This window comes from Pseudomonas sp. NY15364, from assembly GCF_048068235.1.
GTDB classification, from domain to species: domain Bacteria; phylum Pseudomonadota; class Gammaproteobacteria; order Pseudomonadales; family Pseudomonadaceae; genus Aquipseudomonas; species Aquipseudomonas mendocina_D.
Genome location: NZ_JBLUPX010000001.1, coordinates 281186 through 396026 on the forward strand (window position 1 = coordinate 281186; position 114841 = coordinate 396026).

The following is a 114841-nucleotide window of genomic DNA, read 5'->3' on the forward strand; positions in this document are numbered from 1 at the left end:
GAACCCGCTATAACAAAAGCAGGTTCTACAACCCTGAGGTCTCTATGAGTACCAAGCTAGACCAGCTCACGAGCTGGCTGAAAGAACGCAAAATCACCGAAGTCGAATGCCTGATCAGCGACCTGACCGGCATTGCCCGCGGCAAGATCTCGCCGACCAACAAGTTCCTCGACGAGAAGGGCATGCGCCTCCCTGAGAGCGTGCTGCTGCAGACCGTGACCGGCGACTACGTCGAGGACGACATCTATTACGACCTGCTGGACGAGGCGGACATCGACATGTTCTGCCGTCCGGACGCCAACGCTGTATTCGTCGTGCCCTGGGCCATCGAGCCCACCGCCATGGTGATCCACGACACCTTCGACAAGCAGGGCAACCCCATCGAGCTGTCGCCGCGCAACATCCTCAAAAAAGTGTTGCAGATGTATGCCGACAAGGGCTGGAAGCCCATCGTCGCACCGGAGATGGAGTTCTACCTGACCAAGCGCAACAGTGACCCGGACTTCCCCCTGGTGGCGCCGGTTGGGCGCTCCGGCAGGCCGGAAACCGGTCGTCAGAGTTTCTCCATCGACGCGGCCAACGAGTTCGACCCGCTGTTCGAAGACATGTATGACTGGTGCGAACTGCAAGGCCTGGACCTGGATACGCTGATCCACGAGGAAGGCCCGGCGCAGATGGAAATCAACTTCCGCCATGGCGATGCGCTGCACCTGGCTGACCAGATTCTGGTGTTCAAGCGCACCATGCGTGAGGCCGCGCTCAAACATGACGTGGCGGCCACCTTCATGGCCAAGCCGATCACCGACGAGCCTGGCAGCGCCATGCACATCCACCAGAGCGTGGTCGACCTGAAGACTGGCAAGAACATCTTCTCCAACGACGACGGCACCATGAGCGAGCTGTTCATGCATCACATCGGGGGGCTGCAGAAGTACATCCCCGAGCTGCTGCCACTGTTCGCGCCGAACGTCAACTCGTTCCGCCGCTTCCTGCCCGATACCTCGGCGCCGGTGAACGTGGAGTGGGGCGAGGAGAACCGCACCGTAGGCCTGCGCGTGCCTGAGGCGACTCCGCAGAACCGTCGCGTGGAAAACCGCCTGGCCGGCGCTGACGCCAACCCGTACCTGGTGCTGGCAGCTACTCTGCTGTGCGGCTACATGGGTATGGTCGGCGGGGTGAGACCCGGTGCACCGGTCAAGGGCCGTGGTTACGAGCGTCGCAACCTGCGCCTGCCGGTGACCATCGAGAGCGCTCTGGAGCGGATGGAAGCGTGCAAGGACGCCGAGAAATTCCTCGGCGAGAAGTTCATCCGTGGCTATGTCGCGGTCAAGCGTGCCGAGCACGAGAACTTCAAGCGCGTGATCAGCTCCTGGGAACGCGAGTTCCTCCTGCTGTCGGTGTAAAAGGCTACCGGCCGCGCCTGGCGCGGCCGGCGCCACGAATTTCTGCGTAGCGCCGCTGGCGCTGCGTATTAGCAAGGTGTTGGCAATGAACAAGCAAGCGAACAATCCCAAGACTGCCCAGTGGCAGGCCCTGAGCAAGGCCCACCACTTGGCGCCGTTCAGTGATTACAAGCAACTGGCCGAAAATGGCCCGCGCATCATCACCGAGGCCAAGGGCGTGCATCTGTGGGACAGCGAGGGCAACAAGATCCTCGATGGCATGGCCGGCTTGTGGTGCGTGGCCGTCGGCTATGGCCGCGAGGAGCTGGTCGCAGCCGCCGCTACGCAGATGCGTCAACTGCCGTTCTACAACACCTTCTTCCAGACCGCGCACCCGCCGGTACTTGAGTTGGCCCACGCCATTTCCCAGCTGGCGCCGGCCGGCATGAATCACGTGTTCTTCACCGGTTCGGGTTCGGAAGGCAATGACACCATGCTGCGTCTGGTGCGCCACTACTGGGCATGCAAAGGCCAGCCGAACAAGAAAATCATCATCGGCCGCGACAACGGCTACCACGGCTCCACCGTGGCCGGGGCTAGCCTCGGCGGCATGAAGTTCATGCACGAGCAGGGCGATCTGCCGATTCCGGGCATCGCCCATATCCCGCAGCCGTACTGGTTCGGCGAGGGTGGCGAGCAGTCGCCGGAAGAGTTCGGCATCTGGGCTGCCGACCAGTTGGAGAAGAAGATTCTCGAACTGGGCGAAGAAAATGTTGCAGCGTTTATCGCCGAGCCGATCCAGGGCGCGGGCGGTGTGATCATTCCGCCCGAAACCTACTGGCCGCGGATCAAGGAAATCCTCGGCAAATACGACATCCTGTTCGTTGCCGACGAGGTGATCTGCGGTTTCGGCCGCACCGGCGAGTGGTTCGGCAGCCAGTACTACGACCTCAAACCTGACCTGATGACCATCGCCAAGGGCCTCACCAGTGGCTACGTGCCGATGGGCGGGCTGATTGTCAGCGACAAGGTGTTCGAAGTGATCGAGGCGCATGGCGACTTCAACCACGGCTTCACCTATTCCGGCCACCCGGTGGCCGCTGCGGTGGGCCTGGAGAACCTGCGCATTCTCAGGGAAGAAGGCATCGTCGAGCGGGTTAAAGCGGAAACGGCACCGTATTTGCAACGTCGTCTGCGTGAGCTGGCGGATCACCCGTTGGTGGGCGAAGTACGCGGCGTCGGTATGCTCGGCGCCATCGAGTTGGTGCAGGACAAGGCGACGCGCACGCGTTATCCGGGTGACAAGGCGGTAGGCATGATCTGCCGCGGCCACTGTTTCAACAACGGTCTGATCATGCGCGCCGTGGGCGACACCATGATCATTGCGCCGCCTCTGGTGATCAGCCAGGCGGAAGTGGATGAGCTGGTAGATAAAGCACGCAAGTGCCTGGATCTGACCCTGCGTGACCTATCGGTCTGAAAGCCTGCAGTCACGGAAAGTTGTCAGCGGTGCCATGACCTTGCCAGACTGCGCCAGAATGCGTGAGCCGTCCTGATTGGAACGGTTTGCGCGAACTCTGGAATATCGACACAACAACAGGAGCTGTACGCATGAAAACATTCGGCAAGACCCTTCTCGCGTTGTCCCTGGCTGCGGCCGTGGCAGGCGCTGCTCAGGCTGACGACAAGGTGCTGCACGTCTATAACTGGTCCGACTACATCGCACCTGACACCCTGGCCAATTTCGAGAAGGAAACCGGCATCAAGGTTGTCTACGACGTCTTCGACAGCAACGAAGTGCTGGAAGCCAAGTTGCTGGCCGGCAGCTCCGGTTACGACGTAGTGGTACCGTCCAACCCCTTCCTCGCCAAGCAGATCAAGGCCGGCGTATTCCAGAAGCTGGACAAGTCCAAGCTGCCCAACTGGAAGAACCTCGACACCGACCTGCTCAAGGCGCTGGATCCGAGCGATCCGGGCAACCTGTACTCGATCCCCTACATGTGGGGCACCATCGGCATCGGTTACAACGTCGACAAGGTCAAGGCCGTGCTCGGCGACGGCGCTCCGGTCGATTCCTGGGACCTGGTGTTCAAACCCGAGAACATCGAGAAGCTGAAGTCCTGCGGCGTCTCCTTCCTCGATTCACCGACCGAGATTCTGCCGGCCGCCCTGCATTACCTGGGTTATGCCCCGGATAGCAGCAGCACTGACGAGCTGAAGAAAGCCGAAGAGCTGTTCCTGACGATTCGTCCATCGATCTCCTACTTCCACAGTTCCAAGTACATCTCCGACCTGGCCAACGGCAACATCTGCGTGGCTGTCGGTTACTCGGGCGATATCTACCAGGGCAAGTCCCGTGCCGAGGAAGCCGGCAACGGCGTACAAGTCGGCTACAACATTCCGAAGGAAGGCGCTGGCAGCTTCTTCGACATGCTGGCCATCCCGGCGGACGCCAAGAACGTCGAGGCCGCGCATGTCTTCCTGGACTACCTGATGCGTCCGGAGGTGATCGCCGAGATCGGCAACTTCACCCAGTTCCCCACCGGCAACGCGGCGGCCGTTGCGCTGGCTGACGAAGCCCTGCGCAACGACCCGGGCGTCTACCCGACGCCGGAAGTGCTGAAGAAGATCTACACCTTCCCGGACCTGCCGGCAGGTGTGCAGCGCAACATGACCCGCAGCTGGACCAAGATCAAGTCCGGTCGCTAAGCGACGAAGCAACGCCGCCTGGCGGGTTCGCCCGCCAGGTACCCAAATCGCAAGAAGAGGAAACGTCATGCGTCGTTCTACCCTGCTGGCTGGCCTGATCGCCGCTGCCATTGGTATGTCTGTTGCCCAGGCCGCCGACCGTGTGGTCAGGGTCTACAACTGGTCCGACTACATTGCGCCGGACACCATTGCCGAGTTCGAGAAGGAAACCGGTATCAAGGTGGTGTATGACGTTTTCGATTCCAACGAAACCCTCGATGGCAAGCTGGCCACCGGCCAGAGCGGCTATGACGTGGTGGTTCCGACCAACCACTTCCTGGCCAAGCAGGTACGTGCCGGCACCTACCTGAAGCTGGATAAATCCAAGTTGCCCAATCTGGTCAATCTTGACCCGACCATCATGAAAAACCTGGCCGCGGGTGACCCCGGCAACGAATATTCGGTGCCCTACCTATGGGGCACCAACGGCATCGGCCTGAACGCCACCAAGGCGCGCGCTGTGCTCGGTGACGATGCACCACTGGATTCCTGGGAGCTGCTGTTCGACCCGAAATACGCCGAGAAGCTCGCCTCCTGCGGCATCGCATTGCTCGACTCTGGCGACGAAGTGCTGCCGCAAACGGTCAACTACCTGGGCCTCTCGCCGCATACCACCAAGCGTGAAGACTACGAGAAGGCCTATGAGCAGCTGATGAAGGTGCGCCCTTACATCACCTACTTCCATAGCTCCAAATTCATCTCCGACCTGGCCAACGGCAACATCTGCGCCGCCTTCGGCTACTCCGGTGACGTGCTGCAGGCCGCTGACCGCGCCGAAGAGGCCGGTCGTAGCGACGAGATCATCTACATCATCCCCAAGGAAGGCACCGCCATGTGGGCGGATCTGCTGGCCATCCCCAAGGACTCGAAGAACGTCGCCGAAGCCCATGAATTCATCAACTACCTGCTGCGCCCCGACGTGATCGCCAAGATCAGCGACTACGTCGCCTACGCCAACCCCAACCTCAAGGCCACCGAGCTGGTCGACGAGAGCGTACGGGACAACCCGGGCGTTTATCCCAGTGAGGAGGTCATGGCCAAACTCTATGTTGCCGAGGAGCGTACGCCCGAGGTGCAGCGTTGGCTGACCCGTGACTGGACGAGAATCAAAAGCGGCCGCTGATCGACGAACGATTTTCCTATAAAGTGCCGCGCCTTTTTCGGGCGGCACACAAAAACGAGGATGATACAGTGCGAGTTACCCTGCCCAAGTCTCTGATCGCGATGGCGGCTTCCGCCTTCTGTAGTGCCGCGCTGGCCCAGTCCACGGTGCACATCTACAACTGGAGCGATTACATCGGCGAAGAGACGCTGGCCGACTTCGAACAGGCCACTGGCATCAAGCCGGTCTACGACGTCTTCGACTCCAATGAAACGCTGGAAGGCAAGCTGCTCGCCGGTCGTACCGGTTATGACGTGGTGGTGCCGTCCAATCATTTTCTCGGCAAGCAGATCAAGGCCGGCGCGTTCCAGCCGCTGGACCGTACCAAGCTGCCGAACTGGAGCAACCTCGACCCAGCCCTCCTCAAGCAGCTCGAAGCCAACGATCCGGGCAACCAGTACGCCGTACCCTATCTGTGGGGTACCAACGGCATAGGTTACAACGTCGAGAAGGTCAAGGCGGCGCTGGGCGTCGACAAGATCGACTCGTGGGCAGTGTTGTTCGAACCGGAGAACATGAAGAAGCTCGCCAGCTGTGGCGTGTCCTTCATGGATTCGGCCGACGAGATGATTCCCTCGGTGCTCAACTACCTGGGTCTGGATCCGAACAGCCAGAGTGCCGATGACTACGCCAAGGCCGAAGCCAAGCTGATGGAAGTGCGTCCCTACGTGAGCTACTTCCACTCCTCGAAATACATCTCCGATCTGGCCAACGGCAACATCTGCGTGGCGTTCGGTTATTCGGGGGACGTTCTACAGGCGGCCGACCGCGCCGAGGAGGCCGGAAAGGGCATCGAAATCGCCTATGCGATTCCCAAGGAGGGCGCCAACCTGTGGTTCGACATGCTGGCCATTCCCAAGGATGCCCGCAATGTCGAGCAAGCCCATGCCTTCATCAACTACCTCCTCGATCCCAAGGTGATCGCCGGGGTCAGCGACTATGTCGGCTATGCCAACCCCAACATCAATGCAGGGGAGATCATGGATCAGGACATTCGTCAGGACGAATCGGTGTATCCACCGCAGGCCGTGCTGGACAAGTTGTACGTGATGGCCGAACTGCCGCCCAAGGCTCAGCGTCTGATGACTCGCACCTGGACCAAGGTCAAGTCGGGTCAGTAATCGTTCCTGCCCGGCCGCAGGGGTCGGGCACAATCTTCCGGGAGTTTTCCTAAATGGCTGTTGCCTCCAGCGCCTACAAAAAAGCCCTCGAGGGGGATCAGACACCGAAAGAGGTGCTGGTCAAGATCGATCGGGTGACCAAGAAGTTCGACGAGACCGTGGCCGTCGACGACGTCTCGTTGACCATCAACAAGGGCGAAATCTTTGCTCTGCTCGGTGGCTCCGGCTCCGGTAAATCCACGCTGCTGCGCATGCTTGCCGGCTTCGAGCGGCCCACCTCCGGGCGCATCATTCTCGATGGTGTCGATATCACCGACATGCCGCCCTATCAGCGGCCGATCAACATGATGTTCCAGTCCTATGCGCTGTTCCCGCACATGACCGTGGCGCAGAACATCGCCTTCGGTCTGCAGCAGGACAAGCTGCCCAAGGCCGAGATCGACGAGCGCGTGGCCGAGATGCTCAAGCTGGTGCACATGACCCAGTACGCCAAGCGCAAGCCGCATCAGCTTTCCGGCGGCCAGCGTCAGCGCGTGGCCCTGGCACGCTCACTGGCCAAGCGTCCGAAACTGCTGCTGCTCGACGAGCCGATGGGCGCGCTGGACAAGAAACTGCGTTCGCAGATGCAGCTGGAACTGGTGGAAATCATCGAGCGCGTCGGCGTGACCTGCGTGATGGTCACCCATGATCAGGAGGAGGCCATGACCATGGCCCAGCGCATCGCCATCATGCACCTGGGCTGGATCGCCCAGACCGGCAGCCCGGTGGACATCTACGAGACCCCGACCAGCCGCCTGGTGTGTGAATTCATCGGCAACGTCAACCTGTTCGACGGTCAGATCGTCAGCGACGAGGCCGACCACGCGATCATCGATTGTCCGCACCTGGACAAGCCGATCTACATCGGTCACGGCGTCAGTACCCGTGCCGAGAACAAGTCCGTCAGCTACGCCCTGCGCCCGGAAAAACTGCTGATGGCCACCGCCTTGCCAGCCGACCACGAGCACCCCGAGTACAACTGGAGCCGTGGCCACGTGCATGACATCGCCTACCTCGGCGGTCATTCGGTGTACTACGTCAAGCTTACTTCCGGTCAGGTGGTGCAGTGCTTCATCGCCAACGCCGAGCGCCGTGGTAAGCGTCCGACCTGGGACGATCCGGTGGTGGTGTACTGGGAAGACGACAGCGGCGTGGTACTGCAATCATGAAACTGGCCAAGCTCTCGCGCTATCTGCCCAGTGGGCGGCATGCCGTGATCGGCATACCCTTCCTATGGCTGTTCCTGTTCTTCCTGCTGCCGTTCGTCATCGTGCTGAAGATCAGCTTCGCCGAAGCCGACGTGGCCATTCCGCCCTACACGGAAATCTACCAGTGGGCGGACAACAAGCTGACCCTGCTGCTGAATTTCGGCAACTACATCTTCCTCACCGAGGATGCGCTGTACCTGTCGGCTTATCTGGGTTCGCTGAAGGTGGCGTTCTTCAGCACCCTGCTGTGCCTGGTGATCGGCTACCCGATGGCCTATGCCATCGCCCGTGCGCCGAAGTCGCATCAGACCGTTCTGCTGCTGCTGATCATGATGCCGACCTGGACCGCGATCCTGATCCGCGTCTATGCCTGGATGGGCATTCTCGGCAACAACGGCCTGCTTAACAGCCTGCTGATGGGCATCGGTCTGATCGATACGCCGCTGCAGATCCTCAATACCAACACCGCGGTGTACATCGGCGTGGTCTATTCCTACCTGCCGTTCATGATCCTGCCGCTTTACGCCAACCTGGTGAAGCATGATCTGAGCCTGCTGGAAGCTGCCTCCGACCTGGGTTCGAGCAACTTCAACAACTTCTGGCGGATTACCGTGCCGCTGTCGAAGAACGGCATCATCGCCGGCTCCATGCTGGTGTTCATCCCGGTGGTGGGTGAGTTCGTCATCCCCGAACTGCTCGGCGGCCCGGAGACCCTGATGATCGGCAAGGTGCTGTGGCAAGAGTTCTTCAACAACCGCGACTGGCCGGTAGCGTCCGCCCTGGCGGTGGTGATGCTGGCGATCCTGATCGTGCCGATCATTCTCTTCAACCGTAACCAGGCGAAAGAGCTGGAGGGCCGGCCATGACTGAGCTAATCGCAATGAGCCCGTCATCCTGTTCAACCGGCTTTTTAACCAGAAGCGTGGCTAAAGAACTGGAGGGCCGCCCATGAAGCGTTTCAGTTTCTCCAGCATCATGCTCTGGGCTGGTCTGGCATTCATCTACCTGCCCATGGTCATTCTGGTCATCTACTCGTTCAACGCTTCGCGGCTGGTAACGGTGTGGGGCGGCTGGTCGGTGAAGTGGTACGTCGGCCTGCTGGACAACACCCAGCTGATGAACTCGGTGATGCGCTCGCTGGAAATCGCCTGCTATACCGCCATTGCGGCGGTGGCGCTGGGCACCCTGGCGGCCTTCGTGCTGACCCGCATCACCCACTTCAAGGGGCGCACGCTGTTCGGTGGCCTGGTCACCGCGCCGCTGGTGATGCCGGAAGTGATCACCGGTCTGTCGCTGCTGCTGCTGTTCGTGCTGATGGCGCAACTGATCGGCTGGCCGATGCAGCGCGGCATGACCACCATCTGGATCGCCCACACCACCTTCTGCTCGGCCTACGTGGCCGTGGTGGTGTCGTCGCGCCTGCGTGAGCTGGACATGTCCATCGAAGAGGCCGCCATGGACCTGGGGGCTCGGCCGTGGAAGGTGTTCTTCCTGATCACCGTACCGATGATCGCGCCGTCGCTGGCAGCGGGTGCGATGATGTCCTTCGCCCTGTCGCTGGATGACCTGGTGCTGGCCAGCTTTGTCTCCGGTCCTGGCTCGACCACGCTGCCGATGGAGATCTTCTCCGCCGTGCGCCTGGGGGTCAAACCGGAGATCAACGCGGTAGCCAGCCTGATCCTGCTGGCGGTGTCGTTCGCCACCTTCCTGGCCTGGTTCTTCGCCCATCGCGCCGAGGAAAAACGCAAGAAGGCCATGCAGCAGACCATGGACGAGACCGCCAATCCGTCCTGGCAGCAGGTCATCGACAGCCGTCGCAACCCTGGCAGCAACTGAGCTTCTGGCTGAAAGCAGAACGGGCCCCGCGGGGCCCGTTTTTCATGGTGTCACTGATCGGGGCGGTACCGCGATCTGTAGGAGCGGCTTCAGCCGCGAAGGTTGTGAGGCTCAGCCGCTATTTCACCAACGCCTTCCACCCCTTGAGGCTGCTGACGATCTGCGTCTGAGTCGCGCGCAATTGGCGCTGCTCGTCGTCCAGGGCCTGCTGCGCCAGTTCGTAGAGCTTGTTCAGCTCGCCATACAGGCGGTCGACCTCGGGCACTTCCAGCACGCCACGGGCCAGGCGCAGCCAGACCAGCAGGCGCTCCAGACGCGGCATCTGTTCGGCCAGATCCTCCGGCTGCTGCTGATAGCGGCGCAGCTGCAGGGCAGTGCCTTCTTCGTTCAGCAGGGTCGGCAGCCAGTTGCCCAGCGCGGCGGCGCCCTGGCGGTTACCGCGATTGTTGCGCTCTGTCGTCCAGCTACGTAGCAGCAGCCAGTGCGACAGCTTCAGCGACAGCAGGCCCCAGCGGCAGCCATCGAGTTCGGCGGCGAACAGCGCTGGCGCATTGCGCCGCATGCTGTCGTCGTCCTGGCCGGCTGCCAGGCGCGGACGCCAGTCATCGAGCAGCGCATCGAGTGCTTCACGCAATTCGCGCGAGCTGGCACGCGGCGCTGCCTGGCCGAGGCTGGCGAGCAGGGCGCGCAGGTCGATCAGTTGCTCCAGCCATTGCTGCAACAGGCTCCAGTGGCCGTTCCAGCGATATTGCTCGGCCAGGCGCTGGCTGGCGCCGAGCAGATGCCAGGCCAGCGCCGCGAAAGCGTCGTCCAGGCTCATCTCGGCCGTCAGCTGGGGAACCGGCAGGCTCAGGCTGTAACTGCCGGCATCGAACAGGCGGTAGCCACGCTCGGCCTTGCTGATATCGCAGGGCATCAGCGGCAGCTCGGCGGCCAGCTCGCAGGCCAGCTCCAGCAGCGCAGCGGGCTCGCCCTGGCGCAGTTCCAGTTCCAGCTCGCAGATCTCTTCTTCGCCTTCGCCGGCGATCACCTTGCCCAGGTCCAGCGCGGCCTCGATGACCACCTTGGCCTTGCCGCGGCCCCAGGCGATCTCGGCCTTCTCGCGGACGAAATCGGTGGTGAACAGCGGCTGCAGGGTTTTCTTGTCCAGCTCGGCCAGGCTGGCCGGCCAGCAACTGTCGTCGAGCTTTTTCAGATCGAGCTTGGCCTTGCTCAGGTACCAGTCCCACTCGTTGCGCTCGGACAGGCCGGCAACGCTCTGGCCGCGGCTCTTCAGCGTCTGAATGAACTGCTCGCCATCACGGCGCAGGCGCAGGGCGACCTTGGCGCTGGCCAGGTCACGGTCCGGCGTATCGTAGTACTGATTAAATAGCTCGCCGCGCTGCCAGCCGCTCTTGTTGCGTTTCTTCAGCAGCGGGTGCTCGCGCAGGGCGGCCAGGGTGGCGCGGCTGGCGCGCAGTTTGATTTCGGTTTCTTTGACCATGGTCGAGAGCTAGATAGCCTTTTATGAAAATGTGACAGACCGATGACGCGCGCTGGCGAATGACGAATCCGGTCCCTATACTTGCGGCCTTCTCAAAACGGGGGCTTACCCTATGCCTATCAATCCCTTTGTCAGCCTGTTCGGCCGTTCACCCATCGGCCCCATGCAACAGCATATCGCCAAGGCCCACGAGTGCGCGGCGAACCTGGTTCCCTTCTTCGAGGCCATCATGGCCGAGGATTGGGCCAAGGTAGAACAGGTGCAACAGGAGATGTCCCGGCTGGAGCACGAGGCCGACAAGCTGAAGAAAAGCGTGCGCCTGCACCTGCCCAAGAGCCTGTTCTTGCCGGTGCCGCGTTCGGACCTGCTTGAGCTGCTCAGTGTACAGGACAAAGTCGCCAACCGTGCCAAGGACATCGCCGGTCTGATGCTCGGCCGGCAGATGGCTATTCCGCAGCCACTGCAGCCACTGGTGCGCGCCTACGTACAGCGCAGTGTGGACGCCAGCGCCCAGGCGCTGAAGGCAATGAACGAATTGGACGAACTGCTCGAAACCGGTTTTGCCGGCCGCGAAGCAGTGCTGGTGGAAAACCTGATCGAGGAGCTCGGTTCGATCGAAAACGATACCGACCGCCTGCAGATCGAGGTACGCCGCAACCTGTTCAAGCTGGAGAAGGACCTTCCCCCGGTCGATGTGATGTTCCTCTATCAGATCATCGACTGGATCGGCGATGTCGCCGACCGTGCCCAACGAGTGGGCAACCGACTGGAACAACTGCTGGCGCGCTAAGCGCCAGTGTCCTTTCTGGGATCTACGGAAACTAATTTATGTCTCTGATTGCGGACTACGGGCTGGTTCTGCTCGTTCTTGCCTGCCTTTTCGGTTTTTTCATGGCCTGGGGTGTTGGAGCCAACGATGTAGCCAATGCTATGGGTACATCCGTTGGCTCGCGTGCACTTACCATCAAGCAGGCGATCATCATCGCCATGGTCTTCGAGTTCGCCGGTGCCTACCTGGCCGGCGGCGAGGTGACCGAAACCATCAAGAACGGCATCGTCGATGCCAATCTGATCAGCCCCAACCTGATGGTGTTGGGCATGATGTCGGCTCTGTTAGCGGCAGGCACCTGGCTGCTGGTGGCGTCGATGCGCGGCTGGCCGGTGTCCACCACCCACACCATCGTCGGTGCGGTGATCGGTTTCGCCGCAGTCGGTGTATCGGTTGATGCCGTGCACTGGAGCGGCGTCGGCCCCATAGTCGCCAGCTGGGTCGTCACGCCGATGCTGGCCGGGACCATCTCCTTCTGCCTCTTCGTCAGCGTGCAGAAGCTGATCATCGATACCGATAATCCCTTCCTGAACGCCAAGCGTTATGTGCCGCTGTACATGTTCATCACCGGCTTCATGATTTCGCTGATGACCATGACCAAGGGTCTCAAGCATGTCGGCCTGAACCTCTCCAGCACCGAAGGCTTCCTGCTCTCGATCGGTATCGGCGTGCTGGTCATGCTGATCGGTATCGCGCTGCTCAGTCGCATTCATGTCGACGCCGAAGCTGACAAGGCTTTCCACTTCTCCAGCGTGGAGAAGGTGTTCGCCATCCTGATGATCTTCACCGCCTGCTCCATGGCCTTCGCTCATGGCTCCAACGACGTGGCCAACGCCGTTGGCCCGCTGGCGGCCATCGTCGGTGTGATCCAGAGTGGCGGTGACCTGGCTGCTGGCGACAAGTCGCTGGTACCGGGCTGGATTCTGCTGCTGGGCGCGCTGGGCATCGTGGTCGGCCTGGCGACCTACGGCTACAAGGTAATCGCCACCATCGGCAAGGAAATCACCGAGCTGACCCCCAGCCGCGGCTTCGCCGCTGAACTGGCCGCTGCTACCACCGTGGTCAGCGCCTCGGGCCTGGGTCTGCCGGTATCCACCACCCACACTCTGGTCGGCGCCATTCTCGGTGTCGGCCTGGCACGCGGCATCGGTGCGCTGAACCTGGGCATGATCGGCAAGATCTTCCTGTCCTGGATCATCACCCTGCCGGCCGGTGCGATCCTGTCGATCATCTTCTTCTTCATCCTGCGCGCGCTGTTCGGCGGGGTCTGATCCCGGCCTGACGGTTTCCCCTGAGGTTGGATGCCCCTATGATGGGGCTCCGACCCAGGAGATCGCCGATGCCCTTGCCGTCCTTCCGAGAGCAGTTCGCTGCGCTGATCGCAGCGCCCTCGGTGAGCTGCACCCAGCCCAACTGGGACCAGAGCAACGCGCCTGTCATCGAGCTGCTTGCCGCTTGGCTCGGTGACCTGGGCTTCACCTGCGAAACCCAGCAGATCGCCCCGGGCAAGTTCAATCTTCTCGCCAGTTATGGCTCCGGCCCTGGTGGTCTGGTGCTGGCTGGGCACAGCGATACCGTGCCCTTCGATGCGGCCCTGTGGCAGACCGATCCGCTCAAGCTGAGCGAAGTGGGCGACCGCTGGGTGGGGCTGGGCAGTTGCGACATGAAGGGTTTTTTCGCCCTGGCTATCGAAGCCGTGCGGCCGCTGCTTGATCAGCCTTTCCAGCAACCGTTGCTGATCCTTGCTACTTGTGATGAAGAAAGCTCCATGGCTGGCGCCCGCGCCCTGGCCGAGGCCGGGCGGCCGCTTGGCCGTGCGGCGGTGATCGGCGAGCCGACCGGCCTCAAACCCATCCGCCTGCACAAGGGCGTGATGATGGAGCGTATCGATATTCTCGGGCGCAGCGGTCACAGCTCCGACCCGAGTCTCGGGCATAGCGCGCTGGAGGCCATGCAGGACGTGATGGGGGAGCTGCGTGGCCTGCGTGCGCAGTGGCAGCGCGAGTTCAACAATCCGCAGTTCAGCGTGCCGCAACCGACCCTCAACCTCGGCTGCATCCACGGGGGCGACAACCCCAACCGCATCTGCGGCCAGTGCGCGCTGGAGTTCGACCTGCGTCCGCTGCCGGGCATGGATCCTGAGCAACTGCGCGAGACCATTCGCGGCAAGCTGCTGCCACTGGCGCTCAAGCATCAGGTACGCATCGACTATGGTCCGCTGTTCCCCGAAGTGCCGCCATTCGAGCAGCGTGCCGATGCCGAGCTGGTACGTCTGGCCGAGCGGCTGACCGGGCACAGCGCGCAGGCGGTGGCATTCGGCACCGAGGCGCCTTATCTTCAGCGCCTTGGCTGCGAGACGCTGGTGCTCGGCCCCGGCGATATCGACTGTGCGCACCAGCCCGGGGAACACCTGGAGCTGGCCCGTATCGAACCAACTGTGGCGATACTGCGCCAACTGATCCAACACTACTGCCTGACCCGGAGTGACGACGTGCAGCGACGATGAGATCGACTCTCTAACCGAACATGACGGCTATGCCCGTCCTACGTCTCGACGCTAATGGATTGCTCATGCACGACTACGTCAACTGGTTACGCCACGCCTCGCCCTACATCAACGCTCATCGTGACTGCACCTTCGTGGTCATGTTGCCGGGCGAGGGTATCGCCCACCCGAACTTCGCCAACATCGTTCACGATCTGGTGCTGCTGCACAGCCTCGGCGTGCGTCTGGTGCTGGTGCACGGCTCGCGCCCGCAGATCGAGGCGCGCCTGACCGCCCGCGGCCTGACCCCGCACTATCATCGCGACCTGCGCATCACCGATGCACCGACCCTGGAGTGCGTGATCGATGCCGTCGGCCAACTGCGCATCGCCATCGAGGCGCGTCTGTCGATGGACATGGCCGCTTCGCCCATGCAGGGCTCGCGCCTGCGCCTGACCAGTGGCAACTTCGTGACCGCACGGCCGATCGGCGTGCTCGATGGCATCGACTATCACCACACCGGCGAAGTGCGGCGCATCGACCGCAAGGGCATCAACCGCCAGCTCGACGAACGCAGCATCGTGCTGCTTTCGCCGCTGGGCTATTCGCCTACCGGGGAAATCTTCAACCTGGCCTGCGAGGACGTCGCTACTCGCGCCGCCATCGACCTGGGGGCGGACAAGCTGCTGTTGTTCGGCGCCGAGGATGGCCTGCTCGACGAGAGCGGCAAGCTGGTGCGCGAGCTGCGTCCGCAGCAGGTGCCAGCGCATCTGGCGCGCCTGGGCAGCAACTATCAGGGCGAGCTACTCGATGCCGCCGCCGAAGCCTGTCGTGGCGGCGTGAAGCGCAGCCACATCGTCAGCTATGCCACCGATGGTGCGCTGCTCAGCGAACTGTTCACCCGCACCGGTAACGGCACCCTGGTGGCCCAGGAGCAGTTCGAATCCCTGCGTGAGGCGACCATCGAGGATGTCGGTGGCCTGATCGAGCTGATCAGCCCGCTGGAAGAGCAGGGGATTCTGGTGCGTCGTTCGCGCGAGGTGCTGGAGCGCGAGATCGAGCAGTTCAGCATCGTCGAGCGTGAGGGGCTGATCATCGCCTGCGCAGCGCTCTATCCCATCGCCGATTCGGACTGCGGCGAGTTGGCCTGCCTGGCGGTCAATCCCGATTACCGCCATGGCGGGCGTGGCGACGAGTTGCTCGAACGCATCGAGGCCAGGGCGCGGGCGCAGGGGATCAAGACCCTGTTCGTACTCACCACCCGCACCGCCCACTGGTTCCGCGAGCGCGGCTTCGAGCCGAGCAGCGTCGAGCGCATGCCCACCGCGCGGGCGTCGCTGTACAACTACCAGCGCAATTCGAAGGTGTTCGAGAAGGCGTTGTAGGAAGACAAATGTAATGAGTGGGAGGGGCTTTAGCCGCGAGCGATGAATCAGTCGCGGCTAAAGCCCCTCCCACAATGCGTTCAGAGTGTCAGGCGCTGTGCTGCTGCAGGCGCATCAGCTCGAAGCCGTCGTCCCAGCCGGCCTCCCAGGCCGCAGCGGGGATTTCGTCAGGGTAGGGCTGGCGGGTCCTGGGTTGGTCAGTAAGGCCGGCCATATAACCTTGCTGGTAGGCCTTGGTCAGGCTCTCCAGGCTCCATTGCGGCGTGGCGTCATCGGCCATGGGCGCTGCTCGTCTATCGTCCTTTACCCGGCAATGCTAGCTGGCGGGGCGGCCAGGGGAGTGGCCGCCCATCCTGGCTTTTGCTCCGCTGGTTGGCTTTGTGACGCAGTCGACGGTTCTTCGCCCTACACGGCCAAAGCCAGAATGCTCGCCTGGTAGGCCGCGACGAAAGCATCGAAATCACCCATGGGCTGCGCTTCAAGCTCTGCCTGCGCGGCCAGCGAGTCGTGGGCGGCCTGTCCGCCTGCCGCCGTCTGCGTGAGTCGGGCAACCAGATGCCGATCATCATGCTCACCGCCAAGGGCGATGAGTCCAGCCGTATTCAGGGCCTGGAGCTCGGCGCCGACGATTATCTGGCCAAGCCGTTCAACCCGCGTGAGCTGCTGGCGCGGATCAAGGCCGTGCTGCGCCGCCAGGCGCCGGTGGTGCCAGGTGCGCCGGGTAGCGAAGACGAGAGCGTCAGTTTCGGCGAGTACGAGCTGTCGCTGGCTACCCGCGAGCTGAAGAAGGGTGATGAATTGCACATGCTCACCACCGGTGAGTTCGCTGTGGGGGCTGCCCTGGCAGTGGGCGGCGCTTTATGCCGTGCCGGAAACGGCGGCCATCGCGTTGGCCTGGTGGCTGTTGCGGCGTCAACCGTTCGACCCCGCTCTTACCCGGCTGGATGATCTGCTGCGTTTTCTGGCTTTCGGCGTGTTGCTGCCGGTAACCCTGTTGTCGCTCGGGTTGCAGGCCAGTTTGTGGTTGACCGGACATCCGCCTCAGGGGCAGTGGGCCTTGGCCAGCCTGGAGCTGTGGCTGACCGACAGCATCGGCCTGCTGGCGCTGACGACGCCCTTGCTGGCATTCGTGAGCCCGTTGCTGCGCAGGCGTGGCTGGATGCAGACGAGCCAGGTTGTCGAGTCTGCCGCCATGGTTTGCAATCGCTCGGTTTCAGGGCTGCTGGCCGTGTGTGTATTTATCGGCCTGGTCGTACTGATCGGCTTCTTGCCGCCGCTGCTCGGTTTGCCGCTTTTGGGTGTCAGCATGTTGGTGTTGGCGCTGCGTTATGCGTTCCCCGGGGCGTTGTTCGGCGCGGCGCTTGCCTTCGCGGTCACCTTGCTTTTGCCGCTGGCGCGTGGCGCCTTGCAGCCAGGCGAGCTGGATCTGCAGCGCAATCAGTTGCAGCTTACGGTGCTGCTGCTGATGACCGCAGCCCTACTGGTCGGGCGGGTGCTCGGTGATTTGCGCCAGTCACTGGCCAGCAGTGCGCGGATGCAGCAGCAACTGGCGCAGGCCAATCTGGCAATGGAGGCCAGCCCGCTGGGTGTGACCATCGCTGATGCCCGGCAGCCTGGCTTGCCGCTGATCTATTGCAACCCGGCCTTCAACCGCATGAGCGGCTACGCCAGAAAGGAGGCGCTGGGGCGCAACTGCCTTTTTCTGATGGGCGAGGACTACACGCAGCCTGGCGTGCTGACCTTGCGTCAAGCATTGCGCGAGGGCGGTACGGCTCGGGCCGTGCTGCGCAACTATCGCAAGGATGGTAGTGCGTTCTGGAGCGAGGTGATGCTGGCGCCGATCCGCGACGATCAGGGTGTCAGCCATTTCGTTGGCCTGCAGCATGACGTCACCGAGCGTGAGGAACTGGCGGCCAAGGTCGAGCAGCAACGCCTGACACTGCTGCGCCAGAGCCACCTGTTCAGCCAGACCGAGCATATCGCCAGTCTTGGCGGCTGGGTGCTGGAGATGCACGACCACAGCATGTTCTGGAGCGAGGGCTGCTACAACATCGTCGGGCGTGATCTGGCGCAGGGGGCGCCGACCTTGCAGCAGACGCTCGACTACTACGACAAGCCCAGCCAGGCGCTGATGCTGGAGACCCTGCAGGCGGCTGTCGAAGGTGACGATGAGTTGGATCTTGAGGTGCGCCTGTCGGCACACCAGGGTGGCCGCTGGATGCGCTTGCGTGGCGTGGTCGAGCGTGACGGGGCGGCGCTGGTGCGAATCTATGGTGCGATCCAGGACATCAGTGAGCGCAAGCGTGCCGAGCAGCAACTGCGTGAGCGTGATGAGCGCCTGCGGCTGTTCTTCGAAGCGCCGCTGATCGGTATGGCCCTGACTACTTCGACCTTCGGCTGGGAGGAGGTCAACCTCAAACTTTGCAGTATTCTTGGTCGTAGTCGTGAGCAGCTGCTGCGCAGTACCTGGGCCGGGTTGTCTCATCCTGATGATCTGGATGCCGAGCAGAGTTTGCTCGACCAGGTGCTGGATGGCCGCAGCGAGGGCTTCGAGCTGGATAAGCGTTTCCTGCGCCCTGATGGCCAGGTGGTATATACCCGCCTCAGCCTGCGGGTGGTTCGTGGCAGCAGTGCGCGTTCTGGGCTTTTCCTGCTACTGATCGAGGACATCAGCGCGCGCTACGAGGCCGAGGCGCGCTACCGCACCATGGTCGAGCACGCGCCGGAGGCGATTCTGCTGTTCTCGCCGGATGGCGGTATCGTCGAGTGCAATGAAAACGCCTTGCGCCTGTTCCGTTATCGCCGCGCCGAGCTGCTCGGCAAAAGCATCCAGAACATCAGTCCGCTGCGTCAGGTCGATGGACGGGAGTCGACTCAGGTTGGCAGGGGATACCTGGCGCGTGCCATTGATGGTGAGGTGCCGGTATTCGAATGGCTGCATCGTGACAGCGCCGGTCGTGTTCTGCCCTGCGAGATACGGCTGGTACGGATGCCGGGTGAATCGCTGCTGATTCGCGCCAGCATCACCGACATTTCCGAGCGTCAGCGCTATCAGCGGGAAATCGAGCGGCTGGCATACAGCGATGAGCTTACCGGCCTGCCTAATCGCCGCCTGCTGCTCGATCGCTTGCAACATGCGATGGACCGCGAGCAGCGCGAGGGAAGTCTGGGCGCGCTGCTGTTTATCGATCTCGACCATTTCAAGACCATCAACGATAGTCTGGGACATCTCATTGGCGATGCCTTGCTGCGTGAAGTGACCACGCGACTGGCCCGTGAGTTGCGCGCCGAGGACACCCTGGCGCGTTTGGGCGGTGACGAGTTCGTCGTGCTGCTCGAAGCGCTCGGCAGTGATCCGCAAGTGGTGGCCGAACATGCGGCGGCAGTGGGCGACAAGCTGCTGAAGAGCCTGCATGGCAGTTGTGTGATCGAAGGGCGTGAGCTGTCGGTCAGCGCCAGTATTGGCATTGCCCTGCATCCGCTGGCCAGCCAGAACGCGGCCGATGTGCTCAAGCAAGCCGATACCGCGATGTACCGGGCCAAGCATGCCGGGCGCAATGCCCTGCATTTCTTCGAGCCGCAGATGCAGGCCGCCATCGATCAGCGTCTGCAGTTGCAGGGTGAGTTGCGCCAGGCCATTGCTCGTGAGCAGTTGCACCTGGTGTTCCAGCCGCAGGTGATGCTGGAGAGCGGTCAGGTCGCCGGAGCGGAAGTGCTGTTGCGTTGGCGGCACCCTGAGTGGGGCGATATTGCCCCGGATCAGTTCATTCCACTGGCCGAAGAAACCGGTCTGATCCAGGAAATCGGCCACTGGGTGCTGGAACAGGCCTGTGCGGCGCTGGCGCGTTGGCGCGGGCAGTGGCCGCACCTGGTGCTGGCGGTCAACCTGAGCCCGCGCGAGCTGCGCCAGGCTGACTGCGTGAGACGGGTTGCAGATTGTCTGCAGCGTCATGGCGTCCCGGCGACCTCGCTTGAGTTGGAAATCACCGAAGGCGTGTTACTGGAGGATATCGGCCAGTGCATCGGCAACATGCAGCAGCTCAAGGCTCTGGGTGTGCGCTTCGCCATCGACGATTTTGGTACAGGCTACTCGTCGCTGACCTACCTCAAGCGCCTGCCGCTGGATCGCCTGAAAATCGATCGCAGCTTCGTTGCCGACCTCGATGGCGAAGCCAGCGGTGGCCAACTGGTAGAGACCATTCTGATGATCGCGCGCAACCTCGGTTTGGAGTGCGTGGCCGAAGGGATAGAGCGCGAAAGCCAGTACGCGTTGCTGCGCGAGTACCAATGCACCTTGGGGCAGGGTTATTTCTGCAGCAGGCCACTGCTCGAAGATGAGTTCTTGCGTTGGATGAGCGGTATGCGCTGAGTGCTCCGGTATTCCGTTTCGGAGTGACGAGCCGCCTGTGCATGACTTGGCCAATAGCGCAGAGCCGTGCCTCTGGCTCGCCTGTACCGCTCAAGCGCTGTATTGTGCCGATATCTGCTGATAGCGCCTGATCTACCGAGAAATGGCGAGAAGCTTATCCGGCATCCGCATCGACTGATGAGGTGCAATGCGACACGCTTTGTCGTGGGGCGGTGGCATCATATGTGTTCATGTAATTAAGCGATGGTTTGAGCATGACGGAGCATTCAGCCAACACAGTCAAGGCTTGGTATCTGATCCAGTGCAAGGCACGCCAGGATGCCCGGGCGGAAGAAAATCTGAGCCGCCAGGGTTTCCTGTGTTTCCGGCCGATGTATGGTGGTGAGAGCTCTTCGGCTGAGAAGGCTAAAGGTGTCGGCGAGTCGCTATTTCCTGGCTATTTGTTCGTGCAGCTTGGTGCACAGGATAACTGGAGCGTCCTGCGCTCGACGCGCGGCGTATTGCGCGTCGTCAGCTTTGGCGGCAAGCCCACGGCAGTCGAGTGCGAGTTGGTGGAACAATTGCGCCAACGTCCTTTCGTTGCGCAAGAGCAGAGCGTCCCGTTGGTTTCGGGGGAAACGGTTCGCATCGAAGAGGGGCCGTTCGCCAGTTTCGATGCGGTGTTTCTCGAGATGGATGGCGAGGCTCGTGTAGTGCTTCTTCTCACCTTTCTGCAGCGTCAGCAGAAAATTTATATGCCCCTGACGGGTATCAGAAAAATCTGAATGTGGTATTTTTCAGACGTCAACGGCCCGATTGTCGGCAAATTGCCATCCCCGTAGGTGAGAATCTGTATACTTGCGCCCCGGTGCAGGTATGAGGTTGCCTCTGCGAAACTGTATCAAGATATTAATGAGGTTCGGGGTGCTGAACCGGTGTTGCATAGTGCGCTGCCAGGTTTCGGTTGGCTTGCTGCGTTGTTGCTCGAAACCACGTCGTATGACGCTTTTCTGCGTATTGACTGAGTTGTAAAAAAGCCTTAATCAGCGTTTTCAAGGAATGACGGCAAATCTTGGGGCGGTAGCGTGTCTGCCGTCAGGTAGGGCTGTTTGGTTGATTGATGGGCTGTAGTGATCGTGGGTGACGCCTCCTGGCAGCCATTGCGATAGAGAAAGTGCGAAAACGTTAAAGGACTAACATGCCGCTTCTTGTTCAAATTTCCCTGTTTTCTGCCGATGACAGCCATTGCACCCGTGTGCTCTGGCATGGCGTCGTGCGCGCGGTTGGGCCATGTGCCCGGCTGTATGAGCTTCAAACCTTCGTTGATTAATCCGTTGTAACCACCATGACTGCCCACTACTCATGCAGCAGAGGGACAGGACACCATGCAATATCTAATGAGGACGTTCGATATGCGTAAAACCCTTTCCACTCTCTCCCTGGCTCTGGTGCTGGCCTCCGGTCATGCACTCGCTGCTGACTCAACTAGCCTAAACGGCCTCCCACCAGCCCTCGCGCCAGCCCCCGCGCCCATGCTCTCCGTCGCCAATGAGTCGGCCCTGACCACTGCGCAACTGCAAGCCATCGCTGCTGCCAGCCCAGAAGAAGCTGCTGCCATCGTCGCGGAAGCTGTTGCAGCCAATCCGGAAGCCGCTGCCGCCATTGTGACGGCCGCTATTCAGGCCAACCCGAACGCTGCTGTCAGCATCGCTGCCGCCGCTGCCGCCGCTGCGCCGTCTCAAGCCACTGCCATCAGCAATGCCGCTGCCCTCGCTGCGCCGGCTCAAGCCGATGCCATCAAGGCCGCCGTTGCCGCTAGCGCTGCGTCAGCGACTACCTCCGTTGCTACCAGCTCCGGTGTGAACACCCCGACTTCCAGTGTGCCGAGCAGCAGCGGCGGTGGCGGTAGCGGCAGCACTCCGACTGCCAGCCCGAACTGATCGTTCGCAATCACTGTAATTCTGGGGCGCAGGTGCTTTGGGGCCTGCGCCGTTTTGCCGTTTTCTGCGGCGAAGCCAGCGCCAAGAAAGTCATTAGGGGGTTTCATGAGCATTAAGTTCAATGCAAGTACGCTTGCGGCCGCCGTTTCGGCCGCGCTTTGCGCCAACGCCTGGGCGCTTGAGCCGCAAAGCATCAAGTTGACCGATGGCCTGACGTTCACGCCCACCCTGCAGGTGAGCGAGCGTTATGACGACAACTTCCGTGCCGCGGAAAACAACGAAGAGTCTTCGTGGATCACCGCGATCACGCCGACCTTCACCCTCGCTGCCGAAGGCCGTAAAAGCGCCTACGCCCTGAGCTACACGGCAAACAGCGATATCTTTCATTCGAGCCACAAGGACAACAACACAGACCACCATCTGACCGCAGATGGCGTGTTCGAGTTCGATGCGCGCAATCGTCTGAAGCTGAACGCCGGCTACCACAAGGTAGAAGAGACCGCTTCCCAGGATCAGAACATCGAAAACGACAAGTACAGCACGGCCAATGTTGGCGGCGTGTACAGCTACGGCGCCGAGAGTGCCCGTGCGCAGATCGATTTCGGTGCCAACTACCAGGAACTGCGTTATCAGAACGGCAACAACCTGAACGCGGACAAGGAGCGTGATACCAGCGCTCTGAGCAGCACCTTCTATTACCGTGTGGCGCCGAAGACCCGTGCTCTGGTCGAAGCTCGTTACACCGACTACGACTACGTCACCAATGATCGCCTGAACAGCAACAACGTCGCCCTGCTCGGCGGTCTGACCTGGGACGCCACGGCGAAAACCAGCGGTACCGTCAAGATCGGTGGCGAGAAGAAGCGTTTCGACGATTCCCGTCTCGATGACAAGAGCGGCAGCATGTGGGAAGTCGGTGTGGACTGGAAACCACGCACCTATTCGACCTTCAGCCTGACCACGCGTCGCGCGCTGGACGAAGGTGACAATGGCGCTTCCTCCATCGAAGCTCAGAGCACCACCCTGAGCTGGGAGCACGAGTGGCTGGATCGCCTGACTTCCACCGTCAGCTACAGCTACACCGACAAGGAATATCAGGACGTCGACCGTGACGATAAGATCGATACTTTCGGTCTCGGCCTGACCTACGCCATGCGCCGCTGGTTGGATCTGGGCGTTGGCTACAAGTATTCCGAGAACGATTCGACTGCCGTTGGCGAAAGCTACAAGCGCAACATCTACATGATCAGCGTTTCCGCCAGCCTGTAACAAGGCAGTGCTCGGACAGGGCGCCGCACTTCTTCGGGAGTGCGGCGCTCGTTCGCTATAGCCGGCGTGCTGGTTTTGTTTCCCCAGTTATTCAAGAGCACCGAGTCTTATGGTCATCCGCATCTTCTTCAGCCTGATCCTTGGCGTCCTGTTGTTCAACAGCAGTGCTGCCCTGGCGGACGGCAACTCCACCTACAAACTGGCTTCTGGCGACGTCATTCGCGTCAACGTCTTCGGCGAGCCGGATCTCAGCTTCGAAGAGCTGCGCCTGACCGATGCCGGTACTTTTTCCTACCCCTTCATCGGCGAAGTCCGCGCACGGGGTAAAACGGCTGCCGAGATCGAGCAGATGATCGTCGACAAGCTGCAGGGTGACTATCTGGTCGATCCGCGTGTGTCGGTCAGCGTCCTGCAGTACCGTGAGTTTTTCATCAGCGGCGAGGTGAAAACACCTGGCGGCTATCCCTTCCAGCCTGGCCTGACCCTGCGTCGCGCCGTGGCACTGGCCGGTGGCCTGACCGAGCGCGCCTCGGTCAGCCGTATCACCATCATTCGCGATAGCAATGCCGATCGCACCCCGGAGAAGGCCACTCTGGACAGCCTGGTCATGCCTGGCGACACCATCACGATCGACCAAGGCTTCTTCTGACCTGTCGTTGTCTGTCCACTGGCTGATGGCGATGAGCGTTGATTCGCACTCGTCGTCGCCTGAGCGCCTTCACCTTTTTCAGAGTTTCCGCAAGCATGGAAAGTAATAGTCAAATCACCGAGCGCAACACGCTCGTTCAGCGCCAGGAAGCGGATGCCGACGAGATCGATCTGCTCAAACTGTGGCAGACCATCTGGCGGCGTAAGTGGAGCATCATCACCCTGGTGCTGGTGGTCAGCATGGTGGCGATTCTGGCCGTGTTCTCCATCACGCCGATCTACCGTGCTGCGGCGACTTTGCTGATCGAGCAGAAGAGCGCCAAGGTGGTTTCCATCGAACAGGTCTATGGCCTCGATGGCGCTGGCAACGAATACCTGCAAACCCAGTTCGAACTGCTCAAGTCGCGTGCTTTGGCTGAGCGTGTGGTGCGTCAGTTGAACCTGACCACGCACCCTGAGTTCGACCCGCGTCAGCAGCCTGAGCCGCTGATCGACTTCAAGGGGCTGATGGCCAACTTCGACTTCCACAAAGTCGTACCGGCCACCCTGCCGGACGATCTGGAAGGCGAGATCGATCCGACCGAAGCCGAGATCTTCGACGCAGTCACCAAAGAGTTCATGGGGCGCATCAGCGTCGAGCCGCAAGGTAAGAGCCAGTTGGTGAAAGTGCAGGTCGACATGGCCGATGCACGTATGTCGGCGCGTGCTGCTAACGCCCTGGCCAATGGTTTTATCGAAAGCCAGCTGGAAGCGACCATGGAAATGTCCATGACCGCCACCAACTGGATGAACAGCCGTCTGGGTGAACTGCGTACCAAGCTGAAAGAAGCCGAAGACCGCCTGCAGGGCTACCGTGAAGCGGAAAACCTGGTCGATGTGCAGGGTGTTGCCACCATCAGCGCTGCCGAGCTCAACCTGACTGGTGACCGCATGATCGATGCCCGCCGTCAGCGCGCCGAGGCTGAAAGCCAGTACCGCCAGGTGCGTGGCATGGGCAATGACTGGGAACGCCTGGCCAGTGTGCCAGCTGTACTGGGTCACCCACTGATCCAGCAGTTCAAGGCCGAAGAAGCCAAGGCCCGCGCCAAGGTCGAGGAAATGTCCAAGCGCTATGGCGCACGTCACCCGGCAATGGAAGCCGCTCGCTCCGAACTCAGCGCTGCCTCCGGTAGCTTGCGTGGCCAGGTGCAGCAGGTGGTCGCCGGTATCGAGCGTAACTACCAGTTGGCGGTGGCCAACGAGCAGTCGCTGCAGGCTTCGTTCAACGCCAACAAGTCGCAGATCCAGGATATTTCCCGCAAGGAATTCCGCCTGCGCGAGTTGCAGCGTGAGGTCGACACCAACCGTGCGCTGTACGACACCTTCATGACCCGTCTGAAGGAAACCGCCGCCACCTCCGACCTGGAAAGCGCCAACGCCCGGGTGGTGGACCAAGCCGTGGTGCCGAGCGAGCCGGTCAAACCGAAGAAAGCCCTGATCGTCGTTATCGCCGCGCTGCTCGCCGGTTTCGTCGGCGTCGGTCTGACGCTGCTGCTGGAGGCGCTGAACAACACCTTCAAGAGCACCGAAGAGGTGGAGAGCCGCCTCAACATCCCGGTACTCGGCATCCTGCCGTTGCTCAAGGGCAACCAGGAGCGTGGCGAACTGGCCCGGATGTTCAACACCGACAAGGACAAGAGCTTCTCCGAGTCGATCCGTACCATTCGTACCGGCGTGGTGCTATCTGGCATAGATCACCCGCACAAGGTCATGGTCGTTACCTCGTCGATTCCGGGTGAAGGCAAGAGTACCGTTTCCGCCAACCTGGCATTCGCCCTAGGGCAGGTGGAAAAAGTGCTGTTGATCGACGCCGACCTGCGCCGCCCAACCCTGGCCAAGAGCTTCGAGTTCCCGGTTGGTACACCTGGCCTGGCCAACCTGATCGCCGGCACCGCCAAGCTGGAAGAGTGCATCAAGCAGGTCGACGGTATCGACATGATGGTCGCTGGCACCGTGCCGCCAAACCCGCTGGAACTGCTGTCTTCGCCGCGTTTCGCCAAGGCGCTGGAAGTACTCAAGAGCAAGTACGAACGCATCATCATCGACTCGCCGCCAACCCAGGCGGTCAGCGATGCCATCGTGCTGTCCACCTTCGCCAACTCGCTGATCTACGTAGTCAAGTCCGACTCCACGCACATTCCGCTGGTGGAAAAAGGCGTCGGTCAACTGCTGCAGAACAACGCGCCGGTCAACGGTATCGTGCTCAACCAGGTCGACATCAAGAAGGCCCAGAAGTACGGCTACAGCTACGGCGGCTATTACGACTACTATGGCTACAGCAACGCGCAGAAGGCCTAACGGCTCGCGGCTGCAGCCGCTCCTACAAAATCCTGGCGTGCTAATGGGCCATGCCCATGATTTCACGGGCAGGGCGCTACCTGTAGGAGCTGGCTTGCCAGCGATGATCTGGGGCAGCGACGGATCGCCCGTAAGCGGGCTCCTACGAAAGAGCTCTTTTGTCGGAGCCGGGCCACGTCTGCGAAGGCTCGCGCGCATGGCGACGCTCCTACGGTTCAGGCCAATTGCCTGGGCCGTTTCTCTGCAACAACGTAGGTGGACATTCCGCAAGGGCTGTCCACCAGCGTCCCCCCCAACCAGATACGCGATCATGATCGACCTGCACAATCACCTGCTCCCTGGTATCGACGACGGTGCGCCTGATCTCGATGCGGCTTTGGCTCTGGCGCGGGTAGCGGTGCAGGACGGCATCACCCATCTGGTGTGTACGCCGCATATCCATCCCGGTCGTTACGACAACACGCCTGCCTCGATTCAGGGTGCGCATGCGCTGTTCTCCGCCGCGTTGGTGCGCGAGAACATTCCGCTGCAGGTGGCCGCCGCCGCCGAAGTGCGTTTCGGTATGGAACTGATGGTGGGCATCGCTCAGGGGGCGATTCCGTTCCTCGGCGAGTGGCTGGGCAAGAAGGTGTTGCTGCTCGAATTCCCGCACAGTGAGATTCCCTTCGGTGCCGAGCGCCTGACGAGCTGGCTGTTGCAGTGCAACATCGTGCCGATGATCGCGCACCCGGAGCGCAACAAGGGCATCATGCGCTCGCCCTCCAAACTCAAGCCTTTCCTCGATCAGGGCTGCCTGTTGCAGGTCACGGCAGGTTCGGTTGCCGGCCAGTTTGGCCAGGCTGCCGAAGAGGTGGCCCATGCGCTGCTGGAGCAAGGCGTCGTCACGATTCTGGCCAGTGATGCGCATAACCTGCAGCATCGTCCGCCCATCATCAGTGCCGGCCTGCGAGAGGCCGCGCGCCTGGTCGGTGACGTCAAAGCTGAAGCTTTGGTGCGCACCACGCCCTGGCAAATCGCCCAGAGTCATTTCCAATGAGTGCAGTCATCGATCAGGATCGCGTTAGAAAACGACGTGTACGGGGAACCGGCATCGGCATGTCGCGTGTTGCCTTGTGGCTGCTGCTGGCGTTTGCCCTGCTGATTATCGGGTTGGGTGTGCGTATGAGCCTGTCCGGTATCGCCAGCTACCAGGCCGAAGCCTTTCTGGAAAACTGGTCAGCGGCCAAGAGCGAGCCCCAACCACTTGCCTGGCAAGTCGCCCACGATGCCGCGCAGCGTGCAATTGAACTTTACCCAGTGGCGGACGGTGATCGGCTCGACCGCCTGGGGCGCGTTTATAGCTGGCAGTATTTCCGCCACCCCTATGCGTTGGAGGAGGCTGCTGCTTCGCGCCAATCGGCTCTCGAGGCCTACCGCGAAGCGGTGCTGGCACGCCCGGTCTGGCCATATACCTGGTCGCGCTTGGCCCACGCCAAGCTTTATCAGCAAGCCTTCGATGATGAGTTCGCCATGGCATTCGAGCAGGCGTTCCAGCTTGGCCCCTGGCGTAATGGCGTGAACAGCGAATTGGCTACCATCGGCTTTGCCGCCTGGCCGCAACTATCAGTGCAACAACGCGAAGCCACTCTCGAATCGGCTCGTCGTGCAGTGGCTTATGGCATGGGCGAAGCCCAGTACCAGTTGGCGGTGGCGCAACACACCGGTCGGGTTGTTGAACTGTGTGGCAGCCTGACGGCAGAGTTGATCGAGGCACGCAAGCTCACCCCTTGCCTGTAGGTTGCCGCTGTATCGGTGGACAAGGCTACGCCATATCCACCCTACGCAATATTCAGTTCCCCGTAGGGTGTACATGCCGAAGGCTTGTCCACCAGAGGCCCGGCACAGCGATGCAGGCCAACGCAATACAAAGGGTCAGGCGCTATTGCCACGACCTGTAATCGCAAGCCTGATCATGCCCTTGCATGGTCTTGCCGGATGCCATCAAGGCGTCGTTCCGGATTTTTCAGGTAGTACTTCATGTCACGGATTCAGACTACAGCACCTACTGACACCAGTGCGCTGCACCAACTTGCAACTGCATCGCCATTAGCAGGCGATCCCTCCGCAACCAACCCTGGCGATGCGAACGTCGCCTGGGCTGGCAAGCGTGATGGTGGTTTGCCACAGGGGCGAGGTTTGACATTCTGGGGCCAGTGGCTAGCCGCAATGGGCATGCTGGTATTGTTGCTGTGCGCCCGACCTGGCCCTACACCTGGGAGCGCCTGGCCCACGCCAAGCTCTACCTGCAGACGTTCGACGAGACATTCGACCAGGCCCTGGAGCAGGCCTTCCAGCTCGGCCCCTGGCGCATCGGCGTCAACCGCGAACTGGCGACCATCGGTTTCAGCGCCTGGCCGCACCTCAGTGCGGAGCAACGCGAAGCCACCCTGGAGTCTGCCCGCCGCAGTGTAGCCGACGGCCCAAGGGAGACTCGCTGCATGCTCGAGATCGCCCAACACACCGGCAGGCTCCAGGACCTATGCAACGGCCTGCCCAGCGACCTGAAAACCGCCCGCAAGCTCACCCAATGCCTGAACTAGCGGACGACCAAGGAGATTACGCCTCGTCTTCGACGCGATGCTGTCGGTACCACGTAGGGCGGGTGCAACCCGCCAGATCAACGATGGCGGGTTGCACCCGCCTACGGCCCGACTGTTTTCCATCCCGGGAAATCAAAATACGCGGATTGTTTGAAGGCACGGATTCATCCACGAACCCGAGCACGGCGATCCCGTTCCCAGGTCGTCAACGTGACACCCTGTAGGAGCGGATTCAGCCGCGAACCTCGCAGGCACGACCCCACCGCTTGCGAGGATCCGCCCCATCAGCTCTTCCCTCAGCTGAAAGGCGTAGCCTGCAGGATGAATTCGTAGGATGGGTGACAGCCCATCACAACAAACTCTGAGCCGAGGACGACGCCTAGTCCTCTGCTCGCAAACTACTGTAAGCGAACCACCACCACACAAAACACCGGGCCATCAGCCCCACAAGCTGGCTAAAAAGTACTAGCCCTAAGAGCAGGCTTGCCCACAAGGCTCCAATTGCCTGTCAATGCATAACTCTGCCGCCAAACGCCACAACCGACTAATTACGCTCCAACACCCCCGCAGGTAAATCGCCATGTCACGGACCGAGATAGCAGCCCCAGCGGCCGAGAGACCAGCACACAGGCTCAGCCCCCAGATGCACAGCGGGGACAACATCGTCAAAAGCTGGCGCCGGTCCAACCTGGCCAGCAAGCGGGAAAGCGGCACAGCGGAAAACCGCGGCCTCACCTTCTGGGGCCAATGGGCGGCGGCCACCAGCCTGCTGATCCTGCTGCTCTGCACCCTCGCCATGATCAAAACCGGCGAGATTGATACCCAATACCGCATCCTGGCACTGCTCACCCTGCTGGGTTCGGTACCTGCCTATTCCCTGGTGGGGGCCTACCAAAAGCACCATAGCCACCTGGCGGGTCTCGGCCGCCTGCTCGGCGGCTGGTTGCTGCTACTGGCCGGCCTGTTGGTCGCCACCTTTATCACCAAGACCAGCACACTCTTCTCCCGTGAGGTGATCCTCACTTGGGGTTCGCTCGGCTTCGTCCTGCAGGCTTGCCTGTACGTGCCGTTGCACAGTTTCTCCAGGCGCTACCACAAGAAACTGCAGGCCTCCCGCACCTCGCTGATCATAGGTACCGGCGAACTGGCGCAGGATTTGGCGGACAAACTGGTTCGGCAAAGGCGCGAGCCGTTGGTGGGGCTGGTGGCCAGTACCGAGCTGGAGCTGCCGGACAACGGGCTTTACCCGATAGTCGGCAACCTTGCCCACCTGCGCGACCTGATCGCCACCCACAATATCCGCCGCCTGTATATCGCCCTGCCCCTGAGCGAGGCCGAGCAGATCGAGGGTCTGTACGTCGATCTGCTGGATGCCAATGTCGACGTGGTCTGGCTTCCCGACCTGAACAGCATGATGCTGCTCAACCACTCGGCGCGGGAGATCGAAGGTATGCCGGCCATTCATTTGAATGAAAGCCCGCTGACCTCCTACCCGACCGCCGCCCTGACCAAGGCCCTGATGGACCGTGCGGTAGCGCTACTGGCGATAATCGCCCTCAGCCCGGTGTTGCTGGCCACCGCAATGGCGGTGAAATATTCCTCACCCGGCCCGGTGCTGTTCAAGCAGAAGCGCCATGGCTGGAACGGCAAGGTCATCAAGGTGTGGAAGTTCCGCTCCATGCGTATGCACGATGATGCCCAGGTCAAGCAGGCCACCCGCGAAGACCCGCGTATCACCCCGGTCGGCCGCTTTATCCGGCGCACCTCCCTCGACGAACTACCGCAGCTGTTCAACGTGCTGCAGGGCCATATGTCCCTGGTCGGCCCGCGTCCCCATGCCGTGGCGCACAACGACTACTACACCGGCAAGATCAAGGCCTATATGGCCCGCCACCGTATCAAACCCGGCATCACCGGCCTGGCCCAGGTAAGCGGCTGCCGGGGCGAGACCGAAACCATCGACAAGATGGAAAAGCGCGTCGAACTCGACCTGGCCTATATCAACAACTGGTCGCTGTGGCTGGATATCAAGATCCTGATCAAGACCCCTTTCACCCTGCTGTCCAAGGACATCTACTGAGCACAGCCGTCATGGCATGCCTGTATGTAGGAGCGGCTTCAGCCGCGAAGCTTCTAGCTGCGGCTGTCCCGGCTCTCTGCACTGATCGTTTCCCGCTCGGCGATGACCTGCATCCGCGCCGAGCTGCATCACATACACGGGCACCAAACCTCGTTAACGGACTAACGCCAATGCCTTACCCGGAGATCCAACACCACGGCGCCGCCACCGGCGTGACCGGCTCCTGCCACCAACTGCATATGGACGACCAGCACAGCCTGCTGGTGGACTGCGGCCTGTTCCAGGGCGCGGAAACCTCAGCAGAAGGCAAGGCCGGAGCCGAACAACTGGCCATAGAATTCGACATCGGCACCCTCAAGGCGCTGCTGCTGACCCATGTACATATCGACCACGTCGGCCGCCTGCCCTACCTGCTGGCCGCCGGCTTCAAGGGCCCGATCTACTGCAGCCAGCCCTCGGCGCAACTATTGCCCCTAGTGCTGGAAGACGCCTTCCAGCTCACCTTCGGCCGTGACAACAAGCGGCTGGAAAGCTATCTGAAACTGATCCAGCAACGTCTTATGCCTCTGCCCTATCGCACCTGGCACAACCTGATCGATACCCCCGCGCTTGCGATACAGATCAGCGTTTACCCCGACAGACTGATGATCTGGAACCCCGGCCAACTACCGGCTGACTGGACGCTGGACAAGCTCATGGCCAAACATGCCTCATGCCCGTTCAACCCGGACATTGCCAATGCGTTTTTTCGGGCCGGCCTGATCGAATCCTGGGGGCGTGGTATCGAGTGCATCATCGAAGCCTGCAGGCAGGACAACTACCCGATGCCGCAGTGGCAGCTTGAACCAGGCGGTCTATGGGTGACGTTCCGGTTTCCTGAGGAGCATGTGCAGCAGGTTTCCGGGCAAGGTGAGGCAGGTGGCGGTGTAAGTGGCGGTGTAAGTGGCGGTGTAAAGGAACTGCTTGTCTTCATTGAAAACAACCCCGGTTTGAGTGCGAAAGCCATAAGCGAAGCCATGGGCACACCACTCAGAACGGTCGAGCGCTGGCTTAAAACTCTGCGTGAGCAGCGGTTGGTTGAGTTCAAAGGCGCCCCCAGGACGGGGGGCTACGTTGCAATAGAAAGCCAAGACGCCAGTTCGCCGCCGGGTACTGACAATGCGGATGGCTAGGCCGACGCTGGTATCGCAGGCGCCTCCATCTCTTGTAGGAGCGGCCTTGGCCGCGAATCGAGGCTGGCTCCGGGCTGCTTGGCGAAGGCCCAGCCATGCCCGTATTGCTGTAGTCCGGATGCAGTCCGGGAAGGATTACCCGTCATACATCGCATACCTGGATTGCCTCCGGGCTACAGGGGGGTATAGGCCCGCACAGGTATCCCTGGCGAACCCAGTCCTTGTAGGAGCGGCCTGTGGGGCTCATCGCTCAGTGGATACCTGTAGGAGCCCCGCCCCGGGGCGAAGCTATCAAATGCAACCAACAAACAACCAAGAATTACCGCGTATTTGAGGCAATCGTATTCGACCGTTTAGCCACCAGGTGGCACTCGGCTTGTTTGAGTCACCCTCTCAATGCCCGTACACACACTGCTCGAACTGACGCTGAGCCCTAGTGGGCACAGGTCGCTATCACAGGATTCAAAGGGACACGACATGAACATCACCATTGTCGGAACCGGCTATGTAGGCCTTTCCAACGCCGTGTTGCTGGCGCAACACAACAAGGTCATCGCCCTGGATATCGTCCAGGCCAAGGTTGACCTGATCACCCAGCGCAAGTCGCCGATCGAGGATGCCGAAATCGAGCACTACCTGGCCGAGAAACGCCTCGACCTCTGGGCCACCCTCGATAAGCGCGAAGCGCGGCCACAAGAGCGGGTCGCACGCCGACCTGTAGCAGACGTGGACCTGGACGGCACCACAGCTAATTACGCACCTTCGCCCAAATCGACCCTTGGCCTCGCCGTGGCCGGCGACGGTTTGTGACGGACGAACTAAGAGTTAGAGGCACCATCTCACACATGCTTTCCCTCACCTGGCAAGCCTGGTTCAGTGTCGCCACCGCCGGCACCGTACTCGTGCTGCTCGCCACCACCCGAATCGCTGCCGATGTCATTCTTATGGCAGGTATGACCCTGCTTCTGGTGACGGGCATTCTCACGCCCGCTGAAGCCCTAAAAGGCTTTTCCAACGAGGGTGTGTTGACCATTGCCGCCCTTTACGTGGTTGCGGCAGCTCTCAAGGAAACCGGTGCCGTCGCCTGGCTGGCCCATCGCTTTCTTGGCCAGCCACGCAGCCCAAAACAGGCGCTCCTGCGCGTCATGCTGCCGACTTCAGTGCTCAGCGCCTTTATCAACAACACCCCCGTCGTAGCCATGTTCATTCCGGCTATCCAGAACTGGGCGAAGCGCATGCACATTCCAGCCTCCAGGTTGCTTCTGCCACTCAGTTATGCAGCGATCCTCGGCGGCACCTGCACCCTGATAGGCACCAGCACCAACCTGGTAATCAACGGCCTGCTGATCGAGCACACCGGTGGACAAGGTATCGGCATGTTCGATATCGCCTGGGTCGGCGTCCCGCTACTGCTGCTGGGCACCGCTTTCATCGCTATCACCGCGCAGTGGCTGCTTCCTGAGCGCGCCAGCCCCATGGAGCAACTGGCCAGCACCCGTGAATACTGCGTGATGATGGTCGTCACCGCCAATGGCCCGCTGTGCGGGAGAACCATTGCGGAAGCAGGATTGCGCCATCTGGCCCATGGCTACCTGATCGACATCCAGCGCAATCATGAGCTTCTTCCGGCGGTCAGCCCTAGCGAGCGGCTGCAGGGGGGGGACTGGCTGTTCTTCGTCGGCACCGCCGATGCCATCGTCGAACTCCGCTCCATTCCAGGCCTTCAGCCGGACGACGACCAGCACGGTAAGCTCGACATCGCCCAACACAAGCGTCAACTTGTCGAAGTAGTGCTTGCCCCGGCGGCAAGCATGGAAGGCAAGAGCGTTCGCGAGGCTCGCTTTCGCACCCATTTCAATGCCGCGATCCTGTCCGTCTCCCGTAATGGCACCCGCCTCAAGGGCAAGATCGGCGATATCAAGCTCCGCGGTGGCGACACCCTACTGCTTGAAACCAGCAACGGCTTCGCCGAAGAGCACCGCAACAACCACGAATTTCTGCTGGTCAACGCACTCGACAACACCCGGCTCCCCGATCACCGCAAGGCCCCGGTGGCACTGGGCATTCTCGGCTTGATGATCCTGGCCAACACTCTCGGCCTGCTGCCCATGCTGCATGCCGCCATGCTCGCGGCCGGCTGCATGCTGGGGCTGCGCTGTATCGGCAGCAGCCAGGCGCGCAACAGCATCGACCTCAGCGTGCTGGTGGTGATCGCCGCCTCCTTCGCACTTGGTGCAGCACTTACCGGCACGGGAGCCGCCGCCGCAATCGCCGAGCAACTGGTAGGTAACAGTGGTGCCTCGCCATGGATTGCCCTGGCTTTGGTCTATGCCCTGACCTCGCTGTTCACCGAGGTCATCACCAACAATGCAGCAGCAGTCCTGATGATGCCGATTGTTCTGGCCATCGCCGAACAGCTGGGTGTCAGCCATATGCCCTTCGTCATCGCCATCATGTTCGCGGCATCCGCGAGCTTCATGACCCCCATCGGTTACCAGACCAACCTGATGGTCTACGGTCCCGGCGGCTACTACTTCACCGACTACCTGCGCATCGGCCTGCCGTTGAACCTGTTCGCCGGCATCGTCACCGTGACGCTGGTCCCCCAATTCTGGCCCTTCTGAATCACTTTTTCATGTTCTGACGAGATAGTTCATGACAACCCTGATCGACAAAGCCCGCATGACCCACCTCCAGCAACTGGAGGCCGAAAGTATCCACATCATTCGCGAAGTGGCTGCCGAATTCGCCAACCCGGTGATGCTCTACTCCATCGGCAAGGACTCGGCGGTCATGCTGCACCTGGCCATGAAGGCCTTCTATCCGGGCAAACCGCCGTTTCCGCTGCTGCACGTCGACACCAACTGGAAATTCAAGGAGATGATCCAGTTCCGCGACTACATGGCGGACAAGCTCGGCCTTAAGCTGCTGGTGCACAAGAACCCGGATGGCCTGGCCATGGACATCAACCCCTTCGTCCACGGCAGCGCCAAGCACACCGACATCATGAAGACCGAAGGTCTGAAGCAGGCCCTCAACCACTATGGCTTCGATGCCGCCTTCGGCGGCGCCCGCCGCGACGAAGAGAAGTCCCGTGCCAAGGAGCGCGTCTACTCCTTCCGGGACAAGAACCACCGCTGGGATCCGAAGAGTCAGCGTCCCGAGCTGTGGAACATCTACAACGGCAAGATCAACAAGGGCGAGTCCATCCGCGTATTCCCGCTGTCCAACTGGACCGAGCTGGACATCTGGCAATACATCTACAAGGAAAAGATCGAGATCGTGCCGCTGTACTTCTCCCAGCAGCGCCCGGTCGTCGCGCGCGACGGCACCCTAATCATGGTCGACGACGAGCGCATGCCCATCGGCCCGGAAGACAAGGTCGAGATGAAGTCCGTGCGCTTCCGCACCCTCGGCTGCTATCCGCTGACCGGTGCCGTCGAATCCACCGCCGCCACCCTGCCGGAAATCATCCAGGAAATGCTGCTGACCCGTACCTCCGAACGCCAGGGCCGAGTCATCGACCACGACAGCGCAGGCTCGATGGAAGAGAAGAAGCGCCAGGGGTATTTTTGAGCGGCAAGCTGCAAGTCATAAGCGGCGAGCCGGAGCTTTAAGCTGCAAGCCGTAAGCGGCAAGCAAGAGCAGGTATCTGCTCGCTCTGAATGCTTTTACTTGCAGCTTGAGGCTTATCGCTTGGAGCTAAAACGATGGATTTTGAACGCCTAGCCGTTTGGGAGCGATCCCGCTCTCTTGCCGTGCAGCTCTACAAGGAACTGGTCGATTGCCGTGACTTCGGCTTCAAGGACCAGATAACCCGCTCGGCACTTTCTATACCCAGCAACATAGCCGAAGGCATGGAGCGGGGTTCGGACAGGGAAAAATGCCATTTCCTGCGAATCGCCAAAGGCTCCTGCGCCGAACTGCGCACACAGATACTCATAGGCGGCGATATCGGCTACATCCCCCAGCCACGCGCCACAGAATGGACCCAGGAAACCCGCGAGCTATCCCGAATGCTCAACGGCCTCATCACCCGAATCTCAAACTGAACCCAGCCCAAAAGCCTACAAGCCCCCTCGCCGCCTGCCGCCTGCCGCCTGCCGCCTGCCGCCTGCCGCCTGCCGCCTGCCGCCAACTTGTAGCTTAAAGCTTGAAGCTTGGAGCTAAAAAATGTCTCACCAATCCGATCTGATCGCCTCCGATATCGAGGCCTACCTGCACCAGCACGAAAACAAGGACCTGCTGCGCTTCCTCACCTGCGGGAACGTGGATGACGGCAAGTCCACCCTGATCGGTCGCCTGCTGTTCGACACCAACCTGATTTACGAAGACCACCTCGCCGCCCTGCACAAGGACAACGAGCGTGTCGGCAACGCCGGTGAAGCCCTCGACCTCGCCCTGCTGGTGGATGGCCTTCAATCCGAGCGCGAGCAGGGCATCACCATCGACGTGGCCTACCGCTACTTCTCCACTGAAAAGCGCAAGTTCATCATCGCCGACTGCCCCGGCCACGAGCAGTACACCCGCAACATGGCCACTGGCGCCTCCACCTGCGACCTGGCGATCATCCTGATCGACGCCCGTCGCGGCGTGCAGACCCAGACCCGCCGCCACAGCTTCATCGCCTCCCTGCTCGGCATCAAGCACATCGTGGTCGCGATCAACAAGATGGACCTGATGGACTTCTCCCGCGAAGTGTTCGACAACATCCGCGCCGAGTACCAGCAACTGGCCGACAAGCTGGGGCTGCACAACGTCCATTTCGTTCCGGTTTCCGCCCTGAATGGCGACAACGTGGTGAAGCGCAGCGAACGCAGCCCTTGGTATGAAGGCCAGACGCTGATGGAGATCCTCGAAAGCGTCGAACTGTCCCGCGACCAGAACTTCACCGACCTGCGCCTGCCGATCCAGTTCGTCAACCGCCCCAACCTGGACTTCCGTGGTTTCTGTGGAACCCTCGCCAGCGGCGTACTGCGTCAGGGCGACACCGTGATGGCCCTGCCCTCGGGCAAGACCAGCAAGGTCAAGAGCATCATCACCTACGAAGGCGAACTGCAGGAAGCCTATCCCGGCAACGCCATCACCGTCACCCTCGAGGACGAGATCGATATTTCCCGCGGCGACGAGCTTGTGCACCCCGAGCACCAACCGAATGTTGGCTCCCATTTCAGTGCACACGTCGTCTGGATGGGGGAGAAGCCGCTGGTGACCGGCAAGGAATACGGTATCAAGCTGGGCACCAAGAGCACCTTCGGTTGCGTCACGGCCATCCAGCATGAAATCGACGTCAACTCTCTGGAGAAAAAAGAGGGAAGCTCCAGCCTAGACCTCAATTCCATCGCCCTGATCGACGTCGAACTGACCGAAGAGTGCGCCTTCGATAGCTACAGCGAGCTGCCACGCACTGGCGCCTTCGCCATCATCGACCGTTTGAGCAATGTGACCGTAGGGGCGGGGATGGTCCTCAAGTCTAAAGATCATGCTGATGCCACAGCTTTCAGACGCACCTACAATCTGGCAGAAGTAGAGCTGAATGCGTTTATTCGAAAGAACTACCCTGAATGGGAGTGTATTGACATATCCCAAACACAAGCAAACGTAGAAAAAAACAAAAAAGGTTAATGGCGGCCTGCCCCCTACTTATTACATCGACTTATTAATTCGCCGCAATTCCACCCCCCCCAAAGTCATCAACATGCTGCAGGGCACCAGGTCGCCTGCCGGCCCGCCACGGCATCAAGCCTGGCATCTCCGGACTGACAAAGATTAGCGGCTGTGGTGAGGAAACCGAAACCATCGACAAGATGGGCAGAATGGTTGATCCGGCCCTCAGCCATATCAAGAACTAGCCAGCATGACTTGACATCAAAATACTAATAAAGACTCTGCTCACACTACCACCGAAATATATCTATCGACACAGAAATCTGGTCCTAAAATTTTTCAGAGCATCCATCTTATGGGCAAGTACCAAACAGCCAATAACTGCTTGAAAGCACTAATGCTCCCTCCCCACCATAGAGAAAACTTCATAAACTTCATCAAAAACCCCTACACCCGCTGGGAAGATGAAAAAAAGGTAATCTTCATCCACATCCCTAAAGCGGCTGGAAAAACAATCTCCTACTCCCTACTCGGCGCACCTAACGGTACGGGACACCAGAAGCTTTATGTCTACGAAAGATACAAAGAAAAATACAGAAAATATTTCAAGTTTACCTTCATTAGAAACCCGTGGGATAGAATCGTTTCTGCCTTCTTTTACATGAAGGGCTTTGACCCACAAAGCAATGATCGAGACTTCTTTGATCGCTACATCGGACAGGAAACCTCATTTGAGGAGTTTATTAATCGACTCTCCAACCCAAACTACAAAAAATTAATCCTAAGCTGGGAGCACTTCACCCCTCAAACAGCATATATGAAAAACAGATCAGGAAATATTGATCTTGATTTTATTGGGCGTGTAGAAAACATCAATGATGACTTCGCAGAGCTTAGCAGCATTTTAAGGATAGACGCTAAGATTACCACACGGAACGCAGGGGTTCGCACTGCATACAGAGACTACTACTCAGGAAAGATGAAGGAAATAGTGAGCAGCATATATCCAGAGGACATCGGAAAACTAAACTACAAATATTAGAAACAACCATTAAAAATCAGCGACTTCAAAAATATGCCTCCCCAAAAAATTCTCTGGTTTGTTTCAACGCTGGAGGACACTCATTTCTTGTCGGAATTCCGCCAACACTTTCCCGGCCAGATAGACGTCTTCCACCTCAATTTCATCACCCGCGTCCACCTTCTGTCCCATGATGGCGAGCACATTCTTCCTTACTATCGCAGCGGAATGGGCAACATCGGGATCGACACCAACATCGACCAGTGTTTCAACACCCTGTCCGGCCGCCTTACCTCCGATGAGGCTGCACGCGCCTATCAGGCAACCCAGGCCGCACTGACACACTACCTGCGCGACAAGCCCGTCGAGGGCCTGGTGTTCATGATTCCAAGTGGACGTCACATTCACCACATTGCCGCGACCAGCCTTGCCCTGAGCCGCAAGATCAAACGGATATACATCAACTACTCGAATTTCCCGGGCTACACCTTTTTCGATCCGGAAGGCACCGATTGCCTGGCCTCCATCTACCGCGACCCGGGCATTCTCGACAGCCTGGCCCCAACGTCGGTCGATGTCGATGCCGTGTTTTCCCACTTCGCTGAACTGAAAAGACGGCAAAAAGAGATTCCGCAGAAGGCTGACAGCCCGCTTAAATCGAGGCTCAAGCGCTCCGCGTTCATCATTGATACCCTGCTGCAGAAGCTCACCCGCCTCTATGGTGACCGGCGCATCCCCATGAGGAAGCCGGCCAGCAACCAGGCAGCCCCCAACCCTCTGGTCTATGAGCCGATCCCACCCAAGGGCCAGCCATTCCTGTTCTTCCCGTTGCAGGTTTCAACGGACCAGCAGGTTCTGGTCAATTTTGACGGCGGCTCGATCTACACAGCCATCGACGCCGCGATTGCACACGCCCGGGCCAAGGGCATCGCGCTTTATGTGCGCGAACACCCTGCTGAAGCCAACAAGCAGAAAATCCGGGAATACCTGCAACAGAAAGCCCAGCAGGGCGAGCTGCATGTCACCAATGCCAGTGTCCCTGATCTGATTGACAGCTGCAATGAAATCATCACTATCAACTCTACCGTCGGCCTGGAAGCACGCATCAACCGTCGCCAGGTGAAGTTTCTAGGAAAAAGCTTTTATGCCAAGGCCAGCGATGAACAACTTGCAGTTTATCTGCAACACTATTTCGTGAAAGTTGATTATCACGCCCCTCGCATAACCAAAGAAGTCGTCTCCAAGATAATATCCCGCCAGAGCCACCAAGCCCACTACAAAGCCTGACAACACAATGAAGCCGATCAAAATAAAGAAACCAAACCCTTATGGCGTCATAGGTATCTTGATATACCTTTTTCTTTGCATACCTCAGCTGCGCAGCGCTCTGTTCGGAGAGAAGGCAAAAATCCTAGACATATTCTCTGGCGAACTATCCGAAACAGCGACCGGAATTAGCCGATTTGGGCAAGCCACACTTCTGATACCATACCACCTGAACAACGCAATATTCAGGCACTTCGAAATATCAAATGTAAACCTGCTAGTAATAGTCATCATGCTACCACTGGTTTACAAATATTTTTCGTACGCAAAAAACCTAAAATCACTTGCCATTCTGGGACTTTTCTTTCTACCAGCCCCCCTTCTTTTCCTTTCCACATTCAACAAGGAAATCCTGCTGGTCGGGACATTCTTTTTTACTTACGCAACATACACACAGACATCGATGCGCACGCATGCGCTATTTCTTGCATACTCACTGACAATGCGCCCATATCTCTCTTGGATCCCTCTAATCATTGGAGCGCAAAACCTTAAAAAGATTACAATCCGCATCCTTGCAATATTCTCACTTGCATTGACAATCCCCCAAGCGCGTGAAATTTTGTACCAGATATTTAATAGACGGCTTGCAGAGAAAGGCTATGACGCCAACTCAGAAATCGTGCAAACAGTTTTCGTACAAAGCCTCGCCGACATATTCGTCGTACTATACCAAGTGCTTCCACAGGTACTATTCCCCTTCTTGGTAAACCCATCCATCAAGACACTTTTCTTTCAGACATACATTGCCGCATTCATTTTCTTCTCTATAAAGGCATCAAACCGTCATGGCCATGCTTTAATTCTAGCATTCTTCATGTACACACTTCTCGACCCTGACTTAGGAGCATTCCTGCGACATATTTCCAGTTTCTTCCCAATAATCCCAATCATGCTGTGCATGAAAAAGCCGAAGCACCAGCAGCCAGTTAAATAAAGCAAGAGCAAATAACATCTCATGTCGACTCAAGCTAGAATTGACCAGATACAAGTACTACGTGGAGTTGCCGCCCTGCTTGTGGTATTTTCCCATGTCCACTTCATTGGAAAAGGCGCATTTGGGGTCGACATATTCTTTTGCATTAGCGGCTTCATCATGATGTATGTAACGCAACGCGACACATCTCACTTCATAACAAAAAGAGCAATCAGGATATTCCCTCTATACTGGGCCCTGACCCTATTCCTATTTTTAATCGCCACAGCAAAGCCAAACCTATTCAGAAGTGCAGAAGCCAGCTTTGAATTCCTGGCAAAATCAATATTCTTCATTCCATTCGACAGGAATGGATATATAGAACCACTACTTGGCCCCGGCTGGACACTTAATTACGAAATTTTCTTCTATCTGATTTTCTTTGCCAGCCTGAAAACTTCCCACAAGTACAGAATGGAAATCTGCTCCACCACACTGATACTCATCGTAACTCTCGGAAAAACTCTTGAGCCAACAAGCATACCCTTAAAATTCTTTACCCAACCCATCATCCTTGAATTTGCTCTCGGGATGGCGATCTTCAAAGCATTTGAATACACAGATAAAAAAAGCATCCCCAAGCACATCAAGACCGCACTAGCAGCATCATCAATAGCTGCCCTCCTTTACTTGCTACAAACAACTATAAAAAATTCACCAGAGGATAGATTTTTCCAGTGGGGAATTCCTGCCTTCGTATTCAGCCTCGGACTTATACTGTTGCTGAGAGATTCCAAACCAATTCCCAGCCTGATGCTACTCGGAGACATGAGTTACTCCCTATACCTCACACACATATTCATAATCCTCGGAATTGACAGACTCATCACAAGCCTAACAACCCCTACACTTCACTCCAGCTTGGCCGCACTTCTCGCAATAACACTCTCGATAATGATCGCCTACATAACATGGCGCTTCTTTGAAACACCTATTGACCGCAAACTACGCAAAATATTTATCGGAAAATAGTGTCCCCATGCAGAGCAACGAAAGCGTTTCCAAGTCACGCCGTAAGGTCTTGCACATCACCGAATCCTTCGGCGGTGGTGTCACATCGGCAATCAACTCGTACATCCTGAATTCCAGCCAGCACGAGCACTTCATATTCGCCAGCGTGCGTAGCAATGATGCAACCGGCGAGGAGTCCATCGGCGCTGCGCGTGGGATCCGCCTGGTGCCGCGAAAGCTGTCGAGCATTGTCGAGCTGAAGCGCTATATTGACGAAGTAGCGCCGGAAGTGATCCATCTCCACAGTACCTATGCCGGCTTCTTGGGCAGACTGCTGCCTTTCGTGCCGCCGGCAAGAACCATCTATACCCCGCATGGTTTTGCCTTCCTGCGCCAGGATCATCCGGTCGCACTGGCTCTTTATCGACTGATCGAGAAGCTGCTGGCACGCAGGACTGCCGTGATCGCAGGCTGCGGACTTGACGAGAAGAACATCGCCAATGCGGAGCTGAGCCATCCAGCCACCACAGAACTGATCAACGTGTGCGATGAGCTGCCGGTTGTGGATACCATCAGGTCACAGACGGACAAGCCGGTCATTGGCATGGTCGGCCGGGTCAGCACACAGAAGGGCTACAACTTCTTCGCAGAGCTGGCAGCCAACTGTGGCGATATTGCACACTTCAAATGGATCGGCGGAGGCAGTGCCGATGCCGTCGAGGTGCTGCAGCAGTCTGGTGTCGAAGTCACGGGCTGGATCACCCGGCCGCAGGTGATTGCGCACATGCAGGGGCTCGATGTCTATTTCCACTCCGCAGCCTGGGATGGCTTTCCCATTTCCGTGCTCGAAGCGGCTCGTCTAGACCTGCCGGTGATGCTGCGCAGGATCGGTCCCTTCGTGGCAGAGGATCTGGTCACCTTCGCATCACCCGCTCAAGCGGCCCAGGAGATTCGTGCCTGGCTGGCTGGCAGCCCTGTCGCACTCGAACGCGCTCTGAACAATACCGCCAGGATCCAGAACCACCACTCTGTCGAGAACCTGCAGCGGGCTCTCGATCAGCTGTACGACCGTTTCTGAGTCCACATAGCAGCTCTGTACCCTCTCTGCTGAGTTTCATGGAGCCACCGAGGCTCTCACAACAATCAGCCTTCTTCAGATACCCGAAACACGTCCAGTAGCGTGAAATATCTAAAATGAAAATAAGCATTCAGAACATAGACATCTCCAACAACGCCCCCTTCACCCTCTTCGGTGGCATCAATGTCCTCGAAGACCTCGACTCCGCCCTCACCGCCTGCGCTCACTACGTGAAGGTCACCGAGAAGCTTGGCATTCCCTTCGTGTTCAAGGCTTCATTCGACAAGGCCAACCGCTCTTCGATGCTCTCCTACCGCGGGGTTGGCCTTGAGGAAGGCCTGCGTATCTTCGAAGCGGTCAAGCGTGAATTCGGCGTTCCGCTGATCACCGACGTGCATGAAGCCGAGCAGGCCGCACCGGTGGCCGAAGTGGTCGACGTGCTGCAGATCCCAGCCTTCCTCGCCCGCCAGACCGATCTGGTGGGAGCAGTGGCCCGCACTGGACGAGTGATCAATATCAAGAAGCCGCAGTTCATGAGCCCCACGCAGGTCAAGCACATCGTCAGCAAGTGCCGCGAGGCTGGGAACGAGCAGGTGATCCTCTGCGAACGCGGCAGCTCGTTCGGCTACGACAACCTGGTGGTCGACATGCTCGGATTCCGCCAGATGAAGGAAGCCAGCAGTGACTGCCCGGTCATCTTCGACGTGACCCACAGCCTGCAGTGCCGTGATCCTCTGGGTGATGCCTCTGGCGGCCGTCGGCGCCAGGTGCTCGAATTGGCCCGCGCCGGAATGGCCGTCGGCTTGGCCGGCCTGTTCCTCGAAGCACACCCGAATCCGGACCAGGCGCGTTGCGACGGACCAAGCGCGCTGCCACTGGAGCTGCTGGAGCCCTTCCTCAGCCAGATCAAGATCATCGATGACATCGTCAAGGGCCTGCCGGACCTGGAGATTCGCTGATGGCGAATGCCTACGGAGGGCCGGTTCGCCTGGTGTTGTTCGATGTCGATGGCGTGCTCACTGATGGCACCCTGCATATCGGTGCCGAGGGCGAGGTGATCAAAAGCTTCAACGCCAAGGACGGCGTAGCGGTGGCCTTGCTGAAGGCGCACGGTATTCGCTGCGGCATCGTTTCCGGCAAGGCCAGTGCGGCCCTGGATTATCGGGTGCGCCAGCTCAAGCTCGACCTGGCCGTGACCGGCTGCCACGACAAGCTGGCGGCCTATGCCGACCTCAAGCGCGAACTGGGCCTGAATGACGAGCAGATCGTCTTCGTCGGCGACGACGTGATCGATCTTCCGGTGATGCAGCAGGTATCTCTGAGCTACGCCCCTGCCGACGCGCACGCACTGGTCCGCAATAGGGCCACTCATGTCACCCGGGCCAATGGTGGACAGGGTGTGGCCCGCGAAGTGGCCGAACACCTGCTCCAGCTCGGCGGCCTCGACCTCGAGGACGCCTATGCCCCCCTGCTTGCCGAATGGTGCTGCCACGATGCTCAGCAGTAATCTCCCGTCACTGCGGATCGTCATCCCCGCCCGTTACGCCTCGAGCCGCCTCCCCGGCAAGCCATTGCTGGATCTGGCCGGCCTGCCCATGGTGGTGAGGGTGTTCCGTCGCGTCGAGATGGCCCTCCGCGATGCCGATATCGTCGTCGCCACCGACGACCGGCGCATCGCCGAGGTGCTGGAACTGCATGCCATCCCCTTCGTGATGACGGATGTCGCCCACGAAAGCGGCAGCGACCGTACGGCTGAGGTCGCTCGCCTGCTCGACTGGCGTGCCGACGACATCATCGTCAACGTACAGGGCGATGAGCCGCTACTGCCCTCGGAGCTGCTGCGGGACTTCGTGGCCTTCTGCCACAGTCGCCCGAATCTGGAAATGGCCAGCGTCATGGTGCCTCTGAGCAGTCACGAGCAACTCGCCGACGCCAACATCGTCAAGGTCGTGGTGGATCGGCACGACAACGCCCTGCTGTTCTCTCGCTCACCGATCCCCTTCTGCCGGGACTCCTCGCCTCCGGAGTGGCCTCTGAACGAGTTTTCCCGCCACGTAGGCATCTATGCCTATCGCAACGCCAGCCTGCAGCAATTGACTGTCTCCCCCGTTTGTCGGCTGGAGTCGCTCGAAAAGCTCGAACAGCTCAGAGCCCTGTGGATGGGGATGAAAATCGCCATGATGAAATGGCATGCTGCTCCCCCTCACGGGGTGGACACCCCTGAAGACGCCCAACGCGTTATCGAAACGCTTTTGAAGGACAAGCAATGACCCCCATGGATTACATCGACATCGCCAAGCGCGTATTTGCCATCGAGGCTCAGGCCGTCGGCCAGCTCGCCGACCGGTTGGACAACTCCTTTGCCGAGGCGGTAGAACGGGTGCTGTCCTCCAATGGCCGCGTGATCGTCTGTGGCATGGGCAAGTCCGGCATCGTCGGCAAGAAGATAGCGGCAACCCTGGCCAGCACCGGAACGCCTAGCTTCTTCATGCATCCCGGTGAGGCCTACCATGGCGACCTGGGCATGGTGACCCCGGACGACATTTTCGTAGCCATCTCCAACTCCGGCGAAACCGACGAAGTGGTCAAGCTGATTGCCTTCCTCAAGGACAACGGCAACTATCTGATCGCCCTCACAGGCAATCCCAACTCCACCCTGGCCCGCGCCGCCCACGCTCACTTGGACGTAGGGGTGCAGGAAGAAGCCTGCCCCTTGCAGTTGGCGCCGACCTCGTCCACTACAGCGACGCTGGCGATGGGCGATGCCTTGGCAGTCACCCTCATGAAGGCACGCGACTTCAGGCCGGAGCACTTCGCCCGCTTCCATCCGGGCGGCTCGCTCGGCCGGCGCCTGCTGAGCCGCGTCGAGGACGAAATGGTCAAAGGCGACCTGCCGCTGGTCGGCGAGCAGGCCAAGGTCCTGGATGTGATCCACGCCATGACCCGCGGCAGCCTCGGCCTGGCGATTGTCGAATGCGCCGGCGGCTGGGGCATCGTGACCGATGGCGACATCCGGCGTGCCATCGAGCGCCACGGTGTTGAAGTGTTCGACAAATGCGCAGGCGACTTCATGAGCCTCGATCCCGCCATGGTCGCAGTTGGCACGCGCGTGGAGGATGCCTTGATACTCATGGAGAACCGTCGCATCACCTCCTTGCTGGTCTTCGACGGCGAGCGGATCGTCGGCGTATTCAAGAAGTGAAATGTCGCATCCCTGCGGAGATCTGTGCGGCCACGCCGCGCAGGTTTCGTGCCTGACTCTCGCGTCTCAGAGGAAATGATGGCTCTTCAACGTCTGACTGCCCGCGTCAGAACCAAACTCGGCGGCGACGGCCACTCCCGGGAAATGCTGCTGGGTAGTGCCGTAGCCATGCTGGTCAAGGTGCTGGCGGCCGGTGCCGCCTTCCTGATGAACATCGTTGTCGCCCGCAAGCTGGGTGCCAGCGAGTCGGGGCTGTTCTTCCTCGGCATGACGATCGTCACCCTGGTTGCTGCCATTGCCCGTATGGGGTTGGACAACACCCTCCTGCGCTTCGTGGCTGCGGAGCAGTCCAGCGGTAATCCCGGCGCGGTGCTCAGCATTTATCGTCATGCCACCCGTTGGGCCGGCGCACTGGCCGTGTTGTGCATGCTGGCCCTTCTTGCACTGGTGCAACTACTGACGGACAAGCTGTTCGATCAGCCCGGTTTCGCTCCGGTGCTTTATGCAATGGCGCTGGCCGTTCCGCTGCTGGCCCTCTCCGTCCTGCATGCCCAGGCGCTGCAGGGGCTCAAGCGCATCGCCCAGGCGATGATCACGCTCAACGTCTGCATTCCCATGCTGCTGTTGATGGCCTTGCTGGTGTTGCCCATCGGCTCGGCCTTGGAAACCGGGTGGGCCTATGTAGGATGCGCCGCTATGGCTCTGCTGCTTGGGTATCTCTGGTGGCGCAGATCAGCACCCTATTCGGCTGCCGCCGCCCCCTTCGATCCTTCGCTGCTGCTCGCCAGTTGCCTGCCGATGTGGGGCGTGATGCTGCTGGGCCAACTGATTCAGTGGTCTTCGCAACTCATGCTGGGCGCCTGGGGCAGCACGACAGACGTGGCCTTGTTCTCCACTGCTCAACGCACGGCCATGCTGACCAGTTTCGTGCTGGTGGCAGTTAACAGCATTGCAGCTCCCAAGTTCGCAGCCATGTACCGCCAGGGCGACACCCTAGGGTTACGCCGTACGGCGCTCCTTTCGGTACGCCTGATGCTGGTAGCGGCAGTGCCGGCCCTGGCCGTGATGCTGCTGCTGCCGGAATGGCTGATGGGACTGTTCGGAAACGAGTTCCGCGCTGCGGCCAACATCCTGATGATTCTGGCCTTGGGCCAGTTCGTGAACATCGCGACGGGCTCGGTCGGTTTCCTGCTGTCGATGAGCGGGCATGAGCGTCTGTTGCAGCTGAACATGCTCATCGGCGCAATCCTGGGCGTCGGCCTGGGACTGTTGCTTATCCCGCAGCATGGACTGATTGGCGCAGCGGTTGCGACGGCCTCCGCCGTGGCGGTACAAAATTTGCTGGGTGTATTCCAGGTCAAGCGCGTGCTCGGCTTCAATACCCTGGCTTTCTGGCAAAAAATCTGAAGAACGGACTCAGCCGATGACTGACAACGTAGTGTGGCAAAGCCTCTCGGTAAACAAGGTGCAACGCGCCGAATGCAAAGGGCAGAAGCCCTGCATCATCTGGTTCACCGGCCTGAGCGGCTCGGGCAAGTCCACCATCTCCAACGCACTTGAAGCCGAACTGATCCGGCTTGGTGCCCATACCTATCTCCTCGATGGCGACAACATGCGCCATGGGCTGAACAAGGATCTTGGTTTCAGCGACGACGACCGGGTCGAGAACATTCGCCGGGTCGCAGAGGTCTCGAAGCTGTTCGTTGATGCCGGCTTGATTGTCATAACCGCGTTCATCTCGCCGTTCCAGCGCGATCGCGATATAGCCCGAGCCCTGGTCGATGAAGGCGAGTTCATCGAGGTCTTCGTCGATACTGCGCTGGAGGAGTGCGAGCGTCGCGACCCCAAAGGGCTGTACAAGAAGGCACGCGCCGGCCTGATCAGCAATTTCACCGGCATTGATTCCGCCTATGAAGCTCCGGCCAACCCGGAAATTCATCTGAATACGGCGAACAAGTCGCCCCAGGAGATGGTGCAGCAACTGCTGGACTATCTGCGCAGCGAAGGTTATCTGCAATGAGCGCAATGACGATGCAATCCGCTCTCGAACAAGCCCGCCTGCTGGCCTGCGAGGCCGGCCAGGCGATTATGGCCATCTACGCTCGTGACTTCACCAGCGAAACCAAGGCCGACGCCAGCCCCCTGACCGAGGCCGACCTCGCTTCCCATCGGATCCTGGTAGACGGTCTGCAGCGAATGACCCCGGACATCCCGGTGCTGTCCGAAGAGTCGGCAGACATCCCGTGGGAAACCCGTCAGGCCTGGGAACGCTACTGGCTGATCGACCCGCTGGATGGCACCAAGGAGTTCATCAAGCGTAATGGCGAGTTCACGGTGAACATCGCCCTGATCGAGCACAACCAGCCGGCGCTGGGCGTGGTTTTTGCGCCGGCCCTAGGCCGACTGTTCAGCGCTGCAAGTGGTCTCGGCGCCTGGCACCAGCAAGTGCTCCTGGATGCCAATGACCCGCAACTGTCAGCGGCCAACTCCATCGCTGTAAATGCTCGTAGCGAGGGCGAAGTCTGGCGCGTGGTTGGCAGCCGTTCGCATGCCGGCGAAGGTATGGCCGAGTGGCTGGCGGAACTCGGCGAGCACGAGCTGGTCTCCATGGGTAGCTCGCTGAAACTGTGCCTGGTCGCCGACGGTACTGCACATGTGTATCCACGCCTGGGGCCGACCTGCGAGTGGGATACGGCGGCAGCCCATGCGGTGGTGCTGGAGGCTGGAGGCCAGGTGCTGAATGCTGAAGATCAGCCCCTGCTCTACAACACCAAGGCGGAATATCTCAATCCGCATTTCTTCGTCTGGGCTAGCTGACTGAGCGCTGGGGTGGCTTCCGACATGAGGCGAATCGTCGCACATGTCGGGAGAGCCCGGTCTTTCCGCATGGAACGCCTTTGTCTTGGGCCTGCCCGACACAGGCGCGAAGGTAGTATCAAAACCTGATGAAGCTGAACTTCCTGCATCTCCTCCGACTGTCGACGGCCGTGCTCGGGTTGCATGCGATGACGGTATCCGCCAGCCCGCTTGTGTTGGACCAGCCAATGAGCGAAACGCAGGCCAGGGCCATGCTGGCTCGCTTCGGCTACGGAGCAACACCGGAAACGCTCTCCGTGACCGCCGGCAAAACACCGCTCCACTTTCTGGATCGGGCGATTGCACAAGGCTCGACGCTGCCGCCGGAGGTCGCTACCGCACTGGACGCGCTTGGCCGCGGATCGCTGGAATCGCTCTGGAGCATCTACGGTCCGGGCGGTAGCGCCTTTTCGTCCTCAGTGGCTCCAGCAGAGCGCCTGAACGTGCGCAGGAAGATCAGCGAGAACGGCAGCGCACAGGTCAAGGCCCGCCTTCTAGTCATGGCCAACGGCGATAATCCTGGCCACGAGGCTTTGCTGTCGTTCTGGCTCAATCACTTCTCCGTGTTCGCCGGCAAGGGGCCGAACGACCTCCTGGTCGACGACTATGTTCGCAGCCTGGCCGAAGCGATGCGTACTGACTTATTCGAGGCTCTGCTCCGCGCCAGCTTCTTCCACCCGGCGATGCAGATCTACCTCGACAATCAGCAGTCGGTGGCGCCGGACTCCCAGGCCGCCCGCCAGGCCAAGCGCAACGGTAGGGGCAGGCAGTTGGGTATCAACGAGAACCTTGCCCGCGAGCTGCTGGAGCTGCATACCCTGGGTGTCGACGGTGGCTACGAGCAGCAGGACGTGCAGGAACTCGCACGCATCATCACTGGCGCGGGTATCTTCCGCGCCGATGCTTCCTCCGAGAAGCTGGCGCAAGCCGGGGCGGTACGCCGTGGATATTTTCTCTTCGACCCACGCCGGCATGACTTCGGCAGCAAACGCTTTCTCGATACCGACTTCCCAGACGGTCGAGGCCTGGCTGAAGTCGAGCGCGCCTTGCACCTGATGGCCACGCACCCCTCGACGGCCAGGCATATCGCTACCAAGCTGGCCCAACGCTTTCTCGATGACGAGCCGGCAGAAGAAGTAGTTGCCGCCATGGCCGAAGCCTTTCGGGAGAGTGGCGGTCGTATTTCAGCCACCCTTTTTGCCCTGATCGAGTCACCGGATTTCCAAGCATCCCTGAAGGCACCGAAAAAGTTCAAGGAGCCTCTCGATTACGTGTTGTCGGTCGCCCGGGCCGTTTGCGGAGACCACCCCATCACCAACGCTCAGGCGCTGTTAGTGAGCGCTCGAATGATGGGGCAACTGCCAATGCGGCGGCGCACACCCGATGGCTATGGCACGCAGGAGATCGACTGGCTGTCTCCGATTGCGATGGACAAACGCATCCGCTTCGCCAGAGAGGCAGCTTCGGGCAAGGTGAATTTCGCGCCCAGCGTCTCCGGGAAGGGCGAGCAGAAATCGGCCTGCAAGGCCGACCCGCAGCGGATCGAGGCGATGCTCGGCGCTACACGCATGAATACCCTGCGCTCGCTCGTGGGCCTGTCACCTGCAGAACAGAGTACGGTTCTACTGACCTCACCCGAGTTCATGAGGCGCTGAGATGTCACTTGATCGTCGTGCATTCATCAAGGCCGCACTGGCCTTGGGTGGTCTATCGCTGGGCCGGGCCTGGGCCTGGGAAAGCTCTGAGGAGGAAACAGGCCGCCTGCTGGTCATCTTCTTGCGAGGGGGCCTGGACGGGCTGTTCGCCTTCTCACCGGTCGCAGATCCACAGTTCGCCAGCCTCAGACCCAGCCTGTCCCGCACGGTTCTCGACCGTGGTATTCCCTTGGGCGATAGCGGTTTTGTCGCTCATCCGGCCTGTACTCCACTGGCCGATCTCTACCGTTCCGGCGAACTGGCGTTTGCTCCCTGTGCCGGAACCATCGATACCAGTCGCAGCCATTTCCAGGCCCAGGACATCTTCGAGCTGGGCAACGGGCTCAGTCGGGGAACATCCGGCTTCATGTCGCGAGCAGCCAGCGAGCTGGGCGGGGAGCCGGGGGCAATCAGCTTCACCGGCGAGGTCCCCCTGGCATTTCAGGGCCCGACGATGCCCGACGTTGCCCAACTCGACACAGGCCGTTTCCAGCTGCCATCCGGCCGCCTTCTCGAAGCCGTGCGCCGGGCCCATGCAGGCGAGCTCACGGGTACTGCCCTGGAGCAGGCGATCGCGACCGAAGCAGCCATTGCCGCTGCCCTGGCCGAAGGTGGAATGGAGCCCTCATCCGACCGGGGTGCGGCAACCGTTTCCGGCTTTGTGAAGGTGGCGCAGGACATGGGGCGAGTGTTGCGCCGTACCCCGAGGTTCAACCTGGCATTCGTCGATGTGGGTGGCTTCGATACCCATGCCAACCAGGAGGCCGTCCTCTCTCGAGCCCTGACAACCCTGAGCACGGGAATTGTCACCCTGCGCAGGGAGTTGGGTGATATCGAGTGGCGCAGAACTCGCGTGCTGGTATGCAGTGAGTTCGGTCGCACCGTCCGCGAAAACGGAACGGGCGGTACCGACCATGGCCATGGTGGCCTCCTGCTGCTGGCTGGCGGCAGCGTGAAGGGGGGACGGATGTTGGGCAGCTTCCACGGCCTCGATAAGGCCCACCTTAACGAGGGCCGCGATCTGCCGGTGCATCTCGACTGGAGAGATGCTCTGGCCAGCTCCATGAGAGACTGCTTCCTGCTGCCGGATGCGGCCCTTGATCGAATTCTTCCCAACAGGCCTCGGCATCTCGAAATCTGAGGCCCCCACCTGACCTACTGACTAAGGTGACGTGGGAATACCCTTTTGCTGATATGGATGTATCACTGTGACTGAAAAAATCCTGGTAACCGGCGGCGCCGGCTATATCGGTTCGCACACCACCCTGGCCCTGCTGGAAGCCGGCTTCGAAGTGGTGGTGCTGGACAACCTGTGCAACAGCTCGGCCGAGTCGCTGCGCCGGATCGAGGGGATTTGTGGCAAGGCGCCGATCTTCGTCGAGGGCGATATTCGTGACCGTGCCCTGCTCGATGAGCTGTTTGCCTCGCAGCGAATCCGCGCGGTACTGCACTTTGCTGGCCTCAAGGCGGTCGGCGAGAGCGTGCGCGAGCCGCTGGCCTATTACGAGAACAATGTCGCTGGTAGCGTGACACTGTGCCAGGCCATGGCCGCGGCCGGGGTGTTCCGCCTGGTGTTCAGCTCCTCGGCCACCGTTTACGGCGAGCCTGAGCGGATGCCGATCCGCGAGGATTTCCCCACCGGCGTGCCGATCAATCCGTATGGTCGTTCCAAGCTGATGGTCGAGGAGATGCTGCGCGATCTGGCGGCCTCCGACCCGCGCTGGAGCATCGCCCTGCTGCGCTATTTCAACCCGGTAGGGGCACACCCGAGCGGGCTGATTGGTGAAGATCCCAACGGCATACCCAACAACCTGCTGCCCTATATCAGCCAGGTGGCCATCGGCAAGCTGCGCGAGTTGTCGGTATTTGGCAATGACTATGCGACCCAGGATGGCACCGGTGTACGCGATTACATCCATGTGGTCGACCTGGCCGCTGGTCATCTGAAAGCACTGCAGGCGATAGCTGCGCAAGGCGGTGTGAATGTCTGGAATCTGGGCACTGGTACCGGCTACAGCGTGCTGCAGATGATTCGGGCCTTCGAGCAGGCCAGTGGCCAACCCGTGCCTTATCGCATTTCCCCACGGCGCCCCGGCGATATCGCCGAATGCTGGGCCGACCCGGCGAAGGCTGCTCGTGAGTTAGGCTGGAAAGCCGAGCGCGGCCTGGCGGAGATGATGGCCGATACCTGGCGTTGGCAGTCGGCTAACCCGCAGGGGTACGCGCAGTAACCATCTGCTTTTGGTGGGATGCCGTTTTGATCGCGAGCAAGCTCGCTCCTACACGATTTTTTCATCTATGCGCTGCGGCGCATTTTCATTGATAGGGACTCATCATGATCCGCAAATGCCTGTTCCCCGCCGCCGGTTACGGCACCCGTTTTCTCCCGGCCACCAAGGCCATGCCCAAGGAGATGCTGCCCATCGTCAACAAGCCGCTGATCCAGTACGGCGTCGAGGAGGCGCGCGATGCCGGCCTGCAGCATATGGCGGTGGTCACCGGCCGCGGCAAGCGCGCGCTGGAGGATCACTTCGATATCAGCTACGAGCTGGAGCACCAGATCAGCGGCACCGATAAGGAGAAGTACCTGGCCGGCACCCGCGAGCTGATCGACCAGTGCACCTTCTCCTACACCCGCCAGGTGGAGATGAAGGGCCTGGGCCATGCGATTCTCTGCGGCCAGCCGCTGATCGGCGACGAGCCCTTCGCCGTGGTGCTGGCCGACGACCTGTGCCTGAACCTGGGCGGTGACGGGGTGCTGGCGCAGATGGTGCAGCTGTACAAGCAGTTCCGCTGCTCCATCGTGGCCGTGCAGGAAGTGCCGCGCGAGCAGATCCACAAGTACGGGGTGATCGCCGGCGAGCCGATCCGCGACGACATCTTCCGCGTCAACAGCATGGTGGAGAAGCCCAAGGCGGAGGAGGCGCCGTCGAACCTGGCGATCATCGGCCGCTATATCCTGACGCCGGACATTTTCGACCTGATCCGCGATACCGAACCGGGCAAGGGCGGCGAGATCCAGATTACCGATGCGTTGATGAAGCAGGCGCAGAGTGGTTGCGTGCTGGCCTACAAGTTCAAGGGCCGGCGTTTCGATTGCGGCAGTGCCGAGGGTTATATCGAGGCGACCAATTTCTGCTTCGAGCATCTGTACCAGCAGGGGTTGTAAGGAGCTTGCCGGGCCCCTGCCTGTCCTGGGCGGACCATTGTTGCTGACTCGATGGGGTGCGGTGCCCGCCCGTTCGCGAATAAATTCGCTCCTACAAGGACCGGCGTCTTCGTGTTGGCCCTATACGAGCCGACCAACAGCCCGTGTGCGGGCACGACTTTTTCATGGGCAGGAACTTCTGCCCCTTTTCACTTCTAAGGATGGAATATGACCACCCTGACCTGTTTCAAAGCCTATGACATCCGCGGCCAGCTCGGTGCCGAGCTGAACGAGGACATCGCTTACCGCATCGCCCGTGCCTATGCCGAGTGGCTGCAGCCGCGCACCGTGGTGCTCGGGGGCGATATCCGCGAGACTTCGCCGGCGCTGAAGGCGGCCCTGGCCCGTGGCCTGCGCGAGGCCGGTGTGACCGTGCTGGATCTCGGCATGACCGGTACCGAGGAGGTGTATTTCGCCACCTGGCATCTGGGCGCCGATGGCGGCATCGAGGTCACGGCTTCGCACAACCCCATCGACTACAACGGCTTCAAGTTGGTGCGCCAGGGCGCGCAGCCGATCAGCCGGGACACCGGCTTGGAGCAGATTCGCCAACTGGCCGAGCGGGCCGAGTTCGCCGCACCCGCCGAGGTACCGGGAGAGCTGCGCGAGGTGGATTGCCGGGCGGCCTTTGTCGAGCATCTGCTGTCCTATGTCGACTGCGCCGCGCTCAAGCCGCTCAAGCTGGTGGTCAATGCCGGCAATGGCGCCGCCGGTCCGGCGCTGGATGCCATCGAGGCGGCGCTGCAGGCCCGTGGTGTGCCCTTCGAGTTCATCAAGGTGCATCACCAGCCGGATGGAAGCTTCCCCAACGGTATTCCCAACCCGATGCTGGAGGCCAATCGCGCGGCGACCCGCGATGCGGTGCTGGCCCATGGCGCCGACCTGGGGATCGCCTGGGATGGCGACTTCGACCGCTGCTTCCTGTTCGACGAGCAGGGCCAGTTCATCGAGGGCTATTACATCGTCGGCCTGCTGGCCGAGGCTTTCCTGCGCAAGGAGGCCGGCGCGCGCATTATCCATGACCCGCGGCTGGTCTGGAACACCCTGGATATCGTCGAGAGCAGTGGCGGCGAGCCGGTGCAGTGCAAGGCCGGGCATGCTTTCATCAAGGAGAAGATGCGCGAGGTGAACGCCATCTATGGTGGCGAGATGAGCGCCCATCACTATTTCCGCGACTTCGCCTACTGCGACAGCGGCATGATTCCCTGGCTGCTGGTGGTCGAGTTGATCTCCACCCGTCAGCAGTCGCTGTCCAGCCTGGTGGGCGAGCGTATCCGTGCCTTCCCGTCCTCCGGCGAGATCAACCTCAAGGTCGACGACGCGCCGGCCGTGCTGGCCCGTATCGAGGGCCTGTATGCCGAGGACGCCCTGCTGGTGGACTACACCGATGGCCTGAGCGTGGCCTTTGCCGACTGGCGTTTCAACCTGCGGGCCTCTAATACCGAGCCGGTGATCCGCTTGAACGTGGAAAGCCGCGCGGATGAGGTGTTGATGCAGACGAAGACCGCCGAGTTGCTGGCAGAGATCGGTGGGAGCCTGGATTGAAGCTCTGCCTGTTCCTCGTCTGCTGCGCTCTGCTCGGCTACGGTCTGTTCCGCCCGGAGTCGCCGCCGGACCTGTTCGATGACTCGGACAAGGTCCTGCACCTGCTGGCGTTCGGCGCGCTGTCCCTGAGCGCCCGCCTGGCGTTTCTGCGAGCGCCTGGCTGGCTGCTGTGGGGCGTGCTGCTGCTGTTGGCGCCCTTGTCGGAGTGGCTGCAGCATTACCTGCAGCCAAGCCGGCATTTCAGTGTCGAGGATGCGCTGGCCAACCTGCTGGGCGTGTTGCTGGCGTTGGTGGGCTGGCTGGTGTTGAACGGTATGTGGCGGCGCTTTGTGCCGAGCGCGTAGGAGGGGCCGGTTTTCCCGGATTGCATCCGGGCTACAAAAGCTCCTGCCTCTCTGCTTGCCTGGCTGAAAGGCTTGCGTACGAGTTGGTTGTTGCAAGCAGCCTTGGCGTCAGGAGTTTCTGTGGGAGCGGCTTCAGCCGCGAATTGAGGGCGGGCAGGGTACCGAACCATTCGCGGCTGAAGCCGCTCCTACACGACGACAGGCTCCCGGATGAGGCGCAGAGCTTCGTCGGGTGGATCGAGACGCCGACCGCTTGCAGCGAAGCGATCAGTCCGTCGGTCCAGGCCAAGTCCGGCACCGCAAACTTCACTGATCCCCCCCGCCCCCAGCGGCTCAGTCTTGCCGCGCCTTCCGTTTGCGCTCTTTGCTGTGGCTGCCGGCCAGTACGGCGATGGCGCAGAGCACCACCAGGGTCGCGGCGTTGGCCGGGATCTGCAGGTTGAAGTCGGTGCTGGAATGGATCAGCAGGGCGATGATGCCCATGGCGGCACCAAAGCCCACGCCGCTGCGGTAGATCGATTCACGTTTCCACAGCGCCTTTAGCGCGTGCCACAGCGCCAGAAGGATGAAGGCTGCCAGTGGCAGGGTGCCGATCAGGCCGAACTCGATGATGAATTGCAGGTAGTCGTTGTGGGTGTGGTCGAAGTGCAGGCGGATGTCTTCGCCCGGATACTTGGGGAACACCGCTTCGAAGCTGCCGGCACCCTGGCCGGTGAGCGGGCGCTCCATCAGCAATGGCATGGAGTAGCCATACACGTCGCCACGCAGTTCGTTGGCCTGTTGCACCACTTCGCCGTTGACCACGACGTCGTTCAGGCGGGTGTTGGTTAGGCGATCCTTGAGTTTTTCCAGGCCGAAGTACTGGCTGACCACCAACACGTCGATGACGATCAGGCTGGCGAGGATCAGGCTGTTGCGCAGGCGGTGCTCTTTCTCGATCAGCACGAACAGGCCGCCCACCAGCAACAGGCTGGCGAAGAAGGCGGCGTTGCCCATGCGCGAGTGAGTCATGACCAGGGCGATGACCATGATCACCAGCGCCAGACGCAGGCGTGCCTTGGGGCCCATCAGCAGTTCGAGCAGGTTGCGCCACTGGAAGGGGCGGTTGTCGCGCAGTGCCATCAGCAGGCCGATGCCGCAGGCCAGGGTCATTTCCAGGTAGCCGGCCAGGTGGTTGCGGTTGACGAAGGTACCGGTGGCATCGCCGAAGTAGCTGGTCTTCGGGCCGACCAGCAGCCACTCGATACCCGCAAGCGTACTGAAGGCGCCCCAGAAGGCCTGCAGGGTACCGCTGATAACCAGGGTTGCGAGCAGCAGGGTCAGGCGTTTGCGGGTATTGAACAGGTTGATGGTCAGCAGGAACAGCAAGCAGTAGGCGATGCCTAGCATCAGGTACTGGAAGGTTGCGCCGTTGTCGACGCTGAGGCCGGCCAGCCATTGCACCGCGATCCAGGCTTGCGTCAGCAGCAGCAGGCCGAACATGGGCAGGGCTGCTTTGGGCAGTTGCTGGACGTCCGCACTGAGTTTGCCGCGCAGGTGGGCGAAGGCCCAAAGAGCGGTCAGGGAGCCAACCAGCACGAGCAGAATACCGACGGCCCAATCGCGATTGCTGCCTAGCGGCAGGGGTAGCCAGACCAGTACCAGTAGGGCGGCGGCGACGAGAGAACGTTCGAGCGGGTGGCTGGCTTGTGGCATGGTTCGGCGGGCCTGATTGACTGGCCGGTGAGTGTAATCAGCTGGGGCTGGTCGGCCAACACTATTCATCACTGCATCGGCACTTCGTCACAGCGGCATTGCAGACGCTGATCCGTTGCTGCTGATCGCCGGCAAGCCGGCTCCTATAGGTGTCGTCGCATCTGTGGGAAATCTTCGGCGTGGCTAATTTTCACTGCTCTTTGGGTGTGCAGGTGTTGAAAGGCAAGGTTTGTGTAGGAGCCCGCTTGCGGGCGATCCAGCGCTGCTGACCACCAGCAAACCGGCGAGTGATGCAGTCATATGAGCGCTTGGTCATCGTGCATAGGCCGCGCTATGGTCACGTATCATTCAGCGGTCAATGGAGTGACAGCTCATGTCTACCCTCAAGCGTGTCTTTGGTTTCGATCGTCTGCGTCCTGGCCAGGAGGCGGTGATCAGCGCCGTACTGGCCTGCCTGGCGGTCAACCCCGACTACCGTCACGGCGGTCGTGGTGACGAATTGCTCAAGCGCATCGAGGCCAGGGCGCGGGCGCAGGGGATCAAGACCCTGTTCGTGCTCACCACCCGCACCGCCCACTGGTTCCGCGAACGCGGCTTCGAGCCGAGCAGCGTCGAGCGCATGCCCACCGCGCGGGCGTCGCTGTACAACTACCAGCGCAATTCGAAGGTGTTCGAGAAGACGTTGTAGGAAGACAAATGTAATGAGTGGGAGGGGCTTTAGCCGCGAGCGATGAATCAGTCGCGGCTAAAGCCCCTCCCACAATGCGTTCAGAGTGTCAGGCGCTGTGCTGCTGCAGGCGCATCTGCTCGAAGCCGTCGTCCCAGCCGGCTTCCCACGCTGCTGCGGGGATTTCGTCCAGGTAGGGCTGGCGGGTTCGGGCTTGGCCGGTGAGGCCGGCCATATAGCCTTGCTGGTAGGCCTTGGTCAGGCTCTCCAGGCTCCATTGCGGCGTGGCGTCATCGGCCATGGGCGCTGCTCGTCTATCGTCCTTTACCCGGCAATGCTAGCTGGCCGGGCGGCCAGGGGAGTGGCCGCCCATCCTGGCTTTTGCTCCGCTGGTTGGCTTTGTGACGCAGTCGACGCTTCGTCGCCCGTACAACCGGACACGTAGAGTGCGCCGCACGCACCGCTGTTACCGGGTGCGTATAGGTGCGCGCGGCCCTGGCTGCGTTGAGACCTAAACGGCCAGCGCCAGGATGCTCGCCTGATAGGCCGCGACGAAGGCGTCGAAATCGCCTGTGGGCTGCGTTTCCAGCTCCGCCTGCGCGGCCAGCGAGTCGTGCGCGGCCTGTTCGAAAGCCTGCTGCTGCTGTGGGCTGAGCGGCTGAGCGCGGAAGTACTCGGCGTGACGCAGGCTCTGCTGCAGGGCGAACTCGGTAAAGCTCTTGCCCTGACGCAGAATCGCCAGTACCTGTGCCGACGGCGTCATTTCCACATCCGCGACCTTGGCTTGCTGCTGCGCCAGGGCCTCGACGTGCGCATTGCCGTCCTGGCTGCGATCGAGCAGTTCGGCCAACGGCAGGATGCGCTCAAGCAGTTCGCTGGCCCAGACTTTGAGTTCTACCTGCTGGCTACCTTTCTGCAGGTGCAGGCCGGGACGCCGCCCCTCCTTGACCACTTTGAGGAAGTTGCTGGTGCAACTGCTGCACTCGCCGTTCTCCAGCAGCGGGCTGTCTTCCAGCGCACAGAACAGCAGGAACGCGTCGATGAAGCGCGCCTGCGTCACGTCGATGCCCAGCGGCAGGAAGGGGTTGATGTCGAGGCAGCGTACTTCCACGTATTGCACGCCACGGCTCATCAGCGCCTGGATCGGTCGCTCGCCGCTGTAGGTGACGCGTTTCGGGCGGATGCTCGAGTAGTACTCGTTCTCGATCTGCAGGATGTTGGTGTTCAGCTGCAGCCATTCGTCGCCGCGCTTGGTTCCTGCCTCGACATAGGCCGGGTAGGGCGTGCCCACCGCCAGGCGCAGGCTGTCGGTGTAGCTGGCCAGGTCGTTGTAGCAGGGGGTCAGGCCGGACTGTGCGCTGCTCTGGTAGCCCAGGTCGCTCATGCGCAGGCTGGTGGCGTAGGGCAGGTACAGGGTGCCTGCGTCCAGTTCCTGAAGCTGGTGCGGGCGGCCACGCATGAAGCCTTTGTCCAGCGCCGGCGAGGCACCGAACAGGTACATCAGCAGCCAGCTGTAGCGACGGAAGTTGCGGATCAGGGCGATATAGCGGGCCGACTGATAGTCGCGCGCACTCTGTTCGTTGCCTTCGCTCTGCTGTTGCAGCTGCCACAGCCTCTCGGGCAGGGAGAAGTTGTAGTGAATGCCGGCGATGCACTGCATGGTCTTGCCGTAACGCAGTGCCAGGCCCTTGCGGTATACGTACTTGAGGCGGCCGATGTTGGAGCTGCCGTAGCGAGCGATGGGGATGGTCTCTTCGTCCGGCAGAGGGCAGGGCATCGACGGGCTCCACAGCAGTTCGTCATCGAGCTTGTCGTAGGCGAAACGGTGGATGTCTTCCAGTTCGGCGAGGGTGGCGGCCGGATCGTTGGCGGTGCCGGTGATGAACTCCAGCAGCGACTCGGAATAATCGGTGGTGATCTGCGCATGGGTCAGCGCCGAGCCCAGCGTCTGAGGGTGCGGGGTCAGGGCCAGCTGGCCGTCGCGATCGACGCGCAGGCATTCGCGCTCGATGCCGTGCAGACACTCACCCAGCAGGGACAGGTTGGCCGGCTCGCCGAGCTGAGCCAGGCGGCGGGAGAGAAGATCGCTCAAGATGCAATTCCTAACTGGGCAGTCGCCACAATATGGGGATCGCCCCTGCACTCTGCAAGGGGCGAACGGTTTACCAGATTAGACCAGCACGAGCGGCGCCGATTACACGCAGGCGAAGGTACCTTGTGCCTTGGCGACCAGCTTGTCGCCCTGCAGCACTTCGGCCTCGACCACCTGGGTACGGCGACCGGCGTGTAGCACCTTGGCATGGCACAGCACGCTGCCTTCGGATACCGGGCGGATGTAGTTGATCTTGCACTCCAGGGTCACGCTGCTCGGGCCGCCATCGCCCAGGCTGTGGCTGGCCTGGCCCATGGCGGTGTCGATCAGCGAGAACAGTGCGCCGCCGTGCAATTTACCGTGCAGGTTGCGCAAGTCGTCGGTGAGGGTCAGGCGCACGCGCGCCTCGCCGCCGCCGACCTGGAGAATTTCCAGGCCGAGCAGGCGGGAAAAGGCGCTGCTGGCGCCTACGTTGTCGCTGTTGTCGGTCATATTCATTTCTTCAACTGCTTGGCGTTGGCGAACAGGGCGGCCATGCCGCCTGTGGCAGGTGCCGGTTTGTCCTGGCTGGAATGGCGTTCGCTGCGTGGGCTATTGCCGCCGCGGTTGCCAGCGCGCGACTGGCCGCCACGTGCCCCTTCGACTTTCTCGCCGGGGGTATCGCCCATGCGCATGGACAGGGCGATGCGATTACGCGGGATGTCCACTTCCATCACCTTGACCTTGACCACGTCGCCGGCCTTGACCGCCTCGTGCGGGTCCTTGATGAACTTCTCCGACAGCGCGCTGATGTGCACCAGGCCGTCCTGGTGCACGCCGATGTCGACGAATGCACCGAAGTTGGTGACGTTGGTCACCACGCCTTCGAGCACCATGCCCAGCTTGAGGTCATTGAGGGTTTCCACGCCTTCCTGGAACTCGGCGGTCTTGAACTCCGGACGCGGGTCGCGGCCGGGTTTGTCGAGTTCCTTGAGGATGTCGCCGACGGTGACCAGGCCGAAGCGCTCATCGGTGAACTGGGCCGGATCGAGGCGCTTGAGGAAGCTCGAATCGCCGATCAGCGAGCGGATGTCGCGGCCGGTGTCCTGGGCGATGCGCTCAACCAGCGGGTAGGTTTCCGGGTGCACCGCGGAGGCGTCCAGCGGGTTGTCGCCGCTCATCACGCGGAGGAAGCCTGCAGCCTGTTCGAAGGTCTTCTCGCCCAGACGCGGCACCTTCTTCAGCTCAGCGCGCGAGGCGAAGGCGCCGTTGGCGTCGCGGTACTGCACGATGTTCTGTGCCAGGGTCGCGTTGAGGCCGGAGATGCGTGCCAGCAGGGCGGCAGAGGCGGTGTTCACATCCACGCCGACGGCGTTCACGCAGTCTTCCACCACCGCGTCCAGGCTACGCGCCAGCTTGAGCTGCGACACGTCGTGCTGGTATTGGCCGACGCCGATGGATTTCGGGTCGATCTTCACCAGCTCGGCCAGCGGGTCCTGCAGGCGGCGGGCGATGCTGACTGCGCCACGCAGGGAGACGTCGAGATCGGGGAATTCGCGGGCGGCCAGTTCCGAGGCTGAGTACACCGAGGCGCCGGCCTCGGAGACCATCACTTTGGTCAGTTTCAGGCCCGGTACTTTCTTGATCAGTTCGGCGGCCAGCTTGTCGGTCTCGCGGCTGGCGGTGCCGTTGCCGATGGAGATCAGGTCGACGCCATGCTTGGCGCAGAGCTTGGCGAGGATGGCCAGGGTGCCGTCCCAGTCGTTGCGCGGCGCGTGCGGGTAGACAGTGGCGGTTTCCAGCACCTTGCCGGTGGCGTCGACCACCGCCACCTTGCAGCCGGTGCGCAGGCCCGGATCGAGCGCCAGGGTGGCGCGCGGGCCGGCCGGGGCAGCCAGCAGCAGGTCGTGCAGGTTGCGGGCGAAGACGCTGATCGCCTCGTCCTCGGCCTTTTCGCGCAGCTCGCCGAGCAGGTCGGTTTCCAGGTGGTTGTACAGCTTGACCTTCCAGGTCCAGCGCACCACCTCGGCCAGCCACTTGTCGGCGGCACGGCCTTGCGCGCTGATACCGAAGCGCTCGCCGATCATCAGCTCGCACGGATGCATGGCGCCGGGCAGCTCTTCGCCGACCTTCAGGCTGGCGCTGAGAATGCCTTCGTTGCGCCCGCGGAAAATCGCCAGCGCACGGTGCGACGGCACGCCCTTGAGCGCTTCGTCGTGTTCGAAGTAGTCGCTGAACTTGGCGCCTTCGTTTTCCTTGCCCGGCACCAGGCGAGCACTGAGGGTGGCGTTGTCCTTGAGGAAGCTGCGCAGCTTGTCCAGCAGCGCGGCGTCTTCGGCAAAGCGCTCCATGAGGATGTACTTGGCGCCTTCGAGCACGGCCTTGACGTCGGCGAAGCCCTTTTCGGCGTCGATGAAGCGCTCGGCTTCCTGCTCGGGCGCGAGATTCGGGTCGTTGAACAGTGCATCGGCCAGCTCGCCGAGGCCGGCTTCCAGGGCGATCTGGCCCTTGGTGCGGCGCTTTTGCTTGTACGGTAGGTAGAGGTCTTCGAGGCGCGTCTTGGTGTCGGCCAGGTTGATCTCGCGCTTGAGTTCGGGAGTCAGCTTGCCCTGCTCCTCGATGCTGGCGAGGATCGCCGTACGGCGCTCGTCCAGCTCGCGCAGGTAGCGCAGGCGCTCTTCCAGGTGGCGCAGCTGGGTATCGTCGAGGCTGCCGGTCACTTCTTTACGATAACGGGCGATGAAGGGCACGGTGGAGCCTTCGTCGAGCAGAGCGACGGCGGCGGCAACCTGTTGCGGGCGCACGCCCAGTTCATCGGCGATACGGTTGTTGATGCTATCCATATGAAAACTACCCACTGAAGCGACAGGGCGGCCGCAAAGACGCTGGCCAGGCACGAAAGCGGCGCATTATAAACACCGCATTCGCGAGAGCTGCGAACCGTTGGGGAAAAATCTGCTAACAATGGCTAAAGCGCCCACCCATGCGCCTGAGCGATAATGCCGCCACTTGCCGTCCTCAGTACGGCTGTCCAAGGAGACGCCATGACCCAGTCCGCTGCCCCTGTCGCCGAAGGCGAGAAGATCCTCATCGTCGATGACGACGCCCGCCTGCGCCGCTTGCTCGAGCGCTTCTTCGATGAGCAGGGCTACCGGGTTCGCGCAGTGGAGAACGTCGAGCAGATGGATCGTCTGCTGGCGCGCGAACTGTTCAATCTGGTGGTGCTGGACCTGATGTTGCCGGGCGAAGACGGCCTTTCTGCTTGCCGCCGCTTGCGCGAAGCGGGCAACCAGATGCCGATCATCATGCTCACCGCCAAGGGCGATGAGTCCAGTCGTATCCAGGGCCTGGAACTGGGTGCTGACGACTACCTGGCCAAACCCTTCAACCCGCGTGAGCTGCTGGCGCGGATCAAGGCGGTGCTGCGCCGTCAGGCGCCGGTGGTGCCGGGTGCGCCGGGTAGCGAGGACGAAAGCGTCAGCTTCGGCGAGTACGAATTGTCCCTGGCCACCCGCGAGCTGAAGAAGGGTGAGGAAGTGCATATGCTCACCACCGGCGAGTTCGCTGTGCTCAAAGCGCTGGTGCAGCATGCGCGCGAGCCGCTGACCCGCGACAAGCTGATGAACCTGGCCCGTGGCCGCGAATGGGATGCGCTGGAGCGCTCCATCGACGTGCAGATCAGCCGCCTGCGTCGCCTGATCGAGCCGGACCCGTCCAAGCCGCGCTATATCCAGACTGTCTGGGGTGTGGGTTACGTGTTCGTTCCCGACGGCAACAAGTGACCTGTAGGAGCGAGCGCCGCTCGCGAATCGAAGCCACATTTTCGCGAGCAGCGCTCGCTCCTCCGGTTATGTGTTGATGAAAGCCCCTTACTGGTTCCCGCAAAGCTTTTTCGCCCGCACCCTGTGGCTGGTGCTGGTGGTCGTGCTGTTTTCCAAGGCACTGACCCTGGTGTACCTGATGATGAACGAGGATGTACTGGTCGACCGCCAGTACAGCCACGGTGCAGCGCTGACCTTGCGCGCCTACTGGGCAGCCAACCCCGATGATCGCGACCATATCGCCCAGGCGGCAGGGCTCAAGCGCATCCCGCGGGACAAGGTGCCGGCCAGCGAGCAGCACTGGCCCTACAGCGAGATCTTCCAGCGACAGATGCAAACCGAACTCGGCCCCGATACCGAAACCCACGTGCGAGCCACCACGCCGCCGGCGCTGTGGGTGCACGCGCCGAGCCTTGGCGACGGCTGGGTACGGGTGCCGATGTATCCGCATCCGCTGCGTGGCCAACGCATCTGGAGCGTACTTGGCTGGTTCCTTGGTATCGGCCTGCTGTCCACGGCCGCCGCCTGGATCTTCGTGCGCCAGCTCAATGCGCCGCTCAAGCGCCTGGTTTATGCGGCTCGCCAGCTTGGTCAGGGGCGCAGCGTGCGCTTGCCGGTGGGTAATACGCCAAGCGAGATGACCGAGGTGTACCGTGCCTTCAACCAGATGGCCGAGGACGTCGAACAGGCCGGACGCGAACGCGAACTGATGCTGGCCGGTGTTTCTCATGATCTGCGCACGCCGCTGACTCGCCTGCGGCTGGCCCTGGAATTCATGGATAACGACACCGAGCTGACCGACGACATGGTGCGCGATATCGAGGACATGGACGCCATTCTCGATCAGTTCCTCGCCTTCATCCGCGACGGCCGCGACGAGCCGGTGGAGGAGCTGGACTTCTCCGAACTGGTGCGCGAAACCCTGGCTCCCTATAACCAGAACGGCGAGCGCGTGCGTCTGTGCCTCGAGCCGATCCCGCTTTTCCCGCTGCGCCGCGTTTCGACCAAGCGTCTGCTGACCAATCTGGTGGAGAACGCCCTCAATCACGGCGGTGGTGATGCGGTCGAGGTGGTCGCCAGCCTGGCCGGCGACCACAACGCGCCTTATGTGGTGCTGAGCGTGCTGGACCGTGGCAACGGTATCGATCCGGCCGAGCTGGACAGCATCTTCAACCCCTTCATTCGCGGTGATCGGGCGCGTGGTGGGCGCGGCACCGGCCTGGGTCTGGCCATCGTCAAGCGCATCGCGGCGCTGCATGGCGGCAGCGTCGAGTTGCGCAACCGCTCCGGCGGCGGCCTGGAGGCGCGGGTGCGCCTGCCGCTCGGCCTGCTGCTACCGCGCGACGCGGTGTAGCAGACGACCGACCGTCCTGGCGGCGGTCTGTGTGCTGGCAATATGCTGCCAAGCGCTCTGACGCTGGGCTATGCTGTGCCAGCGCATCAACTCGAGGCCTGCATGCCCGCCGCCTTCCCCGACCGCTTGCCCAGCTGGACCTGGTGGCTGCCGCTGCCGATTTTCCATCTGGCAACCTGGATTTCCCTGGCGACCCGCCTGAATGACGGGGTGGCGTTGTGTTACCTGCCCATGGTGTTCGGCCTTGCCATGTGCCTGTGGTGGGGCCCGCGGGTGCTGCCTGCGTTGTACCTCAATGCTCTGTTCTGCGTGCCGTTATGGGGCCTGCCCTGGCAGTTGGCGCCGCTCTATGCCTTGCCGGAAACCGCCGCCGTCGCGCTTGGCTGGTGGCTGTTGCGACGTCAGCCTTTCGACCCCGCCCTGGGGCGCTTGAGTGATCTGCTCCGATTCCTCGCCTTCGCTGTGTTGATGCCGAGCACGCTGGTGGCGCTCGGCTTGCAGAGCAACCTGTGGCTGACTGGTTTCCAGACCAGCGAGCAGTGGGCGCAGGCCAGTTTGTCGGTCTGGTTGGGCGATACCATCAATATGCTCGCGTTGACGGCGCCCCTGCTGGCGTTCTGTACCCCACTGCTGCGCGCCCGCGGCTGGACCCACGCGCCGGTGGACAATGCCGCGCCAACGCTGAACATCAGTCGCTCGCCAACTGGCTGGTTGTTGGCCACTGGGGTGTTTCTGGTAATGATGCTGCTCAGCACCAGCCTACCGGCTCAGTTCGCTCTGCCGCTGCTTGGTCTGAGCATGCTGGTCCTGGCGCTACGACACGCCTTTGCTGGTGCTCTGTATGGCGTGCTGCTGGTGTACGCCGCGACTCTGCCGCTACCGCTGCTGCGCGACAGCCTGAGTTTCGGCGAGCTGGATCTGCAGCGTAACCAGCTGCACTTCGCGGTGGTGCTGCTGATGGGGGCTACCTTGCTGGTGGGCCGTGTGCTCGGCGACCTGCGTCAGGCGCTGGCGCGCAGCGCGCAGATGCAGCAGCAACTGGCCCGCGCCAACCTGGCGATAGAGGCCAGCCCGCTGGGCGTGACCATCGCCGATGTGCGCCAGGAGGACATGCCATTGGTGTACTGCAATTCCGCATTCAGCCAGATAACCGGCTACAGCGCCGAGGAGGCGTTAGGGCGCAACTGCCGTTTCCTGCTCGGCCAGGACCGCGCCCAGCTGGAGTCGCAACCGTTGCGCCGTGCCTTGCGGGAGGGGCGCAGCGGCCATGCGGTGGTGCGTAACTATCGCAAGGATGGCAGGCCGTTCTGGAACGAAGTGGTGTTGGCGCCAATGCGTGACGATCAGGGCATCAGCCATTTCGTCGGGCTGCAACACGATGTCACCGAGCGCGTCGAACTGGCGGCCAAGGTCGAGCTGCAACGCTCGCAGTTACTGCGTCAGAGCCATCTGTTCAGCCAGACCGAAGACATCGCCAGCCTGGGTGGCTGGGTGCTGGAGATCAGCGACTACGGCATGTTCTGGAGCGATGGCTGCTACCGCATCGTCGACCGTGACATTCATCTTGGGCCGCCGAATCTCGAGCAGGCGCTGCATTACTTCGACACGCCGAGCCAGACGCTGATCATGCAGACCCTGCAGGCAGCCTTGAGCGGGATGGATGATCTGGATATCGAGGTGCGCCTGGCCGCGCGTCTGGGCGGACGCCTGGTGCGTCTGCGCGGCATGGTCGAGCGCGATGAAGACGGCACTCTGGTACGCATCTATGGCGTGGTGCAGGACATCAGTGAACGCAAGCGTGCCGAGTCGCAGCTGCGTGAGCGAGACGAGCGCCTGCGCCTGTTCTTCGAGGCGCCGCTGATCGGCATGGCACTGACCACCCAGAGCTTTGGCTGGGAGGAGGTCAACCAGAAGCTGTGCAGCATCCTCGGCCGCAGTCGTGACGAATTGCTCGCCAGCAGTTGGCGCGAGCTGTCGCACCCGGATGATCTGCCGGTCGAACAGGTCCATGTCGAGCAGGTGCTGCTGGGCAGCAGCGATGGCTTCGAAATGGACAAGCGCTTCCTGCGTGCTGATGGCCTGGTGGTCTTCACGCGTGTCAGCCTGCGCGCCGTACGTGGTAGCGGCCGGCAGACACTGTTCCTGCTGCTGGTCGAGGACATCAGTGCGCGGCGCGAAGCCGAGGCGCGCTATCGAACACTGGTCGAGCATGCGCCCGAGGCGATCCTGCTGTTCAATCCTGAGGGCGGTATCGTCGAATGCAACGAGAACGCCTTGAGCCTGTTCCACTATCGCCGCGATGAGCTACTCGGCAAGTCGATTCAGAGCATCAGCCCGGTGTGTCAGGCCGATGGTCGGCTGTCCTCCCGCGCTGGCAAGGCCTTCCTGCGCCGCGCCATCGCCGGTGAAGCGCCGGTATTTGAATGGAACCATCGCGACAGCGCCGGTCGCCAGTTGCCCTGCGAGGTGCGCCTGGTACGCATGCCGGGGGAGAACCTGCTGATTCGCGCCAGCGTCACCGATATCTCCGAGCGCCAGCGCTATCAGCGCGAGATTGAGCGCCTGGCCTACAGCGACGAACTCACCGGCCTGCCCAATCGCCGGCTGCTGCTCGATCGCCTGCAGCACGCCATGGACCGGGAGAATCGCGAGGGCAGCCTGGGCGCGCTGCTGTTCATCGATCTGGATCATTTCAAGACGGTCAACGACAGCCTGGGCCATCTGGTTGGCGATGCCCTGCTGGTCGAAGTGACCACACGCCTGGCTGGCGAATTGCGTACTGAAGACACCCTGGCGCGCCTCGGTGGTGATGAGTTCGTGGTGCTGCTCGAAGCCCTGGGTCATGAGCCACAAGTGGTTGCCGAGCAAGCTGCGGCAGTGGGAGAGAAATTGCTGCGTGGCCTGCAGGGCAGTTGCCTGATCGACGGTCATGAGCTGGCGATCAGCGCCAGTATCGGCATCGCCCTGCATCCACTGGGCCTGCAGCAGGCCTCGGACATTCTCAAACAGGCCGATACCGCCATGTACCGGGCCAAGCATGCCGGGCGCAACGCCTTGCATTTCTTCGCCCCGGAGATGCAGGTTGCCATCGACCAACGCCTGCAGTTGCAGAGCGAGCTGCGCCAGGCCATCGCGCGCCAGCAACTGCAGTTGGTGTTCCAGCCACAGCTGATGCTGGCTGACAACAGCGTGGCGGGCGCCGAGGTGTTGCTGCGCTGGATGCACCCGGAGCGCGGTGAAATCGGTCCGGATCAGTTCATCCCCCTAGCCGAGGAAACCGGGCTGATCCAGGACATTGGCCAGTGGGTGCTGGAGCGGGCCTGTGCGGCGCTGGCGCGCTGGCAGACGCAATGGCCGCGACTGGTGCTGGCGGTCAATCTCAGCCCGCGTGAGCTGCGTCAGGCGGGCTGCGTGGAGCGAGTCGAGCAGTGCCTGCGCGCTCACGGTATACCGGGGCAGTCGCTGGAGCTGGAAATCACCGAAGGCGTGCTGCTCGAAGACGTCGAGCGCTGCATCGGCAACATGCAGCGGCTCAAGGCGCAGGGCGTACGCTTCGCCATCGACGACTTCGGCACGGGCTACTCGTCGTTGACCTACCTCAAGCGTCTGCCGCTGGATCGGCTGAAGATCGACCGCAGTTTCGTCGCCGATCTGGACGGCGAGGCGAGCGGGCGCATGCTGGTGCAGACCATCCTGATGATCGCGCGCAACCTGGGCCTGGAGTGCGTGGCCGAAGGGATCGAGCACGACAGCCAGCTGGCGCTGCTGCGCGAGCAGAACTGCACATTGGGGCAGGGCTATCTGTTCGGTCGACCGATGGCCGAGGCCGAGTTTCTCGCCTGGATGCAGGCGCGTCAGCGCTGAGGTGGCCTACCAGCTCAGGCTGCTAGCGTTCAGTCGTGCCTTCTTGCCGCAGGGCCAGGGGAAGTTGCTGTCGCCATGCCCGCTGGGCAGATCGCCGTACAGTGGCACGCCCAGCGGCGCCAGGTACTCGCCGATGATCTGCTCCAGGCTGTGCTGCACGCCGCGTCGCGGGCAGTCGGTGAAACTGCCCAGGCACACCGCGCGTGGTCTTTGCCCGGCGAAACTGTGCAGCAACTGCCAGAGGCTGCGCTCGAGGCGGTAGTAGGGCTCACCGACGTCTTCCAGGATCAGGATCGAATCCTCGGCCAGGCGCAGCTCGGCCGCCGTGCCGCAGACGCTGGCCAGGGCCGTGAGATTGCCGCCCTGCAAGGTGCCCTCGACGACATGTTGTGGACCACTGATATGGCGCAGCGGCAACTGCCGATGCTGGCCTTTGAGCAGGCTCCACAGCGCCTGCATCGAAGCCAGGCGCTCACGCTGGCCGCCGGGCGCCGACAGCGCCTGATGGCCGAGCGCAGTAGCCACGGGACCATGAATGGCTGGCAGCCCCCGTTGGGCAAAGGCTTCTAGCAGAATCGACAGATCGGAGAAGCCGATCAGCGGCCGTGGGCTGGCCTGGCGCAGCAGCGCCCAGTCGATATCCGCCACCAATTGTGCGCAGCCGTAGCCGCCACGCAGGCACCAGACGGCGCTGATATCCGCCAGGGTGAAGGCCTGGTGCAGGTCGTCCAGGCGTTGCTCCGGCGTGCCCGCCAGGTAACGATGGCGGGCGCGCACGTGCTGGCCCAGGTGATAGCGCACGCCGAGCACGTCGAGCTGCGCCAGAGTTGCTTCCAGTACGTCTTCGGCAATCGCCGCCGCGGGGGCGATCAGCGCCAGGCGGCCGTCGAACACTGGGCTCATCCGCGCCCTCGGGTGCGGGTCTGGCCGGGCTCTGCGTTCTTTTCCAGGTACTGGATGATCATGCCGGCGACATCCTTGCCGGTGGTGGTTTCGATACCTTCCAGGCCAGGCGAGGAGTTCACCTCCATCACCAGCGGGCCATGGTTGGAGCGCAGGATGTCGACACCGGCGACGTTGAGGCCCATGACCTTGGCCGCGCGCACTGCCGTCATGCGCTCCTCCGGGGTGATCTTGATCAGGCTGGCGCTGCCGCCGCGGTGCAGGTTGGAGCGGAACTCGCCAGCCTTGGCCTGGCGCTTCATCGCGGCAATCACCTTGTCACCGACCACGAAGCAGCGAATGTCGGCTCCGCCGGCCTCCTGGATGTATTCCTGGACCATGATGTCCTGCTTGAGGCCGAGGAAGGCCTCGATCACTGATTCGGCCGCCTTGTGCGTTTCGGCCAGTACCACGCCCATGCCCTGGGTGCCTTCCAGCACCTTAATCACCAGCGGTGCACCGCCAACCATCTGGATCAGGTCGGGAATGTCGTCTGGGGAGTGGGCGAAGCCGGTCACCGGCAGGCCGATGCCCTTGCGCGACAGCAGTTGCAGGGCGCGCAGCTTGTCGCGCGAACGGCTGATGGCTACCGACTCGTTGAGCGGGTAGACGCCCATCATCTCGAACTGGCGCAGCACCGCGCAGCCATAGAAGGTCACCGAAGCGCCGATACGCGGGATCACTGCGTCGAAGCCGTCCATGGCCTGGCCGCGATAGTGGATCTGCGGTTTGTGGCTGGCGATGTTCATGTAGGCGCGCAGGGTATCGATCACCACCATTTCATGGCCCCGCTGCTGGCCGGCCTCCACCAGACGGCGGGTGGAATACAGGCGCGGGTTGCGCGACAGCACGGCGATCTTCATTGGGCACCTGGAAGGGCAGAGGAAAGTGAGGGTTTGTCCTGCACATAGCTGAGTGCCGGATTGACCACCAGTTGGCCGGTGATCAGCGCCTTGGAGCCAAGTAGTACGCGATAACGCATGGTCTTGCGACAGGCCAGGGTGAATTCCACCGGCCACAGCAGATCACCGAGGGCCAGGTGGGTGCGGATTACATAGCGACTCTGTGCCTGGCCGTTGGAGCTCTTGATACGTTTGACCGACACCAGCGGCGCCTCGCAACGGTGGCGGCGTTGCACCTGGGTACCGAGGTAGGCAGTGAAGCGTACCCAGTCCTCGCCGTCACGCTGGAACGGCTGGATATCGCTGGCATGCAGGCTCGAGGTGCTGGCGCCGGTGTCGATCTTGGCACGCAGGCCGATGATGCCGAGCTCAGGCAGATTGATCCACTCACGCAGGCCGATCACGCTGAGCTGGTCGAAAGTCTTCAAGGTGAGAGTGTCCCCTGCGGCCGACAACGCCTATGATTCCGCGCATTCTAGTTGTGTCGTGTGACAACTGCATCTGCCGCGCGTGCGAATAGCTGAACCCTTACAGAGAGTGAGATGAGCGAAAAAGACGACGACAAGATCCGCCTGGACAAATGGCTGTGGGCGGCACGCTTCTTCAAGACGCGCGCCCTGTGCAAGGCGGCTATAGAAGGTGGCAAGGTCCATCATCGTGGCGAGCGCTGCAAGCCGGGCAAGGAGCCGAAGATCGGTGATGAGTACGTGCTGCGCACCGGCTTCGATGAACGCACCGTGGTCGTGCTGGCACTATCCAGCGTCCGTCGTGGCGCGCCCGAGGCACAGCTGCTATACCGCGAGACGGAAGAAAGTATCGCTCGCCGCGAGCAGGCTGCGGCGATGCGCAAGGCTGGCGCCGTGGGCATGCAGACCGATGGTCGGCCGAGCAAGAAGCAGCGTCGGCAGATCCATCAGTTCAACGAACAGCAGGAAGGTGGCCTGCGCCACCCCTGGGCGGATGAGGATTAGGCGCAAGCCTGTGGGAGCGAGCTCTGCTCGCGAATGCGAACGACGGTAAAGCTTCGCGAGCAGAGCTCGCTCCCACTTTCTCGTTCAACGTCCGCTGACGATGCTCATGCGGCCCAGCAGTGGCAGTTTGGCCAGGCGTGAGGTGATCGGCAGGGTGACCTTCTCCAGCCATTCGCTGGCGTGATAACCCAGCGGGGTGTAGCAGCTCCAGGCCAGGGCCAGCAGGCTGAGGAATACGCCGCCGACGAAGGCATCTGCCCCCCAGTGAGCACCGGCCACCAGGCGCGGCAGGATGCCGATCACGGTAATGGCCCAGACCAGCAGCAGACGCCAGCCGCGGGCAAAGAAGCTCATGAAATAAGCCCAGATCAGCAGCACCGAGGCGTGGTCACCGGGGAAGCTGCGGCTGGCGCTGTCCTTCAGGTCCCAGCGTTCTTCCCAGGCCGGGAACATCTCGGTCAGGCGCGCGCTGCCTTCTACTACCAGAGAGGGGCTGGCGTGCTGCCAGCCCATGTATTCGACCAGGTCGGCGAACAGCACGCGCATCAGCAGCATCACGATCAGGGCGACCAGAAAAGCGAACAGCGCCCGGCGTACCTGCGGCCCAGTAAATACCAGATCGGCCTTGAGCATTACCGCCAGCATCACTACGCCGACACCAGCATCGACCGGGCGCATGCTGCCGATGGCCCAGATATGGGCCCACAGGCCGCCGGCATGGACCGGGTCGTTGAGCAGTTTGAACAGCCACACATCGAAGACATTCCAAAGCTCGCGGGTAGGCTGCCACAGCCAACTGACGAGCAGCACGACGGCCACGACATGGCAGACCAGCATGGCGCGTGGTTGCCAGTGACGATTGATGAACGTGCTCGACATGGGAAATCCCTTTGCAGATTTATGACAGGCCTGACCTCGGGCGCGCGGATGATAGGCAGTGCTGGCGCCTAAACAAGGGCGGCAGCACAGTCGTTCAGCCAAGGTTCAGCGGCTGATTCCTGCTGTGTGAACACGCTCACATGACGTTCGGGCCTTGGTTGTGCTGGCGTTTGTGCATAAAATCGCCAGCCCTTTTCAGACCTCGGGCCAGCCGCTATGAACGACTTCAGTCAACGCTTTCTCTTCGACGACACCGACGTGCGAGGCGAAATGGTCGCGTTGCGCGAAAGTTACGCTCATGTGCTGGCCAAGCACGCCTACCCGCAGCCAGTGGCGCAACTGCTCGGCGAGATGATGGCCGCCGCCGCCTTGCTGGTCGGCACCCTCAAGTTCGACGGCCTGCTGGTACTGCAGGCGCGTTCCGACGGCCCGCTGTCGCTGCTGATGGTCGAATGCTCCAGCGCTCGTGAGCTGCGCGGCATTGCCCGCTATGACGCCGAGCAGATCGGCGCCGATGCCGACCTGCAGAGTCTGATGCCCAATGGCGTGTTGGCCATTACCATCGACCCGACCCGGGGCCAGCGTTACCAGGGCATCGTCGATCTGGATGGCGTCGACCTGGCCGAGTGCCTTTCCAACTACTTCGCCAGCTCCGAACAGCTGCCGACCCGCTTCTGGCTCAAGGCCGACGGCCAGCGCGCGCGCGGCCTGCTGCTGCAGCAACTGCCGCCGCACCATCAGACCGAAGCGGAAGAACGCGCCGAGAGCTGGAACCACGTACTGACCCTGGCCGACACCCTGACTGCCGAAGAGCTGCTCGGCCTGGACAACCCGACCCTGCTGCATCGCCTCTACCATGAAGAGAACGTGCGCCTGTTCGACGAGCAGCCGCTGCAATTCCGCTGCAGCTGCTCGCGTGAGCGGTCGGCCAGTGCCCTGGTCAGCCTCGGCCAGGCCGATGCCGAACTGCTGCTGGCCGAGCAGGGTGGCAGCGTGGTGATCGATTGTCAGTTCTGCAACGAGCGCTACGCCTTCGACGCCGCCGACATTGCCCAGCTGTTCGCCGGTGCCGGTAGCGAGGCGCCGTCGCAGACGCGGCATTGATGAGCTTTTCTAAACGATAGCCGTTCTCTATCAGATCGGAGGCTGCCAAGCAGTTCGCTTTTCTGGCATACTCCCGCGACTTTTTTACCGTGTAGTGCAGTTGCCCCTGTACTACACAACGTTCGGAAGACTCGGCCAGCGGCCGACGGGGACCCTCATGACGCAAGCCAACAACGCCGTGTACACCGACATCAGCGCCGCGCAACTGGTCGAAGAAGCCATTCGCCGTGGTGAAGGGGAACTGGCCGCCAACGGCGCGCTGGTCGTACGTACTGGTCATCGCACTGGCCGCTCGCCGGCTGATCGTTTCATCGTTCAGGAGCCGAGCACCGAGGCGCAGATTGCCTGGGGCGCCATCAACCGTCCGTTCCCGGCCGACAAGTTCGATGCCCTGTGGGATCGCGTCGCCGCGTTCAACGCCGCTCAGGAGCACTTCGTCTCCCACGTTCACGTCGGTTCCGCCGAAGAGCACTACCTGCCGGTGAAGATGACCACCGCGACCGCCTGGCAGAACCTGTTCGGCCGTCAGCTGTTCATCAACCCGACTACTTATAACCAGGCTGGCAAGGCCGAGTGGCAGATCCTCAACGTCGCCAACTTCGAGTGCGTGCCTGAGCGTGACGGCACCAATTCCGATGGCTGCGTGATCATCAACTTCGCCGCCAAGAAAGTCCTGATCGCCGGCATGCGTTACGCCGGTGAAATGAAGAAAGCCATGTTCTCCGTGCAGAACTTCCTGCTGCCGGAAAAAGACGTGCTGCCTATGCACTGCGCTGCCAACATCGGTGAAGAGGGCGACGTGACCCTGTTCTTCGGCCTGTCCGGCACCGGCAAGACCACTCTGTCCGCCGACGAGTCGCGTTACCTGATCGGTGACGACGAGCACGGCTGGGGCGAGGGCGTGGTGTTCAACATCGAAGGCGGCTGCTACGCCAAGTGCATCGACCTGTCCGAGAAGAACGAGCCGGTGATCTGGAAAGCCATCCAGTTCGGCACCGTGCTGGAAAACGTCGTGCTCGACGACAGCCGTACCCCGGATTACGCCGACGACAGCCTGACCCAGAACAGCCGCGCGGCCTACCCGCTGGAGTACGTCGAGAAGCGCAGCGAGAAGAACCTGGGCGGCGAGCCGAATGCCGTTATCTTCCTGACCTGCGACCTGACTGGCGTGCTGCCGCCGGTGTCGATCCTCAACAACGAGCAGGCGGCCTACCACTTCCTATCCGGCTACACCGCGCTGGTCGGTTCCACCGAAATGGGTTCGGGCGGCGGCATCAAGTCGACCTTCTCCACCTGCTTCGGCGCACCGTTCTTCCCGCGTCCGGCTGGCGTCTACGCCGAGCTGCTGATCAAGCGCATCAATGCCTTCGGCTCCAAGGTCTACCTGGTCAACACCGGCTGGACTGGCGGTGGCTACGGCGTCGGCAAACGCTTCAACATCCCCACCACCCGTGGTGTGATCGCGGCCATCCAGAGCGGCGCGCTGATCGGTGCCGAGACCGAGCACCTGCCGATCATCAACCTGGATGTGCCGAAGTCGGTGCCGGGCGTCGAGACCAACCTGCTCAACCCGCGCAATACCTGGGCTGACAAGAACGCCTACGACGAAGCCGCCAAAGGCCTGGCCAAGTTGTTCATCGACAACTTCACCAAGTTCGATGTCAGCGACGCCATCAAGAACGCCGGTCCGCAGCTGTAAGCGCCGGGCAGAGCAAAAGAAACCGCCTTCGGGCGGTTTCTTTTTTGGGGCCAGAGGTTAGAGCCGCCGTCGTAGGGCGGGTGAAACCCGCCGTGGTCAGAAGTGGCGGGTTTCACCCGCCCTACAATCTTCGCTAGGCTTGTAGCTCTTCAACGGAGAGCCTTGGGCCGGCTGTAACCCGCCATGGTCTTACGCTCTGACCTTCAAGCGGTCAATGGAGTGACAGCGCATGTCTACCCTCAAACGCGTCTTCGGTTTCGACAAGCTGCGTCCCGGCCAGGAAACGGTGATCAGCGCCGTGCTCGCCGGTCGCTCAGCGGCGGCGATCTTCCCCACCGGCTCGGGCAAATCGCTGTGCTACCAGCTGCCGGCCCTGCACCTGCCGCACCTGACCCTGGTGATCTCGCCGCTGCTGGCGCTGATGCAGGATCAGCTGGCCTTCCTGCATGCCCATGGTATCGCCGCGGCCAGCATCGATTCGGCGCAGAGCCGCGAGCAGGCCGCGGAGGTGATGAATCGCGCGCGCAGCGGCGAGCTGAAGATCCTGATGATCTCGGTGGAGCGGCTGAAGAACGAGCGTTTTCGCAATTTTATCGCTCAGGTGCCGATCTCCCTGCTGGTCGTAGACGAGGCGCACTGCATCTCCGAGTGGGGCCACAACTTCCGCCCGGACTACCTCAAGCTGCCCGACTACCAGCGCCAGTTCGGCATCAAGCAGGTGCTGCTGCTGACCGCCACGGCGACGCCCAAGGTGATCGCCGATATGCGCGAGAAGTTCGCCATTGCCGAGGCGGACGTGGTCACCACCGGTTTCTACCGGCCCAACCTCAATCTGCTGGTCGAGCCCGTGCCCGGAGGTGCCAAGCAGCAGCGTCTGCAGCAATGGCTGGCGCCGCGACGTGGCCAGGCGAGCATCGTCTACGTCACCCAGCAGAAGACCGCCGAGCAGGTCGCCGAGCATCTGGCGCGCGATGGCCTGGCGGTCAGCGCTTATCACGCGGGTATGGCCCATGACGTACGTGAGTCGATCCAGCGCCGTTTCATGGCTGGCGAGCTGGAGTGCATCGTCGCCACCATCGCCTTCGGCATGGGCATCGACAAGCGTGATATACGCAACGTGGTGCACTTCGATCTGCCCAAGTCGGTGGAGAACTACAGCCAGGAAATCGGCCGCGCCGGGCGTGACGCCCAGGCCTCGGACTGCCTGGTGCTGGCCAGCCGCGATGGCCTCAGCGTGTTGGAGAATTTCGTTTTTGGCGATACGCCCGAGCTCAGCGGCATCCGCGCGGTGCTCGATGATCTGCGCGCGGTCGGCACGGGTGGGCAGTGGGAGCTGATGCTCGGGCAGCTGTCGGAGCTGAGCAATATTCGCGCGTTGCCACTCAAGACCCTGCTGGTGCAGCTGGAACTGCGCGGCATCATCGCCCCGCGTTATGCCTACTTCGCGGAGTACCGCTTCAAGCTGCTGCTGGAAGATGACGTGCTGCTGGCCAAGTTCGAGGGCGAGCGCCGCCAGTTCGTCGAGGCGATTCTTGCCAGCTCACGGCGCGCGCGAACCTGGAGCACCCTGGATTTCGACGTGCTGTATCGCGACCACGGCGCCGAACGTGCGCGGGTGGTCAAGGCGCTGGATTACTTTCAGGAAAGGGGCTGGCTGGAGCTGGAGAGCAAGCAGATGACCGAGGTCTACGCCGTGCTCGATGGCGACTTCGATGTGGCAGCCCTGGCCAGCGATCTGCACGCGCACTTCCACGCCCACGAGGCCAGCGAGATCGCGCGTATCCAGGCGATGCTCGGTCTGTTCGAGAGCCGCGAATGCCTGAGCCGGCGCCTCGCTTTGTACTTTGGTGACGAACAGGCGCCCGAGCATTGTGGGCACTGTTCGGTGTGTCGGGGTCAGGTCGCGACCTTGCCGCAGCCTCCGGAACTACCGCCCTTGAGCGGACGTGATGCCGAGGCGCTGTGCGCCGCCTTCATCGAGAAGCATCAGCAGTACGCCGGCTACAGGCCGAGCCACGAATGTCTGACGCGCTTTCTCTGTGGCGTGACCACGCCGCTATTGACCAAGCTCAAGGCACGTCAGCTGGCCGGTTTCGCCGCGCTGGAGGATTACCCCTACGCCGAGGTGCGTGAGTGGTTGACGGGGCTGTAGGAGCGAGTTCTGCTCGCGAATATTGCTGCGGCAAAGGGCTTCGCGAGCAGAGCTCACTCCTACAAAGGTAAATCCCATAGCCCGGATGCAATCCGGGGAATACGGGTCGCTATGCCCCGGATTGCATCCTGGCTACCTGGCGAGCTTGTGTGCACCATCGGTGCTTGGGATTCGGTGCGCGCGGCGCACCCTACGGGTTAGCGCGTTGCCCTTCGGCCAGCGTCCAGTCCACCAGCTCGTGGGACAGCAGATCGCCAGCCTGGCCGAAGGCTTTCACTACTGCAGCAATCGACGTATCAGTCGCCGGCTGACTAACGCTGAAGCGGCGGCTGGCGAGGATGCGCTGATCGCGCCCGTCGACCAGACGCACGTCGAGCTGGATCAGTGCCTCGGCAATGCCATCGCGATACTGGCTGTGGAAGCTGCGCAGGTCGCTGACCAGTTCCCGATCGGCTTGCAGGCGCTGCTCCTCGTTGCTCAGGGCCTGAATTCGGCCGTCATCCTGAAAGGCGTCGAGCAGGCGGCCACGCAACAGTTGTGGCGTGCGCTCGCTCCAGCGTACGCCCTGGTAGGTGTTGACTCGCCCTGGCTCGGGCAGCACGACGATGCGCGTACCGTCGAGCAGCTGGTTGCTGACCGGGCTGTTCACCCGCAGCGACCAGTCGACGCCTTGCGTCTGTTTCGGCAGTTGCGCAGCTGGCAGTAGGTAGATATCCAGCGGTTCGCTTTGCGGCAGGATCGAACAGGCGCCGAGCAGGGCGGTCGCCAGCAACAGGGTGAGACGCTTCATGGTTGGAACTCCTTGATGCTGTCGCTGCGCAGCAGGTAACCGCTGGGGTCCTGTTCCAGGCGACGGGAGAAGCCGCGCAGGGCGCCGAGGGTTTCGCGCAGTTCGCTGATCGTCGGACCGAGATCGCCCAGGCCCTGCATGCCGCTGTCCAGCGCGCCGCGATTTTCCTGCAACAACTGTTCGATGGTCTGGCTGCTGCGCTCCAGCGATACCATCAGGCGCTCGGCGCTTTCCAGCACCTGGCTGCCCTGGCTGTCGAGCAGTTGATTGGCGTTCTTCATCAGCGCGGCGGCTTCGCGGGTGGCGGCGCTGGTCTGGCGCAGCGCTTCACTCAATTCGTCACGCTGGCCAGCGATGCCGGCGGTGGCCTGTTCGAGGTTCTCCAGGGTACGCGCCACGCGTTCTGCGTTCTCCCGCGAGAGCAGATTGTTGGCGCGGTTGAGCAGGCGCGTGACGCTGCTCACCAGATCCTCGCCATTGGCCATCAGCCGCGACAGCGGCGAGCGGTCGGCGACGATGATTCCCGGCTGACCATCCTTGCCCTTGAGCGGCGGGCTTTCCGGGCTGCCGCTATACAGCTGGATCACCGCCAGGCCGGTGATGCCGGTGATCGACAGGCGGGCGCGGGTGTCTTCCTTGATCGGTGTGTTGCCGACGATGCGGATGCGCGCGCGCACCGTGCGCGGGTCGTTCGGGTCGAGGCCGAGGCTGATCACGTCGCCGACCTTGATACCGCTGTACTGCACCGCGCTGCCCTGCGAGAGGCCGCTGACCGCCTCGTTGAAGATCACCTCGTAATCGGTGAAGGCGCGATCGGCACCGGCCTTGTTCAGCCACAGGCCGAACAGCAGTGCGGCGCCAACCGTGAGCACAGTGAACAGGCCAATCAGTACATGATGGGCTCTGGGTTCCATTCATCGACTCCCTGCCGCTGCGGCGGCCTGTGCAGCCGCGCGTCCACGCGGGCCGTGAAAATAGTCCTGAATCCAGGCATCGTCGGTGGCGGCCACCACATCCAGGCGGTCGGCCACCAGCACCTTCTTTTGCGCCAGCACCGCGACCCGGTCGCAGATGCTGTAGAGCGTGTCCAGGTCGTGAGTGACCAGAAATACACTCAGACCCAGGCTGTCACTGAGGGTGCGGATCAATTGGTCGAAGGCCGCCGCGCCAATCGGGTCGAGGCCGGCGGTGGGCTCGTCGAGAAACAGGATCTCCGGGTCGAGCGCCAGGGCGCGGGCCAGGGCGGCGCGTTTGACCATGCCGCCGGACAGCGAGGCGGGATACTTGCCTGCGGCATCCTGCGGCAAGCCGGCCAGGGCGATCTTGACTCGCGCCAGGCGCTCGGCGGCGGCGCGCGACAAGCCGGCATGCTCGATCAGCGGCAGGGCGATGTTCTCGCTGACCGTCAGCGAGGAGAACAGCGCGCCACGCTGATAGAGCACGCCGAAGCGCCGCTCCAGCTGCGAGCGGCGCTCGGCCGACAGGCTCAGCAACTCTTCACCGAACACCCGCACCGTGCCGGCGTTGGGCTGGCGCAAGCCGACGATGCTGCGCAGCAGCACCGACTTGCCGGTGCCCGAGCCGCCGACCACGCCGAGTATCTCGCCGCGATAGAGGTCGAAATCCAGATGCTCGTGCACCACCTGGCTGCCGAAACGGTTGCTCAGGCCGCGTACCTCGATGATCTTGTCCCGGCTCACCAGCCCATCTCCATCAGGAACAGCGCGGCCAGGGCGTCGAGCAGGATGACCACGAAGATCGACTGCACCACTGCCGAGGTGGTGTGTTCGCCCACCGACTGCGCGCTGCCGCTGACCTTGAAGCCTTCCAGGCAGCCGATCAGGGCGATCAGGAAGGCGAAGATCGGCGCCTTGAGCAAGCCGACCAGAAAGTGCCGCAGCAGGTCGCTGTCCTGCAGGATCGACAGATACATCGTCAGCGGAATGTCCAGCGACACGGCGCAGACCAAACCGCCGCCGACTATGCCGCTGAGCATGGCGATGAAGGTCAGGATCGGCAGCGCGATGAGCATGGCGAACACCCGTGGCAGCACCAGCAGTTCGACCGGGCTCAGGCCAAGGGTGCGGATGGCGTCGATTTCCTCGTTGGCCTTCATCGAGCCGATCTGCGCGGTGAAGGCGCTGGCGGTGCGGCCGGCCATGAGGATGGCGGTGAGCAGCACGCCGAACTCGCGCAGGAAGGAGAAGGCCACCAGATTCACCGTGTAGATGGTGGCGCCGAAGTCGGCGAGGATGGTGGCGCCGAGAAAGGCCACCACGGCGCCGACCAGGAAGGTCAGCAACGCGACGATGGGCACGGCGTTGAGCCCGCACTGTTCCAGGTGTGCGGCCAGCGAGGTGAGGCGCCAGCGCATCGGCCGAATCAGGATCGCCAACATGCTGGCCAGGGTCAGGCCCATGAAACCGAGCAGTGCACGGCCCTGATGCCACATGCCTTCGACCACTTCGCCGATGTGGCCGAGTACTTCTCGCAGTACCGAAGGTTCAGGCGCGGTTGGTGTCTGGGCGCTGTCAGCCATGGCGTCGGCCACCGTCAGCAGCAGGGCGCGGCGTCGCTCGTCGAGTTCGGTCTGCTGGATCAGCTGGCGCAGGCGCTCACTGCCGAACAGCTCCACCAGCAGGGCCGCGCCGGCGGTGTCCAGCGCGGCCAGATCACCAAGGTCGACGCTCTCCTCGCCGCGCAGGCGTTCGCGCAGGGCCAGCACCTGGGGTTCGAGCCGGCCGTAGTGAGCCAATGTCCAGTCGCCACCCAGCCGCAGGCCGCTGGCGGCGTCCGTGCTGCTGGTCTGCTGCGAGGTCAGGTAGGGAGTGGTCATCGCCACAGCTTAGCGCTGCTCGGGTGCCTGAGGCCAGTCGTGGCGATCACTCGAGGTTCTGCGCCTCTTCCCGAACGACCCCGCAGGCCATTGCTGATGGCCCGTATCGCGCAGGCTTTGCATCTGCAGCCAACGCAGGGCAAGCGCATGCCATGGAATCTGCTCCAGCATTACCTGCCCGATCTGGCACTGCTGCACTAGGGCAAACTGGAAGACGATTAGCTGATGTTTTCCACCCGTCTGAAAGAGCCGCAAGCGGAGTCAGCGCAGCCCTGATGTGACGGGGGTATAGCGAGTGCCCTACAAGAAATTACATAATCGCGCCGCTTTCTTTCCTGGCATTGCGCCACTACCATTTTGCGATATGTGTCACGGATGAGCCACTGGGTGCAGTGTCACCCATTACATGAGGAGTCGGCCATGAAGGAGCAGCGCCACCTGCCCGCACTGCGTGCGCATATCGAGCAGCTATTGAGCAAAGGCTGGGTGATCGCCAATCGCAGCCCTCTGACCCTGCAGAACGGTCATCGCTGCTTTCTCGTCTCCCACGGCATGCTGATCAGCGACTCTTCTTCGCGCGCAGCCTGATAACTGTTTCCCGACCGCTGTGCCGTTATCCCGTCTGGCGCAGCGGCGTTTTTGGTTATCGGATATTGCGTCCGTAGCCTGCTGCATTTCCTCTCTTGCGCCCGTCACTGCCGGCCTCCGGTGTATTCCCTTGCTGTCTTTCTCGGTCGATAGCGAATCGGTAGCGGATGTAACGCCTTGGTCTCAGCGCGGTCAGTGCCTATAACCAACCGGTCACTGTTAGAAGAGCCACGTCATGCCTACTCGTCGCCGAGTCCTGCAAGGTACCGCCAGCCTGGCAGCGTTAGCTGTCCTGATGCCCTGGTTACCGTCCTCCGTCTTCGCTGCCGAAACACTGCTGAGCCGGGCGATTCCCAGCAGCGGTGAACTGCTGCCAGTGATCGGTCTGGGTACCTCACGCACCCACGATGTGGCGATGAGCGACGAGGCGCTACAGCCCTTGCGGGAGGTGTTGCAGGCGCTGGTCAACGGTGGCGCCAGCCTGGTGGATACCGCGCCCAGCTACGGGCGGGCCGAAGCGGTGTGCGGCGCTCTGGCCGCAGAAGGCGACATGCGCAAAAAACTGTTCCTGGCCAGCAAGGTGTCCTCTACCGGGCGTTCTGCTGGCGAGCGGCAGGTCGAAGCCAGTTTCGCCGCGCTCAAGACCGACACCATCGACCTGATGCAGGTGCACAACCTGCAGGACACCAGCACTCAGCTTGGCCTGTTGCGCGAGCTGAAAGAACAGGGCCGGGTACGTTACATCGGCGTGACTCACTATCTGGATTCCGCCCACGAGCGCCTGCTCGAGGTGCTGCGCAAGGAACCGGTGGATTTCGTCCAGTTCAACTACTCCATCGGCGAGCGCAACGCCGAGCGCGAGCTGTTGCCCTACTGCGCCGACAAGGGCATCGCAGTGCTGATCAACCGGCCTTTTCAACGCTCAGCACTGTTTGATCGGGTCAAGGGCAAGAGCCTACCGGACTGGGCTGCGGTGGAGCTTGATGCCACGTCCTGGGCACAGCTGATGCTCAAGTACATCCTCGCCAACCCGGCGGTAACGGCGGTGATCCCGGCCACCTCCAACCCACGCTATATGGCTGACAACATCCTTGCCGGTCAGGGCCGCCTGCCTGACGCGGCGCAGCGCCAACGCATCATCGAGCTGTTCGCCTGAGATGCAGGCGCTTACCCGGCGCCTGGCGCGTGCGATCAATGCCGAAGGTAAGGAGCTGGCTGCAGTGCTGGCCGGTTTTGCCTTGTTCTTCTGTCTGTTCGCCGGCTATTTCATGTTGCGGCCGATCCGTGAGGCGATGGGCATCACCGGTGGTGTGAACAATCTGCAGTGGCTGTTCACCGCGACCTTCATCGTCATGCTGCTGGCGGTGCCGCTGTTCGCCTGGCTCAACTCGAAAGTCCCGCGTATACATTTCATTGACTGGGTATACGGCTTCTTCTGCCTCAACCTGCTGGCCTTCGTCCTGCTGTTTCACCTCGACCACTACAGCGTATGGCTGGCGCGGGTGTTCTACGTGTGGATCTCGGTCTACAACCTGTTCGTCGTCTCGGTGGCCTGGAGCCTGATGGCCGACGTGTTCGATGGCGCCCAGGCGCGGAGGCTGTTCGCCTTCATTGCCGCGGGTGCCAGTGTCGGTGGACTCTGTGCCGCGCTATGGGGTGTGCTCGGTTGGCACCTGGGTGGCCGCGCTGATCGCCAAGCCGAGCGCTAGGATGTCACGAGGTATCCAGGTCGTGCGCGCTGTCCATTCTTCCAGCTTCATGGCGTACCCTACCTGCGGTTGTACCCTGGGCACACGCGCGCATCGCACAGTTCAAAGGACCCTCGATGAACCAACCCCAACACCTGCGTGGCGATTACCGTCACTTCCAGCCGATCACCACACGCTGGCACGACAACGACATCTACGGCCACGTGAATAACGTGACCTACTACAGCTACTTCGACAGTGCGGTGAATACCTACCTGATCACCGAGGGTGGTCTGGATATCCATGACGGCGAAGTGGTCGGCTTCGTGGTCAGTTCAAGTTGCGACTACTTCGCCTCCATCGCCTTCCCCGACGCCATCGAGGTCGGCCTGCGCGTGGGCAAGCTGGGCAACAGTTCGGTGCAGTACGAGCTGGCGATTTTCAAGGTCGGCGAGGATCAGGCCTGTGCCGCTGGGCGCTTCGTGCATGTGTTCGTCGACCGGACGAGCAATCGTCCCGTAGCGATCCCTGAGACCTTGCGTGCTGCGCTGGAGCGCTTGCTCACGAGCTAGTCCGGCCTGCTAGGCTGTGGGCAGTCATTTGCCAGGGAGTGCCCATGTCCGATCTCGAGCGTGAGCAGGCGCAACAGCGCGCCGCTAGCATCGCCGCCTTCCGCGAGGAGCTGGCGGAGTTGCGCCAGGAGCAGGTGTTGCAACTGAGCGAGGCACAGGAACAAGCCGTCAACGACCATCATCGCCAATTGCTGGCGCACTTTCGCCAGTCGCTGGATATCGACGCCGATGCTCGCGCGTGCCAGTTGTCGCTGGGGATGCGTCTGGCCTCGCTGTTCGGCGCGCTGGCGTTGGCGGCCGGATTGTTCTTTCTGTTCTACCAGTTCTGGGGGCTGTTCGATGCCTTCGCGCAGGTCGGCATTCTGGTGGGCAGTGCCCTGGGCAGCCTGCTGCTGTGCTTCTGGCTGCAGGCTCACGACACTTCGGGTTATTACGCGAAGCTGGCCGCGGTGCTGGCGTTCGTCTGCTTCGTGCTGAACCTGTCGATGCTCGGGCAGATCTTCAATATCACCCCGTCGGACAGGGCCCTGCTGCCTTGGGGTGCGTTGGCACTGCTGCTTGCCTACCAGTGCCAGCAGCGCCTTTTGCTGGTAGTGGGGTTGCTCTGCTTAGGTCTGTTTATCGCGGCTCGCCTGGGTGATTGGGCGGGCTGGCACTGGTGGTCGCTGGGTGAACGGCCGGAGCTGTTCATGCCGCTGGCGGCGCTGTTGCTCGTGCCGCAAGTGCTTGAGCAGCGGCGTTATCCGGGCCTTGCCGCCTGCTACCGAGTAGTGGGGCTGCTCTACTTGCTCGGTCCGGTGCTGGTGCTGTCCTATTGGGGCGGCGGCAGCTATCTCGACTGGTCGACGGGCTGGATCGAGGCGTTCTACCAGGCGCTCGGTTTCGTCCTCGCCGGGTTGACGATATGGCTCGGCATTCGCCGCGGCTGGGGCGAGGTGTTCAACACCGGCCTGGTCTTCGCGTTGATCATGCTCTTCGTCAAGCTGTTCGACTGGTGGTGGCAGTTGCTGCCGCGCTACCTGTTCTTCCTCCTGCTCGGGTTGATCGCCGTGCTACTGCTGGTGGTGTTGCAACGCTGGCGGCGCAACGCGTCGGGAGGTGCACGATGAAGCGGGCAACATGGCTTGGCCTTGGTGTGGTGTTGCTGAGCAATGCCGTCGCCCTGGGCGGCGTCTGGTACAACCGCAGTGGCGAGCCCGAGGCGCAACTGCTGCTCAGCGAGCGCGAGCTGCAGCGCGTTTACGGTGGCTGGTTGCGCGATGAGGACGATGGCGTACTGCGTCTGCAACTGAGCTGGCAGCGCCCTGGTGATGGTTGGCAGTTGCCCTGGCTGGACGAGGCCAAGCTGCGCGAGCTGGGGTTCTCCGCTACCGATGAACAAGCCTTGAACAGACAGCCTGCACGCAAAGTCTGGCTGGTGCTGGAGCTGGATGGACCGTTGTACCGAGGTCAGGTCGACGAGGCGCGGCAGGCTCTGAGCGGGGCCGAAGCTGAATTGCACGCCAAGCCAGAGAGCGAGGTGTTACAGCAGGAGCGTGATGATCGCCAGCGTCGCCTGGAATTCGTCGAGCAGCAGGCCAGCCGTTTGATGCTGGTGGATGCGGGCGTGGATGCGCAGGTGCTGCGCCAGCGTTGGCCGGATCGGCAGCGTCAGGTGTTACTGGCCGGGCGTATCGAGCCCTATCGCCACGCTGCAGAGGCCGGTTATGGCGCCACCATTCGCCTGGAGAATGACCGCCTGAGTGTGCCTTACGCCTATCGTGAATTAGCGCGTGGCTGGGAGCGCAGCTACGAACAAACAGGGTTCAAGGCGCAGGTCGAAGTGGCCTTCGGTCGTCGCCATGAACCCTGGGTGATGGGATTTGTTGGCGTTTCGCCGCGACCGCGCCGGAGCCAGTTTTAGCGCGGAGCTAGGCACGAGACGCGAAGTTTGGTTGCCCAAATGAGCCGTCGAGTAACGACGCTCCACGCTAAAACTGGCCCGGCCCTTCGGGTTGCGCAGGAAATGACTCCCGCTGTTGTTGCAGGACTTGGCAAGGGAATGACCATTATCTGCGTCCTGCGCCTAACCGGGAGCCATTTCTCGCGGCAACGCGGCTTGCGTCGAAATGCCAACAGACCCCAGGCATCCGTCAGTGACGGCGCCAGTGTTTGTGGTGCTTCTTGTGTTTTTTGCCATGGTGTTTGTGATGCTTGCCGCGACGATCATCGTCGTAGCTGGCGTTGCCCATGTAGTTGCCCAGCGCGCCACCAGCGCCGCCGCCGACTGCTGCACCGACCACGCCACCGGTGTTACCACCGACCTGCTGGCCGACGACGTTACCGCCCGCTGCGCCCAGGGCGCCGCCAATCGCGGCTTCGGTACGACTGCGGCGATCCGCGCCGACCATGCTGCCGGCAGCGCCACCGAGACCGGCACCGACCGCGGCGCCAGTGTTGCCACCGACCTGCTGACCAACCATCGCACCCACTGCGCCACCTAGTGCGCCGCCCAGGCCGGCCTCGGTATTGCCGGCAAAGGCAAAACCGCCGCTAGTCAGGCCAAGGGAAAGAAAGAAGAGTTGCAGAGACTTCATGGACACCTCGATAACAGAAACCGCCAGATGGCGAGCGTTATGCCATTGACCAGCGATTTCTGTACGAGGTTCCTGGCCGCCGGTCAGCTTGTTGCGCTGCTGCCCAGCAGATTGCCGCCGCTGGCAGCCTGCAGGCGGATGGCGACGAACTTGCTGGTCGGTGTGCTGCTGCCGACGCCGGCGCTTTCCAGCGGCACCAGCGGATTGGCTTCGGGGAAGTAAGCAGCGGCCTGGCCGGCCGGGATATCGAAAGCGAGCAGGGTGAAACCGCTCACCCGGCGTTCGATGCCATCGTTCCACAACGAGCGGATGTCCACCTTCTGACCTGGCTTGAAGCCCAGGCGCAGGATGTCCGCCTCGTTGGCGAAGAGCACGTCGCGCTGCCCGCGCACGCCGCGATAACGGTCGTCGAGGCCGTACACCGTGGTGTTGTACTGATCGTGCGAGCGCAGGGTTTGCAGGATCAGATCCGGCGTCTCACCGCTTTCGCGCACCTGCGGGGGCAGCAGGTCGTCGAGCAGCGCATTGGCCTTGAAGTTGGCCTTGCCGGATGCCGTTTTCCACTGGCGCGCGCCGGCCGAGTTGCCGAGGTAGAAACCGCCGGGGTGAGCGACACGCTGGTTGAAATCCTCGAAGCCGGGGATGGTGTCGGCGATCAGCTCGCGGATGCGGTCGTAATCGGCGATCAGCGCGTCCCAGTCCACCGGATGGTTGCCCAGAGTGGCCTTGGCGATCCCGGCGACGATGGCCGGCTCCGAGCGCATCTCGCTGCCGGAGAGCGGTTCGAGCTGGCCGTAGGAGGCGTGGATCATGCTGAACGAATCTTCCACCGTCACCGCCTGCGGGCCGCTGGCCTGCAGGTCGATATCGGTACGGCCGAGGCACGGCAGGATCAGCGCGTCGCGGCCGACGGTAAGGTGACTGCGATTGAGCTTGGTGCTGATCTGCACGGTGAGGTCGCAGCTCTGCAGCGCCTTGTGCGTACGCGGGCTGTCCGGCGTAGCCTGGGCGAAGTTGCCGCCGAGGCCGATGAATACCTTGGCCTGGCCGTCGATCATGGCGTTGATCGCCTCGACGGTGTTGTGGCCATTCTCGCGCGGTACCTTGAACTGAAAGCGCTTTTCCAGGGCGTCTAGCAGCGTGACCGGCGGGCGGTCGTTGATGCCCATGGTGCGGTCGCCCTGCACGTTGCTGTGTCCACGTACCGGGCACAGGCCGGCGCCGGGGCGGCCGAGGTTGCCGCGCAGCAGTTGCAGGTTGACGATTTCCTGGATGGTGGCCACCGAATGGTGGTGCTGGGTGATGCCCATGGCCCAGCAGATGATGACCCGCTCGGCGCGGCGGTACATGCGCGCCGCCTGTTCGATCTCCTGCAGGCTCAGGCCGGACTGAGCCTGCAGCGCCTCCCAGCTGCAGTCGTCGAGCAGCTTCAGGTAGGCCTCGACACCATCGGTGTGCTCGGCGATGAAGGCATGGTCGAACACCGCTGCTTCACCCTTGGCCTGCGCCTCGCGCTCCCACTGCAGGAGGAACTTGGCGATGCCGCGCATGGCGGCCATGTCGCCGCCGAGGGCCGGACGGAAGAACGCGGTGTTCAGCGGCTCGGAGCCGTTGGTGAGCATCTCCAGCGCGTGTTGCGGATGCTGGAAGCGCTCCAGGCCACGCTCCTTCAGTGGGTTGAAGCAGACCACCTGGGCGCCGCGTTTGACCGCCTCGCGCAGCGGTTCGAGCATGCGCGGGTGATTGGTGCCGGGGTTCTGGCCGAGGACGAAAATGGCGTCGGCATGCTCGAAATCGTTGAAAGTCACGCTGCCCTTGCCGATGCCCACGCTTTGGCCGAGGGCGACGCCGCTGGCCTCGTGGCACATGTTCGAGCAGTCGGGGAAGTTGTTGGTGCCGTAGGCACGGACGAACAACTGGTAGAGAAACGCCGCCTCGTTGCTGGCCCGGCCGGAGGTGTAGAACTCGGCGTGATCCGGACTCGGCAGCGCCTTCAGATGCCTGGCGATCAGGGCGAAGGCTTCGGCCCAGGTGGTCTTCGTGTAGCGATCGGTGCTGGCGTCATAGCGCATTGGGTGGGTCAGGCGGCCCTGGTATTCGAGCCAGTAGTCGCTCTGCTCGCGCAGTTGGCTGACCGTGTAGCGGGCAAAGAAGGCCGGGTCCACGCGGCGTTTGGTGGCTTCCCAGTTGACCGCCTTGGCGCCGTTCTCGCAGAACTTGATATGGCCGTCTTCGGGCGAGTCGCCCCAGGCGCAGCCGGGGCAGTCGAAACCGCCGTTCTGGTTGGTCTTGAGCAACGCGCGCAGGTTCTTGAACGGCTGCTTGCTGTCCAGCCAGAAACGGGTCACGGCGTTCAGTGCACCCCAGCCAGCGGCTGGGCCTTTGTAGGGCTTATAGCGAGGATTGACGGGTTGCAGGCTCATGGTCGTTCTTCTTCGTCAGGCGCAGGGCTGTAGACCCGCGGCGTGCTGTGATGGGGCAGGTGGATCAGGTTGAGGCGATGGCGCCGCGCCCAGTCCACGGTCAGTGCGGTGGGCGCGGACAGGCTCACCAGGGTGCCGATGCCGGCACGTACCGCCTTGTGCAGCAGCTCCAGGCTGCAGCGGCTGGTGACCAGGGCGAAGCCACCGTGAGTGTCGATACGTTCGCGGGCGATGGCGCCGATCAGCTTGTCCAGGGCGTTATGGCGACCGATGTCTTCACGGCACAGACGAATCTCACCGCTGGCATCGATGAACAAGGCGGCATGCAGCGCGCCGCTGTGGCGTGCCAGTTGCTGTTGCTCACCAATGCGCTCGCGCAGTCCGGTGAGATGTTCAAGTGGCGGTAATGCTGCGCCGGGTAGGGCGGTCAGGGCTGGTAGCGCCTGTTCCAGTGCATCCACGCCGCACAGGCCGCAACCACTGGTGCCAGCCATTTGTCGGCGTTGCTGCTTGAGCGCCCAGAAGGCGCGGCTGCTGACCTGCAAGCGGGCTTCGCGGCTGTCACCCAGGCCGCGCAACTGGATGTCATAGATGTCGTCGATTGACTTGATCAGGTCGTTGCCAAGACTGAAGCCGACGGCAAAATCTTCCAGGTGATGGGGCGAAACCATCATCACCGCCTGGTTCAGGTCGTTGTAGCTGATCGCCAGGGCACATTCTTCGGCCAGTGCAGCGTGCTGCGCGCGACCGTCACCGAGTTCGGCGTAGGTATAGGCACTGGCAATGTGCGGCTGGGCGGCTGGCTTGGCCATCGAGGCGCGCTCTGTGACAGATTGACACAGCTAAGCCTAGGCCCATGGGCGGGGAGCGTCTAATCGTTGGCTTTGATGTGTTGATCGAGCAAATCTATCAAGCGTTCGCCAGCCACTCTCGTGCCTCTTCGAAACAGGCTTGCGCGAGCGGTGAGGCAGGGGCGCTGCGGCGCATGATCAGGCCCTGAGGTGCCAGGGTATGAGCGTCCTCGATGGGTAGCAGGCGCAGATGACCGTCGGTCGGAGCGCCGTCGGTCGGCAATGGCATGACGCTGCAGCACAGCCCGGCGCTGACCGCTTGAGTCAGATGGTGCACGGCATCGGCCTCCAGGCGTACCTGCGGGCTCAGGCCGCGAGCACGGAAGCTGTGATCGATGGACTGGCGAAAGTGCATACCGGTCGAGAGCAGGCCCAGGGGCAGGTTGGCCAGCTGCTCCCAGCGCAGACTGGCGCTGACGAAGTGGAAGTGGCGCTGATCGTAGAGCAGGCCCATGCGTGCTTCGGCCAGTTCCAGGCTGGCGAAGTGCTCGCGGTCGAGTCGGTCGAGATAGGACAGACCAAGGTCGAGCTGATTGCGGACCAGTCCCTCGAGAATCTGATCGCTGCTCAGCGCGTGCAACTGGAAACGCAGCCCGGGGTGACGCTCGGCGAACAGACTGATCAGGCGCATCGGGTCGAAACTGGCCAGCGGCACCACGCCTAGGCGCAGGGTGCCCACCAGGTGCCCACGACAGGCTGCAGCTTCGGCGAGCAGGCCATCCTGTGCGGCCAGCACACTGCGTGCCCAGGCCAGGATACGCTCACCTTCGGCGCTGAAACCCTCGAAACGCTGGCCGCGACGGACCAGCTCCAGACCCAGCTCGTCTTCCAGTTGGCGCAAGCGCATGGACAGCGTCGGTTGGGTCACGTGGCAGCGCGCAGCGGCCTGACTGAAGTGGCGGGTCTCGTCGAGGGCGACGAGGAATTTCAGCTGCTTTATATCCATGGGGGCTCCTGGTTTGCCCGGATTCTAATGCGCGAACGCTAATCAGGGGGGGTTCCTGAACTAGACTTTGGTCTCCGGGCGCTTTGCCCGGTCATTCGCAAGGAACGAGAGGAATTGCCATGAGTCTGTTTGCCTTTGTCAAAGACGCCGGGGTCAAACTCTGGGAGTCACTGGTGGGTCAGGAGGCGCAGGCCGCCGAATCGCTCAAGGAACATGTTGCCAAGGTTGGCCTGGGCAACCCGAACATCGAGGTCAGCGTCGAGGGCGACAAGGTCATCGCTCGCGGCGAAGTGGCCAGCCAGGAGGAGAAGGAAAAGATTCTCCTGGCGCTGGGCAACGTGGCCGGTGTCGGTGAGGTCGATGATCAGATCAGCGTGACTACGCCCGCGCCCGAAGCTCGCTTCGTCACGGTCAAGAAGGGCGACACGCTGAGCGCGATTGCCAAGGCCGAGTACGGCAATGCCAACGCCTACATGAAGATATTCGAGGCCAACAAGCCGATGCTCAGTCACCCGGACAAGATTTATCCGGGGCAGGTATTGCGGATTCCTGACTAAACCCGCGCTCAGGTGCGGCGGGGGCTTGGCCTTGGCGGCGATCGGCATCATTCACGATCGCCGGCAAGCCGGCTCCTACAGTGAGGGTGTCGCAGGCAGTCCGTGCACCAACTCCCGGTAGTCCTCCACTGCGGCGAACTCCTCGGTATCTTTAGGCCCGGCCTGGCTGTCTGGTTGGCGCACGGCGAGCAGATGGGCGACGCCAAAGAGTCCGGCGCTACGCAGGATCGGCAGGCTGTCGTCGATGAACAGGCTGCGGGCCGGGTCGAAATCGACATCCTGGCGCAGGGCGAACCAGAACTGCTGATCCTCCTTGGGGAAACCGTAGTCGTGGGAGCTGATCAGACGTTCGAACCAGGGCGCCAGCTCGACGCGTTCCAGTTTCAGTGACAGTGAGTCGCGGTGCGCGTTGGTGATCAGCACCACGCGCTTGCCAGCTTCGCGCAGGGCGCGCAGAAACAGTTCTGCATCCGTGCGCAGGGCGATCAGGTGCGCGACCTCGCGCTTGAGCTCGCGGATCGACAGCCGCAGCTCGCGGCTCCAGAAGTCGGTGCAGTACCACTTCAGCGTACCGGCATGCTCGCGAAACAGCGGTAGCAGTTCGGCCTGGGCCAGCGCCAGGCTGATGCCATGGTGCTCGGCGTAGCGCTGCGGCAGGTGGGTGAGCCAGAAGTGGTTGTCGAAGTGCAGGTCGAGCAACGTGCCGTCCATGTCCAGCAGGACGGTGTCGATCTGCTGCCAGGGTAGTACGGGCATGCTCATCTCTCTGATCGGACACCTTAAAAACTACCTGCGTTGTCATCGCTGCGTTGAAAACAGGCTCGAATGCTCATGTACAACAGTACACTCCGCGTTCTCGCCTCTGTTTGATTCGCTGGTGCTCACCCTTCGGGCCAGCCTTCGGCTGTTACTCCCGTTGGTCGTTGCGCCTTGCGCTGACTGCCTCGCCGACGTTTTAAAGGTGTCCTGTGGGGGTAAGGGTCAATCCGTGGCCTGTTTCGCCTTGATGCAATCTCGGCCACGGATAATGGCGAAAGCCGCTGTATGATAACCCGCTCGGTCCCGCCAAGGAGTCGCCTCATGCGCCAAAAGCCCACGGTTCTCGCTCGCGAAATTGTCGCCAGCAGCCGTCTGTTTCGTGTCGAGGAAGTGCAGTTGCGCTTCTCCAACGGCACGGAGCGCACCTATGAGCGACTGGTCGGCAAGGGCTCGGGCTATGGTGCGGTGATGGTGGTGGCGATGCTCGACGCCGAGCACGCGGTGCTGATCGAGGAGTATTGCGGCGGCATCGATGACTACCAGCTGTCGCTGCCCAAAGGCCTGATCGAGCCGGGTGAAGACGTGTTGGTGGCAGCCAACCGTGAGCTCAAGGAGGAGGCTGGTTTCGGCGCGCACGAGCTGGAGTACATCACCGAGCTGAGCCTGTCGCCTGGTTACATGAGCCAGAAGATTCAGGTGGTGCTGGCGCGCAATCTGTACGAAGAGCGCCTGCCGGGTGACGAGCCCGAGCCGATGCGGGTCGACCGCATCAGCCTGCGCGAGCTGTCCAGCCTGGCCCAGCACGAACAGTTCAGTGAAGGCCGCGCACTGGCGGCGCTGTACCTGGTGCGCGACCTGCTGACTCAGCGCGGGGAGTACCGTCCATGAGCCATCCCTATATCCCCAAGGTAATCGACCTGGTACGTGCCGCCGGCGCGGCGACCCTGCCGTACTGGCGTAGCGATGTGGCGTGGACGGAGAAGGCCGATGCCTCGCCGGTGACCGCCGCCGACCTGGCCGCGCACCATATCCTGCTCGATGGCCTGCAGGCGCTGGCGCCGGAGGTGCCGGTGCTGTCGGAGGAGGCCGCCGACATTCCGCTGGCTGAGCGCGCCGCCTGGACGCGTTGGTGGCTGGTCGATCCGCTCGATGGCACCAAGGAATTCATCTCCGGCTCCGAAGAGTTCACGGTCAATGTCGCGTTGATCGAACAGGGACGAGTGGTCTTCGGTGTGGTGGGTATTCCCGCCAATGGCCGCTGCTATTACGGCGGCGCTGGTCTGGGCGCCTGGTGCAGCGACGTGCCGGGCGAGGAGTATTCGATCAGCGTGCGCCTGGCGCCTGCGCAGGGTTTCACCCTGGTAGCCAGCAAACGTCACTCCAGCGCCGCGCAGGAAACTCTGCTGGCGGGGCTGGCCGCGCGTTTCGGCGAGCCGGCGCTGGCCAATATCGGCAGCTCGTTGAAATTCTGCCTGCTGGCCGAAGGCAATGCCGACTGCTATCCGCGCCTGGCGCCCACCTCGCAGTGGGATACCGCTGCGGCGCAGGGCGTACTGGAAGGGGCGGGTGGCGAAGTGCTGGATCTGGCCGGCGAGACGCTGACCTACGAGGCGCGCGAATCCTTCCTCAATCCTTCGTTCCTGGCCTTGCCGGCCGCCGCCGAGTGGCGTGGCGAGCTGATCGAGCTAGCGCGGGCGCTTTAATCGTAGGGCGGGTTGCACCCGCCCTACGGGAATGCGGCAAACTCAATCGAGCATGTCGCTGTAGCGCGCGTCCTTCTTGAACACCAGCGGCTGGTCGAAGCCCGGCACCTTCACTTCTTCGGTGGTGATGGAGATCGCCTGGTCGTCGATCATGTCGTTGCCGAAGTTGTAGATGATGTCCAGCTTGCCCTGCAGAGCAAGTTGGTCATAGGCGGCTGCGGCGGCACGGGTGCTCTCGCGGCGTGCCAGGTAGGCGTCGAAGGCGGCCTGGCCGTGGCGTTTGCGCAGCATGCGCTCGGTCACGTGCGGGGCCAGCACCAGGGCGCTGGCGTTGTTACCGCCGAAGCCCTTGGAGTTGATAAAGGCCACGTCCAGCGCCTGCTCACCCACTTTACGGTCTTCGGTGGACAGGCTCAGGTGATCCTGATGCACGTCGCCAGCGACCGAGTCGATGGTCTTCAGGCCCGGCACGATGCCGTACTTGAAGGCGCCGAGGGCGCCGATAACCTGGTCGCCGCTGGCGGTGGCCAGGGAGTGGCCGACGAAGGCCTTCACTGCGGTGACCGGCCATTGCTCGATGCCGAAGGCTGCCGCGACGCGGTCGAGGATTTCCGACTCGGTGACGCGGTTGGCCGGTGTACTGGAGCCATGGGCGTGGACGAAGCTGCGGCTGCGCACGGCATCGAGGCCGAGCAGTTGCACGGCGCTGGCCACGGCTTTGGCCACGGTCAGGTAGTTGCCCGGGCCGGGGGCGGAAATGGATTTCTTGAAACCATCGGCGTTGATGAACACGTCCGGCACGGCGCCGTGGATATCGGCACCCAGCTCCAGGGCCAGCTCGTCGTCCATCAGCACCACGAACTGGCAGGCTTCGGCCAGAGTGAAGCCGCAGTTGTCGCCGAACGGGCGGCTGGCGCGGCGGAAGTCCACCTCGCTCTTGCCCTCGATCTGGCGCAGACCTTCCTCGGTGGCCAGAGCGCCCATCGCGCCGTAGCCCTCAATGCACTCTTGGTTGATCGGTGCCTCGCTGCTGCCGACGATGACCACGCGCGCCTTGCCTGAGGCGATCTGCTCGATGCCCTTCTGCAGGTTGTAGAGGAAGGTGGCGCAGGCACCGGTGATGCTGCCGGTGGCGCCGACGCTGCCGAGCACATAGGCGTTGATGAAGTCCGCCGGCATGGTGTTGAGGCCCAGGGCCAGTTGCTTGGCGGTAACGCGGCCACCCTTGAGGCGCGACTGCATCATACCGCCGAAGCCGTTCTCGTCGAGCTGGCTCATGATGCAGCTGGCGAACACGGCGATTTCGTCTGGTGCGACATGTTGAACGATGCGCTGCCAGTCGATGCCGACCGAACGCAGGGCGTCGGTGACGCCGACCACGGTCATGGCCAGGCCGCGCGGGTGGAAGCGCGAATTGTACAGCTCGCTCGGCTCGAAGCCGGTGGGCAACTGGCCGGCGGATTTCACTGCCAGCGGGCGATAGCTGTCGACCTTGAATTCGCAACTGTCATGCAGGGTGACGCGTACTTCATTGCCTTCGAGCTCTTCGACCGACCAGTTGGCCGGCAGCGGCTCGGGCAATTGCTTGCGCTGGGTGATGAAGCTCAGGTTGGCGCCATTGACGGGGGCGAGGCTGATGCTCTTCTGCCAGTGGGCGGCGTCCGGATCTAGGTGCTGCTGCTCGATGCGGCGCACCAGGGTGCCGGCCAGGATCTGCTTGGCGTAGCGGCTTTCGATCTCGGCCAGGCTCAGTGCTTGGCCGTCCTGATCCTGGTACTGGCCATCGACCACGCGCACCAGTTTCATCATCTGCGCCAGCCCGGCCAGGGTTTCCTGGCGCGCCTGGGGCTCCAACGACTCCTGCACGGTGCGACGGAAACCATGGTGGAAGGAGCTGCGCCCGGCTGCGTTGTAACCCCCAAAACCCACGATCACAGGTAAGCGCGACATAAATCAAAAGCTCCTGAACAAGGCCAGCGCGACGCCAGGCCGGCGCCTTTGGGCGCGAGCGGGGTCATAGGGCGGTGGCATTTGGAAAATTTCGGCTGCTTAACCTGACGTGGATCATGACCGTTGAGTCACTACTTCGTCCAATGTCGTGGCAAGAGCGGGGCGTGTCGCGGATGGGTAGGTCGCCAGCTCCGTAGGGTGCGCCGTGCGCACCGCGGCCTTCAGCGGTTGGTGCGCGCGGCCTGGGCGACCCCGCGACACCCTACGGAGCTGGCGAGCCCGCCGGGTGGCGGGCTCGTATCGGCTCAGTCCTGGTAGCTGATATGCCCGTCGACCAGCGTGTAGCGCACTGCGCCGGGCAGGCAGTGGCCGATGAACGGGCAATTGCTGCCCTTGGAGTACCACTGCTCACCGGCTACGGTGGAGGCTTGGGCATCGAACAGCACGATATCGGCAGCGCCGCCAACGCTCAGCGTGCCGGCCGGCAGGCGCAATGCGGCGGCTGGGCCACTGGTCAAACGTGCCAGCAGCGTCGGCAGATCCAGCAGGCCGTCCTGCACCAAGCTCATGGCCAGCGGCAGCTGCAGTTGCACGCTGCTGATGCCCGGCTCGGTGGCAGCGAAGGGCGCCAGCTTGGCGTCGCGTTCGTGCGGCTGGTGATGGCTGGCGATGGCCGAGATCACCCCGGCTTTCACCGCTTCGCGCAGACCGTCGCGGTCGGCACGCGAGCGCAGCGGCGGCTGTACGTGATAGAGGCTGGAGAAGTCGATCAGCGCTTCGTCGGTGAGGATCAGCTGGTACAGCGCGACGTCGGCGGTCACCGGCAGGCCGCGGGCCTGGGCAGCGGCGATCAGCTCGGCCCCACGGGCGCTGGTGATCTGGCTGAAGTGCGCGCGCACGCCGCTTTGTTCCACCAGCAGCAGGTCGCGAGCCAGGGCCACGGTTTCGGCGGTTTCCGGGATGCCGGCCAGGCCGAGGAAGCTGGCGGTCGGGCCTTCGTGAGCCAGGCCGCCTTCGGCCAGATCGGCATCCTGCGAGTGGAAGATCACCTGCAGATCGAAGGTGGCTGCATATTCCAGCGCGCGGCGCAGGGTACGGCTGCTGCGGAAGTTGTCCAGGCCATTGCCGAAGGCTACGCAGCCGGCGTCCCGCAGGGCAACCAGTTCGGCCAACTGCTCACCGGCGAGATTCTTGCTCAGCGCACCGATGGGGAAGACCTTGGTGTGCCCGGCTTCGCGGGCGCGGTCGAGAATCAGCTCGGCCACCGCCGAGGTATCCAGCACCGGTTTGGTGAAGGGTGGGCAGCACAGGCTGGTGACGCCGCCGGCCGCAGCGGCCAGGGTTTCCGTGGCGATGCTGCCCTTGCGGCTATAGCCAGGCTCACGCAGGGCCACCGACAGGTCGACCAGGCCGGGCGCTGCGATCAGGCCTTGGGCGTCGAGACTGTTGTCGGCAACGAAGCCAGCCGGCGCTTGACCAGTGGCGACCAGCTTGCCGCCTTCTATATAGAGGTCGGTGACCTGATCCAGGCCGCTGGCTGGATCGATCACGCGGGCGCCGAGGATTGCGGTACGCATCAGTTGGTCTCCTCGGCGTTGAGTTGACGTTGGGCGTTCTGCCCGCTCATGGCCATCGACAGCACGGCCATGCGGATGGCGATGCCGTAGGTGACCTGGTTGAGGATCACCGACTGCGGGCCGTCGGCCACTGCCGACTCGATCTCCACGCCACGGTTGATCGGGCCTGGGTGCATCACCAGGGCGTCCGGCTTGGCCAGCTTGAGGCGCTGCTCGGTCAGGCCGAACAGACGATAGAACTCGCCCTCGCTGGGCAGCAGGCCGCCCTGCATACGTTCGCGCTGCAGGCGCAGCATGATCACCACGTCGACGTCCTTGAGGCCTTCGTTGGCGTCGCTGAACACGCGTACGCCGTAGCTTTCCTCCAGGCCGATGGGTAGCAGGGTCTTCGGCGCGATCACGCGGATGTCCGGGCAGCCCAGGGTCTTCAGCGCCAGCATGTTCGAGCGTGCCACCCGCGAATGCAGAATGTCGCCGACGATGGCCACCGAGAGGTTCTCGAAATCGCCTTTGTGGCGGCGAATGGTGAGCATGTCGAGCATGCCCTGGGTCGGGTGCGCGTGGCGGCCGTCGCCACCGTTGATGATCGCCAGGTTCGGGCACACGTGCTCGGCGATGAAGTGCGCAGCGCCGGAGTCGGCATGGCGCACGACGAAGATGTCGGCGGCCATGGCTTCGAGGTTGCGCAGGGTGTCGAACAGCGTCTCGCCCTTGCTGGTGGAACTGGTCGAGACGTTGAGGCTGATGACGTCGGCCGACAGGCGCTGGGCGGCCAGCTCGAAGGTGGTGCGGGTGCGCGTGGAGTTCTCGAAGAACACGTTGCACACGGTCTTGCCGCGCAGCAGCGGGACTTTCTTCACCGCGCGCGCGCCGACTTCGAGGAAGGAGTCGGCGGTGTCGAGGATTTCGGTCAACAGCTCGCGGGGCAAGCCGTCGAGTGAGAGGAAGTGACGCAGCTGACCTTGGTCGTTCAGCTGCAGCGGGCGCTTGGCGGCGAGTGGCGTCATCGCGGGGGTCTCAGTTGGCGAGCGTCTGGAGTTCGAGGGTCAGCGGCGTGGGGCCGGACAATTTTACCCGCTCGTTGGCTGCCAGCGACAGGGTGGCACCGACCACGTCGGGGCGGATCGGCAACTCGCGGGCATCGAGGTCGAGCAGGCTGACCAGGGTCACACTGGCCGGGCGGCCATAATCGAACAGTTCGTTCAGCGCGGCGCGGATGGTGCGGCCGCTCATCAATACGTCGTCGATCAGTACCAGGTGCTTGCCTTCGATCTCGAACGGCAGCTCGGACGGTTGCACCTGTGGGTGCAGACCGTTCTGGGTGAAGTCGTCGCGGTAGAAGGACACGTCGAGCACGCCCAGCGCGTCGTCACGATTCAGGGCCTGCAGCAGGGCCTGGGCGACCCAGACACCGCCAGTGCGTATGCCGATAAAACGCGGTTCGCTGATCTGGCGCCGATTCAGATGCTGGGTCAGGGCGCTGGCCATGGCCGGCAGTAGATCGTTGGGGTTGGGTAGCATGGCGAAACTCCTTGGTGCGGGTTGACTCGATCAGCCCGTGCAGTTTTCCTCTAACCAGCCCTGTAGCAACAAGGCTGCAGCAATGGCATCGACCGGGCGCTCGCGATAGCCGCCACTCTGGCCTTCGCGTAGGCGCTGGCCCTTGGCCTCGAAGGTGGTCAGGCGTTCGTCGTGGGTGTAGGCCGGCAGGTTGAAGCGGCCGTTGAGGCGGCGGGCGAATTTCTCGGCGCGGGCGCTCATCTCGCTGGGCGTGCCATCCATGTTAAGGGGCAGGCCGACCACCACGGCGTCCGGCTGCCACTCCTTGATCAGTGCTTCGACGCGGCTCCAGTCCGGCACGCCGTTCTGCGCCTTGAGCACACACAGTTCGCGGGCCTGGCCGGTGATTACCTGGCCGACGGCGACGCCGATCTGCTTGGTGCCATAGTCGAAGCCCAGCAGCAGGCGCAGTGGCTTGTCGCTCATCAGGCGTGCCCGACCTGTGAAGTCAGCAGGCTGAGGTTGACCCCCAAGCGCGCAGCTGCGGCATTCAGGCGTTGGTCGAACGGCAGGTCGAAGAGAATGGTGCTGTCGGCGGGGCAGGTCAGCCAGGCGTTGTCGGCCAGTTCGGCCTCCAGTTGCCCGGCATCCCAGCCGGCGTAGCCGAGGGTGATCAGGTAGCGATCCGGGCCGCTGCCGTCGGCGATGGCGAACAGCACATCCTGCGAGGTCGAAAGCCCCAGCTCGCCCAGCTCCAGGGTCGCCTGGAACTGTGGGCCGGCGGGATGAAGGACGAAGCCGCGGTCGGTCTGTACCGGGCCGCCGGCGAAGATCGGCAGGCTGTGGCACAGCGCCGCGGGCTCCTCATCGGGGCGTAATTGCTCCAGCACATCGGCCAGGTTGAGGCCATTGGGCTTGTTGATCACCAGGCCCATCGCGCCCTGTGCGTTGTGTTCGACCAGGTAGGTGACGGTTTGCGCGAAATTCGGATCGTCCATGTGCGGCATGGCGATCAGGAAGTGGTGCTTGAGCGAGGTAGGGGCTGAGTTCTTCATGGCGGCTAGTTTCGGCTTTAAGCCGCCGGGCTTCAAGCCATAGGGCAACGCAGGGCGCCCGCGGCTTCGTATGCTGGCCGTTTCGATCGACGCTCTAGTTGCTCGACAGGCGATCACCACGCTCGAAGCGCCAGGTGCGGATGATCTCCAGGCGGTCGATATCAGCCAGGTCGCCGGTGAAGGGCGCATAGGGCGCGGCCAGGCGCACGATGCGCTGCGCGGCCTGGTCGAGCATAGCCTGGCCAGACGATTCCAGCACCTGGACCTCGTACAGCGAGCCGTCACGGTTGATCGACACCAGCAGGCGCAGGCTACCGTAGATGCGTTGGCGACGAGCATCGTCGGGATAATTCAGGTTGCCGATGCGCTCGACCTTCTTGCGCCATTCGTCCTTGTACCAGGCGCCCTTGTCGCGCATGGTCGAGGCAGCATTGAGGCGGTGGATCTTCGGGCGTTTGGCGTACTGCTGAACCTCCTGGGCAAGCTCCGCCTCCAAGCTGGCGATCTCGGCGGACAACTGAGCAGAGTCGAACACTGGTGCAGGCTGGGTTTGAGGTACCGGCTTGGTTTCTTCGCGTTTGACCGGAGTTTTCTGCTGCTGTGGTGCACGTGTAGCGACCGCGGCCTTGGGTGCTTCCTGTTTGCTGGCGGGTTGTTGCGGGGTGGCGGGCGGTGTGACCTTGCGCACCTCGCTGTCCTGGAAGGGCGCCTGTTCGGTGGTCTTGGGGGCTGCTGCATGTTCCAGCGTGCCGCTGCCTTGCTGGTTGTCCTGCGCCAGGAAATCCGCTTCTTTGGGCTTTTCTTCGCTCTTGAAGGTGGAGAGCGTGATTTCCAGCGTCTTGCTGATTTCCGGCGGAGACTCCAGGGTAAAACCGACGCCGAGGATCAGTGCCGCGTGCAGTGCAGCCGCGAGAAACAGGGTGAATCCCAGGCGGTCCGCCGGTCGTGCGTTGGCGGAGGAGGTGGTCGGTGGGGTGGCTGCTGCGTTCATCGCGTATCGGGTCTGCTTTCGAATGTCGCGCAGTCTGCCGGGTAGCAGTAGGCGCCTGCAAGTTGCAGGCGCCAGGCTGCCACTTGCGTCAAGCTTTTAGTCCGCGCTTGTTGGCAATGCAGTCCATCAGGCGTTCGCCGATACGGGTATCGAAGGCGGCGTCGATCTCGCGGATGCAGGTCGGGCTGGTAACGTTGATTTCCGTTAGATGGTCCCCGATTACATCAAGTCCGACGAATATCAGCCCTTTTTCACGAAGAGTCGGGCCCACTGCGGCGGCGATCTCACGATCACGTTCAGTTAGTGGGCGTGCCTCGCCACGACCGCCGGCAGCCAGATTGCCGCGTGTTTCCCCGGCTGCTGGAATACGTGCTAGGCAGTAGGGTACCGGTTCCCCGTCTATCATCAGGATGCGTTTGTCGCCGTCCTTGATCGCAGGCAGGTAGGCCTGCGCCATGATCTGCTGGTGGCCGTGCAGGGTCAGGGTTTCCAGAATCACCGAGAGATTCGGGTCGCCCTCACGGTGGCGAAATATCTGCGATCCGCCCATGCCATCAAGGGGTTTGAGAATGATGTCACGGTGCTCATCGGCAAACTGGCGCACAATGTCGGGGCGCCGGCTTACCAGAGTCGCAGGTGTGTATTGAGGAAACTGGGTGGCGAAGAACTTTTCATTGCAGTCGCGCAGACTCTGCGGCCGATTGACCACCAGTACGCCGTCGCGCTCGGCCTGCTCGAGCAGGTAGGTGGAGTAGACGAACTCGTTATCGAAGGGCGGGTCCTTGCGCATCAGGATTACGTCCAGTTCGGCGAGCGGCGTGTCCTGCTCCGTACCAAGGGTGAACCAGCGCTGCGGATCGTTGAACACTTCCAGAGAACGCAGGCGGGCGCGAGCCTGACCGCGAACCTGATAGAGATCCTGCTGCTCCATGTAGAACAGCGACCAGCCGCGTGCTTGAGCGGCCAGTAGCATGGCCAGCGAGCTGTCTTTCTTGAAGGAGATGCTGGCAATAGGATCCATGACGATCCCGAGACGAAGGCTCATGGGGGGATAAACTCCGTGAGATGAGGGTGAAGGCCGGGCTGACCGAGCCGAATGACGGCTCTCAGGGTGGCGCCGGCCGGGCCGCGTGGTCAAGGGCGGAGCTGCCCGGGAAGCCTTATAGATTGCATCTGGAGAGTGTGCTAAAAAGGCCCGACGATTGGGTCAAGACCCATCGAAGACTGGGCCTCAGGCATACTGATAACGCGAATATAACGACTCACCGAGGCGATGGTAGGGCAAACATGGAACAGCATACCGAGGGTTTGAAAGTGATGGTGATTGACGATTCGAAAACGATTCGTCGCACCGCTGAAACTCTGCTGAAAAAAGTGGGTTGTGATGTCATCACTGCGGTCGATGGCTTCGATGCCCTGGCCAAGATTGCCGACACGCATCCCAGCATCATCTTTGTTGACATCATGATGCCGCGTCTCGATGGGTATCAGACCTGTGCCCTGATCAAGAACAACAGTGCCTTCAAATCCACGCCAGTGATCATGCTGTCCTCCAAGGACGGCCTGTTCGACAAGGCCAAGGGGCGTATCGTCGGCTCCGACCAGTACCTGACCAAGCCTTTCAGCAAGGAAGAGCTGCTCGGTGCTATCAAAGCCCACGTGCCTGACTTCACCCCAGTGGAACAAGCCTCCTGACGTTCCGGCCTGACCGCCGTACGCCACTTCTGTATTGGGAAACACCATGGCTCGAATTCTGATTGTTGATGACTCACCGACCGAGATGTACAAGCTGACCGCCATGTTGGAAAAGCATGGGCATCAGGTACTCAAAGCGGAAAATGGCGCCGATGGCGTAGCTCTGGCTCGCCAGGAAAAACCCGATGCGGTGCTGATGGACATCGTCATGCCCGGCCTCAACGGTTTTCAGGCGACCCGTCAGTTGACCAAGGACGCCGAGACTAGCCACATCCCGGTGGTCATCGTTACCACCAAGGATCAGGAAACCGACAAGGTCTGGGGCAAGCGCCAGGGCGCGAAGGACTACCTGACCAAGCCGATCGATGAAGATACCTTGCTGAAGACTCTCAATGCGGTGCTGGCTGGCTGATGCCGTGCTGCTCGCGTACTAAATAAAAAGAAGGCCAAGGCTGGCATGTCCGTGCAGACTCCTTTCCAGATTCTCCTCGAGATCGACCAGCGTTGCCGAGCCCTGGCGGCCGGCCTGCCGTCGCAGCAAGCGGCGGTACAGACCTGGAGCGGTATCGGCTTTCGCATGGGCGAGCGATTCTTCGTCGCGCCGATGGGGGAGGTGGGAGAGGTACTGCACGAGCCGCGCTACACCCTGCTGCCGGGTGTCAAAGGCTGGGTCAAAGGGGTGGCCAACGTGCGTGGCCGCCTGCTGCCGATCATGGACCTGTGCGGGTTCTTCGGTAATGAATTGTCGCCACTGCGCAAGCTGCGGCGAATTCTGGTGGTCGACTATCAGGAAATCTTCGCTGGCCTGACGGTCGATGAAGTTTTCGGTATGCAGCACTTCCCCGTGGATGCGTTTTCAGAACAACTGCCGCCTCTCGAGGCGAGCATTGCGCCGTTTATCCACGGTGTCTTTCAACGAGAACAGCCCTGGTTGGTGTTCAGCCCTCATGCGCTGACGGCCGATCCTGGCTTTCTCGATGTGTCCTTTCAGTAAATTTTCGGTTGGGTCGGTTCTTCCGGCCCTTTGGCGTTACATGGGAACCGTAGTGCGGTCGGTCCAGGCGGGGGCCAGAAAATGAAAAAATTCAATGCAGGTAATTTGTTGGTCGGGGCGCGCAGTAGCACGCTGATCGCGACGCTGTTCGTCGTGCTGATCGTTTCCATCGTGCTGTTGTTCGTGAACTTCGCCTACATCAACACCCAGTCCAACTACGATACCGAGTACATCAGCCACTCCGGTGAGCTGCGCGTACTGTCCCAGCGTATCGCCAAGAACGCCACGGAAGCTGCGGCAGGTAAAGCCGAAGCCTTCGGTCTGTTGCGCGACGCGCGTAACGACTTCCAGCTGCGCTGGGGGTATCTGACCGATGGTGATGCCAGCAGTGGCTTGCCGTCGGCGCCCGCGTCGGTGCAGGCACAGATGGCTGCGGTGCAGCAGGACTGGGATAGCCTGCGGCAGAATACCGACGCCATTCTGGCCAGTGAACAGACCGTACTGTCCCTGCACCAGGTAGCCGCCACCCTGGCGGAAACCATCCCGCAGTTGCAGGTCGAGTACGAGGAAGTGGTCGACATCCTGCTGGAAAGCGGTGCGCCGGCTGCTCAGGTTTCTGTAGCCCAACGCCAGTCGCTGCTGGCCGAGCGTATTCTCGGTTCGGTGAACAAGGTACTGGCCGGTGACGAAGACTCGGTACAGGCTGCCGACATGTTCGGTCGTGACGCCAGCCTGTTCGGCCGTGTACTGGCTGCAATGCTCGAAGGCAACGCTGCGATGGAAATCAGCCAGGTGACCGACGAGGAAGCCCTCGAACGTCTGGCCGAGATTTCCGAGCTGTTCGAATTCGTATCCGGCTCCGTGGACGAGATTCTCGAAACCTCGCCAGAACTGTTCCAGGTACGTGAATCGGCGAACTCGATCTTCACCGTTTCGCAGACCCTGCTGGACAAGGCCTCCGAGCTCGCCGTCGGCTTTGAGAACCTGGCCTCGGGCCGTGCCATCAACACCCTGTTCGGCTACGTGCTGGGTGGCCTGGCGCTGGGTGCGATCATTCTCATCGGTCTGGTGATGGTGCGTGAAACCAACCGCCGTCTGGCCGAGACCGCCGAGAAGAACGAGCGTAACCAGACCGCGATTCTGCGTCTGCTCGACGAAATCGCCGACCTCGCCGACGGTGACCTGACCGTGGCCGCGACGGTAACCGAAGACTTCACCGGTGCCATCGCCGACTCCATCAACTACTCCATCGACCAGCTGCGCGACCTGGTAGCCACGATCAACCTGACCGCCGTTCAGGTAGCCGGTGCTGCCCAGGAAACCCAGGCCACGGCGATGCACCTGGCGGAAGCTTCCGAGCACCAGGCGCAGGAGATTGCCGGCGCCTCCGCCGCGATCAACGAAATGGCCGTGTCGATTGACCAGGTATCGGCGAACGCCTCGGAATCCTCCGCGGTAGCGGAGCGTTCCGTAGCCATCGCCAACAAGGGTAACGAAGTCGTACACAACACCATCACCGGCATGGATAACATCCGTGAGCAGATCCAGGACACCTCGAAGCGGATCAAACGCCTCGGTGAATCGTCCCAGGAGATCGGTGACATCGTTAGTCTGATTAACGATATTGCCGACCAGACCAACATCCTCGCACTGAACGCTGCGATCCAAGCCTCCATGGCCGGTGATGCGGGCCGCGGTTTCGCCGTGGTAGCGGACGAGGTACAACGCCTCGCAGAACGTTCCTCGGCGGCGACCAAGCAGATCGAGGCGCTGGTAAAAACCATTCAGACCGACACCAACGAAGCCGTTATCTCCATGGAGCAGACGACTTCCGAAGTGGTGCGCGGTGCCCGCCTGGCGCAGGACGCCGGGGTGGCACTGGAAGAGATCGAGAAGGTATCGAAGACCCTCGCGGCCCTCATCCAGAACATTTCCAACGCCGCGCGTCAGCAGGCCTCTTCGGCCGGCCACATTTCCAACACCATGAACGTGATCCAGGAGATCACCTCGCAGACGTCCTCGGGTACCACCGCCACCGCGAAGAGCATTGGTAACCTGGCCAAGATGGCCAGTGAGATGCGCATGTCGGTGTCCGGTTTCACCCTGCCAGACGCCTGATAAAGGAGTGCGAGGGCTGGTGGCAGCCTTCGCTACATAGCCATGACTCAGGGCGAAGGTATGCAGTCAGCGGGCGTTTGGGCATTGCGCCCGGTGGCCGATATGTCGCAAGCCGATTTTCACGACTGGCAGACGTTGCTCGAAGCGCGTACCGGTGTGGTGATCAGCGAGCAGCGGCGTGCATTTCTGCAGACCAACCTGAGTGCGCGCATGCGCGAACTGGGCGTCACGGATTACGCCAGCTATTACCGTCAGGTCACCGATGGCCCGCGTGGCGCGGTGGAGTGGTCGACCCTGCTGGATCGTCTGACCGTGCAGGAAACCCGCTTCTTCCGCCACCCGCCGTCCTTCGAGGTGCTCTCGCAGTACCTGCAGGAGCGTCTGGCGGCGGGCCTGGGCAAACCCTGGGAGTTCTGGAGCGTGGGTTGCTCCAGTGGTGAAGAGCCTTACTCGCTGGCGATTCAGGCCGCAGAGGCGCTTCAAGGCAGCGAGTTGCCTGAGCATTTCGCGGTAACCGGCACGGATATCAGTCAGGGCGCACTGAGCAAGGCACGCGAGGCGTGTTATTCGGTGCGACGCCTGGAGCAGGTGAGTGACGAGCTGCGCGAGCGCTACTTTCTCGCTCAGGCCGATGGACGCTTCAAGATAGTACCGAGTCTGGCTGCGCGTGTGTGCTGCGCCAAGCTCAATGTGCTGGAACTGGCCAGGGCGCCGATGTCCGGCATGGATGTGATTTTCTGTCAGAACTTGCTGATCTATTTCCGCCGCTGGCGTCGCCGCGACATCCTCAATCGCCTGGCCGAAAGCCTGGCGCCGGGTGGCCTGCTGGTCGTGGGCGTGGGCGAAGTAGCCGGTTGGCAGCACCCGCAACTGTTGCCGGTGGCCGACGAGCGAGTTCTGGCGTTTACCCGCAAGGGATAAGGCCAAGTTTATGAGTGGAGTGGCTATGGGTGATCGGCATGATTATGTCGCCCTGGAGTGGGTCAAAGGCGAGATCGGGGAAACCCTGAAGCAGGCGCGGCAAGCCCTGGAGGCGTTCGTCGAGAACCCGCAGGACCCTACGCGCATGCGCTTCTGCTTGACCTACGTGCACCAGGTTCACGGCACCTTGCAGATGGTCGAATTCTACGGCGCCGCGTTGCTCGCCGAAGAAATGGAGCAGTTGGCCAAGGCGTTGATGGAAGGTCGCGTGGCCAATCAGGGCGAAGCCCTGGAAGTGCTGATGCAGGCCATCCTGCAACTGCCGGTGTACCTCGACCGTATCCAGACCGCTCGCCGCGACCTGCCCATGGTCGTGCTGCCGCTGCTCAACGACCTGCGTGCCGCCCGTGGCGAGAAGCTGCTGTCGGAAACCAGCCTGTTTTCCCCGGACATGTCCGCGCGCCTGCCGGCGCTGCCATCCGACAGCCTGGCGCGCCTGCGTACCGCCGAGCTTCCCGTGCTGTTGCGCAAACTGCGGCAGATGCTGCAAATGGCTCTGGTCGGCGTGATCCGCAACCAGGAGCTGGCGACTAATCTGGGTTATATGGCGCGCGTCTTCGCGCGCCTGGAAACACTGTGCAAGGACGCCCCGCTGGGCGGCCTGTGGCAGATCGCTTCCGGCATGGTCGAAGGTCTGGCCAACGGCAGCGTGGTCAACGGTACGTCGGTGCGTACCCTGCTGCGTCAGGTCGACAAGGAACTCAAGCGCCTGGTCGAGCAGGGCGCCGATGGCATCAACCAGTCTGCGCCCGATGAGCTGACCAAGAACCTGCTGTTCTACGTCGCCAAGGCGCCGGCACAGTCCCCACGCATTCGTGCGCTGAAGGAGCAGTACCGCCTCGACGAAGCACTGCCTGACAATGAGGTGGTGGACGAAGAGCGTGCTCGCCTGGCCGGGCCAGACCGTGACGCCATGCGTTCGGTGGTCGCCGCGCTGTGCGAGGAACTGGTGCGGGTCAAGGACAGCCTCGATCTGTTCGTGCGCAGCGATCGTAGCCAGCCCGGTGAGCTGGACGCCCTGCTTGCACCGCTCAAGCAGATCGCCGATACCCTCGCGGTGCTTGGCTTCGGTCAGCCGCGCAAGGTCATTCTCGACCAGATCGACGTCATCCATGGCCTGTCTCTCGGTCAGCGCGAGCCCAACGATGCGGTGCTGATGGACGTCGCTGGCGCACTGCTGTACGTCGAGGCGACGCTGGCCGGCATGGTCGGCCCGAGCGATGACGGCCCGAACGAACAGAGCCATCTGCCGACCACCGACGTGGCGCAGATCCACCAGCTTGTAATCAAGGAAGCGCGCAATGGCCTGGAGCAGGCCAAAGACGCGATCATCGAGTTCATCGCCTCGCAGTGGAACCACGAGCACCTGGCCCGTGTGCCCGAGCTGCTTACCCAGGTCCGTGGCGGCCTGGCGATGATTCCGCTGCAGCGTGCTGCCGATCTGCTCAATGCCTGCAATCGCTACATTCAGGAACAGCTGCTGGCGCGCAAGGCCGTGCCCAACTGGCAGAGCCTGGATACCCTGGCAGATGCCATCACCAGCGTCGAGTACTACCTCGAACGGCTGTCCGAGGACCATGGCACGCAGGGCGATCTGATTCTCGACGTTGCCGAGGAAAGCCTGGAAACCCTGGGTTATCCGCTCAAGGAAAAACCGTCGATCCTCGACCGTGTCGAGCCGCAGGAAGAAACCCTGGCACCGCTGGCTGACCCGCTGCAGGAAATCGAGCTGCTGGGCGCCGAAGACGAACAACTCGAAGAGCCCCTGGCCGAGAGCGAGACGCTGACCTTCGACGTGGTCGAGCCGTCCAGCGATGAGGTTGCGGATCTGCAACTGCTGGACGCTGAGCCCGAGCAGTCGGACGCCCGTGAGACTGCCGACAGCTTTACCTTCGAGCTGGACGAGCTTGAAGAGCTACCCGCCCTGCAGGACGAAGAGACTGTTGCCGCACCGCTGCTTGAGGCTGAGCCGGAGCTTGAGCTCGAAGAGCTGAGCCTGGACCAACTGGCCGAGCCGGCGCAGTGGGATGAGCTGGAACTGGCCGATCTGGAACTACCGGAAGTCGAGCTGCCCAGCGCACCGCAGGTGCAGGAACTGCCGGATGAACCGGCAGCGGAGAAGCCGCTGTCGATGGCCGATGTCATGGCCGCTCCGGTACAGGCTATCAACCCACCTGCTGCCGACGTGCCGCCGAGCCTGCTGCCGCCGCCTGCCGACGAAGAGCCGGTGGACGAAGAGCTGCTGGAAGTCTTCATCGAAGAAGTCGGCGAAGTGCTGGAAACCATCGGTGAGTACCTGCCGCAGTGGCAGGCCGATACCGACAACAAGGACGCGCTGATCGAAGTTCGTCGTGCCTTCCACACGCTCAAGGGCAGCGGGCGCATGGTTCGCGCGCTGATCATCGGTGAGCTGGGCTGGTCCATCGAGAACCTGCTCAACCGCGTGCTGGACCGCAGCATCGAGCCGAACGCGCCTGTGCAGCAGGTGGTACTCGATGTCGTGGCCCTGATGCCGGCGCTGGTCGACGAGTTTGCCGCCAAGGCGCAGCGTCAGCGCGACGATGTCGATCTGCTGGCGGCCACCGCGCATGCCCTGGCCAAGGGGCTGACTCCCCCAAAATCTAACGCCCCGGCCACCCAGCAGGTAGCCGAGCCCGTGGGCGTTGACGACGCTACCGAGGTCGTCGAGCTGGACGAATCGGCCAACGACCAATCGCTCGATGGTGAGCCCCTCGACCCGCAGTTGCTGGAAATTTTCCGCAACGAGGCGGAAACCCATCTGGATACTCTGGTGGGCTTTCTTGCCGACTGCGCGCAGGAACTGCCGCAGCCAGTCACCGACGACCTGCAGCGTGCGCTGCACACCCTCAAGGGCAGCGCCTATATGGCCGGCATCCTGGCGGTGGCAGAAATTGCGGCGCCGCTGGAAAAGCTGGTCAAGGAGTTCAAGACCAACCTGATCCAGGTGGATCTGGCGGCTGCCGAGCTGTTGAGCAGCGCCGAGGGCGTGTTCCGTATCGGTCTCGACAATCTCGAGACCCAGCCTCTGGCACCCATTCCTGGCGCTGAGGCACTTCTAGCTCGCGTCCAGGCGCTGCATCAGGAGCGTCTCGCCAGCGCCGAAGACGAGCGTATGGCGCAGAGCGGCGAAAGTCGCGATCCGCAGATGATCAGCATCTTCCTCGCCGAAGGCATGGACATCTTGCTGGACGCCGAGGACCTGCTGCGCAAATGGCGCGAGCATCCGTCCGAGCGCCAGGAGCTGTCTGCGCTGCTGGAGGAGCTGACGACCCTCGGCCGTGGCGCCGAAATGGCCGAGCTGCCGCAGATCGACGAGCTCTGCGAAGCCCTGCTGGATCTTTATGGCGCCGTCGAAGAAGGCAGCCTGGCGGTCAGCGAGCGCTTCTTCGACGAGGCGGAGAAGGCCCACGAAGCGCTGATCGGGATGATGGATCAGGTCGCTGCGGCCTTGCAGGTCACCCCGCAGCCCGAGCGGGTGCAGGCGCTACGTGACCTGCTGAGCGAAGCCATCGATCCGCATACCTTGGCCTTGCTCACGCCTGGCGTCGGAGGGCTGGAGGTCATCGAGTTGGACCAGGCCACTGCCGAGCTGGAACAGGAAGCCGAGGCTGAGCCGGTGCTGTGGCAAGAGGCACCCGCCGAACCGGAAGTCGCCGAAGACATTGGTCTGGAGTCGCAGTCTGAGGCCGAGCTGGGCTTCAGCCCTGTCGGCGCCGATCTCGATGAGGAAATGGTCGAGATCTTTCTCGAAGAGGCTGTGGATATTCTCGACAGTGCTGGTCAGGCGCTGGAGCGCTGGCTCAGTGAGCCGGACAACACCATGCCGCTGTCCTCGCTGCAGCGCGACCTTCACACCCTCAAGGGCGGTGCGCGCATGGCCGCGATTCGCCCGATTGGTGATCTTGGCCACGAACTTGAGTCGCTCTACGAGGGCTTGGTCGACCGCCGTTACAACCATTCGCCGGCGCTGGGCAATCTGCTGCAGCAAAGCCATGATCGCCTGGCGCAGATGCTCGATCAGTTGCAGGCCCGACTGCCGCTGGTCTCTGGTGACGACCTGATTCAGGCAATTCGTCAGTTCCGCCAGGGCGGTACGCCGCAGAGCCTGTCGGCGGCCGTCGCCCAGGTTGAGCCGGAGCTGGACGACGAACTCGTCGAGCCGATCGAGGTGGTGGAGCCGGATAGCTTCGAGCTGCCGCCCCTGGCGCTGGTCGAAGACGAAATCGTGCTCGACGAAGTGCCACAGGCAGAGCCAGAGGCAGTGTTGCCGCTGATCGACGAAGTCGAGCTGGTAATACCCGAAGACGAACTGCCTGTTGCCGAGCCCGAGCCGCAGGGTGCGACGCTGGCCAACTGGCATGAAGAGCGTGATCCTGAACTGGTGGAAATCTTCCTCGAGGAAGGTTTCGACATCATCGATAGTGCTGGCGCCGCTCTGCAGCGCTGGATGGGCGATGTTGACAACAGCCTGGAGCTGGAAGCCCTGCAGCGTGACCTGCACACCCTCAAGGGTGGTGCGCGCATGGCTGAAATTCGTGAAATCGGCGATTTGGCTCACGAGCTGGAATTCCTGTACGAGGGTCTCGGCGGTGGTCGCCTGCGGGCCAGCCAGGTTCTGTTCACGCTGTTGCAGGCCTGCCACGACCGTTTGGCCGAGATGCTCGAGGCCTTGCGAGATAAGCGGGTGGTGCCGCAGGGCCATGCCCTGATTGAGACGATCAAACGCTTTCGTGCCAACCCTGACGAGCAACTGAGCATGCCGTCGGCGGTACAGCTCAGGGCGGTGGTCGAGAGCGACGAAGCCGAAGAGGCTGACAGCGACATCCTCGATATCTTCCTCGAAGAAGGCTATGACCTGCTCGAGGCGATGGAGGTGTCGATCGGGCGCTGGGAAGAACAGCGCGATGATGTCAGCGCCATCGACGAAATGCTGCGCACGCTGCACACCCTCAAGGGTGGTGCGCGTCTGGCTGGGCAGAAACGCCTTGGCGATCTGAGCCACGACCTGGAACAACATCTCAGCGAGGCTCTGCTGCAGGGCGCCCCCTGGCCGGAGAGCCTGTTACTCGACGTGCAGTCCGGTTTCGAAGGGCTGCAGAATGAGCTCGACGTGCTGCGCCAGCGTCTTAGCGCCAGTCTCGGTGAAGAGCCGGTGGCGGCCGATGCCGGGATCGAGCCAGCGGCAGCGCCTGTGAGCAATCTGCTCAACCCGATCGTTGCTGCCAGTGACGTGCCAAGCCAGTTGCAGGCGCCGAAGGTGCTGCCGTTCGTACAGCGTGCGCAGGAGGCCGCACTGGAGGTAGCGTCCCGCCGTGCGCCACAGGAGCTGGTCAAGGTGCCAGCCGAGCTGCTCGAAGGCCTGGTCAACCTGGCCGGTGAGACGTCGATCTTCCGCGGACGTGTCGAGCAGCAGGTGAGCGATGTCGGTTTCACCCTGAGCGAGATGGAAGCGACCATCGACCGCGTACGTGACCAGCTGCGCCGTCTCGATACCGAGACCCAGGCGCAAATTCTCAGCCGCTACCAGGCTGAGGCCGAGCGCGCCGGTTATGAAGATTTCGACCCGCTGGAGATGGACCGTCACTCGCAACTGCAGCAGCTGTCTCGCGCGCTGTTCGAGTCTGCCTCCGACTTGCTCGATCTGAAGGAAACCCTGGCGGCGAAGAACCGCGATGCCGAGACCCTGCTGCTGCAACAGGCGCGGGTCAACACCGAGCTGCAGGAAGGTCTGATGCGCACCCGCATGGTGCCGTTCGACCGCCTGGTACCGCGTCTGCGTCGCATCGTGCGCCAGGTTGCAGGCGAACTGGGCAAACAGGTGGAGTTCGTCGTTGGCAACGCCGAAGGGGAAATGGACCGCACGGTGCTCGAGCGCATCGTCGCGCCGCTGGAACATATGCTGCGTAACGCCGTCGATCACGGCATCGAGCTGAGCGATGTGCGTCGCGCTGCTGGCAAGTCGGAGACCGGCACCATCCGCCTCAATCTCGGCCGTGAGGGCGGCGATATCGTTCTTACCCTGGACGATGACGGTGGTGGCATTCGCCTGGAAGCAGTGCGGCGCAAGGCCATCGAGCGTGGGCTGATGGACGCCGACAGCGGCCTGAGCGATCACGAAATCCTGCAGTTCATTCTTGAGGCAGGTTTCTCCACTGCCGAGAAGGTCACGCAGATTTCCGGCCGTGGTGTCGGCATGGACGTGGTGCACTCGGAGGTCAAGCAGCTCGGCGGTGCGATGAGCATCGACTCGACGCTGGGCCAGGGTACGCGCTTCACCATTCGCCTGCCGTTCACCGTGTCGGTCAACCGTGCGCTGATGGTGTATTCCGGCGAAGACCTCTACGCCATTCCGCTGAACACCATCGAAGGTATCGTGCGAGTGTCGCCGTTCGAGCTGGAGGCCTATTACGCGCCTGACGCGCCGCGCTTCGAATACGCCGGACAGGCCTATGAGCTGAAGTACCTGGGCGATCTGCTGAACAATGGCCAGCATCCCAAACTGGTGGGTCAGAGCCTGCCGCTGCCAGTGATTCTGGTGCGCTCCAGCGAGCACGCCGTGGCGGTGCAGGTAGACAGCCTGGCCGGTTCGCGCGAGATCGTGGTGAAGAGCCTCGGCCCGCAGTTCGCCGGGGTGCACGGGATCTCCGGTGCGACCATCCTCGGTGACGGCCGCGTGGTGGTGATTCTCGATCTGCTGGCGACCATTCGTGTGCTGCATGCGCATCTGCAGAATCAGCTGATGCCGCGCCTGGCTTCGCGTCAGGCTTCGGCCAGCGAAGAGGTCGAGGCCGACCGGCCGCCGCTGGTCATGGTGGTCGATGACTCGGTCACCGTGCGCAAGGTCACCAGCCGTTTACTCGAGCGTAATGGCATGAACGTGGTCACCGCCAAGGACGGGGTCGACGCTATTGCCCAGCTCCAGGAACACAAGCCTGACATCATGCTGCTGGACATCGAAATGCCGCGCATGGACGGCTTCGAGGTGGCCACGCTGGTGCGCCACGACGAGCGCCTGAAGGACCTGCCGATCATCATGATCACCTCGCGTACCGGCGAGAAGCACCGCGAACGGGCCATGTCCATCGGCGTCAACCAATACCTCGGCAAGCCCTATCAGGAGTCCTTGCTGCTCGAGACCATCGCTCAGTTGGTGGATAGCCATCGGGTCAAACGGACATGACAGACAAAACCTCCGCGCGCATTGCAGTAATCGCCGACACCTCGTTGCAGCGCCATGTGTTGCAGCAGGCATTGGCCGGTGGCGGTTATCAGGTAGTGCTCAACAGCGACCCGGCGCGGCTCGACGAGGAGCAACTGGCTGCCTGCGAAACCGATCTGTGGTTGGTGGACCTGGCTCAGTCGGAAGATTCGCCGCTGGTCGACAGCCTGCTCGAGCGTGCCAGTGCCCCGGTGCTGTTCGGCGAGGGGCACGCGCCCGAGCGTCACTCGGAGAACTACCCGCGCTGGGAGCGCAGCCTGTTCGGCAAACTCAAGCGCCTGGTCGGTGATCCGACTCAGGCGGTTGGGCCCAGCCTGCAGGCACTGCTCGATGAAGCGCAGCGTCCGGCGCGTCTGGAGCTGCCGCAAACACTGGCCAATACGCCGCTTAAAGCTGGCGAGCCGGCACGCCAGGTCTGGTTGCTGGCTGCCTCGTTGGGTGGCCCGGCAGCGGTCAAGGCATTTCTCGATG

At 62.1% G+C, this 114841-nt stretch carries 98 protein-coding genes and 3 pseudogenes (1 of these 101 only partly in view); 72 read left to right on the forward strand and 29 right to left on the reverse strand.

What is annotated here, in order from left to right:
- The first annotated feature begins 44 nt into the window (after positions 1-44).
- From ACNFCJ_RS01370 to ACNFCJ_RS01405, 8 genes are all read left to right on the forward strand, one after another.
- The gene (locus tag ACNFCJ_RS01370) at positions 45-1403 is read left to right on the forward strand and encodes a glutamine synthetase family protein (RefSeq protein ID WP_416769330.1); all 1359 of its coding nucleotides are present in this window, start codon (positions 45-47) and stop codon (positions 1401-1403) included.
- An 85-nt stretch (positions 1404-1488) separates the two neighbouring features.
- A complete protein-coding gene (locus ACNFCJ_RS01375; protein ID WP_343352104.1) occupies positions 1489-2862 on the forward strand; it encodes an aspartate aminotransferase family protein in 1374 nt (457 codons plus the stop codon).
- A gap of 131 nt (positions 2863-2993) precedes the next feature.
- The gene (locus ACNFCJ_RS01380; protein ID WP_143504632.1) at positions 2994-4091 is read left to right on the forward strand and encodes a polyamine ABC transporter substrate-binding protein; all 1098 of its coding nucleotides are present in this window, start codon (positions 2994-2996) and stop codon (positions 4089-4091) included.
- Positions 4092-4158: 67 nt separating this feature from the next.
- Entirely contained in the window at positions 4159-5253 is a 1095-nt protein-coding gene (locus ACNFCJ_RS01385) for a polyamine ABC transporter substrate-binding protein (RefSeq protein ID WP_416769333.1), read from the forward strand.
- Positions 5254-5321: 68 nt separating this feature from the next.
- The gene (locus ACNFCJ_RS01390) at positions 5322-6413 is read left to right on the forward strand and encodes a polyamine ABC transporter substrate-binding protein (protein WP_343352106.1); all 1092 of its coding nucleotides are present in this window, start codon (positions 5322-5324) and stop codon (positions 6411-6413) included.
- A 53-nt stretch (positions 6414-6466) separates the two neighbouring features.
- The gene (potA, locus tag ACNFCJ_RS01395) at positions 6467-7621 is read left to right on the forward strand and encodes a polyamine ABC transporter ATP-binding protein (protein WP_143504630.1); all 1155 of its coding nucleotides are present in this window, start codon (positions 6467-6469) and stop codon (positions 7619-7621) included.
- A gap of 23 nt (positions 7622-7644) precedes the next feature.
- Positions 7645-8526 (forward strand): ABC transporter permease subunit, encoded by an 882-nt coding sequence (locus ACNFCJ_RS01400; RefSeq protein ID WP_179575951.1) that lies wholly within the window; start codon positions 7645-7647, stop codon positions 8524-8526.
- An 82-nt stretch (positions 8527-8608) separates the two neighbouring features.
- On the forward strand, positions 8609-9496 hold the full coding sequence (locus ACNFCJ_RS01405) for an ABC transporter permease subunit (RefSeq protein ID WP_416769335.1): 888 nt from the start codon (positions 8609-8611) through the stop codon (positions 9494-9496).
- 118 nt (positions 9497-9614) lie between these two features.
- Here ACNFCJ_RS01405 and ACNFCJ_RS01410 read toward each other — a convergent pair whose 3' ends face one another.
- Positions 9615-10979 carry an inorganic triphosphatase gene (locus ACNFCJ_RS01410; RefSeq protein ID WP_416769336.1) on the reverse strand — a complete coding sequence of 455 codons (1365 nt, stop codon included), beginning with the start codon at positions 10977-10979 and terminating at the stop codon, positions 9615-9617.
- A gap of 112 nt (positions 10980-11091) precedes the next feature.
- On the opposite strand from ACNFCJ_RS01410, the gene ACNFCJ_RS01415 reads away from it, so the two are divergent.
- The 4 genes from ACNFCJ_RS01415 to argA all read left to right on the forward strand — a co-directional run bounded on the left by ACNFCJ_RS01415 (position 11092) and on the right by argA (position 15678).
- Positions 11092-11769 carry a TIGR00153 family protein gene (locus ACNFCJ_RS01415; RefSeq protein WP_416769338.1) on the forward strand — a complete coding sequence of 226 codons (678 nt, stop codon included), beginning with the start codon at positions 11092-11094 and terminating at the stop codon, positions 11767-11769.
- 38 nt (positions 11770-11807) lie between these two features.
- Positions 11808-13079 carry an inorganic phosphate transporter gene (locus ACNFCJ_RS01420; protein ID WP_143504626.1) on the forward strand — a complete coding sequence of 424 codons (1272 nt, stop codon included), beginning with the start codon at positions 11808-11810 and terminating at the stop codon, positions 13077-13079.
- A gap of 68 nt (positions 13080-13147) precedes the next feature.
- A complete protein-coding gene (argE, locus tag ACNFCJ_RS01425; protein WP_416769340.1) occupies positions 13148-14314 on the forward strand; it encodes an acetylornithine deacetylase in 1167 nt (388 codons plus the stop codon).
- Positions 14315-14379: 65 nt separating this feature from the next.
- On the forward strand, positions 14380-15678 hold the full coding sequence (gene argA, locus ACNFCJ_RS01430; RefSeq protein WP_416769342.1) for an amino-acid N-acetyltransferase: 1299 nt from the start codon (positions 14380-14382) through the stop codon (positions 15676-15678).
- A gap of 88 nt (positions 15679-15766) precedes the next feature.
- Here argA and rmf (ACNFCJ_RS01435) read toward each other — a convergent pair whose 3' ends face one another.
- Together rmf (ACNFCJ_RS01435) and ACNFCJ_RS01440 are read right to left on the reverse strand one after the other, a co-directional pair.
- Complete coding sequence (gene rmf, locus ACNFCJ_RS01435; protein WP_416769343.1) at positions 15767-15958, reverse strand: ribosome modulation factor; 192 nt, start codon at positions 15956-15958, stop codon at positions 15767-15769.
- A gap of 125 nt (positions 15959-16083) precedes the next feature.
- Positions 16084-16215, reverse strand: a pseudogene (locus tag ACNFCJ_RS01440) (hypothetical protein); the annotation flags it as partial.
- Between the two features lie 30 nt (positions 16216-16245).
- Here ACNFCJ_RS01440 and ACNFCJ_RS01445 point away from each other — a divergent pair.
- The 36 genes and pseudogenes from ACNFCJ_RS01445 to ACNFCJ_RS01620 all read left to right on the forward strand — a co-directional run bounded on the left by ACNFCJ_RS01445 (position 16246) and on the right by ACNFCJ_RS01620 (position 55859).
- Positions 16246-16626, forward strand: coding sequence for a response regulator (locus ACNFCJ_RS01445; RefSeq protein WP_416769584.1), 381 nt, complete (start codon positions 16246-16248; stop codon positions 16624-16626).
- Positions 16544-20047 carry an EAL domain-containing protein gene (locus ACNFCJ_RS01450; RefSeq protein WP_416769586.1) on the forward strand — a complete coding sequence of 1168 codons (3504 nt, stop codon included), beginning with the start codon at positions 16544-16546 and terminating at the stop codon, positions 20045-20047. The genes ACNFCJ_RS01445 and ACNFCJ_RS01450 overlap by 83 nt, the downstream gene beginning before the upstream one ends.
- 254 nt (positions 20048-20301) lie before the next feature.
- Positions 20302-20811 (forward strand): transcription/translation regulatory transformer protein RfaH, encoded by a 510-nt coding sequence (gene rfaH, locus ACNFCJ_RS01455; protein WP_416769345.1) that lies wholly within the window; start codon positions 20302-20304, stop codon positions 20809-20811.
- A 627-nt stretch (positions 20812-21438) separates the two neighbouring features.
- Positions 21439-21966: a hypothetical protein gene (locus tag ACNFCJ_RS01460; RefSeq protein ID WP_416769346.1), complete on the forward strand. Its 528-nt coding sequence runs from the start codon at positions 21439-21441 to the stop codon at positions 21964-21966.
- Positions 21967-22071: 105 nt separating this feature from the next.
- Positions 22072-23235, forward strand: coding sequence for an outer membrane beta-barrel protein (locus ACNFCJ_RS01465; protein WP_416769348.1), 1164 nt, complete (start codon positions 22072-22074; stop codon positions 23233-23235).
- 109 nt (positions 23236-23344) lie between these two features.
- Positions 23345-23884 carry a polysaccharide biosynthesis/export family protein gene (locus ACNFCJ_RS01470; protein ID WP_416769349.1) on the forward strand — a complete coding sequence of 180 codons (540 nt, stop codon included), beginning with the start codon at positions 23345-23347 and terminating at the stop codon, positions 23882-23884.
- A 95-nt stretch (positions 23885-23979) separates the two neighbouring features.
- Complete coding sequence (locus ACNFCJ_RS01475; protein ID WP_416769350.1) at positions 23980-26220, forward strand: GumC family protein; 2241 nt, start codon at positions 23980-23982, stop codon at positions 26218-26220.
- Between the two features lie 310 nt (positions 26221-26530).
- Complete coding sequence (locus tag ACNFCJ_RS01480) at positions 26531-27256, forward strand: tyrosine-protein phosphatase (RefSeq protein ID WP_416769351.1); 726 nt, start codon at positions 26531-26533, stop codon at positions 27254-27256.
- Entirely contained in the window at positions 27253-27996 is a 744-nt protein-coding gene (locus ACNFCJ_RS01485) for a hypothetical protein (RefSeq protein WP_416769352.1), read from the forward strand. Before ACNFCJ_RS01480 ends, ACNFCJ_RS01485 begins: the two co-directional genes overlap by 4 nt.
- A gap of 452 nt (positions 27997-28448) precedes the next feature.
- Positions 28449-28799 carry a hypothetical protein gene (locus ACNFCJ_RS01490; RefSeq protein WP_416769353.1) on the forward strand — a complete coding sequence of 117 codons (351 nt, stop codon included), beginning with the start codon at positions 28449-28451 and terminating at the stop codon, positions 28797-28799.
- Positions 28800-29442: 643 nt separating this feature from the next.
- Complete coding sequence (locus ACNFCJ_RS01495; protein WP_416769354.1) at positions 29443-30879, forward strand: undecaprenyl-phosphate glucose phosphotransferase; 1437 nt, start codon at positions 29443-29445, stop codon at positions 30877-30879.
- A gap of 170 nt (positions 30880-31049) precedes the next feature.
- Positions 31050-31502, forward strand: a pseudogene (locus ACNFCJ_RS01500) (MBL fold metallo-hydrolase); the annotation flags it as partial.
- Positions 31500-32051, forward strand: a complete 552-nt coding sequence (locus ACNFCJ_RS01505; RefSeq protein ID WP_416769588.1) for an ATP-binding protein — start codon at positions 31500-31502, stop codon at positions 32049-32051. The pseudogene ACNFCJ_RS01500 and the gene ACNFCJ_RS01505, both read left to right, overlap by 3 nt.
- A 477-nt stretch (positions 32052-32528) precedes the next feature.
- Positions 32529-32861, forward strand: a complete 333-nt coding sequence (locus tag ACNFCJ_RS01510; RefSeq protein WP_416769355.1) for a hypothetical protein — start codon at positions 32529-32531, stop codon at positions 32859-32861.
- 35 nt (positions 32862-32896) lie between these two features.
- Positions 32897-34675: an SLC13 family permease gene (locus ACNFCJ_RS01515; protein WP_416769357.1), complete on the forward strand. Its 1779-nt coding sequence runs from the start codon at positions 32897-32899 to the stop codon at positions 34673-34675.
- 31 nt (positions 34676-34706) lie between these two features.
- Positions 34707-35627 carry a sulfate adenylyltransferase subunit CysD gene (cysD, locus tag ACNFCJ_RS01520; RefSeq protein ID WP_416769359.1) on the forward strand — a complete coding sequence of 307 codons (921 nt, stop codon included), beginning with the start codon at positions 34707-34709 and terminating at the stop codon, positions 35625-35627.
- Positions 35628-35761: 134 nt separating this feature from the next.
- Positions 35762-36103: a four helix bundle protein gene (locus ACNFCJ_RS01525; protein WP_416769361.1), complete on the forward strand. Its 342-nt coding sequence runs from the start codon at positions 35762-35764 to the stop codon at positions 36101-36103.
- A 121-nt stretch (positions 36104-36224) separates the two neighbouring features.
- Complete coding sequence (gene cysN, locus ACNFCJ_RS01530) at positions 36225-37676, forward strand: sulfate adenylyltransferase subunit CysN (protein WP_416769362.1); 1452 nt, start codon at positions 36225-36227, stop codon at positions 37674-37676.
- 337 nt (positions 37677-38013) lie between these two features.
- Positions 38014-38700, forward strand: a complete 687-nt coding sequence (locus ACNFCJ_RS01535) for a sulfotransferase family 2 domain-containing protein (protein WP_416769364.1) — start codon at positions 38014-38016, stop codon at positions 38698-38700.
- Between the two features lie 87 nt (positions 38701-38787).
- The gene (locus tag ACNFCJ_RS01540) at positions 38788-39966 is read left to right on the forward strand and encodes a hypothetical protein (protein ID WP_416769366.1); all 1179 of its coding nucleotides are present in this window, start codon (positions 38788-38790) and stop codon (positions 39964-39966) included.
- A 7-nt stretch (positions 39967-39973) separates the two neighbouring features.
- Positions 39974-40942, forward strand: a complete 969-nt coding sequence (locus tag ACNFCJ_RS01545) for a hypothetical protein (protein ID WP_416769367.1) — start codon at positions 39974-39976, stop codon at positions 40940-40942.
- A gap of 21 nt (positions 40943-40963) precedes the next feature.
- Positions 40964-41953, forward strand: a complete 990-nt coding sequence (locus ACNFCJ_RS01550) for an acyltransferase family protein (protein ID WP_416769368.1) — start codon at positions 40964-40966, stop codon at positions 41951-41953.
- 7 nt (positions 41954-41960) lie between these two features.
- Complete coding sequence (locus ACNFCJ_RS01555; RefSeq protein ID WP_416769370.1) at positions 41961-43010, forward strand: glycosyltransferase; 1050 nt, start codon at positions 41961-41963, stop codon at positions 43008-43010.
- A gap of 116 nt (positions 43011-43126) precedes the next feature.
- Positions 43127-43969, forward strand: a complete 843-nt coding sequence (kdsA, locus tag ACNFCJ_RS01560) for a 3-deoxy-8-phosphooctulonate synthase (protein ID WP_416769371.1) — start codon at positions 43127-43129, stop codon at positions 43967-43969.
- A complete protein-coding gene (locus ACNFCJ_RS01565) occupies positions 43969-44517 on the forward strand; it encodes a KdsC family phosphatase (RefSeq protein ID WP_416769373.1) in 549 nt (182 codons plus the stop codon). The genes kdsA and ACNFCJ_RS01565 overlap by 1 nt, the downstream gene beginning before the upstream one ends.
- On the forward strand, positions 44504-45280 hold the full coding sequence (kdsB, locus tag ACNFCJ_RS01570; protein ID WP_416769375.1) for a 3-deoxy-manno-octulosonate cytidylyltransferase: 777 nt from the start codon (positions 44504-44506) through the stop codon (positions 45278-45280). Before ACNFCJ_RS01565 ends, kdsB begins: the two co-directional genes overlap by 14 nt.
- Positions 45281-45285: 5 nt before the next feature.
- Positions 45286-46212 carry a KpsF/GutQ family sugar-phosphate isomerase gene (locus tag ACNFCJ_RS01575; RefSeq protein ID WP_416769589.1) on the forward strand — a complete coding sequence of 309 codons (927 nt, stop codon included), beginning with the start codon at positions 45286-45288 and terminating at the stop codon, positions 46210-46212.
- A gap of 78 nt (positions 46213-46290) precedes the next feature.
- Positions 46291-47619, forward strand: a complete 1329-nt coding sequence (locus tag ACNFCJ_RS01580; RefSeq protein ID WP_416769377.1) for an oligosaccharide flippase family protein — start codon at positions 46291-46293, stop codon at positions 47617-47619.
- 16 nt (positions 47620-47635) lie between these two features.
- Positions 47636-48232, forward strand: coding sequence for an adenylyl-sulfate kinase (gene cysC / locus ACNFCJ_RS01585; RefSeq protein ID WP_416769378.1), 597 nt, complete (start codon positions 47636-47638; stop codon positions 48230-48232).
- A gap of 5 nt (positions 48233-48237) precedes the next feature.
- Complete coding sequence (gene cysQ / locus ACNFCJ_RS01590) at positions 48238-49029, forward strand: 3'(2'),5'-bisphosphate nucleotidase CysQ (RefSeq protein WP_416769380.1); 792 nt, start codon at positions 48238-48240, stop codon at positions 49027-49029.
- A 128-nt stretch (positions 49030-49157) separates the two neighbouring features.
- Positions 49158-50723 carry a DUF1800 domain-containing protein gene (locus tag ACNFCJ_RS01595; protein WP_416769381.1) on the forward strand — a complete coding sequence of 522 codons (1566 nt, stop codon included), beginning with the start codon at positions 49158-49160 and terminating at the stop codon, positions 50721-50723.
- Between the two features lies 1 nt (position 50724).
- The gene (locus ACNFCJ_RS01600) at positions 50725-51903 is read left to right on the forward strand and encodes a DUF1501 domain-containing protein (RefSeq protein WP_416769383.1); all 1179 of its coding nucleotides are present in this window, start codon (positions 50725-50727) and stop codon (positions 51901-51903) included.
- Between the two features lie 67 nt (positions 51904-51970).
- Positions 51971-52993, forward strand: coding sequence for a UDP-glucose 4-epimerase GalE (gene galE, locus ACNFCJ_RS01605; protein ID WP_416769385.1), 1023 nt, complete (start codon positions 51971-51973; stop codon positions 52991-52993).
- A gap of 104 nt (positions 52994-53097) precedes the next feature.
- Complete coding sequence (gene galU / locus ACNFCJ_RS01610) at positions 53098-53931, forward strand: UTP--glucose-1-phosphate uridylyltransferase GalU (RefSeq protein ID WP_416769386.1); 834 nt, start codon at positions 53098-53100, stop codon at positions 53929-53931.
- A 207-nt stretch (positions 53932-54138) separates the two neighbouring features.
- Positions 54139-55515, forward strand: coding sequence for a phosphomannomutase CpsG (locus ACNFCJ_RS01615; protein ID WP_416769388.1), 1377 nt, complete (start codon positions 54139-54141; stop codon positions 55513-55515).
- Positions 55512-55859 (forward strand): VanZ family protein, encoded by a 348-nt coding sequence (locus ACNFCJ_RS01620; protein WP_416769390.1) that lies wholly within the window; start codon positions 55512-55514, stop codon positions 55857-55859. The genes ACNFCJ_RS01615 and ACNFCJ_RS01620 overlap by 4 nt, the downstream gene beginning before the upstream one ends.
- Before the next feature lie 333 nt (positions 55860-56192).
- Here the strand turns inward: ACNFCJ_RS01620 and ACNFCJ_RS01625 are convergent, their stop codons facing one another.
- On the reverse strand, positions 56193-57554 hold the full coding sequence (locus ACNFCJ_RS01625; RefSeq protein ID WP_416769392.1) for an O-antigen ligase family protein: 1362 nt from the start codon (positions 57552-57554) through the stop codon (positions 56193-56195).
- A 373-nt stretch (positions 57555-57927) separates the two neighbouring features.
- On the opposite strand from ACNFCJ_RS01625, the gene ACNFCJ_RS01630 reads away from it, so the two are divergent.
- Positions 57928-58242, forward strand: a complete 315-nt coding sequence (locus ACNFCJ_RS01630; protein ID WP_416769394.1) for a GNAT family N-acetyltransferase — start codon at positions 57928-57930, stop codon at positions 58240-58242.
- Positions 58243-58330: 88 nt separating this feature from the next.
- Here the strand turns inward: ACNFCJ_RS01630 and rmf (ACNFCJ_RS01635) are convergent, their stop codons facing one another.
- The 4 genes from rmf (ACNFCJ_RS01635) to ACNFCJ_RS01650 form a co-directional block, all read right to left on the reverse strand.
- Positions 58331-58522, reverse strand: a complete 192-nt coding sequence (rmf, locus tag ACNFCJ_RS01635; protein ID WP_416769396.1) for a ribosome modulation factor — start codon at positions 58520-58522, stop codon at positions 58331-58333.
- A 210-nt stretch (positions 58523-58732) separates the two neighbouring features.
- The gene (gshA, locus tag ACNFCJ_RS01640) at positions 58733-60313 is read right to left on the reverse strand and encodes a glutamate--cysteine ligase (protein ID WP_416769398.1); all 1581 of its coding nucleotides are present in this window, start codon (positions 60311-60313) and stop codon (positions 58733-58735) included.
- A gap of 102 nt (positions 60314-60415) precedes the next feature.
- Positions 60416-60811, reverse strand: a complete 396-nt coding sequence (locus tag ACNFCJ_RS01645) for a PaaI family thioesterase (RefSeq protein ID WP_416769400.1) — start codon at positions 60809-60811, stop codon at positions 60416-60418.
- The gene (locus ACNFCJ_RS01650) at positions 60808-63135 is read right to left on the reverse strand and encodes a Tex family protein (RefSeq protein WP_179575234.1); all 2328 of its coding nucleotides are present in this window, start codon (positions 63133-63135) and stop codon (positions 60808-60810) included. The genes ACNFCJ_RS01645 and ACNFCJ_RS01650 overlap by 4 nt, the downstream gene beginning before the upstream one ends.
- 201 nt (positions 63136-63336) lie before the next feature.
- On the opposite strand from ACNFCJ_RS01650, the gene ompR reads away from it, so the two are divergent.
- The 3 genes from ompR to ACNFCJ_RS01665 all read left to right on the forward strand — a co-directional run bounded on the left by ompR (position 63337) and on the right by ACNFCJ_RS01665 (position 69331).
- A complete protein-coding gene (ompR, locus tag ACNFCJ_RS01655) occupies positions 63337-64074 on the forward strand; it encodes a two-component system response regulator OmpR (protein WP_106733612.1) in 738 nt (245 codons plus the stop codon).
- 76 nt (positions 64075-64150) lie between these two features.
- On the forward strand, positions 64151-65467 hold the full coding sequence (locus ACNFCJ_RS01660) for an ATP-binding protein (RefSeq protein ID WP_416769402.1): 1317 nt from the start codon (positions 64151-64153) through the stop codon (positions 65465-65467).
- A gap of 102 nt (positions 65468-65569) precedes the next feature.
- Positions 65570-69331 carry an EAL domain-containing protein gene (locus tag ACNFCJ_RS01665; RefSeq protein WP_416769404.1) on the forward strand — a complete coding sequence of 1254 codons (3762 nt, stop codon included), beginning with the start codon at positions 65570-65572 and terminating at the stop codon, positions 69329-69331.
- A gap of 6 nt (positions 69332-69337) precedes the next feature.
- Here ACNFCJ_RS01665 and ACNFCJ_RS01670 read toward each other — a convergent pair whose 3' ends face one another.
- From ACNFCJ_RS01670 to ACNFCJ_RS01680, 3 genes are read right to left on the reverse strand one after another with little or no spacing between them, the layout of a single operon-like run.
- Entirely contained in the window at positions 69338-70234 is an 897-nt protein-coding gene (locus ACNFCJ_RS01670; RefSeq protein WP_416769406.1) for a S66 peptidase family protein, read from the reverse strand.
- A complete protein-coding gene (rimK, locus tag ACNFCJ_RS01675; protein ID WP_179575237.1) occupies positions 70231-71136 on the reverse strand; it encodes a 30S ribosomal protein S6--L-glutamate ligase in 906 nt (301 codons plus the stop codon). The genes ACNFCJ_RS01670 and rimK overlap by 4 nt, the downstream gene beginning before the upstream one ends.
- Positions 71133-71570 (reverse strand): ATP-dependent zinc protease, encoded by a 438-nt coding sequence (locus tag ACNFCJ_RS01680; protein ID WP_166432384.1) that lies wholly within the window; start codon positions 71568-71570, stop codon positions 71133-71135. Before ACNFCJ_RS01680 ends, rimK begins: the two co-directional genes overlap by 4 nt.
- Positions 71571-71717: 147 nt before the next feature.
- Here ACNFCJ_RS01680 and ACNFCJ_RS01685 point away from each other — a divergent pair, with 147 nt between their 5' ends.
- Positions 71718-72146, forward strand: a complete 429-nt coding sequence (locus tag ACNFCJ_RS01685) for an RNA-binding S4 domain-containing protein (protein WP_017678397.1) — start codon at positions 71718-71720, stop codon at positions 72144-72146.
- Positions 72147-72230: 84 nt separating this feature from the next.
- Here the strand turns inward: ACNFCJ_RS01685 and ACNFCJ_RS01690 are convergent, their stop codons facing one another.
- Entirely contained in the window at positions 72231-73025 is a 795-nt protein-coding gene (locus ACNFCJ_RS01690; protein ID WP_106733616.1) for a phosphatase PAP2 family protein, read from the reverse strand.
- Between the two features lie 216 nt (positions 73026-73241).
- On the opposite strand from ACNFCJ_RS01690, the gene hslO reads away from it, so the two are divergent.
- The 3 genes from hslO to ACNFCJ_RS01705 all read left to right on the forward strand — a co-directional run bounded on the left by hslO (position 73242) and on the right by ACNFCJ_RS01705 (position 77980).
- Positions 73242-74129: an Hsp33 family molecular chaperone HslO gene (hslO, locus tag ACNFCJ_RS01695; RefSeq protein WP_074855175.1), complete on the forward strand. Its 888-nt coding sequence runs from the start codon at positions 73242-73244 to the stop codon at positions 74127-74129.
- Positions 74130-74286: 157 nt separating this feature from the next.
- The gene (locus ACNFCJ_RS01700; RefSeq protein ID WP_416769409.1) at positions 74287-75828 is read left to right on the forward strand and encodes a phosphoenolpyruvate carboxykinase; all 1542 of its coding nucleotides are present in this window, start codon (positions 74287-74289) and stop codon (positions 75826-75828) included.
- 229 nt (positions 75829-76057) lie between these two features.
- Positions 76058-77980, forward strand: coding sequence for a RecQ family ATP-dependent DNA helicase (locus ACNFCJ_RS01705; RefSeq protein ID WP_416769411.1), 1923 nt, complete (start codon positions 76058-76060; stop codon positions 77978-77980).
- Between the two features lie 190 nt (positions 77981-78170).
- Here ACNFCJ_RS01705 and ACNFCJ_RS01710 read toward each other — a convergent pair whose 3' ends face one another.
- Genes ACNFCJ_RS01710 through ACNFCJ_RS01725 form a run of 4 tightly spaced genes read right to left on the reverse strand, consistent with a single transcriptional unit; the run spans position 78171 to position 81606 of the window.
- Positions 78171-78770, reverse strand: coding sequence for an ABC-type transport auxiliary lipoprotein family protein (locus tag ACNFCJ_RS01710; RefSeq protein WP_416769413.1), 600 nt, complete (start codon positions 78768-78770; stop codon positions 78171-78173).
- Positions 78767-79684, reverse strand: coding sequence for an MlaD family protein (locus ACNFCJ_RS01715; RefSeq protein ID WP_416769414.1), 918 nt, complete (start codon positions 79682-79684; stop codon positions 78767-78769). Before ACNFCJ_RS01715 ends, ACNFCJ_RS01710 begins: the two co-directional genes overlap by 4 nt.
- Positions 79685-80470, reverse strand: coding sequence for an ABC transporter ATP-binding protein (locus ACNFCJ_RS01720; RefSeq protein ID WP_181563566.1), 786 nt, complete (start codon positions 80468-80470; stop codon positions 79685-79687).
- Positions 80467-81606: an MlaE family lipid ABC transporter permease subunit gene (locus ACNFCJ_RS01725; protein ID WP_416769417.1), complete on the reverse strand. Its 1140-nt coding sequence runs from the start codon at positions 81604-81606 to the stop codon at positions 80467-80469. The genes ACNFCJ_RS01720 and ACNFCJ_RS01725 overlap by 4 nt, the downstream gene beginning before the upstream one ends.
- 420 nt (positions 81607-82026) lie before the next feature.
- Between ACNFCJ_RS01725 and ACNFCJ_RS01730 the strand changes: the two genes are divergently transcribed.
- The 6 genes and pseudogenes from ACNFCJ_RS01730 to ACNFCJ_RS01755 all read left to right on the forward strand — a co-directional run bounded on the left by ACNFCJ_RS01730 (position 82027) and on the right by ACNFCJ_RS01755 (position 86357).
- The gene (locus tag ACNFCJ_RS01730) at positions 82027-82194 is read left to right on the forward strand and encodes a hypothetical protein (RefSeq protein WP_416769419.1); all 168 of its coding nucleotides are present in this window, start codon (positions 82027-82029) and stop codon (positions 82192-82194) included.
- A gap of 235 nt (positions 82195-82429) precedes the next feature.
- Positions 82430-83350 (forward strand): aldo/keto reductase, encoded by a 921-nt coding sequence (locus ACNFCJ_RS01735; RefSeq protein ID WP_416769421.1) that lies wholly within the window; start codon positions 82430-82432, stop codon positions 83348-83350.
- Between the two features lies 1 nt (position 83351).
- Positions 83352-83861, forward strand: a pseudogene (locus ACNFCJ_RS01740) (MFS transporter); the annotation flags it as partial.
- Positions 83862-84019: 158 nt separating this feature from the next.
- Positions 84020-84454 (forward strand): acyl-CoA thioesterase, encoded by a 435-nt coding sequence (locus ACNFCJ_RS01745; protein ID WP_416769423.1) that lies wholly within the window; start codon positions 84020-84022, stop codon positions 84452-84454.
- 44 nt (positions 84455-84498) lie between these two features.
- Complete coding sequence (locus tag ACNFCJ_RS01750; RefSeq protein WP_416769425.1) at positions 84499-85563, forward strand: DUF2157 domain-containing protein; 1065 nt, start codon at positions 84499-84501, stop codon at positions 85561-85563.
- Complete coding sequence (locus ACNFCJ_RS01755) at positions 85560-86357, forward strand: DUF4824 family protein (protein WP_416769426.1); 798 nt, start codon at positions 85560-85562, stop codon at positions 86355-86357. Before ACNFCJ_RS01750 ends, ACNFCJ_RS01755 begins: the two co-directional genes overlap by 4 nt.
- A 229-nt stretch (positions 86358-86586) precedes the next feature.
- On the opposite strand, the gene ACNFCJ_RS01760 is transcribed toward ACNFCJ_RS01755, so the two are convergent.
- The 4 genes from ACNFCJ_RS01760 to ACNFCJ_RS01775 all read right to left on the reverse strand — a co-directional run bounded on the left by ACNFCJ_RS01760 (position 86587) and on the right by ACNFCJ_RS01775 (position 91250).
- The gene (locus ACNFCJ_RS01760) at positions 86587-87030 is read right to left on the reverse strand and encodes a hypothetical protein (RefSeq protein ID WP_099522908.1); all 444 of its coding nucleotides are present in this window, start codon (positions 87028-87030) and stop codon (positions 86587-86589) included.
- An 83-nt stretch (positions 87031-87113) separates the two neighbouring features.
- Positions 87114-89453, reverse strand: a complete 2340-nt coding sequence (locus ACNFCJ_RS01765) for an FdhF/YdeP family oxidoreductase (protein ID WP_416769427.1) — start codon at positions 89451-89453, stop codon at positions 87114-87116.
- Entirely contained in the window at positions 89450-90265 is an 816-nt protein-coding gene (gene fdhD / locus ACNFCJ_RS01770; protein WP_143504605.1) for a formate dehydrogenase accessory sulfurtransferase FdhD, read from the reverse strand. Before fdhD ends, ACNFCJ_RS01765 begins: the two co-directional genes overlap by 4 nt.
- A gap of 97 nt (positions 90266-90362) precedes the next feature.
- On the reverse strand, positions 90363-91250 hold the full coding sequence (locus ACNFCJ_RS01775) for a LysR family transcriptional regulator (protein ID WP_416769430.1): 888 nt from the start codon (positions 91248-91250) through the stop codon (positions 90363-90365).
- A 119-nt stretch (positions 91251-91369) separates the two neighbouring features.
- Here ACNFCJ_RS01775 and lysM point away from each other — a divergent pair, with 119 nt between their 5' ends.
- Entirely contained in the window at positions 91370-91807 is a 438-nt protein-coding gene (gene lysM / locus ACNFCJ_RS01780; RefSeq protein WP_104729930.1) for a peptidoglycan-binding protein LysM, read from the forward strand.
- Positions 91808-91882: 75 nt separating this feature from the next.
- Here lysM and yrfG read toward each other — a convergent pair whose 3' ends face one another.
- Positions 91883-92563, reverse strand: a complete 681-nt coding sequence (yrfG, locus tag ACNFCJ_RS01785; protein ID WP_416769432.1) for a GMP/IMP nucleotidase — start codon at positions 92561-92563, stop codon at positions 91883-91885.
- Between the two features lie 324 nt (positions 92564-92887).
- On the opposite strand from yrfG, the gene nudE reads away from it, so the two are divergent.
- Both nudE and cysQ (ACNFCJ_RS01795) read left to right on the forward strand, forming a co-directional pair.
- Positions 92888-93454 carry an ADP compounds hydrolase NudE gene (gene nudE / locus ACNFCJ_RS01790; RefSeq protein WP_416769433.1) on the forward strand — a complete coding sequence of 189 codons (567 nt, stop codon included), beginning with the start codon at positions 92888-92890 and terminating at the stop codon, positions 93452-93454.
- The gene (gene cysQ, locus ACNFCJ_RS01795; protein WP_416769435.1) at positions 93451-94269 is read left to right on the forward strand and encodes a 3'(2'),5'-bisphosphate nucleotidase CysQ; all 819 of its coding nucleotides are present in this window, start codon (positions 93451-93453) and stop codon (positions 94267-94269) included. The genes nudE and cysQ (ACNFCJ_RS01795) overlap by 4 nt, the downstream gene beginning before the upstream one ends.
- Before the next feature lie 42 nt (positions 94270-94311).
- Here cysQ (ACNFCJ_RS01795) and ACNFCJ_RS01800 read toward each other — a convergent pair whose 3' ends face one another.
- From ACNFCJ_RS01800 to gshB, 8 genes are all read right to left on the reverse strand, one after another.
- Positions 94312-96219: a beta-ketoacyl synthase gene (locus ACNFCJ_RS01800; protein ID WP_416769437.1), complete on the reverse strand. Its 1908-nt coding sequence runs from the start codon at positions 96217-96219 to the stop codon at positions 94312-94314.
- A gap of 305 nt (positions 96220-96524) precedes the next feature.
- Positions 96525-97796 (reverse strand): dihydroorotase, encoded by a 1272-nt coding sequence (locus ACNFCJ_RS01805; protein WP_416769438.1) that lies wholly within the window; start codon positions 97794-97796, stop codon positions 96525-96527.
- Complete coding sequence (locus tag ACNFCJ_RS01810) at positions 97796-98803, reverse strand: aspartate carbamoyltransferase catalytic subunit (RefSeq protein ID WP_275545584.1); 1008 nt, start codon at positions 98801-98803, stop codon at positions 97796-97798. The genes ACNFCJ_RS01805 and ACNFCJ_RS01810 overlap by 1 nt, the downstream gene beginning before the upstream one ends.
- 10 nt (positions 98804-98813) lie before the next feature.
- A complete protein-coding gene (pyrR, locus tag ACNFCJ_RS01815; protein ID WP_416769440.1) occupies positions 98814-99317 on the reverse strand; it encodes a bifunctional pyr operon transcriptional regulator/uracil phosphoribosyltransferase PyrR in 504 nt (167 codons plus the stop codon).
- Positions 99318-99347: 30 nt separating this feature from the next.
- Positions 99348-99785, reverse strand: a complete 438-nt coding sequence (gene ruvX / locus ACNFCJ_RS01820; protein WP_099522898.1) for a Holliday junction resolvase RuvX — start codon at positions 99783-99785, stop codon at positions 99348-99350.
- Positions 99782-100351 carry a YqgE/AlgH family protein gene (locus tag ACNFCJ_RS01825; protein ID WP_416769441.1) on the reverse strand — a complete coding sequence of 190 codons (570 nt, stop codon included), beginning with the start codon at positions 100349-100351 and terminating at the stop codon, positions 99782-99784. Before ACNFCJ_RS01825 ends, ruvX begins: the two co-directional genes overlap by 4 nt.
- A gap of 94 nt (positions 100352-100445) precedes the next feature.
- A complete protein-coding gene (locus tag ACNFCJ_RS01830) occupies positions 100446-101342 on the reverse strand; it encodes an energy transducer TonB (RefSeq protein WP_143504594.1) in 897 nt (298 codons plus the stop codon).
- 88 nt (positions 101343-101430) lie between these two features.
- Entirely contained in the window at positions 101431-102387 is a 957-nt protein-coding gene (gene gshB / locus ACNFCJ_RS01835) for a glutathione synthase (RefSeq protein ID WP_416769444.1), read from the reverse strand.
- A 242-nt stretch (positions 102388-102629) separates the two neighbouring features.
- Between gshB and pilG the strand changes: the two genes are divergently transcribed.
- The 7 genes from pilG to ACNFCJ_RS01870 form a co-directional block, all read left to right on the forward strand.
- Complete coding sequence (gene pilG, locus ACNFCJ_RS01840) at positions 102630-103037, forward strand: twitching motility response regulator PilG (RefSeq protein ID WP_017678433.1); 408 nt, start codon at positions 102630-102632, stop codon at positions 103035-103037.
- 46 nt (positions 103038-103083) lie between these two features.
- Positions 103084-103449 (forward strand): twitching motility response regulator PilH, encoded by a 366-nt coding sequence (gene pilH / locus ACNFCJ_RS01845; RefSeq protein WP_099522894.1) that lies wholly within the window; start codon positions 103084-103086, stop codon positions 103447-103449.
- A gap of 45 nt (positions 103450-103494) precedes the next feature.
- Entirely contained in the window at positions 103495-104031 is a 537-nt protein-coding gene (locus tag ACNFCJ_RS01850) for a chemotaxis protein CheW (RefSeq protein ID WP_099522893.1), read from the forward strand.
- An 81-nt stretch (positions 104032-104112) separates the two neighbouring features.
- A complete protein-coding gene (locus ACNFCJ_RS01855) occupies positions 104113-106149 on the forward strand; it encodes a methyl-accepting chemotaxis protein (protein ID WP_416769447.1) in 2037 nt (678 codons plus the stop codon).
- A 60-nt stretch (positions 106150-106209) separates the two neighbouring features.
- Positions 106210-107070 (forward strand): protein-glutamate O-methyltransferase, encoded by an 861-nt coding sequence (locus ACNFCJ_RS01860; RefSeq protein WP_416769449.1) that lies wholly within the window; start codon positions 106210-106212, stop codon positions 107068-107070.
- A 25-nt stretch (positions 107071-107095) separates the two neighbouring features.
- On the forward strand, positions 107096-114331 hold the full coding sequence (locus ACNFCJ_RS01865) for an Hpt domain-containing protein (RefSeq protein WP_416769451.1): 7236 nt from the start codon (positions 107096-107098) through the stop codon (positions 114329-114331).
- A protein-coding gene (locus tag ACNFCJ_RS01870; protein ID WP_416769452.1) for a chemotaxis protein CheB crosses the window boundary here: on the forward strand, positions 114328-114841 show its 5' portion. Its footprint extends 506 nt past the window's final position; 514 of the gene's 1020 nt are visible here — the first part of the coding sequence; it begins with the start codon at positions 114328-114330; its stop codon lies off the right edge, out of view. Before ACNFCJ_RS01865 ends, ACNFCJ_RS01870 begins: the two co-directional genes overlap by 4 nt.

What these genes read in the sequence shown, in the direction of transcription:
- ACNFCJ_RS01710 (WP_416769413.1), bottom strand. Translation starts at nt 78,770, where the DNA reads ATGAAGCGTCTCACCCTGTTGCTGGCGACCGCCCTGCTCGGCGCCTGT.
- ACNFCJ_RS01375 (WP_343352104.1), top strand. Translation starts at nt 1,489, where the DNA reads ATGAACAAGCAAGCGAACAATCCCAAGACTGCCCAGTGGCAGGCCCTG.
- ACNFCJ_RS01475 (WP_416769350.1), top strand. Translation starts at nt 23,980, where the DNA reads ATGGAAAGTAATAGTCAAATCACCGAGCGCAACACGCTCGTTCAGCGC.
- kdsB (WP_416769375.1), top strand. Translation starts at nt 44,504, where the DNA reads ATGCTCAGCAGTAATCTCCCGTCACTGCGGATCGTCATCCCCGCCCGT.
- ACNFCJ_RS01535 (WP_416769364.1), top strand. Translation starts at nt 38,014, where the DNA reads ATGGGCAAGTACCAAACAGCCAATAACTGCTTGAAAGCACTAATGCTC.
- gshB (WP_416769444.1), bottom strand. Translation starts at nt 102,387, where the DNA reads ATGAGCCTTCGTCTCGGGATCGTCATGGATCCTATTGCCAGCATCTCC.
- ACNFCJ_RS01755 (WP_416769426.1), top strand. Translation starts at nt 85,560, where the DNA reads ATGAAGCGGGCAACATGGCTTGGCCTTGGTGTGGTGTTGCTGAGCAAT.
- ACNFCJ_RS01805 (WP_416769438.1), bottom strand. Translation starts at nt 97,796, where the DNA reads ATGCGTACCGCAATCCTCGGCGCCCGCGTGATCGATCCAGCCAGCGGC.
- cysN (WP_416769362.1), top strand. Translation starts at nt 36,225, where the DNA reads ATGTCTCACCAATCCGATCTGATCGCCTCCGATATCGAGGCCTACCTG.
- ACNFCJ_RS01825 (WP_416769441.1), bottom strand. Translation starts at nt 100,351, where the DNA reads ATGAAGAACTCAGCCCCTACCTCGCTCAAGCACCACTTCCTGATCGCC.
- pilG (WP_017678433.1), top strand. Translation starts at nt 102,630, where the DNA reads ATGGAACAGCATACCGAGGGTTTGAAAGTGATGGTGATTGACGATTCG.
- hslO (WP_074855175.1), top strand. Translation starts at nt 73,242, where the DNA reads ATGAACGACTTCAGTCAACGCTTTCTCTTCGACGACACCGACGTGCGA.
- ACNFCJ_RS01575 (WP_416769589.1), top strand. Translation starts at nt 45,286, where the DNA reads ATGGATTACATCGACATCGCCAAGCGCGTATTTGCCATCGAGGCTCAG.
- ACNFCJ_RS01765 (WP_416769427.1), bottom strand. Translation starts at nt 89,453, where the DNA reads ATGAGCCTGCAACCCGTCAATCCTCGCTATAAGCCCTACAAAGGCCCA.
- ACNFCJ_RS01860 (WP_416769449.1), top strand. Translation starts at nt 106,210, where the DNA reads ATGCAGTCAGCGGGCGTTTGGGCATTGCGCCCGGTGGCCGATATGTCG.
- ACNFCJ_RS01555 (WP_416769370.1), top strand. Translation starts at nt 41,961, where the DNA reads ATGCAGAGCAACGAAAGCGTTTCCAAGTCACGCCGTAAGGTCTTGCAC.
- pyrR (WP_416769440.1), bottom strand. Translation starts at nt 99,317, where the DNA reads ATGCTACCCAACCCCAACGATCTACTGCCGGCCATGGCCAGCGCCCTG.
- rimK (WP_179575237.1), bottom strand. Translation starts at nt 71,136, where the DNA reads ATGAAGATCGCCGTGCTGTCGCGCAACCCGCGCCTGTATTCCACCCGC.
- kdsA (WP_416769371.1), top strand. Translation starts at nt 43,127, where the DNA reads ATGAAAATAAGCATTCAGAACATAGACATCTCCAACAACGCCCCCTTC.
- ACNFCJ_RS01775 (WP_416769430.1), bottom strand. Translation starts at nt 91,250, where the DNA reads ATGGATATAAAGCAGCTGAAATTCCTCGTCGCCCTCGACGAGACCCGC.
- ACNFCJ_RS01370 (WP_416769330.1), top strand. Translation starts at nt 45, where the DNA reads ATGAGTACCAAGCTAGACCAGCTCACGAGCTGGCTGAAAGAACGCAAA.
- ACNFCJ_RS01405 (WP_416769335.1), top strand. Translation starts at nt 8,609, where the DNA reads ATGAAGCGTTTCAGTTTCTCCAGCATCATGCTCTGGGCTGGTCTGGCA.
- ACNFCJ_RS01510 (WP_416769355.1), top strand. Translation starts at nt 32,529, where the DNA reads ATGAACATCACCATTGTCGGAACCGGCTATGTAGGCCTTTCCAACGCC.
- ACNFCJ_RS01420 (WP_143504626.1), top strand. Translation starts at nt 11,808, where the DNA reads ATGTCTCTGATTGCGGACTACGGGCTGGTTCTGCTCGTTCTTGCCTGC.
- pilH (WP_099522894.1), top strand. Translation starts at nt 103,084, where the DNA reads ATGGCTCGAATTCTGATTGTTGATGACTCACCGACCGAGATGTACAAG.
- cysQ (WP_416769380.1), top strand. Translation starts at nt 48,238, where the DNA reads ATGACGATGCAATCCGCTCTCGAACAAGCCCGCCTGCTGGCCTGCGAG.
- galU (WP_416769386.1), top strand. Translation starts at nt 53,098, where the DNA reads ATGATCCGCAAATGCCTGTTCCCCGCCGCCGGTTACGGCACCCGTTTT.
- ACNFCJ_RS01725 (WP_416769417.1), bottom strand. Translation starts at nt 81,606, where the DNA reads ATGACCACTCCCTACCTGACCTCGCAGCAGACCAGCAGCACGGACGCC.
- ACNFCJ_RS01525 (WP_416769361.1), top strand. Translation starts at nt 35,762, where the DNA reads ATGGATTTTGAACGCCTAGCCGTTTGGGAGCGATCCCGCTCTCTTGCC.
- ACNFCJ_RS01700 (WP_416769409.1), top strand. Translation starts at nt 74,287, where the DNA reads ATGACGCAAGCCAACAACGCCGTGTACACCGACATCAGCGCCGCGCAA.
- ACNFCJ_RS01830 (WP_143504594.1), bottom strand. Translation starts at nt 101,342, where the DNA reads ATGAACGCAGCAGCCACCCCACCGACCACCTCCTCCGCCAACGCACGA.
- ACNFCJ_RS01415 (WP_416769338.1), top strand. Translation starts at nt 11,092, where the DNA reads ATGCCTATCAATCCCTTTGTCAGCCTGTTCGGCCGTTCACCCATCGGC.
- ACNFCJ_RS01380 (WP_143504632.1), top strand. Translation starts at nt 2,994, where the DNA reads ATGAAAACATTCGGCAAGACCCTTCTCGCGTTGTCCCTGGCTGCGGCC.
- ACNFCJ_RS01665 (WP_416769404.1), top strand. Translation starts at nt 65,570, where the DNA reads ATGCCCGCCGCCTTCCCCGACCGCTTGCCCAGCTGGACCTGGTGGCTG.
- ACNFCJ_RS01465 (WP_416769348.1), top strand. Translation starts at nt 22,072, where the DNA reads ATGAGCATTAAGTTCAATGCAAGTACGCTTGCGGCCGCCGTTTCGGCC.
- rmf (WP_416769343.1), bottom strand. Translation starts at nt 15,958, where the DNA reads ATGGCCGATGACGCCACGCCGCAATGGAGCCTGGAGAGCCTGACCAAG.
- ACNFCJ_RS01645 (WP_416769400.1), bottom strand. Translation starts at nt 60,811, where the DNA reads ATGAATATGACCGACAACAGCGACAACGTAGGCGCCAGCAGCGCCTTT.
- rfaH (WP_416769345.1), top strand. Translation starts at nt 20,302, where the DNA reads ATGACGGAGCATTCAGCCAACACAGTCAAGGCTTGGTATCTGATCCAG.
- ACNFCJ_RS01630 (WP_416769394.1), top strand. Translation starts at nt 57,928, where the DNA reads ATGTCTACCCTCAAGCGTGTCTTTGGTTTCGATCGTCTGCGTCCTGGC.
- ACNFCJ_RS01735 (WP_416769421.1), top strand. Translation starts at nt 82,430, where the DNA reads ATGCCTACTCGTCGCCGAGTCCTGCAAGGTACCGCCAGCCTGGCAGCG.
- ACNFCJ_RS01800 (WP_416769437.1), bottom strand. Translation starts at nt 96,219, where the DNA reads ATGTCGCGCTTACCTGTGATCGTGGGTTTTGGGGGTTACAACGCAGCC.
- ACNFCJ_RS01760 (WP_099522908.1), bottom strand. Translation starts at nt 87,030, where the DNA reads ATGAAGTCTCTGCAACTCTTCTTTCTTTCCCTTGGCCTGACTAGCGGC.
- ACNFCJ_RS01485 (WP_416769352.1), top strand. Translation starts at nt 27,253, where the DNA reads ATGAGTGCAGTCATCGATCAGGATCGCGTTAGAAAACGACGTGTACGG.
- ACNFCJ_RS01550 (WP_416769368.1), top strand. Translation starts at nt 40,964, where the DNA reads ATGTCGACTCAAGCTAGAATTGACCAGATACAAGTACTACGTGGAGTT.
- ACNFCJ_RS01745 (WP_416769423.1), top strand. Translation starts at nt 84,020, where the DNA reads ATGAACCAACCCCAACACCTGCGTGGCGATTACCGTCACTTCCAGCCG.
- ACNFCJ_RS01715 (WP_416769414.1), bottom strand. Translation starts at nt 79,684, where the DNA reads ATGGAACCCAGAGCCCATCATGTACTGATTGGCCTGTTCACTGTGCTC.
- ACNFCJ_RS01670 (WP_416769406.1), bottom strand. Translation starts at nt 70,234, where the DNA reads ATGAGCCCAGTGTTCGACGGCCGCCTGGCGCTGATCGCCCCCGCGGCG.
- ACNFCJ_RS01855 (WP_416769447.1), top strand. Translation starts at nt 104,113, where the DNA reads ATGAAAAAATTCAATGCAGGTAATTTGTTGGTCGGGGCGCGCAGTAGC.
- ACNFCJ_RS01515 (WP_416769357.1), top strand. Translation starts at nt 32,897, where the DNA reads ATGCTTTCCCTCACCTGGCAAGCCTGGTTCAGTGTCGCCACCGCCGGC.
- ACNFCJ_RS01705 (WP_416769411.1), top strand. Translation starts at nt 76,058, where the DNA reads ATGTCTACCCTCAAACGCGTCTTCGGTTTCGACAAGCTGCGTCCCGGC.
- cysC (WP_416769378.1), top strand. Translation starts at nt 47,636, where the DNA reads ATGACTGACAACGTAGTGTGGCAAAGCCTCTCGGTAAACAAGGTGCAA.
- ACNFCJ_RS01545 (WP_416769367.1), top strand. Translation starts at nt 39,974, where the DNA reads ATGAAGCCGATCAAAATAAAGAAACCAAACCCTTATGGCGTCATAGGT.
- ACNFCJ_RS01615 (WP_416769388.1), top strand. Translation starts at nt 54,139, where the DNA reads ATGACCACCCTGACCTGTTTCAAAGCCTATGACATCCGCGGCCAGCTC.
- ACNFCJ_RS01625 (WP_416769392.1), bottom strand. Translation starts at nt 57,554, where the DNA reads ATGCCACAAGCCAGCCACCCGCTCGAACGTTCTCTCGTCGCCGCCGCC.
- ACNFCJ_RS01595 (WP_416769381.1), top strand. Translation starts at nt 49,158, where the DNA reads ATGAAGCTGAACTTCCTGCATCTCCTCCGACTGTCGACGGCCGTGCTC.
- ACNFCJ_RS01565 (WP_416769373.1), top strand. Translation starts at nt 43,969, where the DNA reads ATGGCGAATGCCTACGGAGGGCCGGTTCGCCTGGTGTTGTTCGATGTC.
- lysM (WP_104729930.1), top strand. Translation starts at nt 91,370, where the DNA reads ATGAGTCTGTTTGCCTTTGTCAAAGACGCCGGGGTCAAACTCTGGGAG.
- ACNFCJ_RS01850 (WP_099522893.1), top strand. Translation starts at nt 103,495, where the DNA reads ATGTCCGTGCAGACTCCTTTCCAGATTCTCCTCGAGATCGACCAGCGT.
- ACNFCJ_RS01600 (WP_416769383.1), top strand. Translation starts at nt 50,725, where the DNA reads ATGTCACTTGATCGTCGTGCATTCATCAAGGCCGCACTGGCCTTGGGT.
- ACNFCJ_RS01660 (WP_416769402.1), top strand. Translation starts at nt 64,151, where the DNA reads ATGAAAGCCCCTTACTGGTTCCCGCAAAGCTTTTTCGCCCGCACCCTG.
- ACNFCJ_RS01410 (WP_416769336.1), bottom strand. Translation starts at nt 10,979, where the DNA reads ATGGTCAAAGAAACCGAAATCAAACTGCGCGCCAGCCGCGCCACCCTG.
- ACNFCJ_RS01580 (WP_416769377.1), top strand. Translation starts at nt 46,291, where the DNA reads ATGGCTCTTCAACGTCTGACTGCCCGCGTCAGAACCAAACTCGGCGGC.
- ACNFCJ_RS01460 (WP_416769346.1), top strand. Translation starts at nt 21,439, where the DNA reads ATGCGTAAAACCCTTTCCACTCTCTCCCTGGCTCTGGTGCTGGCCTCC.
- ACNFCJ_RS01480 (WP_416769351.1), top strand. Translation starts at nt 26,531, where the DNA reads ATGATCGACCTGCACAATCACCTGCTCCCTGGTATCGACGACGGTGCG.
- yrfG (WP_416769432.1), bottom strand. Translation starts at nt 92,563, where the DNA reads ATGCCCGTACTACCCTGGCAGCAGATCGACACCGTCCTGCTGGACATG.
- ACNFCJ_RS01730 (WP_416769419.1), top strand. Translation starts at nt 82,027, where the DNA reads ATGAAGGAGCAGCGCCACCTGCCCGCACTGCGTGCGCATATCGAGCAG.
- ACNFCJ_RS01650 (WP_179575234.1), bottom strand. Translation starts at nt 63,135, where the DNA reads ATGGATAGCATCAACAACCGTATCGCCGATGAACTGGGCGTGCGCCCG.
- ACNFCJ_RS01470 (WP_416769349.1), top strand. Translation starts at nt 23,345, where the DNA reads ATGGTCATCCGCATCTTCTTCAGCCTGATCCTTGGCGTCCTGTTGTTC.
- ACNFCJ_RS01750 (WP_416769425.1), top strand. Translation starts at nt 84,499, where the DNA reads ATGTCCGATCTCGAGCGTGAGCAGGCGCAACAGCGCGCCGCTAGCATC.
- ACNFCJ_RS01445 (WP_416769584.1), top strand. Translation starts at nt 16,246, where the DNA reads ATGCTCACCGCCAAGGGCGATGAGTCCAGCCGTATTCAGGGCCTGGAG.
- ompR (WP_106733612.1), top strand. Translation starts at nt 63,337, where the DNA reads ATGACCCAGTCCGCTGCCCCTGTCGCCGAAGGCGAGAAGATCCTCATC.
- argA (WP_416769342.1), top strand. Translation starts at nt 14,380, where the DNA reads ATGCACGACTACGTCAACTGGTTACGCCACGCCTCGCCCTACATCAAC.
- ACNFCJ_RS01685 (WP_017678397.1), top strand. Translation starts at nt 71,718, where the DNA reads ATGAGCGAAAAAGACGACGACAAGATCCGCCTGGACAAATGGCTGTGG.
- fdhD (WP_143504605.1), bottom strand. Translation starts at nt 90,265, where the DNA reads ATGGCCAAGCCAGCCGCCCAGCCGCACATTGCCAGTGCCTATACCTAC.
- cysQ (WP_416769435.1), top strand. Translation starts at nt 93,451, where the DNA reads ATGAGCCATCCCTATATCCCCAAGGTAATCGACCTGGTACGTGCCGCC.
- nudE (WP_416769433.1), top strand. Translation starts at nt 92,888, where the DNA reads ATGCGCCAAAAGCCCACGGTTCTCGCTCGCGAAATTGTCGCCAGCAGC.
- ACNFCJ_RS01385 (WP_416769333.1), top strand. Translation starts at nt 4,159, where the DNA reads ATGCGTCGTTCTACCCTGCTGGCTGGCCTGATCGCCGCTGCCATTGGT.
- cysD (WP_416769359.1), top strand. Translation starts at nt 34,707, where the DNA reads ATGACAACCCTGATCGACAAAGCCCGCATGACCCACCTCCAGCAACTG.
- potA (WP_143504630.1), top strand. Translation starts at nt 6,467, where the DNA reads ATGGCTGTTGCCTCCAGCGCCTACAAAAAAGCCCTCGAGGGGGATCAG.
- argE (WP_416769340.1), top strand. Translation starts at nt 13,148, where the DNA reads ATGCCCTTGCCGTCCTTCCGAGAGCAGTTCGCTGCGCTGATCGCAGCG.
- ACNFCJ_RS01865 (WP_416769451.1), top strand. Translation starts at nt 107,096, where the DNA reads ATGGGTGATCGGCATGATTATGTCGCCCTGGAGTGGGTCAAAGGCGAG.
- ACNFCJ_RS01690 (WP_106733616.1), bottom strand. Translation starts at nt 73,025, where the DNA reads ATGTCGAGCACGTTCATCAATCGTCACTGGCAACCACGCGCCATGCTG.
- ACNFCJ_RS01495 (WP_416769354.1), top strand. Translation starts at nt 29,443, where the DNA reads ATGCACAGCGGGGACAACATCGTCAAAAGCTGGCGCCGGTCCAACCTG.
- ACNFCJ_RS01810 (WP_275545584.1), bottom strand. Translation starts at nt 98,803, where the DNA reads ATGACGCCACTCGCCGCCAAGCGCCCGCTGCAGCTGAACGACCAAGGT.
- rmf (WP_416769396.1), bottom strand. Translation starts at nt 58,522, where the DNA reads ATGGCCGATGACGCCACGCCGCAATGGAGCCTGGAGAGCCTGACCAAG.